The following is a 107764-nucleotide window of genomic DNA, read 5'->3' on the forward strand; positions in this document are numbered from 1 at the left end:
CCGCCGCCCGGCATCCGCGCCGGCCGGCACTGCGCGCCGACGTCCGTCGCGCGCACCCCAGCGAACGATCGCCGCGCCCTGCGGCGACCAAGGAGAGACCATGAACCGCGCTTCCGCGCACCCCGCCACCCCGTCCGTCGTCACCGCGGCGGCCGCCGCCCGCACGCGACGCCCCCTCGCCCTGACCGCCACGGCGGTCGGCGCCGGCGCCCTGCTCGCCCTCGCCGCACCGCTCGCCGCGAGCGCCCACGTGACGGTCGGACCGAACACCGCCGCGGCCGGCAGCTACGCCACCGTGAACGTGAAGGTGCCGACCGAATCGGACACCGCATCCACCACCAAGGTCGAGCTCGATCTGCCGACCGACACCCCGCTGTCGTACGTGGCCTACGAGCCGATCGCCGGATGGAGCGTCCAGGCCGTCAAGGAGAAGCTGCCGAAGCCTGTCAAGGTCGGCGACAGCACCCTCACCGAGGGCTACACCAAGGTGATCTGGACCGCGACGGGCGAGGGCATCAAGCCCGGCGAGTTCGTGCAGTTCCCGGTCACGCTCGGCCCCGTTCCCGACGTCGACAAGCTCGTGCTGCCGGCGCACCAGAGCTACAGCGACGGCAGCGTCGTCGACTGGGATGAGACGGGCGCCGACGCCGAGGACCCGGCGCCGACCGTCTACGTGAACGAGGCCCCGCCCGCGGACGAGCACGGCGGATCGCACGGCGCGTCCGGCGACGACCACGACGCGGATGCGACGGCGGCGACGGCGACGACCGCCGCGCAGCCGGACGTGCTCGCCCGTGTGCTCGGCATCGTCGGCCTCGTCATCGGCGTGATCGGCCTCGTCGTCGGCGCGCTCGGCGCGACCCGCGCGCGCCACGGAAACGGAGCGGCGTGATCGGCGTGAGCCGCGCATCCCGCACCACCGGCCGGGCGACCTCGCGTCGCCCGGCCGGGCCCCGCGCGCTCGCCGTCATCGCGGCGAGCGCCCTCGTCGCGGCGCTCGGACTCGCGGGCGCCGTGCTCGGCGTCGCCGCGCCCGCGTCGGCGCACAACCGCGTCACGGCGACCGTGCCGGCCGCCGACTCGACGGTGACGACCCTGCCCGAGACGTTCTCGATCACGACAGACCTGGCGCTGCTCGACCTGCAGGGCGGCGGCAAGGGCTTCGCCGTGCGCGTCGAGGGTCCCGACGGCTGGAGCTACTGCCCGGCCGAGCCGACGATCGTCGACAACGTCATGTCGGTTCCCGCGGTGCTGGGCGGCTCGGGCGCCTACACGCTCACCTGGCAGCTCGTGTCCGCCGACGGCCACACCGTGAGCGGCGACTTCGAGTTCAGCTGGCAGGCTCCGGCCGACTACGTCGTGCCGAAGCCGGGCGCCGACGGCAACCCGGCCTGCACGGCCGATGCGGCCGACCAGGCGGATGCGGACGGCTCGGCCTCGTCTGCTCCCTCGGGGCCGGCTGTCGGCCAGGACGGCGCCCAGGTGCCGCTCGGCGACGTGCTCTGGATCGGCGGCGCGATCCTCGCGGTGCTCGTGGCGGGCGGCGTCACGCTGCTCCTGCTGACCCGCAAGCCGCGCGGCGAGCGCACCGGCGATGACGGCACGACGCGCGACAGCGGCGGTGCCGGGTCGGACTCGGTCTCCGACGGCCGCGACGCTGACGACGGATCGAGCGGCAGCGGCGGCCCCGGCGGCTCCGACTCCGGCGGCGGCAGCTCCGACTGACCGCGGCGCCGACCGCGTCGGCGGCGCACGCCCGACCTAGCGGGTCGCGGGAACCAGCTTCACCAGCGGGATCTCGCGGCCCGCTTTCCGTTCGTGCTCCGCGAAGAACGGGAAGCCTTCGAGCAGCTCCGCCCACAGCCGCGCCCGTGCGTCGCCCGTGACCGTCTCGGCGCGCGCATCCCATTCGCTGTCGGGCAGCTCGACGTGCACCCGCGGGTCGGCGACGAGGTTGAGATACCAGGCCGGATGCCGCGGTGCGCCCGCCGCCGACGCGACGACGATCACGCCGCCGTCGACGCCCGCACCCTGCGGCACGAACATCATCGGCGAGGTGCGCTTCTCGCCCGTGCGGCGTCCCGTGGTGGTGAGCAGCGCGATCCGCTCGCGGTGCACCCCCGGAACCCCGAGGTCTCCCCCGGCTCGATACCCCGCGATGACCTGCTCGTCCAGCTCGTGCGCCGTCATGCCCGCACGGTACGCCCTGCCGGTGACAGGCAGAAGGGCCGCCGGGTATTCCCGACGGCCCTTCCCCCACGGCTCCGCGCGAGCAGAGCGGCGCGACGCAGCGGCAGCGCTTACTTGGCGGTCAGCGCCGGCACGTTCTTGCGGCTCGTGAGCACCTGGTCGATCAGGCCGTACTCGAGGGCCTCCGGCGCGGTGAGGATCGTGTCGCGCTCGATGGCGGCGTTGATCTCCTCCTGCGACTTCTTCGAGTGGTTCGCGAGGGTCTCCTCGAGCCAGGTGCGCAGGCGCAGGATCTCCTTGGCCTGGATCTCGATGTCGGAAGCCTGACCGCGACCGGCCTCGCCGACGGCGGGCTGGTGGATGAGCACACGCGCGTTCGGCAGGGCGAGGCGCTTGCCCGGCTCGCCGGCCGCCGCGATCACGGCCGCGGCCGAGGCCGCCTGGCCGAGCACCACGGTCATGACCTGCGGGCGGATGTACTGCATCGTGTCGTAGATCGCCGTCATGGCCGTGAACGAGCCGCCGGGGCTGTTGATGTACATGACGATGTCGCGGTCGGGGTCCTGGCTCTCGAGCACCAGCAGCTGGGCCATGATGTCGTCGGCCGAGGCGTCATCCACCTGCACACCCAGGAAGATGATGCGGTCTTCGAACAGCTTCGCGTAGGGGTCCTGACGCTTGAAGCCGTAGGCCGTGCGCTCCTCGAAGCTGGGGAGGATGTAGCGCGACGAGGGCATGCGCGACGCGAGGTCGCCGCCCGCCGAGAAGTTCGGGGTCTCCATGATTCGTTCCGTCTCTCTTGTTCTCTGCGCTCGCGGCTTAGTTGGTCTCGTCGGTTCCGCCGCCGCCGACGACGTCGGCCGCCGACTCGCGGATGTGGTCGACGAAGCCGTACTCGAGTGCCTCCTCGGCCGTGAACCAGCGGTCGCGGTCGCCGTCGGCGTTGACCTGCTCGGCGGTCTTGCCGGTCTGCGAGGCCGTGATCTCGGCGAGGCGCTTCTTCATGTCGTTGATCAGCGCGGCCTGGGTCTGGATGTCGGACGAGGTTCCGCCGAATCCGCCGTGAGGCTGGTGCAGCAGCACGCGCGCGTTGGGCGTGATGTAGCGCTTGCCCTTGGTGCCGGCCGTGAGCAGCAGCTGGCCCATCGAGGCCGCCATGCCGATGCCGACCGTGACGATGTCGTTAGGCACGAACTGCATCGTGTCGTAGATCGCCATGCCGGCCGTGATCGAGCCGCCGGGTGAGTTGATGTAGAGGAAGATGTCCTTCTTCGGGTCCTCGGCGGCGAGCAGCAGCAGCTTCGCCGCGATCTCGTTGGCGTTGTCGTCACGCACCTCGGAGCCGAGCCAGATGATCCGGTCCTTGAGAAGTCGGTCGAAAACGCTCGGCGCGAATGCCGGTTCTGCCATTGGAGCAACTCCCTGTTCTGTGGATTGCCTCGAATCTACCGGGGCGTTCGAAGCGGTCTGGGCGCTGTTCGCCGTGGGCAGATCGGGTGTCGCCGAGCGCGACCGCGCCCGCCCGGCGCACGCCGAGCCGCGCGCTGCCTGTCGAGTCGCCGAGCGCGGTTCCGCGCCGCTGCGGCCGCGCGTAGCCTGACCGCGTGAGCGACGGGGCGGAGCAGGGAGATGCGCGAGCCGGCGCGGCCGGCGGGTCCGGCGCGTCCGGCGGGTCCGGCGTCTCCGGCACGCGACTGCAGCGCTGGGCGACCTCGGCGCTCTGGCCGGTCGCGATCGCGGTGCCGATCGTCTCGCTCCTGACCGCGGTGATCGTGCGGCTCGGCGGGCACCGCGGCCCGGACGGCGCCGACAGCTCGTCGACGCAGGGGATGCTGGGCGGCATCGGCGACGGCTTCCTCGTGCAGCTGGCGGGGATCGACGCGGTGCTGCTGCTGGGCACGCTCGTCGCGGCAGCGCTGATGCGCGTGCGTCAGGTGCGCGGCGGCGCCGAGCTCAGTCGCCCGGAATCGTGGGCGGTTCTGGCGCAAGCGTGCGGCGGAGCTCTGTTCGCGCTGGGGATCGTGCTGATCGACCCCGCCCCGGGTCCGGCCGGCCAGTGCCTCATCATGGGACTGTGGGCCGTCGTCGTCGGCACCGGCGCGCTCGTGACGCTCGCGGTGCGCGAGCTGCGGCCCCGTTCGAGCCCGCCCGAGGAGAGACTTCCGTGACCGACCCGACCGCGCCCGCCGCGGCATCCGCCTCGCCCGACGCCGTCGCCCCCAGCGCCGATCGCGCCGCCGACCCCGCGTACGCCGACTGGCGCCGCCGCGTCGACGCGGTCTGGGATGACGACGGCCTCGACGAGCGCGAGGTCATGCGCCGCATCGACGCGCTGGCGGCGGAGCGCCCCGACGACCCGGAGGCCCTCGCCGAGGCCGGCGGCGCCCGCGACTCGGCGGGGCTCGAGTCGTGGGCCGAGCAGCTGTACGTGCGCGCACTGGATGCCGGGCTCGCCGAGCCGTACCGGTCGCAGGTGACGATCCAGCTCGCCTCCACGATCCGCAATCTCGGGCGGCCGGAGGAGTCGATCGCGCTGCTCGACGCGCACTTCGGCGACCAGCCCGAGCACGAGCTGGCGGCGGCGGCGAGCGCGTTCCGCGCCCTCGCGCTGACCTCGGCGGGGCGGCAGGTCGAGGCGGTGGCCGAGCTGCTCATCACGCTGGCGCCGACGCTCCCCCGCTACCGGCGCTCCGTGCGAGCCTACGGGCGCGACCTCGTGGGACTGCCCGAGGAGTGAGCGCGACGGCGCGCGGCATCGGCGCCGATGCGTGCGCGGTGATGCCGACGCCGGCGTCCTCGCCGAATCGCAGAGCTCGCTGAGAACCGGGCCGCGCATCCCGTCTCGTGGCCGGCCGTTAACCCACGGTCTTTACGGTCGCCGGGATGGATGCGATGAGCCGACGCCGCCCGCGGCCCGCCCCGAGCGCCGCGGGGCGCACCGGCTCGGCCTCCGCCGACGGCGCCGGCGCCGGCGCCGGCGACGGCGACGGCGCCGGATTCCGCGCCGACGTGCACGCGATCCGCGCCCTCGCCATCGTGCTCGTCGTCGCGTACCACCTCCATCTCGGCCTCCCGGCGGGCGGATTCGTCGGCGTCGACGCCTTCTTCGTCGTCTCGGGGTTCCTGATCACCGGACACCTCGTGCGCGAGCTGCGGCGCGACGGCCGGGTGGATCTGCTCGCGTTCTGGGCGCGTCGCGCCCGGCGTCTCGTGCCGTCGGCGCTCGTCGTGATCGTCGTCGCCGGCGCGGTGGGCGTCGCGGTCATCCACCGCGAGGACTGGCCGCGACTCGGCTCCGAGCTCGCCGCGAGCGTGCTCTACGTCGAGAACTGGTTCCTTGCGGGGGCGAGCGTCGACTACCTCGCCGCGGGCGCCTCCGCGACGCCGTTCCAGCACTTCTGGTCGCTCGGCGTCGAAGAGCAGTTCTACCTCGTCTGGCCCCTGCTCCTGCTGCTCGCCTGGCGCGTGGTCGCACGACGCCGCGGCCGCGCCGAGGCGAGTGAGCGCCTCCGAACGTCCGCCCGAATCGGATCGGCCGCATCCCTCCTCAACCGGGTGCGCGATCGCGATCCGCTCACCGTCGCGACGCTGCTGGTCGCCCTCGTCACGGCGGCGTCGTTCGCGGCATCCCTCGTGCTCACCGCGACGAACCCCGAGCCCGCCTACTTCTGGCCGCACACCCGCGCGTGGGAGTTCGGCGCGGGCGCGCTCCTCGCGCTGACCGGTGCTCGGCTGCGGGCCCGGCTCGCGGTTCCGGGAGCGGTGCTCGGCTGGATCGCGCTCGTGGTCACCGGCCTCCTGCTGCCCGCCTCGGTCGCCTACCCCGGCGTCGCCGCCGCGCTGCCGGTCGCCGCGACGGCGCTCGTGATCGCGGCCCGCGCCGAGTCCGGCGTCGTCGGCCGTGTCATCCGACTCCCGCCGGTTCGCGTGCTCGGCACGCTCTCCTACACGCTGTACCTCTGGCACTGGCCGGTCGGGGTGCTGCTGCCGAAGGCGGTCTCCCTGCTGCCCGGGTTCGAGGCCGTGGCGGTCGCCGGCGTCTCGCTCGGCCTCGCCGCTCTGACCCACGTGCTCGTCGAGAAGCCGGGTCTCTCGCCGCGGATGCGCCGCCTGCGCCCGCGTGTCGTACTCGGCGCGACCGCGGCGGCCATGGTGATGGTGCTCGCCGGTCCGGGTGCCGGCTGGGCCGCGATCACGAACCAGCGCGCCGACGACGCCCGCCTCGCCGCGCAGCTCGCCGAGCAGCATCCGGACTGCTTCGGCGCCGCCGCGATCGCCGACGCCACCGGGTGCGAGCTGAACGGCGAGCCCGCTCTCGCGTTCACCCCGTCGACGACGACCGCCGAATACGACATCTCCCCCACCTGGGACGAGTGCCAGGCCCGCGACGACGCGCCGGTCAGCTGCGTGGTCGGCCAGCGCGGCGGCATCCGCGTCGCCCTGATCGGCGACTCGCACGCCCACCACTGGGAGTCGGCGCTCAGCCGGCTGGCCGAGCAGCGCGGGTGGGAGCTGCACCTCTTCGTCAAGGGCGGCTGCGAGTTCTCCGACATCGCCTGGAGCGACGTCGACGTGTCGACGGCTGCGCGCTGCGCGCGGTGGAACGAGCGAGTGGATGCCGCACTCGCTGACGAGGACCCCTACGAGCTCGTGTTCACCTCCGCGCGCGCCGACCTGCGCGGGCAGCCGACGGGGCTGGCGGGCCGCGCCGCTTCCGCCGCCGAGGCGAGTTCCGACGCGACGCCGGATCCCTCGGCCGAGGCCGGCCGCGCCGCGATCGCGGCGGCCGGCTATCGCGCGGCCTGGCAGCCGCTGATCGACCGCGGCGCGACCGTGCTGGGCATCCGCGACACCCCCGCCGTCGGTACCGGCAACCGCGCCTGCCTCGACGCGAACCCCGACGAGATCGGCACCTGCGAGATCAGCGCCGAGCGCGCGCTCGCGTCGGCCGATCGGCTGGCCGCGACCGCCGCATCCACCCCCGGAGCCCGCGAACTCGACCTGACGTCGTCCTTCTGCCGCGACGACTCGTGCCCGGCCGTGATCGGCAACGTGCTCGTCTTCCGCGACTCGCAGCACCTCACCGCGACCTACTCGCGCACGCTCGCCCCCGCGCTGGGTCGGGCGGTGGATGCGGCGCTCGCGCCCCCGGCATCCTGACCGCCCCGCACCGCCTCGTCAGCGCCGCAGCTTGTCGAGAGTGTTGACGTTGCGGCTCGTGAGCCACGGCTTGTAGCGCGCCCTCGACTGCGCCTTGCCCATGACGCTGTCGAGCGTCGAGCCCTTCTGCACGGTCCAGTAGAGGACGCCGTGGGCGAGTTCGGCGCGCTCGAGCTCCGGGTCGAGCGACGGGATGACCGCCTCCAGCTCGGCGCGGGTGTCGTCGTGCGCGGCGACGACGACGTAGTCGTGCCAGCCGTCGCGACCGCGTTCGAAGGGGTAGCCGTCGATGATGCGGGCGAGCTCGCCGTCGTCGAGCACGTGCACCCAGGCGTCGTAGCCGAAGCGCTCCCGCAGCGCCGACTCGAGCCGCTCCTTGACGGTCGTCGCGGACTCCTCGCTCTCGAGCACGACGTTGCCGCTCGCGAGCACCGTGCGCACACCGTCGTAGCCGAGGCCGCGCACGCACGCCGCGAGGTCGGCCATCTTGATGTTCACGCCGCCCACGTTCACGCCGCGCAGCAGCACGACGTATCCCGTCATCGCGCACCTCCTCGTCGCGGTCAGGTTAGCGAGGGGCGCCGACACGAGCGCCCCAGGTCGCGGTGGTCGGCGTCGGCCGGCGCACCGATCCGCGACCGCGGGGCCGCCCGCCGGCGCCGGACACGACGGAGGGTCGGGCGGGATCTCTCCCGACCGACCCTCGAGCCGTTCGCCCCGGTCACGCCGGGGCGCCACGTCAGTGGTTGTGTCCGGCGTGCTCGTCGTGCTCGTCGGCCGTCTCGTCGCCGATGATCGGGCTGTCGTCGCCCTCACCCAGCGCGGTCGCGGTGAAGGCGCTGACGTCGACGGGCTTGCCGTCGGCATCCACGACCTTCGCCTTGCTCAGCACGACCGCGAGGGCCTTGCTGCGTGCGACGTCGGCGACCATGGCGGGGATCTGACCGCCCTGGTCGAGGGCCTTGATGAAGTCGCCGGGCTCCATGCCGTACTGCGCCGACGCCTGCACCAGGTAGGTGGTGAGCTCGTTCTGAGAGACCTGCACGTTCTCCTTCTCGACGATCGCGTCGAGGATGACCTGCTGGCGGAAGGTCTTCTGGGTCGACTCGGTCACCTCGGCGCGGTGCTCGTCGTCCTCGAGACGGTTCTCCTGCTCGAGGTGACGGTGCACCTCGTCTTCGACCATCTTCTCGGGAACGGGGATCTCGACCTGCTCGAGCAGCACGTCGACGATCTGGTCGCGCGCCTGGGCGCCCTGACCGAAGACCTTCGACTTGCCGAGCTGCTCGCGCAGGTCGGCCTTGAGCTCGTCGATCGTGTCGAACTGGCTGGCGATCTGGGCGAAGTCGTCGTCGGCCGGCGGCAGCTCGCGCTCCTTGACGGCGTTCAGCGTGACGGCGATCTGCGCGTTCTCGCCCTCATGGTCGCCGCCGAGCAGCGGGGCCTCGAAGGTGGTCGACTCACCGGCGGTGAGCGTGTCGAGGGCCTCGTCGATGCCCTCGATGAGCTCGCCCGAGCCGATCTCGTAGGAGATGTTCGACGCCGTGTCGACCTCTTCGCCGCCGATCGTGGCGGTCAGGTCGAGCTGCGCGAAGTCGCCGGTCTTGGCCGGGCGGTCGACGGTCACGAGCGTGCCGAAGCGGGTGCGCAGGTTCTCGAGCTCGGTGTCGACGTCCTCGTCGGCGATCTCGGCGTTGTCGACCTTGAGCTCGAGGCCCTCGTACGACGGCAGGTCGAACTCGGGGCGCACATCCACCTCGACGGCGATCTTCAGGTCGCCGGCGAAGGTCTTCGCATCGGGCCACTCGAGCACGTCGGCCTCGGGGCGGCCGATCGGCTTGATGTCCTCGTTCTGCGCGGCCTCGCGGTAGTAGCGGTCGAGGCCCTCGCTCACGGCGTGGTTGAGCACCTCTTCGCGGCCGACGCGCTGGTCGATGATGGGCGGCGGCACCTTGCCCTTGCGGAAGCCGGGGATGCTGACCTGCTCGGCGATGTGCTCGTAGGCGTGCGCGATGGCGGGCTTCAGCTCGTCCGGCGTCACCGAGATGGTGAGCTTGACGCGGGTGGGCGTGAGCTTCTCGACGGTCGTGGTGACCATAGGGGTGTATCTCCTGCTGTCGGTGGTCTGGTTGGTCGGGGCGACAGGATTCGAACCTGCGGCCTCCCGCTCCCAAAGCGGGTGCTCTAGCCAAGCTGAGCTACGCCCCGCGGATTCCAGTCCCGCGGGGGCTGGGCGGCGGAGCTGACGCTCCACCACGATTGCCTGGCATTGCCCGGAAAACGGCCGCGCGACAGTCTAGCGGAGGGCGCGGCCGGGTTCCTGCGCGCGAGGGCTCCGTCCGAGCGCGCTCGCGTTCCGCTGCGAGCGGTCAGCGGTTTCGGGGCGCCGCGGCTTCCGCCCGGATCCGTGCACGGATGCCGGTGGAGAGGACCGCCGAGCTCCATACCCGCTCCGTTCCAACGTCGAGCGGCTTCCGTGCACCGATCCGGGACCGAGCCCGGGCCTCACGGGCGGTCTTCTCGTCGTCGGGACTCGCCGCCCTCTAGTTTCAGAGACGTGTCGATCTTCGATCTCATCGCCGCCGCCCCCGACCCCGCTCGCGCCGACCTCTTCGTCACGCCCGAGCTCATCCTGCGCAGCCGCGGCTTCGAGCCCGGCGGCGGACTCCGCAAGCACGTGCACGCGAACCTCGACGAGGTCTTCATCGGACTCCTCGGAGAGACGACGGTGTACGCCGGGGATGCGGTGATCCGCCTCGGCGTCGGCGAGACCCACTTGGTGCCGCGCGGCATCCCGCACGAGATCCGCAACGAGAGCGACGCCCCGTCGCGGCTCGCAATCGTCAAGTCGCCGGGCGACGACGACGACACCGAGTGGCTCTGATGCGCTCAACCCGCGCGACCCGCTCGATCCGTCGACGCTGAGCGACCGCCTCGGGGCGCGTCCGAGCTTCGCCGTTCGCGCGCGTCGCTCCCCCGGATGTCGGTGGTGAGGCGCACCCTGTCCGCATGGCCGACATCGACATCCGCGAACTCCGTGCATATGAGCCGTACTGCGTGCGCTGCGGCGAGTCCGGTCCGATCGAGACGAGCGCGTTCCTCGCCTTCGCGTGGGAGCAGTCGCACCAGTGCGCCGAGGATGCCCTCGACGCCCGCGACGGCGACGACCTGTCGAGCGAGCTGCGCTCCGCCTGACCGGCCTTCTCGGCCTCGCACGGGCCCGCGGCGCAGAACCGCCTCATCCGTGCGTTAGGCTGTCTCCCGGTTCCAGCTCGACTGGAATCACGGGGATGTAGCTCAATGGTAGAGCCTCAGTCTTCCAAACTGATTACGCGGGTTCGATTCCCGTCATCCCCTCCACACCGGCGCCACAGCCGAACACGTCTCCGCGACCGAACCGCTAGTGCGGGGCGATCGCCAGCTTCGTGCCGAAGCCGATCAGCACGGTTCCCGTGATGCGGTCGATGATGCGGATCGCGCGGGCGTTGCGCAACCAGCGCGACGCGACCGACGAGGCGACGATGATGCCCGCGAACCAGACGACGCTGATCAGGTTGTGCACGATCGCGAGCACGAGGCCCATGACGATCGGCGACGAGCCGTGCGGGATGAACTGCGGGATCGTCGCGATGTAGAAGACGCCCACCTTCGGGTTGAGCAGGTTCGTCATCGCGCCGGTAGCCCAGGCGCGCACGTAGGGATGGCGTCCGCGGGTGTCGATCGTCGGCACCTCCACCGGCGCGTGGGCGCTGCGGCGGAACGACTTCCAGATCAGCGAGGCGCCGAGGTACACCATGTAGAGCGCGCCGGCGATGGTGAGGATGCGGTACGCCAGCTCCGAGGCCGCGAGCAGCGCCGACGCCCCGACGGCCGCGGCGACGCCCCAGACCAAGGCGCCCGATTCGATGCCGGCCGCCGTCGCGACGGCGACGCGCTTGCCCTTGGTGAGGCCGGAGCGCAGCACGAGCGTCGTGTCGAGCCCGGGGATGATCGTGAGCAGCGTCGCCACCACAGCGAAGCCGCCGATCGCCTGCCAGAAGGTCATGGCCGGATTCTAGGAGCGCGGCCGAATCTCGAGCGCGCACCCGCGACGCGACGCCCTCGGCTTTCTAGCTGTAGCGGCGCGTCAGCCGCACAGCGACCGTGTCGCCGATCTGCTTGCCGAGCTTTGCGCGCAGCTTCGCGCTGATCGACACCATGTGACCGCCACGGCCCGTGACCATGACGCCGACGTCCGGCAGCTCGACGTCGTCGATCAGCACATCGCAGCGCACGGCGCGCTTCGTGCCGAACAGCTCGGCCGAGTCGGGCACTTCGACGCAGCTCCACATCTCGCCTTTGACGTCGACGCCGATCGGCGCCTGGAATGCGACGTCGAGGTCGATCGGGTGCTCCAGCCTCGGCGTCATGGACGTTCCTCCTGGTCGGCAGCCCGGTCGGGATGCTTCTGCGTCTTCGTGACGGCGCCGTCACGGTCGTAGTGAATCCACTCGCCGGATCGCTTGCCGTGCACCCACTCGCCCTCGTCCATGAGCGCGCCGTTCGGATGCCAGCGCCGCCACCTCCCGTGCTGCTCGCCGTCGAGGAACGCACCCTGCTGCAGCAGCTCGCCGTTCTCTCGCCACCACGCCCACTCGCCCGTGAACCGCCCCGCGAGGGACTGCCCTTCGGCTTTCCTGCCGCCGTTGCGATAACAGTGCGCAGCGCGCCCCGACTTCTGCCCGTCGACGTAGTTCTCGAGGCCGCTCAGGCTGCCGTCGGAGAAGTGGATGCGGTGCTCGCCATCCCGCGGCGGCTCGCCGTCAGTCATGCTCGACTTCTCCCTCGTTGAGCTCGCCACGATCAGCTCGCCGGCAGCGGCGCCGCGACCTCCCAGACGTGGCCGGCCGGGTCGCGGAAGGCCGCGGTGCGGATGCCCCAGGGCCGGTCGAGCGGGCCGTTGAGCAGCTCGACGCCGCGCGAGCGCAGCAGCTCGGCCGTCGCATCCACGTCATCGACCTCGAGGGTGAACTGCACGCGCACGCCGGCAGCCGCGTCGCCGACGGTCGCGGGGCCCACGAGCCCCGCCGCCTCGGAGACCTGCAGCAGGTTGATCATCGTCGGACCGAACACGAAGACGCCCGACACCTCGTCTTCAAAGTGCACGGGCAGATCGAACACGCGCGCGTAGAACTCCTTCGCGGCGGCGATGTCTTCGACGAAGAGGGTGACAGCGGGGATGCGCGCGGTCCAGGTCGACATGTGAACACCGTACACATCGTGTCACGCAATCACCAGGCTCGACCATCAGGCGCATCGGCCCGCGGGTTCCGACGATCAGCCCGTCGGCGGATGCGCCGATCCGGCCCGACTGCGAGCATCGAGGGGATGACGACGCCCTCCCCCACCACCGCCTGCGAGCAGCTCGCCCGCGTCGCCGACCGGCTCGCCGAGCGCACCGACGACCCGAACCGCTTCCTGCGCGCGCTCGCCTGGAACTGCGCCGGCGTGCGCCTCGACCCCCGCGGGGTTCTCGATCTCGCACGCGGCGGCCGCAACCGCTTCCGCGGCGGCGGGTTCCGCGCCGAGTTCGACGACGGCACGACCGGCCAGGTGCGGCACTTCGCCGGGATCGCGGTCGCGCCGGTGCTGATCGGCGAGGGCGCCACCCGCTGGGCGATGCGCACGGTTCTGCGCGATCCCGAGACGAGCGCCGACCACCGGCTCAGCCTCGCGGCCCTCGAGTTCTCGCGAGAGCTGCGCCACGGCGCGCTGCCCCTCTCAGCTGCCGGCGACTGGGTGCGCGAGCGGCTGGCGGCATCCCCGTCGTGAGCTCGCGCCGCGGAAGCAGCATCGCGTCCGGCACGCGGACGATCCGCAAAACCCCCGACACGCTCGACTGGACGACCTATGACGACGTTTTTGGTCACGATCAGATAACGGCCGGGGTACAGGAAAGTCGAGCCGATCTCCGTCGAGAAACGAGACCTTGTCGGCCGCTCCGAGAAAGCCCAGTTCAGAGCGATGGTATGCATACGCCATGCCCCCTGATCGAGGGATCTTGCAGTGTCCGCACTAAGGAGGACAGACGCATCCGGCACGTCTACCCCCGAAAAGGTGACAATCCCCCCGAAACGGGGGGACGTATATTTCCTTCAGCCGCCGAGCACGTCCCCCCGAATCGGCGGCCACCCGAAAACCCGAATCACCTTATGTAACCCCGATACATAGGAGCCCTCCGATGACTCTCGTCACCCCCACGACGACCGCCGCACCCGCCGGCTGGTACCGCGACCCGCTCGGCCTCCCCCAGCTGCGGTGGTGGAACGGTATGACCTGGACCAACACGATCCAGGAGACCCGCCCCGAGGTGCACGTCGGCGAATCCGCATTCGCGAGCGCATCGGAACCGCTGGTCGGCACCTTCGTCGCCTAGGCGACACCGTCCAGCACGAGTCGCCTCGCGCGACACCTGCCCCACAGCTGCAGGGCCGCGTCATCGGAGGGATGACGCGGCCCTGTTGTGTTCCCCGGACCCGGCGGCGCTGCGGTCGACTCGACCGTCCCGACTGCACCGCCGGGTCGCTGCGCGCGGCTCTCAGCTCGCGCTGACCTGCAGCCAGGCGAGAACGGCCAGCACCCTCCGGTGATCCGAACCGGAGTCGTCGAGACCGAGCTTGCCGAAGATCGCCGAGACGTTCTTCTCGACCGCCCCGACGCCGATCACCAGCGTCTGAGCGATGCCGGCGTTCGTGCGCCCCTCGGCCATGAGCTGCAGCACCTCGCGCTCACGCCGGGTCAGCGACTGCACCGGATCACGACGGCGCCCGATGAGCTGGGTGACGACCTCGGGGTCGAGAACGGTGCCGCCCTCGGCGATCCGCGAGATCGCGGCATCCAGCTCGGCGAGCGACGCGACCCGGTCTTTCAGCAGATAGCCGACTCCCCCGGCGCCCGAGCCGAGCAGCTCCTGCGCGTAGGCGACTTCGACGTACTGCGAGAGCAGCAGGATGCCGACCTCGGGCCGGGCGCGCCGCAGCTCGATCGCCGCCCGCACGCCCTCGTCGCGGAAGCTCGGCGGCAGCCGCACATCGAGCACGACCAGCCGCGCATCCGTGCGCTCGACCGCCGCGACCAGGTCGATCGCGTCGCCGAGCGCGCCGACGACCTCGTGTCCCGCCTCCTCGACCACGCGCACGAGGCCTTCGCGCAGCAGCACCGAGTCGTCGACGACGAGGATGCGCAGCGCGGCCATGCCTCCCACCGTAGGGGGAAGCACGGCCGCGTCCGTCAGCTCGGCGACGGTCACCGCACCAGCGGGAGGTGCGCCACGAGCTCCGTGCCGCCGCCGGCCGGACTGGTCAGCGTGAGCAGTCCGCCGAGTCCGCGCAGCCGCTCGTCGATGCCGGCGAGACCGTGGTCGGCCACCGGGGCGGCGCCGCCGCGCCCGTCATCGAGGATGTGCAGGTCGAGCCAGATGTCGTCGGTGTCGGGGATGCGGCGCAGGCGCAGCGTCACCACGGCCGAGCTCGCACCGGCGTGCTTGGCGGCGTTCGTCAGCGCCTCCGCAGCGATGAAGTAGGCGTTGCGCTCGACCTCGGTGGGCAGCTCGATCTCGGCGGGCAGCTCGTCGACGAACCGTGTCGGCACCGCGCTGCGATCGCAGAGCCCGGCCAGCGCGGCGCGCAGTCCGCGATCGAGCAGCAGCGGCGGGGCGAAGCCGCGCGACAGCGCCCGCAGCTCCTCGAGCGCCTCCTTCGACTGCGCGAGCGCCTCGCCGATCAACGCCCGGCTGCGCTCGGGATCGGCGTCGAGCTGCCGCTCCGCCGAGGCGAGATCCATCTGCAGACGCACGAGTCGCTGCTGCGGGCCATCATGGATGTCGCGCTCGAGCCGGCGCAGCGACTGGCCCTCCGCTGAGGTCGCGGCGGCGCGCGACTCGGTCAAGGTCCGCACCTCGTCACGCAGACGATCGCTCGACCAGGCGCCGAGCATCCCCTTCGCCACACCCCAGTGGATGACCGTGAGACCGCGGGTCACGAACGGGAGAGTGACCGCGAAGATCACGCCGCTGATCAGGTAGAGCAGCGGCAGCAGGTCGAAGCTCTGCGGCACCCAGGGCAGCAGGTCGTGCGCGACGCGGCCGAGCACGTTGCCGTCACGCCCGGCGTCGGGCAGGAAGCGGCTCCAGAACCAGTACGTCAACCCGCCGAGCGAGCCGGCGACCCAGGTGATCGCGATCGACCAGCTGAACGGCCCCAGGATGATCGCGACGACCGTGCCGTGCAGCAGGTGCAGCCAGTAGTGGCCGTCGGCGACCGGCGCGAACACCCGCGCGAGGAAGCCGTCGCCGCGGGTGCGTCGCCGCCAGTCGGGGCTCGGGATGCGCGGGCGACCGCTCGCCGCGAGGCGCATGAGCTCGAACTCGCCGAAACCGCGGGCAGCCCACAGCGCGGCGAGCGCGATGAAGAAGCCGACGACGATCGGGATCATGCCGATGCCCATCCAGAACACCGTCTGCAGCACGGTGACGGTCACGATGGAGATCGGCAGCAGGGGCAGCAGGTACCCGAGCTCGCGCGGCACGGTGCGCCAGAGCCCGAGGTAGCCGCGGCCGGATGCGGAGGTCGCCGGAGTCGGCGGCGCGGGCGGGCGGGCGGTGTCGGCGGTGGGAGCGATGTCGGTCGGCAACGTCGTGGTCATGCTCCGAGTCTGCGAAGCGCACGGGCTTCTGAGAATGGCGTGCGCATCCGGTTCGAACGGGGGTTAACCCCCGAAAATACAGGGGTAAGTGGAGCCTCAGCTTGCTTGCGGAATACATGCAGGTGCGTAGCGTTGTCCCCGACAGCAGGCCGCGAGGCCGTTCTTCCGCCCCCGCGGGATCGAAGATCCAGCCTGGCGGAGCAGACATGCGAGGAGAAGAAATGACCGACGTCAAGGCCGTTCCGACCACCACCCTGAACCCGGACGCCGTCGCCGGCACCGCGCAGTTCCTCACCCCGATCGTCGTGGGCCTCACCGCGCTCAGCGTCGACGGCAAGCAGGCGCACTGGCACGTGCGCGGCGCCAACTTCCAGGCCGTGCACGAGCTGCTGGACGACGTCGTCGACCACGCTCGCGAGTGGGCCGACACCGCCGCCGAGCGCGTCGTGGCCCTGGGCCTCCCGCTCGACGGACGCATCCAGACCGTCGCCGCGGCGACCACGACCCCCGAGCTGGCGACCGGCTTCCAGCAGGCCGACCAGACCATCGCGCAGATCGTCGCGCAGATCGACGCCGTGCTGGTAGATGTGCGCACCGCGATCGACGAGCTCGGCGAGATCGACGCCTCGAGCCAGGACGTCGCGATCGAGATCGCCCGCGGCCTCGAGAAGGACCGCTGGTTCCTCTTCTCGCACATCGCGGCCTGAGTTCGACCGCTCCTCGTCAGAAGGCCCGTCCCGCAGTGCGGGGCGGGCCTTCGGCGTCTCCGGGCGCAGCTGCGGCTCGGGCTACAGGGCGTCGTGCGTGAACTCGCCGGCGAGCAGGGTCGCAGCGACCGGGAGGCCACGCAGAGCGTCACCCGACGGATCGGCGGATGCCGCGACCGGGTCGGCGTCGAGGATCGCGAGATCGGCCGGATTTCCCACGGCGAGGCTGCTGCGCACCGACGCCGCGAGAGCCGCCGCGAACGGCACGACCTGCTCGGGATGCCACGGCGCGAGCCCGTCGCGAGCGCGGGCCGTCGCCGCCGCGATCGTGACCCACGAGTCGAGCGGGGCCACCGGGGCGTCCGAGCCGAACCAGAGCCGAGCGCCGGAGTCGGCGAGGCTGCGCCAGGCGAAGCTGCGATCGGTGCGACCGGCCCAGAGAGCATCCGCCACGTCGCGGTCGTCCATCGCGTGCTCGGGCTGCACGCTCACCTGGATGCCGAGCCGCGCGAAGCGCGCGAGGTCGGACGGGTCGACGAGCTGGGCGTGCTCCATCCAGCCGGTCGTCGCCACGGCAGCGGTCGCGTCCGCGGCGGTCGCGCGGCCGCGCGTCGCGGCCTCCGCATCCGGCCCGAGCAGGCCCGCGGCGTTCAGCGCCTCGAAGACGTCGAGCGCGCGCGTCACCGCCTGGTCGCCGATCGCGTGGATCGTCGGCACGAGCCCTGCGGCGAGACCCTCGCGGGCGCGCTGCTCGAGCTCGGCGCCGGGGTTCACCTCGAGTCCGTGCGCGGTCGCACCGCTGAGCCCCTCGTAGGCGTGCACGCAGTGCGCGGTGCGGGTGTTGAGCGAGCCGTCGGCGAAGAGCTTGAACTCGCCGCCCTCGACCAGACGATCGGTTCCCTCGAGTGCGACGTAGCTGCGCTGCCCGCGCTCGCGGGCCGTCGCGAGGTCGTGGGGGTACACGGCCGCGCGCACACGGATTCGCGGGAAGCCGTCGATGGCGCGACGACGCAGCCAGGCGCCACCCGCATCCGCCATCTCCAGGTCGCGGATGCCGACCACGCCGCGCTGCGCCGCCGCCTCGACCGCGTCGGCGACCCAGCGGTCGGTCGTCGCGGTCGGCAGGGCGCTGAGCTGCGCCATGGCGTCGAAGGCGGGCTGCTCGCGCAGCACCGGCTCGTGCTCGTCACGGCCGAGGATGCGCAGTGCGAGCGGATTCGCCCAGACCGTATGCAGGTCGTGACTGATCGCGGCGATCGGATGCGCGCCACCGAGCAGCTGCGGATCGAGGGCGTCGGCCCACAGCGCGTCGCGGAAGCCGTGCCCGACGAGCACCGTGCCCGGCTCGGGCGGGGTTCTCTGCGCGTGCTCGACGAGGATGCGCGCGGCCTGAGCCGCCGAGGTCGCCGCGCTCACGTCGACGCGGCGGCGGGCGATGGCCCACTGCACGAGGTGCACGTGGTGATCCCACAACCCGGGCACGACCCCGCGGCCGGCGAGGTCGCGGCGCTCGGCGCGGGCCGCGTCGGGATGCGCGGCGACGGCCGCGGCGCCGACCGCGGCGATGCCGTCGCCGACGATCAGGAGCGAGTCGGGCTCGGCGGCGCCCGCCAGAGTCTCAGGGCGAGCCGGGTCGAGGAGGCGCGCGCCGGTGAGCAGGAGCGCGGGGGCGGTGGTCATTCGGCGGTCTCCGTCGAGGTCGTCGCGGTGGTTCCGGGCATGTGCGCGCCATCGGTCTCGGTCGGGTCCGTGGTCATGGGGGTCGCGGCGTCCGCGACCGCATCCAGCTCGACCCGACGCCGCATCTCCGCGGCGAGCGCCGGCTGCGCGTAGGGTCCGTCGCCCTCGAGCTCGGCGATCACCCGCTCGCGCACCTCGGCCGGCTTGTTCTGGCTGAGCTTGGCGCGCGCATCCACCCGATCGATGCGGATCCGGATGCCGACCGTGCCCTTCGACAGCCGGCGCGCGCCCTCCTCGTCGAGGTCGAGCGAGCGGCCGCCCTCGACCTGCTGCTCGAAGTGGTCGGTCAGATGCTCGAGCACGAGGTAGTTCTCGTCGAAGTCGAGGATCTCGGGCCGGCCCCACAGGTGCGCCGTGATGTGGTTCCACGTGGGCACGTTCTGCCCCTCGGGGTACCAGGCCGGCGAGACGTAGCCGTGCGGGCCCTGCACGATCAGCATGACCTCGTGCTCGCCGAGCTCGTGCAGCCGCTCGTCGGGGCGGCCGACGTGGCTGACGACGACGATCTCGTCGCCCGTCGACGCCTCCTCGTCGAGCAGGAACGGGTAGTGCGAGGCGACGAGCCCGCTCGCGGTCGACGAGACGATCGTCACCCAGGGGTTGTCGCGGATCAGCCGGCGGATCTCGTCGCGCTCGGTGAGCAGGAAGTGCGGCGTGTGGCGCATCCGCTCAGGATGCCAGAGGCGGCACCCGCGAACGGTTCAGCGCCGCGCCGTGCCGCGCCCTCGCGCGCCCTCGCGGTCAGCGCCTCACGCCTGGTCGAGCGGGCACCAGTAGAGCTTGCGCCCCGCCATCTCCTGCATCGCGATCTCGGTACCGCAGACGCGACACGGCAGACCCGTGCGGTGATAGACCCAGTGCCGGTCGTCGCGGCTCGCGAGCGCGCGCGCCTTGGCAGCGCCGCGCAGCCCGTCGATCGTCAGCATCTGGCCCGTCTTCACGCCGATGCGCAGCAGATGATCCCAGTCGGTCCAGAGCGCGCTGAGCACGTCGCGCGGCAGCTCGGCCGCCGTCGCGAACGGCGAGAGCCGCGCCCGGAACAGCATCTCGGCCCGATAGACGTTGCCGATCCCGCTGACGACTGACTGGTCCATCAGCACGAGCCCGATCGCCTGGCGCTTGCGCCCGGCCAGCTCGAGGAAGCGCTTCTCGCCGCGCACCCGGCCGTCGACGAGCGGGTCGGGGCCGAGGCGGGCGAGCACCGCATCCACGCCCTCGCCGTCGAGCACCTCGCAGGCCGTCGGCCCACGCAGATCGGCGACCGCGTGATCGGTCAAGAGGCGCACCCGCACCTGGCCGATCGGCTCGGGCGGGAAGCCTTCGAGCTCAGCGCCGAGCCGCTCCGACTCGGCCATGCGCAGGCGTCGCGGGGCGCCCATCGACGCGAGCGAGTCGGCGTTGTCGCGGGCCGTGCTCTCGGGATCGCGCGCGACCGCGGGCACGTCGATGTCGCCCGCGAAGTCCCACGCGCCGTACATGCCGAGGTGAACGCGCAGCCAGAGTCCGTTGTCGAACTCGAGGAACATCTGCTTGCCCACCGCCCGGCAGCGCACGATCGTGCGGCCGTCGATCAGGCGCGCATCCGCGGCGAAGCGACCCTGCGGGCTCGACACGGCGACCGGCGTGCCCTCGAAGTGCCGCGCGAACTGCGCGGTGATGCGGTGGACGGAATGGCCCTCGGGCATGTCAGCGGATCTCGTGCCCCGCGATCGCGCCCGTCGCCTCGAACTCCGCGAGCTGCGCGATGCGACGCGCGTGACGCTCCTCGGCGCTGAACGGCGTCGCGATGAACAGGTCGATGAACTCGATCGCCTCGTCGACCGTGTGCTGGCGCGCGCCGATCGAGATCACGTTCGCGTCGTTGTGCTGACGGGCGAGCTCGGCCGTGGAGCGGTTCCAGACGAGCGCGGCGCGCGCGCCCTCGACCTTGTTCGCGGCGATCTGCTCACCGTTGCCCGATCCGCCGAAGACGACGCCCAGCGCATCCACCCCCGCCTGCTGATCGGCGACGACGGCCTGCGCGGCTCCGATGCAGAAGCTCGGGTAGTCGTCGAGCGGGTCGTAGCTCGTCGGACCGTGGTCGATCACCTCGTGCCCCGCCTCGGCCAGATGCTGCTGCAGCGTCTGGCTGAACTCGAGACCGGCGTGGTCGGTGGCGATGTGGATGCGCATCAGCTCTCTCCTGCGTCGCCGACATCGGAGACGACCCAGGCGCCCGAGCCCGTCTTCGTCAGTCGGTAGATGTTCGTGTACTTCTCCGTGCTGCCGCCCGAGGAATCGACCTCGTCGACCGTCACGGTCGCGGTGCCGCCGTCGGACTTCGACGCCGTCACCGTGAACGTGTAGGCGTACTTCCCGTCGACCCGGTACTCCTTCGCGTCGCTCACGAAGGCCGAGCAGCTGAAGTCGCCGTTGTAGTAGTCCTTGCGGAACGCCGCCGTCGTCACCTTCGTGAAGGCCGTGCAGTCGGCCTTCTCGAAGGCGCGGTTGAAACCCTCGACGACGGCCTGCGGGCTGCCCGCGGCGGCCGCCTCGGTCGTGCCGACCGAGAGCGAGGGGATGATCACCGCGGCGCCCGCGATCGCGGTGCCGATCACGACGACCAGCACGACCGCGAGCACCCAGGGCCAGGCTCGGCGACTGCGCGACACCGGCTCGGTCGGCGGGAGCGGCGGAGCGGGCGGCGGGAACTGCGGCGCCGGCTGCCCCGGCTGGGGCGGCCCGTACGGCTCGACCATCACGCCTCCTCGGATCGCTCGCCAGTCTAGGGTTGACGACGGACACGATCCGCACAGATTCAAGGGAGCACTGCGTGCCTGGAGAGAACCTCACCCGCCTCGAAGCCCGCGACCGCAAGGCCGTCGTCGACGTCGAGAGCTACGACGTCACGCTCGACCTGACCACCGGCGCCGAGACCTTCCGCAGCACCACCGTGGTGCGCTTCACCGCCCACGGCGCGACCGAGACGTTCATCGACGCCATCACCCGCACCGTGCACTCCGTGACCCTCAACGGCGAGAAGCTCGACCCGGATGCGGTCAGCGACGGCGTGCGCATCCAGCTGTCGAACCTGCTCGAGCACAACGAGCTCGTCGTCGACGCCGACGCGATCTACACGAACACCGGCGAGGGCCTGCACCGCTTCGTCGACCCGGTCGACGGCGAGGTCTACCTCTACTCGCAGTTCGAGGTACCCGACAGCCGCCGCATGTTCGCGGTCTTCGAGCAGCCCGACCTCAAGGCGACCTTCACCTTCCACGTCACGGCGCCCGCCAACTGGGCCGTCGTCAGCAACTCCCCCACCCCCGAGCCGGTGTTCGCGGGCGACAGCCTCGCCACCTGGCACTTCGAGCCCACGCCGCGCATCTCGAGCTACATCACCGCGCTCATCGCCGGGCCGTACCAGGCCGTGCACAGCGAGCTGACCAGCGCGAACGGCAACGTCATCCCGCTCGGTGTCTTCGCCCGCAAGTCGCTGTTCCAGTTCCTCGACGCCGACTACATCTTCGAGAAGACCCGCCAGGGCTTCGCCTACTACGAGGAGAAGTTCGGCTACCCGTACCCCTTCGCGAAGTACGACCAGCTCTTCGTGCCGGAGTTCAACGCCGGCGCGATGGAGAACGCCGGCGCCGTCACCTTCACCGAGACCTACGTCTTCCGCTCGAAGGTGACCGACGCCATCAAGGAGCGTCGCGTCGTCACGATCCTGCACGAGCTGGCCCACATGTGGTTCGGCGACCTCGTGACCATGAAGTGGTGGAACGACCTCTGGCTCAACGAGTCGTTCGCCGAGTGGGCCTCCACCATCGCGACCGCCGAGGCCACCGAGTGGACCGAGGCGTGGACGACGTTCCAGGCCATGGAGAAGAGCTGGGCCTACAAGCAGGATCAGCTGCCCTCGACCCACCCGATCGTGGCCACGATCGACGACCTCGAAGCCGTGCAGGTCAACTTCGACGGCATCACCTACGCCAAGGGCGGATCGGTGCTGAAGCAGCTCGCCGCCTGGGTCGGCATCGACGCCTTCTTCACCGGCGTCGGCAACTACTTCCGCAAGCACGCCTTCGGCAACACCGAGCTTCGCGATCTGCTCGTGGAGCTGGAGGCCGCCAGCGGCCGCTCGCTCGACGGCTGGGGCGCGAAGTGGCTCGAGACCGCCGGCGTCAACACGCTGCGCCCGGCCCTGACGGTGGGCAGTGACGGCACGATCGAGCGCTTCGCGATCGAGCAGAGCGCGCACCCGGACTACCCCACCATCCGACCGCACCGTCTCGCGGTCGGCTTCTACTCGCTCGACGGCGGCAAGCTCGTGCGCACGCACCGCCACGAGCTCGACATCGACGGCGCGTCGACCGAGGTGCCCGAGCTGGCCGGACTCGCGCGTCCCGAGCTGATCCTGCTCAACGACGACGACCTCGCCTACGCGAAGATCCGCCTCGACGAGGTGTCGCTGCAGACCGCGATCGCGCACCTGCGCGACATCGAGGAGCCGCTCGCCCGCGCGATCGTCTGGGGCGCCGTGTGGGATGCGACCCGCGACGGCGAGGCCAAGGCGAGCGACTACATCCGCCTCGTGCTCGACAACATCGCGACCGAGACCGAGTCGACCACGATCCGCCTCAGCCTCACCCAGTTGACGCAGGTCGCCCGCAGCTACGTCGCCCCGGCGTCGCGCGCCGCGGCGATCGAGGAGGTCGGCGACACGCTCTGGACCCTCGCGCAGAATGCGGAGCCCGGATCGGACGCGCAGTTCCAGTTCGTGAAGTTCTTCGCGAACATCGCCTCGACCCCGGCCCACGCCGAGGTGCTGCGCGCGCTGCAGAGCGGCCAGACCCGCCTCGACGGACTCGACATCGACACCGACCTGGAGTGGGAGCTGCTCGAGGGACTCGTGCTCACCGGCGTCGCCGGCGACGACGAGATCGTCACCGCCGAGACCCGCGACAACACCTCGAACGGCCAGCAGGCCGCCGCTCGCGCGCGCGGCACCGTGCCGACCGAGGCCGGCAAGAAGGCCGCACTCGACCGCGCCCTCACCGACGAGCAGATCCCCAACGCGATCCTGCGCATGCTCGGCATGGGCTACCAGCACGTCAACGACCCGGCCGTGCTCGAGCCGCTCGTCGCGCCGTACTTCGACGCGCTCGAGTCCATCTGGAAGAGCCGCAGCTACAAGATCGCCGAGTACATCGTCGTGTGGTTCTACCCGAGCGCCCTCGCCTCGCAGGCCCTCGTCGACACCACGAACGCCTGGCTGGATGCGCACCCCGACATCCCGGCGCTTCGCCGCCTGGTGCAGGAGAACGTCGCCGGCGTCGAGCGCGCCCTCGCCGCGCAGGCGGTCGACGCGGCGTAGTCGCCAGTCCACCTCGCACTGCGGGCATCGCCCCGCGCACGCGTCCCGGAGGGGGCGTCGGCTCCGGTCGGCGTCCCCTCTGTCGTTGGGTCGAGGATGCGGACCGAGCCCGGCCTGCTGGGGGGGGGGGAGGGTAACGCCGATACTGTTCGTGCTTCACGCGGATACTGGCGAGACGCTGAGGCGGTGCCAGGGGCGCCGACGGGCCTTCGGCTCGCCAGTATCCGCATCGCCCACACGGCAGCGTCGGACCCGCGAGGACGCCGACCGGACACGTGTCGGATGCCGTTGATCCCGGTGCCACACCCGCGGCTACTGGTCTGGATGTCGCCGATACTGGCCGCCCCGCGTCCCGCTGCCGCCGGCAGCCGTTACCTCGAGCTCGGCCAGTATTCGCGCCGAAGGTCCGACTGCTCGCGGCGCCGACGAGCAGACCACCGATGCTCTCCGCGGCGCACGAGTGCGAGGATCTGGGCCTCGAGCGGGGCCCACTCATTAAAGATTCGGCGCGAGCCGGCATGCAGCATGAGGGCACCTCGCGCGACCAGCTCGGCGTCTCGTCGGCGGTCTCGCTCCCGAGCTTCTGGGGTCGAGTGCCAACGGTCGCCGTCCAGCTCGATCACGAGTCGGTCGCCGACCACCAGATCGACGCGTCCGACGCCCGGGACGACGACCTGCGGCCGAGCGATGATGCCGCGTGAACGCAGGCGGACCCGCGCGAGCGTCTCGAGCCCAGACTCGCTGCGTGCATCGCTCACGGCGAGCGCGCGGATGCCGTTGCGGGTGAGGAGAGTCCGGGCGAGGGCGGGTCGTGTGACGGCACGCAGATGACGAGCGGAGTCGACGCAGCAGACGAGATCCTCGAACGACATGCACTGCGCCGCGCAGGCGAGCGCCGTCAGCACGTCATCCACACCGTCGACCGCCCGACCCGCGATCCGGTGCCGGGTCGGCTCACCGACGCGGCTTCGGCGCACACGATCGCTCGGACTGACTCGCCAATGCGCCGTGGCGAGTCGTACCCAGATCCCGTGCCGCTCGAGCGCTGCCCCGCAACTCAGCGAACAGTATCCGGACACCGCGGCCTCGACGGGCGGGTCGAGTTCTCCGACGGCATAGTGACCGATCCGAAGCCGTCGGACACCACCGGCAGCCACCTGGTGTCGCAACTCCGCGGTCGAGACGCCCTCGGCCGCGAAGTCGCGCGTGCGGACGATGCGTGTCATGCCGTCATCGTCATGCTCGTGTGCGCCCTCGATCGGCGCGTGTCCTCGATCGGTGCAGTTCGCGTGCGGTGAGCCCGTGTGGAGGAGAGGCGGTGACCGCGCGCGGCTACTGGCGAAAAGAGGGAGCAGCCTCGCCGGTGGGTCTGCATGGACGACTGAGCAGTATCGCGCGAGACCGCCAGCAGTATCGGCGACGACAGTATCCGCAGTCGGGCAGGTAAGCGCGAGCGGGAGGGGGGCGACGAGGCGGGAACGCCGGTAGGCATCGGGCGCGGCCGCGGTCGGGCGACGTGGAGGGGGCGCTCGTTAGCCTGGGAGCGTGACGACAGACTGGGACTGGACCGCCTTCTGGGCCGACCCGTGGCCGCAGCTCGGGAACTTCCTCGTGCACAAGCCGCTGAGCGTGCTGATCATCGTGGTGGTGGCCGTGCTGCTGCGCATCGTGGCGACGTTCATCATCAAGCGCGTCGTGAACCAGATCGTCAACGGCGTCAAGAAGAAGCAGAACGTGACCGACACGGCCGCGCTCGGCATCGCCGTCTCGCCGCTCGCGGCCGTGCGAACCGTGCAGCGCACCCGCGCGATCGGGTCGGTGCTCACGAACGTGGTGACGGCCGGCATCGTGATCGTCGCGGCGATCCTCGTCGTCAACACCCTCAACGAGAACGCGACCGCCGCCTTCTCGCTCATCACCGCGGCGCTCGGCGCCGGTCTGGGCTTCGGCGCGCAGAACATCGTCAAAGACGTGCTCAACGGGCTGTTCATGGTCATCGAAGACCAGCTCGGCGTCGGGGATGTCGTGGACCTCGGCCCGGCGACCGGCGTGGTCGAGGCGGTCGGCATCCGCGTGACGCAGATCCGCGACGTCAACGGGATGCTCTGGTACGTGCGCAACGGCGAGATCCTGCGCGTCGGCAACGTCTCGCAGGGCTGGTCGCGCGTCATCCTCGACCTGGCGATCCCCTACGAGGCCGACGTGCCGCTCGTGCAGGAGGCGCTGCTCGACACGGCCGTGCGCATGCAGCAGGAACCGAAGTGGAAGCGCCTGTTCCTCGAGAAGCCCGAGATGTGGGGCATCGAGTCGATCTCGTCGGAGGCGGTCGTGGTGCGACTGGTCGCGAAGACCCGACCGGGGTCGAAGGAGGACGTGGCGCGTGAGCTGCGCCTGCGGCTGAAGACGACGCTCGACGAGATGGACGTGCGCACGCCCGCGCTGAGCGCGATCACGCTGACGGGGATGGAGGGCGCCGCGTCGATCCGCGGGGCGAACCCGCCGAAGACGGCTCCGCTGCCGACGCAGGCGACGCCCACGCCGAAGCCGGCGAAGTCGAAGAGCGCCGAGCGCGGCGAGCCGGCCGGCGCTGCCAGGCCCGCCGAGTCCGCCGAGCCGGCGGCATCCGACCCCGGCGCGACGCCGACGGAGCCCTCGCCGCGAGCACCCCGAGCCCCGCGCGCGCCGAAGAAGGACGACTGATGGCCGAGGACTCCCTCACTCTGCGCTCGAGCTCCGGCGGCGAGCCGGTCGGCGGCAGCTTCTGGCAGCAGATCGGCGGGCGCCCGACCTTCGAGCGGCTGGTGCGCCGCTTCTACGAGGGTGTGGCCGACGACGAGGTGCTGCGCCCGATGTACCCGGAGGACGACATGGAGGGCGCCATCCAGCGCCTGACCGGGTTCCTCGAGCAGTACTGGGGCGGCCCGACGACTTACAGCCAGGAGCGCGGCCACCCGCGCCTGCGCATGCGTCACATGCCGTTCAAGGTCAACCCCGACGCCCGCGATCGCTGGCTGAAGCACATGCGCGTCGCCGTCGACGACCTCGGGCTCTCTCCGATGGACGAGGGGATGCTGTGGGGCTACCTCGAGCGGGCTGCCCACGCGATGGTCAACACCTTCGAGGAGTAGGCGGCAGGCGGCCCCGGCAACGCCGAGCAGCGCCGGATCGCTCCGCGCGGCGCTGCGTCGACCCGCGCGGCGGCGCCGCACCGAGCACCAGACACGACGAAAAGGGGATGCACCCCGCCGACCGGCGGAGCGCATCCCCTTCGCTGTGCCGACCCGGTCAAGTCGAGCCGGCACAGATGGATATGACGGGGCCGATCAGGCCAGGTCGGCGCGGAGTCCGTCGACGAGCGGGGTCGTCGGGCGGCCGATGAGGCCCGAGAGCACGTTGCTCGCCTCGGCGAGGGTGCCCTCGGCGATGTTCGCGTCGAGCGCCGAGACGAAGCCCGCGGTGCCCTCGTCGAGCCCGAAGCCGGTGAGCGCGGCGACGTGCGCGGCGGTGTCGAGGTTCTGGTACCCGACGGGACGCCCGGTGATCTCCGAGATCGCGGCGGCGAGGCCGGCGTAGTCCCAGGCGGTGTCGCCGGCGAGCTCGTAGGTCTGGCCGATGTGACCCTCGGTGGTGAGCACGGCGGCGGCGGCCTCGGCGTAGTCGGCGCGGCTGGCGCTGGCGACGCGACCGGTGCCGGCGCTGCCGATCAGCACGCCCGACTCCGCGGCGCCTGGCACCTGACCGGTGTAGTTCTCGTGGTACCAGTTGTTGCGCAGCACTGTCGCGGGAACGCCCGAAGCGACGATGAGTTCTTCGGTGGCCTTGTGCTCGGGAGCGAGGATGAGCGAGCTCGAGTCGGCGTGCGGGGCGCTCGTGTAGACGAGCTGGCTGACGCCGGCGGCCTTCGCCGCGTCGATCACGGCCTGGTGCTGGGGCACGCGCTTGCCCGGCTCACTGGCCGAGATCAGCAGCACTTTCTCGGCGCCGGCGACGGCGGCCGTGACGGTCTCGGGGCGGTCGTAGTCGAGCTCGACGGCGTTCACGCCGAGGGCGACGAGGTCGTCGACCTTCGACAGGGTGCGCGCGCCGACGCGGATGTCGGTCGGCGCGACGCCGCGGGCGATGAGCGACTTCACGGCGAGACGGCCGAGGTGTCCGGCGGCGGTGACGAGGATGGTCATGGGGCGAGTCCTTTCGAGGAGCTTCCGCGGGTTCGCGTTTCCGTCGATGGCCAACGGGGTGGATGCTGACATGCTTCCCGAAAGAAGGTACCTACTTTCAGGTAAGATACCCGCATGGTGGTAAGTCTTGAGTCTTTGCGGGCGTCACAGTCCGATATCTTCACGGCCGGATGTCCCACGCGCGACGTTCTCGACCACGTGACCAGCAAGTGGGGCGTGCTCGTGCTGCTTGCGCTCGGCGGCGGCACCCTGCGCTGGGGCGAGCTGCGCCGCGCGGTCGACGGCATCAGCGAGAAGATGCTCGCCTCGACGCTGCGCACCCTCGAGCGCGACGGATTCGTCGAGCGCGACGCGCACCCCACGATCCCCCCGCGCGTCGACTACAGCCTCACTCCCCTGGGCTCGGAGCTGCTCGAGCACCTGGAGCCCTTCGTGCAGTGGGTCGCCACCCGCGCCGAGGGGATCATGGCGCCGCAGCGCGGCTGACGCCCGCGGCGTCCGCGGTGCGGCGGCGTCCGCGCCCGCGCCGGCTCCCGCACCCCCGGCATCCAGAACCGTCTCGCTAGGCTCGTCTGCGCCGCTCGCTCCCCCGAGAGCGGCACCCGACACCCTGCGGGAGGCGCACATGCCCCAGAACTCCGACGCGATCGTGATCGGCGCCGGCCTCGCCGGCCTGGTCGCCGCGAGCGAGCTGCTCGACGCCGGGCGCACGGTCGTGATCCTCGACCAGGAGCCCGAGCAGAGCCTCGGCGGGCAGGCCTGGTGGTCGTTCGGCGGGCTGTTCCTCGTCGACTCGCCCGAGCAGCGCCGCCTGGGCGTTCACGACAGCCTGGAGCTGGCCCGGCAGGACTGGTTCGGCAGCGCCGAGTTCGACCGCGATGAGGACGACTGGGCCGAGCAGTGGGCCGAGGCCTACCTGCGCTTCGCGGCCGGCGAGAAGCGCGACTGGCTTCACGAGAAGGGCGTGCGCTTCTTCCCGGTGGTCGGCTGGGCCGAGCGCGGCGGCTACACGGCGACGGGGCACGGCAACTCGGTCCCCCGCTTCCACATCACCTGGGGAACGGGCCCCGGCGTCGTCGAGCCGTTCCTCTCGCGCGTGCGCCGCGGCGTCGCCGAGGGCCGCGCCGAGCTGCGCTTCCGCCACCGCGTCGACGAGCTGATCGTGCGCGACGGGGCCGTCGTCGGCGCATCCGGAACCCTGCTCGCCCCCGACGCCGCCGAACGCGGCGCCCCGAGCAACCGGGATGCGGTGGGCGAGTTCGCGCTCGAGGCGAGCGCCGTGATCGTGGCCGCCGGCGGCATCGGCGGAGACCCGGAGCTCGTGCGCGCCGCCTGGCCCGACTGGCTCGGCGAGGCGCCCGCCGCCGAGAACCTGCTCGCCGGCGTACCCGCGCACGTCGACGGCCGCATGCTCGACATCAGCGCTGACGCCGGCGCCCGCCTCGTCAACACCGACCGGATGTGGCACTACGTCGAGGGCGTGGCGAACCACTCGCCGGTCTGGCAGGGGCACGGCATCCGCATCCTGCCCGGCCCGTCGAGCGTCTGGCTCGACGCGACCGGCGCCCGGCTGCCGGTGCCGCTCTTCCCGGGATTCGACACGCTCGGCACGCTCGAGTGGCTGCGCAAGACCGGCCACGATCACAGCTGGTTCGTGACCACGCGGCAGGTCGCCGAAAAGGAGTTCGCCCTCTCGGGCAGCGAGCAGAATCCCGACCTGACCGACAAGCACCTGGGCGAGCTGCTGCGCCAGCGCCTCGGCAGCGGGGCGACGGATCCCGTCGAGAGGTTCCTGCACGACGGCGAGGACTTCCTCGTGGCCGACACCCTCGACGAGCTGCTCGACCGCATCGAGCAGGCCTCGCCCGCGGGCGTCTTCGACCCCGAGGCCGCCCGCGCCGAGCTGGATGCGCGCGACCGCGAGCTCGACAATCGCTTCGGCAAAGACGCCCAGATCGCGGCCGTGCGCGACGCCCGCCGCTACCTCGGCGACAAGCTCATCCGCGTCGCGAAGCCGCACAAGGTCACCGATCCGGCGAACGGCCCGCTCGTCGCGGTGCGCCTGCGGGTTCTGACCCGCAAGACGCTCGGCGGCATCCAGACCGACCTGCAGGCGCGGGCGCTGGATGCCAGCGGCGCGCCGATCCCCGGCCTGTATGCGGCCGGCGAGGCGGCCGGCTTCGGCGGCGGCGGGATGCACGGCTACCGGTCGCTCGAGGGCACGTTCCTCGGCGGCTGCCTGTTCTCGGGGCGCGTCGCCGGTCGGGCGGTCGCGGCGTCGCTCTAGGGCTCGAGCGCTGGCGTCAGAGCTCGCGCGCCGACCTCAGCGCGCGAGCGTCCACGGCTTGCGCTTGACCAGCACGTGCCCGCGCTTGGTCGTCAGGCGCGTCCACGGGCCCGACTCGAACACGGCGACCTCGTCCTCCCCCAGGAATCCGAGGCTGAGGGCCGCGAAGCCGGCGCCGGCGGGGATGTGGTCGAGCTCGTCGACGGGACGGCTCCAGACCTGTCCGCGCACCTTGCGCACGATCGACTCGCCGACCGCCTCGGGCACGGCCTCGGCGACCTCGGCGATGCCCGCCTCCGCGGCCTGCTGCAGCAGCGCGGGATCGAGCGTTCCGCTGCGCACCCAGCCGCCGCGCGGCGGTGAGATCGCGGCCCAGGTGACGGTGTGCACCTCGATCGGCGTCGACACGTCGACGGGGGCGGCGAAGTGGTCGGGATCACGGCGCTCGAGCTCGCTCGCGGAGCGCTCGAGGCGCTGCAGCAGCGAGCGCACCGGCACGACGACGTCGAAGGGCTCGGTGTCGGTGAGCGCGTAGGTGCGCAGCCCCAGCACGGTCGGCGCCTCGTCGAGCAGGCCGATCGGGTAGAGCACCGCGGCATAGGCGGCGAGCACGCCGCCGCCGGCGATGAGGCGCACGGAGCCCTCCTCGACACGGGCGGCGCGGCCGGCGAAGCTGCGCAGGTCTTCGAGCGAGAGGGGGTCGGAGAGGGTGAATGGCTTGCTCATCTGCTCCTAAACTACAAGCCATGAGCGACCCTCTGTCGGGCTTCCTGCGGGCGATCGACCTGACCGACACCGGGGCGCGCACCTCGGAGGACATCTTCACCGGCCCGAGCCAGTGGATGCCGCAGGGCCGCGTCTTCGGCGGCCAGGTGCTCGCGCAGGCGATCACGGCGGCGATGCGCACGGTCGCCGACGACCGGCTCGCGCATTCGATGCACGGCTACTTCCTGCGCCCCGGCGACATCGAGCAGCCGATCACCTTCTCGGTCGACCGCATCCACGACGGACGCTCCTTCTCGACCCGGCGCACCCAGGCCTACCAGGACGGCCTGCCGATCCTGTCGATGATCGCGTCGTTCCAGGACGTGGATGATGGTCTCGACCATCAGCACCCGCTCGATCTGGCCGCGTTCCCCGAACCGGAGTCGCTGCCGACCACGGCCGAGGCGCTCGCCGGGCTCGACCATCCGATCGCGAAGTTCTGGGGCGAGCAGCGGCCCTTCGACATCCGCCACGTCGAGACGCCGGTCTACCTTCGCGCCGACGCGCCGCACCAGGCGACCCAGGCGGTGTGGATGCGGGCGATCGGCGCCCTGCCCGATGACCCGAAGCTGCACCAGGCCGCTCTCGCCTACGCGAGCGACTACACGATCCTCGAGCCGACGCTGCGCGCGCACGGCATCCCGTGGGTCACGCCGGGCCTGAAGATGGCGAGCCTCGACCACGCGATGTGGTGGCACCGACCGGCTCGCGCCGACGAGTGGCTGCTCTACACGCAGGAGTCGACGAACGCCGTCGGCGGGCGCGGGCTCTCGACCGGGCGCATCTACGATCTCGCCGGACAGCTCGTGGCGAGCGTCACCCAGGAGGGCATGATCCGGGTTCCGCGCGGCGATGCGCCGGACGGGGATCTCGGCCCGCTGTCGCGCGGGCAGGTCACCTAGCGGGGGCCCTGCGTCGAGGAGGCCGAGCCGGGGGCGTCGATCGCGCCGGCGACCGCGAGCGCGCTGCGGGAGAGGAAGCCGACGATCTCGTCGGCGGGCAGTTCGTGCTCGAGCACGCTCTCGACCAGCACCTCCTCGGCGAACGAGACCCAGGATCGCAGCGCGATGCGCAGCAGCGGGGTATCGACGGCCCCGAGTTCGAGGGCGACGGCGGTGACGCGGTCGGCCTGCTCGCGGCGGGCCTCTTCGACGACCCGACGCACCTCCGCGTCGGCCGAGGCGACGCCGCGCACAAGCGAGAAGAAGGTGCCGCGGTGCTGCTCGACGAACTCGACGATGCGCCGCAGGGTGTCGTCGAGGCGCTCCAGCGCCGCCAGCTCGGCGACCGGCTCGGTCGCGCGCAGCATGCTGTCGCGGGCGGTGCGCACGAGTTCGCGCCGCAGACCCGCCTGCGAGCCGAAGTAGTGGAAGACGAGCGCCCGCGAGACGCCGGCCGCGCGCGACAGGAACTCGATCGTGACCGTGTCGAGCGGATGGTCGGCGAGCGCCGCGACGCCCGTCACCACGAGCTGAGAACGGCGGTCCTCGGGCGAGAGGCGGGTCCTCCGCTCGGCCGACATGAGCACAGCTTAACCAGCCCGTCCGGACGCGCACCGAGCCACGCATCCCCTCGACGGCGGCCTCTCAGCACTACGGCTGTCTATTGACAGAGCGTCAATAAGGCGTATCGTGGCCGACCGACGACGCCGGGTCACCGGTGTCGATCGATCAGAATGTGTTCTCGGAACCGCGTCATAGCCGACGTGTTCTCCGGTCTCACGAGTGGATCGATCGGCGCCGACAAGGCACCGGCACCACCGTGGATCAAGGAGGATTCATGCCGTTCCGTCCCTCGTTGCGCAAGATCGTGCGCAGTCACGCCGGGCGCATCGCCCTCGTCTCGGTTCCCGTCGGGCTCGTGGCCGCCGTCACCCTCGGCGGCGTCGCCCAGGGTGCCGTGCCCGTCTCATTCGCGATCTCGGGCAGCCAGTTCAAGATCAGCTCCAGCCAGCTCGAGGGCACCGGCTTCTCGCAGTACGCCGGCACCACGAAGGACACCGAGGGCAAGGAGCACCCGGTCGCGATCGCCAACATCAAGAAGGCGACTCTCGCGAACCTGTGCCAGTCGGTCTCGACCGAGACGCCGCTCGGCAAGGTCGGCATGCGCATCACCGCCGGCGGCGGCGACACGCCCGCCAGCGCGACCGATCTGCAGATCGGCATGACCGACCTCAAGGGCGACACAAGCTTCGGCAACGTGCGCATCGGCGTCGACGCCTCGCAGGTCAACACCGACAAGAAGGGCAGCGCCGGCGACTTCGCGCAGGACAGCGACACGATCTCGATCACGAACCTGCAGCAGGTCTCGTGGACGACCCAGGCCAGCGTCTTCACCCTCACCGGGATGCACGTCGAGCTCAGTGACCAGGAGTGCTTCTGAGCGCAGCGGTGCGGCGGTGACCCCCGCCGACAGCCTCATCCTGCCCCCGACACCCCTGACGATCGGAAGAGACGATGACCATGATCCGCCCCTCACGACACGACGACGAGCTGGCCGACGACGGCCTGCCCGAGCCCGGTGACGACGGCGCGATCGAGACCACGGCGCTCGCGGGTGGGGTGCCCGACCGCGCCGGGGACGAGGACGCCGCATTCGGGTCGGCGCCCTCGAGCGCGGCGGCCGGACATGACTCCGCCGCGGGCGATGGCGTCGGGGGCGACGCCGAGCCCGCGGACGACGGCGTCGTCCAGAGCTCCGGCCGCCGCGCGGCTTTCCGCGCCTGGCGCGCGCGCCGCCCCTTCCTGGGCACGATCCTCACGATGCTCGGCGGGGTCGAGCTGTTCTTCTCGGGCCAGCTGGATCTGGGACGCATCCACGTCTCGCTCGGCATCGAAGGCCTTCAGGCGACCGTCATCCCGCTCGCGCTCGTGCTGCTCGGCGTGCTCACGATGCTCATGCCTGCCCACCGCATCTTCTACGGCGTGATCGCGCTCGCCCTCGCGCTCTACTCGATCGTCGGCGTCAACCTCGGCGGATTCCTGGTCGGGATGCTGCTGGCGGTGGTCGGCGGCATCATGACGGTCGCCTGGTCGCCGAAAGACGCGCAGCGCAAGGCCGCAGCGAAGCGAGCCCGCCGTGCGCGCTCGACGGAACTGGATGCCGCGAGCGGCGACGAGGCCTCGGCCTGATGCGCTCGTTCTCCTCTGACACCGCGCGCCGCGCCGACGGCGCCCGCGCTGGCGCGCGGCGGTCGGTCGCGCCGCGCTCCGGCGCCGTGCGCCGCGGCGGCCTGCTCGGTCTGGTCGCACTCGCCGCGACGGCACTGCTCGGCATCGGCGCGGCGCCCCTGCCCGCCTCGACGCCGAACGGCACCGCCCCCGCCGCGTTCTGCATCCCGCTGCTCATGGACTGCTCGGACGGCGGCTCCGGCTCGGGCGGCGGTTCCACGCCGTCGCCGACGCCCTCACCGAGCAGCCCCATCCCCGGTCTGCCGATCCCCGGGCTGCCGGGCTCGGGCAGCGGAGGATCCGGCGGCGCGACGCCGGGGAGCCCGACTCCCCCGCCCGCGCCGGCCGACGCGATCGCCGATCCCGACGCGCCCGTGATGACGCTCCCGGCCGCTCAGCTCGAGGGATCGTCGCTGTCATTCACCGGCCTCAAGGGCCTGAGCCTCGTGACCGTCCCGCTCGCCGACGGCTCGCGCACGCCCGTGATCAAGCTCGAGGTCGACTCGATCGCGATCGACGACTTCGTGCTGGATGTGCGCCACGAGGCCGGCGGCGACGCTCTGGTCACGAAGGCGGGCCGGATGGAGCTGCAGGGCCACGTGGTCGTGTACCTCGACTCGGTCAGCGCGACCGGACCGAACGGCGTCGGCCTGAGCCTGGGCGCGCAGACGCCGCTGCCCGGCGATGAGCTGCCGCCGAAGCTGCTGCAGGTGTCGCTCGGTCTCGTCGGGGTGACGGGTGATCGCATCAGCTTCACGCCGGTGCACCAGTACTTCGGCTGACACGGTCTTCGGCTGATTCGGCCGACGCGAGAAGGGCGTGACCCCGCGGATCTGCGGGGTCACGCCCTTCTGCTGTGCTGTGTGCTGATGAGCGGATGCGGGCTCAGCGCAGTCAGCGGGGTCAGCGCGGTCAGCGGCGGCGGAACTCGATCGGCGCTTCGAGGTAGGGCGTCCAGGCTTCGCGCTCGGCGTCGGTGATGCGCCGCGGGCGGCCGGAGGCGGCATCCACGAGCACGATCGTCGTCGCGGCCTTGGCGTAAAGCAGCGACTCGCCGCCCTCCGGCGAGCGCACCTCGTAGCAGACCTCGAGGCTGGCGCCGCCGAGGTGGCCGAGCCAGAGTTGCACGTCGAGCGGACGGCGCAGGTACGGGATCGGCGCGAGGTACTCGACCTCCTGCCGCCCGATGAGGGTCATGGTGGCGGCGCCGGGGCTGCCGTCGAGGATCGCGGTGGTGCCGCCGACGGCCGACTCGGCGCCCGCGGCGTCGGTGGCCCAGAAGGCCTGGATGCGCGCCTCCTCGAGCAGTACGAGCATCGCCGCGTTGTTGACGTGGCCGTAGGCGTCGAGGTCGTTCCAGCGCAGCCGAATCGGCACGTGCAGACGGGTCATGGCGGGCGTCCCTTCGTGGGCGGATGGCGCTGAGCGGATGGCGGGGCGTCGACGACGGCGAGCGCGCGCCGACGACGACGACGAAGCGGAGGCCCGTGCGGGCCTCCGCTTCGTTCGATCAGCTGCGCGTCAGCTTGCGGTGCACCGAGCGGTGCGGGGCTGCGGCGTCCGGGCCGAGGCGGTCGATCTTGTTCGACTCGTAGGCCTCGAAGTTGCCCTCGAACCAGTACCAGTTCGACGGGTTCTCGTCGGTGCCCTCGTAGGCGAGGATGTGCGTCGCGATCCGGTCGAGGAACCACCGGTCGTGCGTGATCACCACGGCGCAGCCGGGAAACTCGAGCAGCGCGTTCTCGAGCGACTGCAGGGTCTCGACGTCGAGGTCGTTGGTGGGCTCGTCGAGCAGCAGCAGGTTGCCGCCCTCCTTGAGCGTCAGCGCCAGGTTGAGGCGGTTGCGCTCACCACCTGAGAGCACGCCGGCCTTCTTCTGCTGGTCCGGTCCCTTGAACCCGAACTTCGACACGTAGGCGCGGCTGGGGATCTCGGTCTTGCCGACCGTGATGATGTCGAGGCCGTCGGAGACGACCTCCCACAGCGTCTTCTCGGGGTCGATGTTGGCGCGGCTCTGGTCGACGTAGCTGATCTTGACGGTCTCGCCGACCTTCAGGTCTCCGCCGTCGAGGGGCTCGAGGCCGACGATCGTCTTGAACAGCGTGGTCTTGCCGACGCCGTTCGGGCCGATGACGCCGACGATGCCGTTCGGCGGCAGCGAGAACGAGAGGCCGTCGATGAGCTGACCGCGCTCTTCGAAGCCCTTCTGCAGCTTCTTCGCCTCGATCACGACGCTGCCCAGGCGCGGGCCCGGCGGGATCGAGATCTCCTCGAAGTCGAGCTTGCGCGTGCGCTCCGCCTCGGCGGCCATCTCCTCGTACCGGGCGAGGCGCGCCTTCGACTTGGTCTGGCGTCCCTTGGCGCTCGAGCGCACCCAGTCGAGTTCGTCGGCGAGGCGCTTGGCGAGCTTCGCGTCCTTCTTGCCCTGCACTTCGAGGCGCTGGGCCTTCTTCTCGAGATAGGTCGAGTAGTTGCCCTCGTAGGGGTACAGGTGACCGCGGTCGACCTCGGCGATCCACTCCGCGACGTTGTCGAGGAAGTACCGGTCGTGGGTGATCGCGATGACGGCGCCCTTGTACGAGCTGAGGTGCTGCTCGAGCCAGAGCACGCTCTCGGCGTCGAGGTGGTTGGTGGGCTCGTCGAGCAGCAGCAGGTCGGGCTTCTGCAGCAGGAGCTTCGCGAGCGCGACGCGGCGCTTCTCACCACCGGAGAGCGGCGCGATCGCGGCGTCGCCCGGGGGCGTGCGGAGCGCATCCATCGCCTGCTCGAGCTGGGAGTCGAGGTCCCAGCCGTCGGCGGCGTCGATCTCCTCCTGCAGGGTGCCCATCTCGGCGAGCAGCGCGTCGAAGTCGGCGTCCGGCTCGGCCATGAGGGCGGAGATCTCGTTGAAGCGGTCGAGCTTGGCCTTGATGGCCACGCCGTCCTGGATGTTCTCCAGAACGGTCTTGGTCTCGTCGAGCACCGGCTCCTGCATGAGGATGCCGACGCTGTAGCCGGGGCTGAGGCGCGCCTCGCCGTTGGAGGGCTGGTCGAGCCCGGCCATGATCTTGAGGATGGTCGACTTGCCGGCGCCGTTGGGGCCGACCATGCCGATCTTCGCTCCGGGGTAGAACGACATGGTGACGTCGTCGAGGATCAGCTTCTCGCCGACCTTCTTGCGGGCACGCACCATGGAGTAGATGAATTCGGCCATGTTCCGATCCTAGTTTCGCGTGGGGTGGTGGGCTGACCGGATCGGACCGCGCTCGGGCTCAGCGGGGCGCGCCGCCGCGGTCAGCGGGGTCGACGCCGGCTACCAGTCGATCGCGCGGGTGTTGCCGATCAGGCACTTGCCCGTGTCCATCGCGGCGGCGGTGGTCGAGTGGTAGCCGATGTTGCCGTACTGGCCGATGAGGCAGGTCGTGCCGAGCTTGACCGAGAACTGGATGTTGTCGGCCTTGAGCCCGACCGCCGTGGTGTCGGAGGTGACCTCCATGGCGGCCTTGTCGAAGCCGGCCTTCACGAGGGTGTCGATGAAGGTGCGGCCGCCGAGGTCGCCGCCCGCGGCGACGAGCTTCGTGTTGACGGCGTCGAAGTAGGCCTTGTTGTCGTCGGCATCGCCTGTGGGGTCGAGCTTCGGCGCCGCCGAGGCGGACGACGAGGCGCTCGGCTTCGGCGAGCCGCTCGGCTCGGGTGAGCTGGGCGTGCAGCCCGTGAGCAGCAGCACGGCCAGGGCGGCCGCCGCTCCGCCGGATCCGATCGCGATGCCGACGCTGCGGCGCGCGGTGGCGGTGTGCGGCATGGTCCCCCGTCTCGTCGTGCTCCCGCTCGGGCGCGGGCCGCGACGAGTCTACGTCGCGCGAGCGGAGCGGATCTCAGAACGGCGTCGGGATGGCGTCGTCGAGCGCCGCGGGCCGGTCGGCGTCGGCTCCCGGCGCGGCCCAGCCGTCCGCATCCACCGGACCGGCTCCCGTCGGCGAGCCCGACGAGCTCGCCGCGCTCTCCTCCCGCGACGCCTCGGAGCCCTCCCCGCCGTCGCTCTTCGTGGTCGAGCTGCGGATCACCCGCGAGTAGACGCTCGTGCCCCAGCTGAGGTCGTGCCCGATCGCGTCGGCCTCGATGTCGACCGTCACGCCCGAGCGGTCGTCTTTCGTCCACTCCTTCAGCCGCACTCGGCCGGTCACGACGACCCGGTCGCCCTGCTTGACCGAGCCGTGCACGTTGCCGGCGAGGTGACGGAAGGAGCTGATCGTGTACCAGTTGGTGTCGCCGTCGATCCACTTGCGCTCGACGCGGTCGAAGCGGCGGTGCGTCGAGACGAGACGGAAGGTGGTGATCTCGAGCCCGTCGCCGGTGACGACGTGGCGCGGCTCGGTGCCGACGAGCCCGGTGAGCGTGATGGTGTCCGACATGGTGTGGCCTCCTGGCGTCCGGCGCGAGCTGCGATCCGCACGGGGCGGGATGCCATCGGTGCGGTCGGATGCCGGGCCCGCTCGTGCCGGGAAGGAGCCCGACATCCGATGCTCACCAGCGTGGCCGGGAACAGCACGACGCCGACCGGCGAGGACCCCATCCGTGGAGGGATCGCGCCGATCGGCGTCTGGGGAGGAGAGGCGCGCGGCCCCGCTCCCGACGAGCTCAGTGCTCGTGGAACTCCGGCCAGTCGGAGCCGGGCTTCATCGCCGCGTGCAGGGCTCCCTTGGCCACGTTCAGGCTGGGATAGACCCCGCGATACCGGCCGTCGCTCACCATCTTGACGACGAATCCGTCGTCGGTGCGGTGGATCGAGCCGACCGCTCCCGCGGGGCCGAACGCCACCCAGGTCTGCCGGGTCATGGTCGATGTGCTCATCTCGTGCTCCTTCGCCGTCGTGACGGTCTGCACGGTCGCCGGAACTCGGACTCCGGCGTCCTTGTGCCGGGCACACTACGCCTGCCCGCGCCCGGACGACAGAGGCGCGACGCACAGCGGAGGCGATGCCCAGCCGGTCCACGCGTCGCTCACGGGCGGTGGGCCGGATACCGCTGGACGCCATCGCACGCCGCCGACGGCGGGGCGGATGCGGATGCCGCCGGAATCCCGGCGCGGATGTCGGCACGGCGGGGCATCATGGTCGCGATGCTCCCCCGACGTCGCGCCCTCACCCGGCGCTCCGCCCTCCCTCGCCTGCTGGCGGCCGCGCTGGCTCTGGCAGCCGCGACCTCCCTCGCGGCGTGCGCCCCGGCCGCTCCGACGCCGAAGCCCTCCGCGGGCGGCGGCACCGCGCATCCCTCGCCCTCGGCGACGCCCGATCCGATCGCCGGGCTCAGCGTGCAGCAGAAGGTCGGTCTGCTCTTCATCGTCGGAACGCCGGCCACCAGCGCCGACCCGGCGACGATCGACGCGGTGACGAACCGCGGCGTGCGCGGCCTCTTCCTGGCCGGTCGCTCGCGCGCGGGAACGTCGGCGACCGCGCAGCTCGTCGCCCAGTTCACCGGCATCACGCCGACCCCGGGCACCGCGGCCGACGTGCCGCTGACCGTCGCCACCGATCAGGAGGGCGGCCAGGTGCAGGTGCTGCGCGGGCCCGGTTTCAGCGACATCCCCTCCGCGCTCGATCAGGGCGGCATCGACCCGGCGACGCTGAAGGCCTCGGCGGCGACCTGGGCCGCCGAGCTGCGCAGCGCGGGTGTGACGATGAACCTCGGCCCGGTCGCCGATCTCGTCGGCTCGCCCGCCGAGGCGCGCGGCAATCCGCCGATCGGCGGCTACGACCGCCAGTTCGGGTACGACCCCGACACGATCGTCGCTCACGCCGGGGCCGTGGCCGAGGGGATGCGCGGGGCGGGCGTCGCGCCCGTGCTCAAGCACTTCCCCGGGCTCGGCCACGTCACGGCGAACACCGACACCGCGAACGACGTGACCGACCGCGCGGTGACCGTCGACTCGGCCGACGTCGGCGCCTTCCGCCGGCTGCTGCCGTCGACCGGAGCGGTGATGATGTCGAACGCCGTCTACGCCGGCATCGACCCGAGCGCACCGGCCGTGTTCTCACCGGTCGTCGTGACACAGCTGCTGCGCCAGCAGCTCGGCTTCCGCGGGCTCATCGTGACCGACGACCTGTCCGCGACGGCGCAGCTGAAGGCCTGGGCGCCCGGCGATCGCGCCGTGCTGGCCCTGGCGGCGGGGTGCGACCAGCTGCTGGTCTCCGCCGACGCGAGCGTGGCCGCATCCATGATCGACGCCGTCGTCGCGCGGGCGCAGAGCGACCCGCGGTTCGCGGCGACGGTGGATGCGGCGGCCCGCCGGGTCATCGCGGACCGCCGCAGCTGAGTCGGCTCGGCGAAGCTCACCTCGCGCGACGACTCAGCCCGTGAGGCTCAGCTCGCCAGGACGTACTGCGCGTAGCTCTTGCGCACCTTGTTGACCTTGGGCAGCGCGACCGCGAGGCAGTAGCCCTGGCCCGGGTTCTTGGCGAAGAAGTCCTGGTGGTACTCCTCCGCGCGCCAGTAGACGCCGAGCGGCTCGATCGTGGTGACGATGTCGCCCTCCCAGATCTCAGCGGCGCGGTCGCGGGCGGCCTCGAACTCGGCCTTCTGCTCCTGGTCGGCGTAGAACATGGCCGAGCGGTACTGGGTGCCCACGTCGTTGCCCTGACGGTTCAGCTGACGCGGGTCGTGCAGCGTGAAGAACACGTCGAGGATGACGGAGGAGGGGATGACGGTCTCATCGAAGGTGACGGCGACGGCCTCGGCGTGGCCGGTCGCTCCGGTGCAGACGGCCTCGTAGCTGGGTTCGACGGTGGAGCCGCCCGTGTAGCCCGACACGACGTCCTTCACGCCCTGCAGCGTGCGGTAGACGGCGTCGAGACACCAGAAGCATCCGCCGGCGACGACGAAAGTGCGCATGTGATGAACCTGCTTTCCGTGGATCGGGGAGGTTTCGCTGTCTGCAACGCCCCGCCACCCCATCCTGTTCCGTCGGTGCCGCTAGCGTCGAACCCATGAGCTATCTCGCCGCTGAGAACCGCTACGACCACCTCGACTACGTGCGCTCGGGGCGCAGCGGGCTCAAGCTCCCGCGCGTCTCGCTGGGCCTCTGGAACAACTTCGGCGCCGACCGCGCCCGCGAGACGCAGCGCGCGATCGTGCGCCGCGCCTTCGATCTCGGCATCACCCACTTCGACCTCGCGAACAACTACGGGCCGCCTCCCGGATCGGCGGAGTCGAACTTCGGCCGCATCTTCGCCGACGACCTGCGCGCCTACCGCGACGAGATCCTCATCTCGTCGAAGGCCGGTTACCTCATGTGGGACGGCCCCTACGGCGAGTGGGGTTCGCGCAAGAACCTGCTCGCCTCGCTCGACCAGTCGCTCGGCCGACTGGGTGTCGACTACGTCGACGTCTTCTACTCGCACCGCCCCGACCCCGAGACGCCGATCGAGGAGACCATGGGCGCCCTCGCCCACGCCGTGCGCCAGGGCAAGGCGCTCTACGCGGGCATCTCGAACTACTCGCCCGAGCAGACGCGAGCGGCGGCCGCGGCGCTGGCGGCGGAGGGCGTACCGCTCACGATCCACCAGCCGCGCTACAACATGTTCGACCGCGCGCCGGAGAACGGACTCTGGGATGCGCTGGCCGAGCTCGGCGCGGGAGCGATCGTCTACTCGCCGCTCGCCCAGGGCCTGCTGACGGCCCGCTACCTCGACGGCATCCCCGCAGGATCGCGCGCGAGCGAGGGGCGCTGGATCAGCGAGAGCACCATCTCGGAGACCTACCTCGACCGGGCGCGCGGCCTGAACGTGATCGCCGAGCAGCGCGGGCAGTCGCTGGCGCAGCTCGCGATCGCGTGGGTGCTGCGCCAGCCGCAGGTGACGAGCGCGCTCGTCGGCGCCTCGAGCGTCGCGCAGCTCGAGGACACGCTGCGCGCGCTCGAGAACACCGCGCTGAGCGACGAGGAGCTCGCACGCATCGAGCCATTCGCGGTCGACGGCACCGGGCGCGGCTGAGCGGGATGCGCGGGGCGGACGGCGCCGCCTCGCGCTCGCCCCGTCCCGTCCCGCGGGATGTCGGTGGTCGAACATAGATTCGAACCATGACGAAGCTCGGACTGCGCCCCACCCCCGATTACCCCGTCCGGCGCGCCGGCGTGCAGGTCGTGCCGCTGGCCAACCTGCGCTGGCGCGTCACCCGCGGGCAGGGCCAGGTGCTCGGCTACGTCGACGAGGTCGAGGTGGCGGGCGCGCCGCGCTGGCAGAGCAAGCGGATGCGACACGGCACCGCGCAGATGGTCGTGCTGGGCGAGTTCGACTCCCCCGGCGACGCGCTCGACATGGTGCGGTGGGTGTGATCCGATCTGAGCGACGCGCGACCGTGCGCCCCGGCATCCCGTTCAGCCCGACGTAATCTGCGCGCATGCAGTGGTGGAACGACATCGTCGACTGGTTCGGCACGGCTCAGGGTCACGACCTCGTCTTCGGCGCGATCATCCCCTTCGTCGCGATCGTGATCGGCGCGATCATCGCCGCGCTGATCGGCCGCGGGGCCGTCAAGCGCCTCGTCGCCCAGCGCGATCGCGAGACCCGGGCCTCGGCCGTGGCCGCGCTCATCGCGGCGGGGCAGACCGCGGCCCGCTGGGACAGCCAGGCTCCGCAGACCCGCGAGCACTTCGCCATCCTCGCCGCCGCCGCCGACGTGCAGGTGCGCCTGCTGCCGCTGCCGGGCGCCGCCCTCGCCGCCGACTGGGCCGCGCACGAGCTCACCGACATGCGCACCAACTCGGTGAGCTACAGCTTCCAGGCCGACCAGACCCTCGCCGAGTACCGCGACCGCCTGGTCGAATGGCAGAACAAGCCGGGCCGCGCGCGCAAGCTCTTCGCCGCCGACCTCGACCGCTGGCGCTACGACGAGCCGCAGAAGGTCGACCCCGTCGTTCTGCAGCAGCAGGAGTGGGCCGAGAAGCAGTTCACCGCGGCGACGAGCGCCAAGCCCGAGAAGGCCGCCGAGCGCGAGATCGGCACGACGACCGCGGCGACCCCGACGGCCGCCGACACCGCGACCCGCGCCGTGGAGACGGATGTCGAGACCCGCGCGGTCGAGACGACGACCGCCGAGACCTCGACCGCGGAGCCCTCGACCGGAACGACCCCGACGAGCGCCGCGTCGGCCGACAGCTCCGCACCTCAGGCGCGGTAGCGGCTCGCGAGTTCGGGAGACTGGCCGCGGAACGCCGCCATGCTCGCGGCTGACGCCGCATCCAGGAGCCCGGCGTCCTCGACGCCCGGTGCCGTGACGACCTCGCCGAGCTCGAGTCCGCGCAGGCTCGCGGCGGCGACATCCTCGGGCGACATGCGCGGTACCGCGCTGAGGTCCATGCCCTGACGTTCGTGGAACTCCGTGGCGACCACGCCCGGACACAGCACCTGCACGCGGATGCCCGCGTCACGCAGCTCCGCATCCAGCGTCTGCGACAGCGCGACGAGATGCGCGTTCGCGCCGACGTAGACGGCACGCCGCAACGGCAGCTCGGCGAGCGGCGCGGGGCCGCTGTAGGCGAGCATCCCGGCGACGTTGATGATCGCGCCCGCGCCGCGCGCGAGCATCCCGGGAACGACCGCGCGCGCCAGCAGCGTCGGCGCGGTGATCTTGACCGCCATCAGCTCATCGGCTTTCTCGGCCGGCAGCTCGGCGAAGGCGCCGTAGTGCGCGACGCCGGCGTTGTTGACGAGCAGCGCGACCTCACGCTCGGCGAGCAGCGCCGCGAGGCGGCCGGTGTCGGCGGCGTCGGCCAGGTCGGCGACGACGACCTCGACGTCGACCTGCAGACGCTCGGCGAGCTCGTCGAGCCGCTCGCGATTGCGGCCCACCACGATCAGCGGGCGCCCGTCGGCGGCGAGCCGCTCGGCGAAGGCGCGGCCGATGCCCGACGACGCGCCCGTGACGACGGCGACGCCGTCCGACTCCCCGCCCGTGGCGGCCCCGGTGGTGGATGTGCTGCTCATGCCGTTCCCTTGTCGCGACGGCGCCCAGTTCGGCGTCGTGAGTCCAGCATCCGTCCGTCGATCGCGACGCGACAGTCCGCCTCGCCCCTGGGATCGCGAGGACCAGCCAGGCGAACTCTAGAATCGTGATCGGCCTTCCCCCCGTAGCTCAGTGGATAGAGCATCCGGTTTCTACCCGGCTGGTCGGGAGTTCGAATCTCTCCGGGGGGGCCATCCGTTCCGACGACAGCATCGAAGAAGATCTGTGACGAGAGACACCGTGACCGCAGCGCTGCGGATCCTGCTCGCCATCGCGATGTCGGTGGCCACCGTGAAGTCGTACATCGACGCGGCGGCCGACTGGGCGGCGAACGGCTACCCCGACCGCGTCACCCTCAACGTGAACTTCGCGGCGTACTTCACGATCCAGTCGAACGTGCTCGGCGCGGTCGTGCTCGTGATCGCGGCGGTGCTGCTGCTGCGACGCGGTCGCGACCGCAGCGGCCGTGCCGGCCGTGGCAGCTCTGCCGGAGCCGAGCCGTCGTGGCTGACGACACTGCGCCTCATCGTGCTCGTCGACATGACCATCACGGGCATCGTCTACAACGTGCTGCTGCGCGGCATCGCGGTGCACGGCGGCGGGTCGGGGCCGGATTGGCCGAGCGAGATCCATCACGTCGTCGCGCCGGCGCTCATCATCGTCGACTGGCTCGTCGGCCCGGGACGTGGGCGGGTGCCGTGGAAGCGGCTGTGGCTCACGCTCATCCACCCGCTCGCCTGGGCTGCCGTGGCCCTGCTGCGCGGGCCGCTCGTCTACGACCAGACGCAGTCGCGCCAGAGCTGGTACCCCTATCCGTTCCTCGACCCCGCCTTGTCGCCGACGGGCTACGCCTCGGTGTGGATCTACGTCGTCGGGATCGCTCTGCTGTTCGGGGTCGTCGCCGCGCTCGGCATCCTCGTGACCCGGATCAGACGGCGCGAGCCAGCGCGACCAGCAGCTGGTTGACCGAGGGAACGCCTTCGGCGCGGTAGACCTCGGCACCGTCGCCCGAGCGCACGATCATCGTCGGCGTCGAGCCGATGCGGTCGGCGTCGGCGGCGTCGGGATGCTGCGCCACGTTGCGCTCGACGATCTCGAGCTGGGGCAGCAGCTTCGCCGCGTCGTCGAGCACGCTGCGCGCCGCCGCGCACGGCGCGCAGAAGCTGGAGCTGTAGAAGTCGACGCGCATGGGGCGTGCAACCGCGGGAGGCGGCCCGGGATTCCTCGGATCCGGCGGCGCGGGTCTCAGCTCGCGAGCTGGACGATCAGCAGGATCGCCGCGACCACGCTGAGCACGGCGATGACGAGGGCGATCGCGATGAGGATGACGTGCACCTTGAGGAAGACGGTGGCGCGGCCGTTCTCGTCGCGGGCACGCGGGTCGTTCTTGATGCGCGGGTAGAAGCGCGGCCACGAGACCAGGTTGAACAGGGCGGTCAGCAGCAGCACGACGATGGCGAAGACGGTCACGCGTCCACCGTATCCGCGGGCCGGTCGCGAGATAGTTAGCAGAGTTATATAACTCGGGTATACACTTTGCCGAGTGAACAGAACCGACACCATCTCGTCGCTCGTTCAGTCGGCGCACCGCCTCGGTCGCATCGCCGCCCTCGCCACCGGCAACACCGCCCCCGTCGCGCACTGGCGCACGCTCGCGGTGCTGGAGTCGGAGGGCCCCCTGCGCGTCGGGGAGCTGGCCGCCGCCTGCCGAGTCACCCAGCCCGGAATGACCCGCCTGCTCGCCACCCTCGTCGAGGTCGAGCACGTCACCCGCGTCGCCGACACCGCCGACTCGCGCGCCTGGCTCATCCAGCTCAGCCCGAAGGGCCGCGCCGCTCTCGACGAGTGGCGCGGCGAGCTCGGCGAGGCGCTCACCCCCTGGTTCGACGGCCTCGACGACGCCGACTGGGCCGCCCTCGACCGGGCCGCCGACATCCTCGCGACCCGCACCACCGCATCCCCCGAGAAGGTCACCGCATGACGAACGACACCCACACGCAGCACGGCAGCACCCACCACGGTGGCGCGCACCACGGCGGCGCCGAGAAGCCGCACATCCTCAAGCAGCCCAAGCAGGTCTGGGCGGTCGCCTTCGCCTGCGTGATCGCCTTCATGGGCATCGGCCTCGTCGACCCGATCCTGCCGGCCATCGCGAAGGACCTGCAGGCGACCGAGACGCAGACCGAGCTGCTCTTCACGAGCTACCTGCTCATCACCGGCATCGCGATGCTCGTCACGAGCTTCATCTCGAGCCGCATCGGCGCGCGGGCGACCCTGTTGATCGGCCTTGGCCTGATCGTCGTCTTCGCCGCGCTGGCGGCGCTGAGCGGCAGCGTGGATGCGGTCATCGGCTTCCGGGCCGGCTGGGGGCTCGGCAACGCCCTCTTCATCTCCACGGCCCTCGCGACGATCGTCGGCGCGGCGAGCGGCGGCTCGAGCGCGGCGATCATCCTCTACGAGGCCGCGCTCGGGCTCGGCATCGCCGTCGGTCCGCTCGTCGGCGGTCTGCTCGGCTCGATCGCCTGGCAGGGCCCGTTCTTCGGTGTCGCCGTGCTCATGGCGATCGCCTTCATCGCGATCACGGTGCTGCTGGGCAAGGACGACAAGGCGAGCCGCCAGCCGACGAAGCTCTCCGCTCCGCTGCGCGCGCTGCGCGATCCGGGCCTGCTGACCCTCGCGATCGCCGCCCTGTTCTACAACATCGGCTTCTTCACGCTGCTGGCCTGGACTCCGTTCGCGCTGCCGAAGACCTTCACCCCGCTCGATCTCGGCGTGACCTTCTTCGGCTGGGGCCTCGCGGTCGCCGTGTCGAGCGTCTGGCTCGCCCCGCTGCTGACCGCCCGCGTGCGCCGCACCACGGCGCTCGCGATCGCGCTGCCGCTGCTCGCGCTCACGCTCATCGTCGCCGGCGTCTTCGCGGCGATCCCGACCGTGCTCGTGGTCTGCGTGATCGTCGGCGGCCTGTTCCTCGGCGTGCTCAACACGGTGCTGACCGAGTCGGTCATGGAGGCCACCGACCTGCCGCGCTCCGTCGCCTCGTCGTCGTATTCGGCCGTGCGCTTCGTCGGCGGCGCGATCGCCCCGCCGCTCGCCGCCCTGATCAAGGCCCTCACGGGCAGCGTCGGCATCCCCTTCTACGTCGGCGGCGTCTCGGTGCTGGTGGCGACAATCGTCATCCTCGCCCGCCGTTCGGCGCTCGCCCGGGTCGACGGCGAGGCGGAGCCGCCCGCGATCACCGAAGCCGACGCGATCGGACTCGGCGACGCGGCCTGAGGCGCGCAGACGGGCGGGTGGATGCGGGTCACGCGACGCCGCGCATCCACCCTTCTGCCGTCCCTCAACCGGGGCGCTGCCGCCGATCCGTCCCCAGTCCGGAGAGCATCCGGTCGCGCACATCCCCCGATCGATAAGGTGAACCCCGTGCCTCACGCGGATGTACTGGTCTGGATCGACTGCGAGATGACGGGACTCGACCTCGAGGTCGACGAGCTCGTCGAGGTCGCGGTCGTCGTCACCGACTACGACCTCAAGCCCCTCGACGACGGCTTCAGCGTCGTCATCAAGCCGGATCAGTCGGCGCTCGACAACATGGGCGACTTCGTGCGCGACATGCACACGACGAGCGGGCTCATCGACGAGATCCCGAACGGCGTCTCGCTCGCCGACGCCGAATACCAGGTGCTCGAGTACATCCTGAAGTTCGCGCCCGAGAACCGCACGGCCCCGCTGGCCGGCAACACGATCGGCACCGACCGCTCGTTCCTCGCGAAGTACATGCCGCGGGTCGACAACCACCTGCACTACCGCAGCGTCGACGTCTCCAGCATCAAGGAGCTCTCGCGCCGCTGGTTCCCGCGCGCGTACTTCCAGTCCCCCACCAAGAACGGCGGACACCGCGCGCTCGCCGACATCCTCGAGTCGATCCGCGAGCTCGAGTACTACCGTCGCGCGGTCTTCGTGGGCGACCCGGGGCCGACCAGCGACGAGGCGAAGGCGGCCTCGGAAGCGGTCGTGTCACTCTGGGCCCCGCGTTTGTCGTAGTATCGTCTGGTTGCGTCCAGACGGAAGCGTCGGAAGCGCACATGGTGGGTGTAGCTCAGTTGGTAGAGCACTGGCTTGTGGTGCCGGTGGCCGCGGGTTCAAGTCCCGTCATCCACCCCATGTCACGTCCAGTCCCCGCCCTCGCCGATCACGGTGAGGGGGGGACTGACGTCCTTTCCCGGCCGGATCTCGATCTCGAGCGGGACGAGCTCACCGTGGCCGACTTCTCGACGCCGTGGCTCACGATCGTCTGGAACGACCCGGTCAATCTCATGGCCTACGTCGAGCGGGTGTTCCGCCGCTACTTCGGCTACCCGCAGGGCGAGGCGCACCGGCTGATGATGCTCGTGCACACCGAGGGTCGCGCCGTCGTCGCCTCGGGTCCGCGCGAGGAGATGGAACGGCACGTCGAGGCGATGCACGAGTACGGCCTGCAGGCCACGGTCGCCAAGGACGACGCGTGACCCGGGTGCGCGCCGAGGGCACGGGCGTGCGCGTGGACTTCGCCGAGGGCGAGGCGGGCATCCTCGCGGGACTCGCCGAGCAGCTGGCCGAGATCGTCGACGACGAGCGCGATCCGGCGCGCGGGCGGATGCTGCCCTCCGCCTACCCGGACGACGCCGAGGCCGATGCGGAGTTCCGGCGCTGGACCACGAGCGACCTCGTCGACCGCAAGGCCGCGGCGGCGCGACGCCTGGCTGCGCGGCTGCACGCCGACGAGTCGAGCGCGCTGCTCGATCCGGACGAGGCGGACGGCTGGGCGCGGACGCTCACCGATCTGCGCACCGCCCTCGCTTCGCGACTCGGCATCGAGACCGACGACGACGCGGTGCCGAACACGACGCCGGGCGCCGTCTACGAGTGGCTCGGCCAGCTGCAGTGGACGCTGATCGAAGCGCTCGACGAGCTCGACGGCATCGCGCCGACCGAGATCGCGCTGCCCGACGGGATCGAGCACGCCGACACCGACGACGATGACGACGACGCCGATGCGCACGATGATCGACGTGACGACGACGAGGGCGGCGCCGCCCCGAGCGGAGGAGCGCGATGAGCCTGGAGCTGACACCCGAGGAGTTCGAGACGGTCGTCGTCGACGAGCTGGATGCGCTGCCCGACGAGATGGTCGACGGACTCGAGAACGTGGTCTTCGTCACGGAGGACCGCCCGGAGGACCGCTCACTCGACCTGCTCGGCCTCTACGAGGGCACGGCGCTGACCGAGCGCGACGTCTACGGCTTCGGCGAGCTGCCCGACCGGATCGTGCTCTACCGCGAGCCGCTCCTCGCGATCAGCGAGACCGAGGACGAGCTGCGCGACGAGATCCACGTCACCCTCGTGCACGAGATCGCGCACTACTACGGCATCGACGACGACGAGCTGCACCGGCTGGGCTGGGCCTGAGGTTCTCGCTCCATCCCAGCCGGTGACACGTCTCAGTCCGAGGTGCGGATCCAGGCGGTCGTCGCGGGCGGCAGCTCCGCGCTGGAGAGCGCCTCGCTCGAGAGCAGCAGCTCGCCCTCGGGCAGCGGGATGTTCGTCTCGCCCAGGTTCGTCACGACGAGCCAGCCACCGGGGCGCCGGAAGGCGAGCACCGCATCCGGGTCGCCGACCTCGACCCAGTCGAGGGTCTCGTCGCCCTGCAGCCGCCGGCGCAGCGCGAGGGCGCTGCGGTAGAGCTCGAGCGTCGAGCCGGGAACACCCGCCTCGGCCTCGACGGAGCTGGCTCCGAACCAGGCCGGCTGCGGCAGATGCGCGCCGGCCGAGCCGAAGCCGAACGACGGGCCGCTGACGGTCCACGGGATCGGCACCCGGCATCCGTCGCGTCCGATCTCGCCGCCGTTCGTGCGGAAGAAGGTCGGATCCTGACGCTGGTCGGCGGGGATGTCGGCGACCTCGTGCAGGCCGAGCTCCTCGCCCTCGTAGAGGTAGGCCGAGCCGGGCAGGCCGAGCAGCAGCAGCGTCGCGGCCCGAGCCTTGCGCAGGCCGCCGAGCGCATCGAGCGGCGGCTCCTCTCCGCCGGAGAGCAGCCAGGCGGTTCCGCTCTTCAGGGTGTCGGCGCCCTCGCCGGTGCCGCGCGGCGGCAGGCCGTAGCGGGTCGCGTGGCGCACGACGTCGTGGTTCGAGAGCACCCAGGTGCTGCTCGATCCGCTCGACGCCGACTGCGCGAGGTTGAAGGAGATGATCTGGCGGAACTGGTCCGCGTCGAAGTCGGCCTCGAGCAGATCGAAGTTGAAGGCCTGGCCGAGCGCCGTGGCGTAGCGGGCACGCCGGGATGCCGGCACCCAGGCCTCGGCGACGGCGATGCGCGGCGGCGTGTACTCGGCGAAGACGCGGCGCCAGTCGGCGTAGATCTCCTCGAGCTCGTCGCGATCCCAGAGGGCGTGGCTGCCGTCCTCGCGCTTCGCGATCTCGGCCAGCTGGGCGGCGCTCGGCAGCACCGGCGGGAGATCCTTCGCAAGGCCGTGCGCGACATCCACCCGGAAGCCATCGACGCCGCGGTCGCTCCAGAAGCGCAGCGTCGTGAGGAAGTCCTCGCGCACCTCGGGCAGCGCCCAGTTCAGGTCGGGCTGCTCGGTGGCGAAGATATGCAGGTACCACTGGCCGTCGCCGACCGGCTCCCAGGCGGAGCCGCCGAACACCGACTGCCAGTCGGAGGGCGGCAGCTCGCCGTTCTCGCCGAGCCCGTCGCGGAAGACGTAGCGCGAGCGGGCGTGCGAGCCCTTCGGCGACGCGAGCGCCTCCTGGAACCAGACGTGGCGGTTCGAGCTGTGGTTCGGCACGATGTCGACGATCACGCGGATGCCGGCGCCGTGCAGCGCGGCGACCATCGCGTCGAAATCGTCGAGCGTGCCCAGGCGCGGGTCGACGTTCCGGTAGTCGTCGACGTCGTAACCGCCGTCGGCGAGCGCCGAGGGATAGAACGGACTCAGCCAGACCGCATCCACGCCCAGGTCGCGCAGGTAGCTCACGCGACTCGTGACGCCGGGCAGGTCGCCGATCCCGTCGCCGTCGGCATCCGCGAAGCTGCGCGGATACACCTGGTAGACGACGGCCTGACGCCACCAGTCGGGGTCGAGGCCGAGCGGGACGGCGTCGGATCGGGTGTCGGGCTGGGCCATTCGGCATCCTCTCGTGCGGGGTCACGTCATCGTGTGGTCACGCGGTCCTTCCACCCTGCCGCATCGGGACGGGATCGCGCACGGCCGCGCCGAAATCGTTTCGGATGCGGCGCGACGTTCAGGCCTGCACCGCATCCGGGCCGGGCCCGCTGTCGTGGATGCGTCAGCGCGCGAGCGGCGGATAGCCGCCCGCGACGACGAGATCGGCGAGCTCGCGCGGCCGCTCCCGGGCGGCGAACGTCTCCTCCTGCCGCGCCCAGCGCTCCCAGTGCGGCGCGTAGGTCTCGCCGTCGCGCGCGATCGCCCGGCGCCGGCGCTCGACGTCGTCGAGGTCGATCCAGATGGCGAGGTCGGCGAGCGCGCGATTCGCGCGGCTGAGCGCCCCGCAGCCCTCGATCACGAGCGGTGGGCCGTCATCGTCGACGCCGGTCGGCAGTGGATGCCACTGGCCGGGTCGGTCGGCATCCCAGTTCCAGCCGGTGTAGCCGGGATCGACCGCGCGCAGCACGGTCTCGTGCACGGCGCGGCTGCCCGCCTCGAGGCCGCCCCAGCCGGGGTAGAGCGCGTCGAGGCTGAGCAGGTGCGCCCCGAGGCGCGGGGCGAGGTCGCGGCCGAAGCTCGTCTTGCCGGCGCCCGAGCGGCCGTCGACGAGCACGACAGGGCGACGCGGTGCGACGCCCGAGTCGCCGGCCGGCGCCCGCACCCGGTCGACGACGAGGTCGAGCAGCTCGGTCGCCGAGACCGGCTCGAGGCGACGCGGCTCAGCCACCGATGAACCGCCAGGATCCGGTCAGCACGGATGCCGTCACGGCGACCGCCGCGACAAGCGTGCCGACGCCGATGAGCGCCGCGTCGACGCGGCCGAAGCTCGACGGCCTCGCCCAGGTGCGCGGGGTGTCGCCGCCGAAGCCGCGCGCCTCCATCGCGGTCGCGAGCAGTCCCCCGCGACGCAGCGCCAGCACGAGCAGCCCGAAGCACTGCCGCAGCAGAGCACCCGGCCCTCGGCGGTCGCCGAGCCCCCGGGCGCGCCGGGCGAGCGTGATCGCGCGCCAGTCGTCGCCGAGCAGCGCGAGCATCCGGAGTCCCGCGAGCGCGCCGATCACGAAGCGCTGCGGCAGCCGCACGATCTGCCCGAGGCCGTCGGCGAGATCCGTCGGATCGACGCCGGCGAACAGCACGATCGCGGGCAGCGCGATCGCCAGCACGCGCAGCACCGAGGCGATCGCCAGAGCGGCCGAGCCCGCGGTCACGTGCACGAGCGCCCAGGAGAAGTAGACCTCGCCCGAGGCCTGGCCGTAGAGCAGGATCGTGACAGCTCCGAGCGGAGCGAGCACCCAGGCGATCGCGGTGACCTTCCAGAAGCGCCGCCAGCCGATGCCGATGAGGGGCATGAGCAGCAGTTCCAGGGCGAGCGCGACGCCCGCCGACACCGGATCGATCGTGAGCACGAAGCCGAGCACGATCGGGGCCGAGGCGATCAGCCGGGCGACCGGGTTCGCGGCGGCGACGCGCGCGGGCAGTGAGCGGGCGGGCGGCGCGGAACGCACGCCCGGGCGCGCCGGCGCGATCGGGGCGGTCACGAGCGCACCCCCGTGTCGGCGGCCTGCACCGCATCCGCTCCCCCGTCGAGGCGCAGCTCGCGCGCGCCGAGCGCCGCGATCAGCTCCCGGTCGTGCGTGACGGCGACCACCGCGCTGCCGGCCTCGCGCACCTCGTCGAGCAGCGCGACCAGCTCACGCCAGCCGGTCGCATCCTGTCCGAAGGTCGGCTCGTCGAGCACCAGGATGCGCGGCCGAGTCGCGAGCGCCGTCGCGACCGAGAGCCGACGCTTCTGGCCGCCCGAGAGGCTGAACGGGCTCGCTGCGGCGAGCGGCGCCAGATGCAGCCGCTCGAGCAGCTCGTCGACGCGCGCCTCGATCTCCGCGCGCGGTCGGCGCAGCTCGCTCGGGCCGATCGCGAGCTCGGCGCGCACGGTGGAGCCGAGGAACTGATGCTCGGGGTTCTGGAACACGGCGCCGATGCGGGTGAGCAGCTGCCGGGAGCGCCAACGCCACGGTGCGGGCGCGGCCCCGTCGGCGAGGTCGGGATGCGCGACCAGCTCGCCGCCCTCGGGCGGCAGCAGCCCCGCCAGGGTGAGCGCGAGCGTCGATTTGCCGACGCCGTTCGGTCCCGTGATCGCGAGCACCTCGCCGGCCGCGAGATCGAGGTCGATGCCCGCCTGCACGCTCGTGCCGCGCTGACGGGCGACGGCGAGGCCGCGGGCGCTGAGCAGCGGGGATCCGCCATCGCGCCGCGCACTCTCCGTCGAGGCCGCTGGCGCCGGTGCCGAGACCGACGGCGTCAGGGCCGAGGTCGCGCTCGGGGTCGGGATCGGCGCCGCAGCGAGCCGCCGGCCCGGCAGCCACACCCCGCGCGCCGACAGCTCGGCCGCGAGCTCCCCCACGGCCCGCTCGGGCGTCGTGTCGGCGAGGAGTCCGCCGGCCGGGTCGAGCACGACGACGCGCGTCGCCAGCTCCCACCACAGCTCGACCCGATGCTCGACGATCACCGCCGTCGCTCCGGTGTCGCGCAGCACGGCCGCCACCGCATCCCGCACCTCGATCGCCCCCTCGGGGTCGAGATTCGCGGTCGGCTCGTCGAGCAGCAGCAGCTCGGGGCGCATCGCGAGCACCCCGGCGAGCGCGAGCCGCTGCTTCTGCCCGCCCGAGAGCCGATGCGTCTCGCGGTCGAAGTCGAGGTGCAGCCCGACGGCGCGCTGAGCACGGGCGACGCGGTGCCAGATCTCCCCGCGCGGCAGCGCCAGGTTCTCGGGGCCGAAGGCGGTGTCGTCGCCGGCGCGCGCCATGATCATCTGCGCGTCGGGATCCTGCAGCACGAGCCCCGCGAGGCCGCGCGCCTCCAGCGGCCGACGCCCGGCGACGAGCAGCTCGCCCTCGGCCTGGCCGTCTTCGTCGCCGCCGAGCACGCCCGCGAGCGCCGCGAGCAGGGTCGATTTGCCGGCACCCGAGGGCCCGAGCAGCAGCACGCGCTCTCCCGCGTCGATGCGCAGGTCGAGCCCGCTCACCGCCGCGGCGCGGCGGCCGGCGTGCCGCCAGCCCCAGCCGGTCGCGGCGACGAGCGGATCGGCCACGGTCAGACCTCGGCGCGCAGCTCGCGGCCCGCGGCGAAGCGGTTCAGCACTCCGGTCGCGGCGAGCGCGCGGGTGATGATCCACCCGAGCAGCCCGGCGAGCACGGCGCCCGACACGATCGACGACACGACGTAGGTGATCGAGAACGGCGCACCCGACCCGGCGTAGTAGAAGGCGAGGTCGTTGATCGCTCCGGCGACGCCGGCGCCCGCTCCGGCGAGGATCGCGACGGGCAGCCGGCCCGAGTAGAGGAAGACGAGCAGCACGATCTCGGCGCCCAGCCCCTGCACGAGGCCGGCCTCGATCGTGGGCAGCCCGCCCCACTGGTTGCCGACGAGCGCCGACACGACGGCGGCGACGACCTCGGTGAAGATCGCGGCTCCGGGCTTGCGGATCACGAGGCCGCCGATCACGCCGGCGAGCAGCCACGGGCCGTTGAGCAGCCCCTGCAGGCCGGGCAGCAGCGGCTCGATCACGGTCTTCGGCACGGTGTAGCCGACGTTCCAGGCGAGGAACACGAAGCCGATCGCGACGCCGAGCACGGCGGCGACCACGATGTCGACGACGCGCCAGCGCCAGACGATGCGGCGCTTCGATCGCGTCGGGGCGCCGCCGGCGGCGGGCGGGGTGGAGGTGGATGATGCGGTCACTGACGTGCCCCTTCCAGGAATGGCGGGCACGGGATGGGGCGGCGGCGCCGGACCCGTGAGATGCCTCCCTGCGCCGGCATGATCCGGATCAGGTTCGACGGTCGAAGCTTGGAGAAGCTTCCTCTCAGCCCGGCTCACCGGACTCCCGTGTTCTAGACCGGCAGTCTAGCGCCGCTCAGTCCTCGCGGATGCGCCCGGCCCCGCCGGCCGCGGCCGCCTCGGTCAGCTGCGCCGTCATCCGCCGCAGCTTCTCGGTGCGCTGATGCACGTCGCGCAGCCCCTTGACGAGCGGGTAGATGGTCGCGAACACGACCATCGGCGCGCGCAGCGCGGGGTTGCGGATCGCGTGGGCCGCGTAGGTGCGCTCCCACCGTCCGACGTAGTGGTAGTACTGCCGCGGGTTGTCGTCGAGGCGGCGCGCGCTCATGCCGGCGACGAGGTCGGAGTCGTAGACGACGCGGTGCCCGCGCTCGAAGAGGTGGATCGAGAGGTCGATGTCCTCGTGGAACTCGTCGGCCTCGTCGCGGCAGACGACGCCGCGGATGTCGCGCCAGGCGCTCGCCCGCAGCGCCATGTTGCTGCCGAAGAGGAAGTGGTACTCCTTGGCGAGCTTGAGGATCGCGCGCCGCAGTCGATCGTCGGTGCGCTGACCGAAGCGGCGCAGCGGCATGTCGTAGTAGGCGACGGGTCCGGTGGCGGCGCCGACGGTCTCGTCGGTGAAGATGCGCTGCGCCTGCGCGATCCAGTCGGGTTCGAGCACCGAGTCGGCGTCGATGCGGGCGAGCACGTCGCCGGTGGCGGCGTCGAGGCCGAAGTCGCGGGTGGGGATGAGCCCCTGCGCCTGGTCCTGACGCAGCAGCCGGATGGGGGCGTCGGGATGCGAGCGCTGCAGGGCCTCGACGATGGCCGCGGTGCGGTCGGTGGAGAGGTTGTCGATCACGAGGATCTCGTGCGCGGGCGAGGTCTGCTCGAGCGCCGCCGCGACGCAGTCGGCGATCGTCGCCTCTTCGTTGTACGCCGGGATGACGATCGACACCGTCGGCAGAGCTGACGCCATGTCACGACCCTAACCCGCAGCCTTTCCTGGACGCGGGCGCACGAAGCGTGTCCATCGCGGCACGCGTTAATGAGCGAGCGCTCGAAATACTTGCCGGGGATCGCGTCACTGCCTAGCGTGCACGCATGACCGATGACGGCACCCGCATCTCGTTCCGCTACCTGTCGGAACCCGACATGATCGCCGCGGGCGTCACCGACATGGCCGCCTGCGTCGACGCGATGGAGGAGACGCTGCGCCTCGTCGACGCCGGCGATTACCGGATGGGCGGGCCGGAGGGCAACTCGCACGGGTCGATGGTGACCTTCCCCGCCGAGTCCGAGCACGCGGGGATGCCCCTCGACGGCCCGCACCGCCGCATGATGGCCATGCCCGCCTACCTCGGCGGCTCGTTCCAGACGGCCGGATGCAAGTGGTACGGCTCGAACCTCGCCAACCGCGAGCGCGGCCTGCCCCGCTCGATCCTCATGTTCACGCTCAGCGACAAGGACTCCGGCGCCCCGCTCGCCTTCATGTCGGCCAACCTGCTCAGCGCGTACCGCACCGGCGCGATCCCCGGCGTCGGCGCCCGGCATCTGGCTCGCGAGGATGCGCGCAGCGTCGGCATCGTCGCGCCGGGCGTCATGAACCGCACCTCGCTCGAGGCCTTCGCGGCCGTGCGTCCCGGTCTCGACACGCTGAAGATCGCCGGGCGGAGCCGCGCCGGAATCGACTCCTTCGTCGACTGGGTGCGGGAGGCCCTGCCGCAGTTCACCTCCGTCACGGTCGTCGACGGCGTCGAGGCCGCCGTGCGCGACGCCGACCTCGTCACGATCGCGCCGACGACGCCCTCCGGCTCGCACAACTACGTGCGCATCGAACGCGAGTGGATCAAGCCCGGCGCGCTCGTCAGTCTGCCGGCCGACATCATGATCGACGAGCGCCTGCTGCACGAGGCCCGCCACGTCGCCGACTTCCGCGGGCTCTACGCGGCCTGGAGCGAGGAGGTGCCGCATCCCGCCCACGAGCACATCGGCCTGCACGGCATGTACCTGCTCGACCGCATCCGCGAGGGCTCCGTCGGCTCGGAACGGCTCGAGAACCTGCCCTCGATCATGAGCGGCGACGCTCCCGGCCGCACGAGCGACGACGAGATCTTCCTGTACTCCGTCGGAGGCATGCCCGTCGAGGACGTCGCCTGGGGCACGGTCGTCTACCGCAACGCCGTCGAGCGCGGCATCGGGGTCGAGCTGCCGCTCTGGGATGCGCCGGCGCTGGTCTGAGCCGCCCGCCGCATCCTGCCCTCGCCCCCGACTCCCTTCCCCGATCAGACAAGGATCACCGCATGAGCACGACCGCGAAGAAGCGCATCGTCATCGTCGGTCTCGGCGCCGTCGGCGCCCTGACCGCCTGGCGCCTCAGCCGACGCCGCGACGTCGAGGTCATCGGCGTCGAGCAGTACGGCCGCGTGCACGAGCACGGCTCCTACGCCGGCGAATCGCGGGTGTTCCGCACCGCCTACCACGAGGGCGGACGCTACGTGCCGATGCTGCAGGAGTCGCGACGGCTCTGGCGCGAGCTCGAGAGCGCCTCGGGCCGTGAGCTCTACCTGGAGGTCGGGGCGCTGTCGATCGCGCAGGCCGACCGCATCGAGATGCGCACCACGCTCGACACCGTGCGCGACTACGCGCTGCCGCACACGCTCTACAGCGCCGAGGAGCTGCGGCGCGCCTACCCGCAGCACGCGGTGCACGACGGCGACGTCGGCGTGCTGGATCACCACGGCGGCGGCATCCGCTCGGAGGTCGCCCTGCTCTCGGCCCTCGAGCTCGCCGAGCGCGCCGGCGCCGAGCTGCGCTTCAACAGCCCCGTGCTCGCGATCGAGGAGGAGCCCGGCGGAGTCGTCGTGCGCACCCCGGCCGAGGCGATCCGAGCGGATGCGGTCGTCGTCGCCTCCGGGTCGTGGTCGACGCGCCTCGACACCCGGCTGCACGACCTGCTGCGCCTGCAGGTGCTCGGGCTGACCTGGTTCCTGCCGCAGTCGATCGACGCATTCCTGCCCGAGCGCTTCCCGGCGTTCCTGCGCGACGTCGGGCCGGTTCACTTCTTCGGCGTGCCGACGCTCGACGGCTACTCGGTCAAGGCCTGCAGCAACCCGACCTGGCCGGTCGCCCGCGACGTGGCCGAGGTGCCGACCGCCTACACGCGCGCCGAGCTGGTGAAGATCGGCCAGCAGGCACAGGAGTTCTTCCCGGCACTCAACCCCGAGCCGGTGCGCTCGAGCGTGCACCACTGCGCCTACACGCCCGACCGCACGCCCGTCGTCGACCTCAGCGACAGCGGACGCGTCGCGATCGTCACCGGGCTCTCGGGCCACGGCTTCAAGTTCGCACCCGTGCTGGGCGAGTGGGCGGCGCGGCTGGCGGCGACGGGCGAGCGCGGCGACGTCGACGAGCACTTCGCGCTCGACGCGCACCTCGAGCGGCTCCAGCAGCGCGGGGCCTACGGGGGCGGCGGGCACTGACCCGCCCGGCGCCCGAGTCGACGGCGTCGGCGTCGGCGTCGGGCTGATCGGCGCCGCCGCGCACCCGAGGCGAGGCGGCGCCGATCACGGCGAGCGGATGCGGGCTCAGCCCGCGGCCGGAACCGCCGCGGTCGAGACCCCGAGCCGCGGCCAGATCACGCGGCGCAGCACCGCCCGCTCCCCCAGCGTCCAGGCGGTCGACGCGGCGAGATAGAGCGCTGCGGCGAGCGGCACGAGGCATGCGAAGACCACCGTGATGAACGGCATCCAGCTCAGCACCCGCGCGAGCGTGCTGTTCGCGGCGGCCGGGTCGATCGCGAGCCGCTGCGCGCTGCGGCGATGGAACCACGCCACGACCGCGATGACCGCCAGCACGGCGACGCCGACCCACGCCGAGGGGTCGAGACGCAGCAGGGCGTCGAGCGGGTGTTCGCCGAGCGGCGCTCCGGCGAACGTGGCCGAGAACAGGGGGTTCGTCGTGCCGCCGATCTCGGGATGCGTGAAGACGCCGTAGACGAGCCCCAGCACCGGCGCCTGCGCGAGGGCGGGCAGCATGCCGGCGAAGGGCGAGACCTTCTCCTGCTGGTAGAGCTCGAGCGTCGCCGCCTGCAGCTTCTCGGGGTTCTTGGCGTGGCGCTTGCGCAGCGCGGCGAGCAGCGGCGCGATGCGGCGACGGTGCCCCTCAGCCCGCACGACCCGGGCGTTGACCGGCACGAGCGCGAGACGGATGAGCACGGTCACGATGACGATCGCGATCGCGGGGGTGACGACGCCGCCGAGGGCGTTCAGGGCGTTCGATGCCGCCGCGAGCAGCGCGGCGACGACGGGGATGTCGAAGGGGTTCAAAGACGGCTCCTGCAGGAAGAGGGATGGTGACGGCGTGTGGCCGTCAGCTCCCGGCGCCGCCGACGAGCGCGACGAAGCGCGCAGGGTGATCGCGCGCGCGGTGGCGCGGCGACCAGCAAGGTCGGCGGAGGGTGCGGGCTAGACGGCCGGCAGGAGCGCGCCCGGGGCCCGCGGACGTGCGTGGCCCCGCGCATCCGGATGCGAGGACGCGGGAGCGAGCAGCAGCTGCGGCCTCCGCGGTCGCGCAGCTCCCCGCGGCGGGGCGCGGTGTGTTCCGACGACGCGCAGCAGCACGAGCGCGGCCACGACGACCGCGCCGGCCAGCGAGAGAACCGCGAGCAGCGCGAGCGAGAGCCCGAGCAGATCGGCGGCGCCGTCGACGAGCAGGCCGAGGAACGCGGCGATACCGCGCACGAGACTCACCTGCTGCTGGAGCACGGCCCCAGGCTAACCCCGGCTTCCGGAGATGTCGGTGGGTGTCCGCTCAGGGCGCACGCCCGCCTCCCCGGCGAGCCGGGACGCGCATCCGCTCGAGCCGCCGGTCTGCGCGCCCGCGACGACCGGTCAGCTCTCGACGATCGCCCGGTCGACCCACTCGAGCAGCACGGCGCGCTCCCCGGCGGTCAGCCCGGGCAGCTCGGGTGCGACGGCGCGGAACGCGACGAGGGTCGCCGCGCGGTCGGCCTGCGCCGGGGCGTCGCCGATGATCCGCCCGAACAGCGCGTCGGCGAGCTCCTCCGCGAGCCCCTCATCGCGGTCGTCGGGGTCGCGCGACAGCATCGCCAGCACCGCGCCGACACCGGCGGCCTGGATCATGCCGACCGCGCGCTCCTCGGCGACGCGCAGCCGTCCGGCCAGGGCGACCCGATGGACGCGCGCGCGCAGCACGTGCACGCCCGAGCGGGCGGCCGGCGAGCGGCGTGCCCGCTCCGGGTCGGTGACGAGCCCGAACAGGCTCGGGTTGGCGAGTCCGAAGGCGATCTGCGCATCCCAGGCCTCGCGCAGCTCCTCGACCGGGTCGACCTCGGCTTCGGTCGCGGCGGCGACGATCTCGGTCTTCGCGGCGACGTAGGTGGCCATGACCTGCTCGACGACCGCATCCAGCAGCCCGTCCTTGTCGCCGAACTGGCGGTAGATCGTGGGCGCCTGCACCCCGGCGCGGTCGGCGACGGCGCGGGTCGTGACGGCGGCGGCCCCCTCGTCGCGCAGCAGTGTCAGGGCGACGTCGACGATGCGCGCGCGCACGTCGTCGCGGGCAGAGGGGCGATCGGACATGGATCAACGATAACGGAAAAGTGATAGCGCGTGTGTTACCTTCGCTAACGCATTCACGATCCATCGATAACGGAGATCCCATGATCGTCATCACCGGCGCCACCGGCGCCTTCGGCGGCGCGACCGTCGAGCACCTGCTCGCCGAGCTGCCCGCCAGCGAGATCGCGGTCGTCGCACGCGACGTCACGACCGCCCAGCGCTTCGCCGAGCGCGGCGTCGAGGTGCGCGAGGGCGACTACGCCCGGCCCGCCACGTTGCCCGCCGCCTTCGCCCACGCCGAGCAGCTGCTGCTCGTCTCCAGCAGCGACCCGCACGCCGACGCGGTCGCCCTGCACCGCACCGCGATCGACGCGGCGGTGGATGCGGGAGTCGGCCGGGTGCTCTACACGAGCCACCAGGGCGCCGCTCCGACCTCGCCGTTCTTCCCCGCCCAGCACCACCACGCCACCGAGCAGCTGCTCGCGCAGTCGGGACTCGCCTGGACGTCCTTGCGCAACGGCTTCTACCTGCACAGCCTCACCTGGCTGCTCGGGCCGTGGCAGCAGACGGGCGTGATCGCGGTGCCCGCCGACGGCCCCGTGTCGTGGACCTCGCGCGACGACGAGGCGGAGGCGGCCGCCCGCATCCTGCTCGCCGGTCGCGCCGGTGGCGCCGCGCGCTTCGACGGTCCCGTCACCCTCACGGCGAACGCCGCCCCGACCTTCGCCGAGATCGCCGCGATCGCGGGCGAGGTCACCGGCCGCGAGATCACGAGCACCGCGCTCCCCGAGGAGGAGTGGATCGCGCAGCGCGTCGCCGACGGTCAGCCCGAGCCGATGGTCCGCTTCCTGCTCGGCATGTACCAGGCGGCCGGCGCCGGGCTCTTCGCCGGCACCGACCCGCTGCTCGCCGAGCTGCTCGGCCGTGAGCCCGCGAGCGTGCGCGACTTCCTCACCGCGGAGGGATGACCGTCAGTCGACCGGGGCCGCGAGCAGGGAGACCACGAACTGCCCGCCCTTGGTCGACTGGCGCCCGACCTCCTCGAAGCCCATGCGGGCGTGGAAGGCGAGCGAGCCCGGGTTCGGCGGCTCGACGTTGACCTCGCAGTCCACCTCGCCGAAGCCGGCGAGCCGGGCGCGGTCGAAGACGGCCTCGTAGAGGCGGCGACCGACGCCCTGACCGCGCAGGCTCGGGTCGAGCACGATGCGGTCGACGTAGAGGAAGCTCTCGGAGCGCTCGGCGAACCAGCGGTAGTTCTCGCTGTCGTAGTCGCGGCCCGGCTCCATCGCCAGCAGGAAGCCGACGACGTCGCCCGCCGCATCCACCGCCACCGCGTAGGCGGCGTGGTCGATCAGCCGCTGCATCTCGTCGGCGCCGGTGATCGGCACGGCCGGGTAGGCGGCGTCGTTGATCCGCACGATCGCGGGCAGGTCGTCGGCGGTGATCGGTCGGATGACGGGGGCGCTCACCCGACCACGCTACCCGTCGCCGGCCGGCCGGACTCCGCCGCGCCGGTCAGCCTGTGGATGGCGCGCGGCATCGCGGTCACGCGTTGACGTGCGCGCGCATCCAGGCGAGCGGCTCGATGGCCTTGCCGCCGACCAGGATGCCGAAGTGCAGGTGCGCGCCCGTGCTCGCGCCCGTGCTGCCGACGGCTCCGAGGATCTGGCCGCGGGAGATCACGTCGCCCTTCTTCAGGTTCATCGAGCCGGCGAGCATGTGGCCGTAGACGCTCTCGACGACCTCGCCCGAACGGAAGGTGTGCTTGACGGTCACGTGCCAGCCGAGCTCGCCGCCCGTGCCCGACTCGCTCACGACTCCGTCGGCGATCGCCATGATCGGCGAGCCCATGCCGGGAACCCAGTCGATGCCGTGGTGGTTCGACGAGCAGATCGCGCAGGGGGCGGGGCGCGGGCCGAAATAGCTGGAGATCTTCGTCGCGGGATCGAGCGGCCAGGAGACCTGATCGAGCTGCTCGACGCCGTAGTCGTCGCGCTGCGTCGACTCGGTCGACACCGCTCCCGAGACCTGCAGGGCGGTCGGCAGGCTCGCCGCGATCGACGCGCGGGCTGCCGCCTGCCGTGCCGGGTCGGCGGCGACGACCGCGTCGGCGGCGGCCGGCGCCTCGTGCACCGCGATCAGCGAGAGCGAGAACAGCGCGGCGCTCAGAGCGACGATCGGGCGACGCAGCCGCAGGAATCCGCCGAGTCGCACATCCGGCACCGGCGTCGCCACGACCGCGCCGCGGCGACGGTAGGCGGGGGCGGCACGATGGGCGGAACGGCGGGGCTGACTCACGCGATGGCTCTCGTCTCAGGCTGGTCGGGTCGGGCGTCGGTCTTCGGCGGCACCGGAATCGGGCACGCCGATGCGTCCCCGTCGGGCGGGTGGACGCCGTCGCGGCGCCTCGGGTGGGTGCTCCCCGGCCCGCACGGTGCGGATACGTCACCGGAGCGAGGAGAACCGTCGTCAATCATGCGCCGACGCTCCTGGCAGAATCCTGACCGGCCATTCCGTGATCGGAATCGAACGCTCCCGGCCCGCCCCGATTCCGCGTCGGCGATCGCCGCCCTAGGGTGGCGGAGTGACCGACGCAGCCGCGAAATCCTCAGCGATCGATCTGTCGAAGCGCGACCTCACGCTCGACATCGCCCGGGTCTTCTGCGTGCTGCTCGTCGTCGTCATCCACCTGCTCATGGTCGGCGTCGGCCGGGATGACGCGGGCGCCCTCTCGATCTCTCGCCCGCTGGAGCAGCAGGCCTGGTTCGCCGGCGTCACCTGGGCCGGCCAGATCATGCCGCTGTTCTTCGTGGTCGGCGGCTTCGCCAGCCTGACCGCCTGGCGCAGCCTGCGTCGCCGCGGCGGAACCGCCGCCGAATACGTGCGCAGCCGTGTGCTGCGCCTCGCCCAGCCGGCGCTGCCGCTGTTCCTCTTCTATGTCGTGGTGCTGGGCGGCGCCCAGCTGCTCGCCCCGGTGATCGGCATCCCGCCGAAGCTGCTGAGCGTCGTGGCGGTCGGCGCCGGCGCGCCGCTGTGGTTCATCGCCGCCTACGCGCTCTGCCAGGCGATGGTGCCGGTCATGGTGCGGCTGCATGCGGCGGCGCCGAAGCGCACGGTGCTGGTCCTGCTGGCCGGCGCGGTCGTCGTGGATGCGGTGCGCTACTCGAGCGGCATCGACATCATCGGCACGCTCAACCTGTTCTTCGTCTGGCTGCTCGTGCAGCAGATCGGCTTCTTCTACGCCGACGGCTGGTTCGCCGCCCGTCGCTGGTGGCAGCTGGTGGCGATCGCCGCGGTCGCCTACGCGGCCCTGTGGCCGCTGACCGCGTGGGGTCCGTACGCCGACGACATGCTCACGAACCTCAACCCGCCGACCCTGCCGCTCATCGCGCTCGGCCTCGGCCAGGCCTGCGTGCTGCGCCTGCTGCGTCCCGCCCTGGCGGCGCTCATGCGCACGCGCGGTGCGAAGGCGGTCGTCTTCCTCGTCGGCACCCGGCTGATGACGATCTACCTCTGGCACCTGCCGATCATCATCATCCTGTCGGGCGCGCTGCTGCTGATCCCCGGCGCGAGCCCGCAGCCGGGCACCGGCGCCTGGTGGTGGAGCCGGCCGGTGATCTACCTGGTCGTGCTGGTCGCGCTGTTCGGGCTGTCGTTCCTCGTCGGACGCTGGGAGGCTCCGCGCGAGATCACCTCTACTCCCCCGCTCCCCATCGTGGTGATCGCCGCCATCGCGACGTTCATCCCCGCCTACGCGGTCATGGAGTGGTTCCTCGACTTCCCCTTCGCGGTCATGGGCTCGCTCATGCTCACGCTCGCGGTGGTGCTGCTCGGCCGCTGGCCGGGCGCGGCCGAGCGGGCTCAGTCGCGCGTGACGAAGTCGATCAGCTCCTCGACCCGGCCGAGCAGCGCCGGCTCGAGGTCCTGATAGCTGCGCACCCGCGAGAGGATGCGCTGCCAGGCGGCCGCGATGTCGGCCTGGTCGTCGTGCGGCCAGCCGAAGGCGGCGCAGATGCCGTGCTTCCACTCGACACTGCGCGGGATGGTCGGCCACGCGTCGATGCCGAGGCGGGCCGGCTTCACCGACTGCCAGACGTCGATGAAGGGGTGCCCGACGATGAGCACGTTCTCGCCCTGCAGTCCCTGGGTGATGCGGCTCTCCTTCGAGCCGGCGACGAGGTGGTCGACGAGCACGCCGACCCGGCGCCCGGCACCCGGGCGGAACTCGCGCAGCACCTCGGCGAGATGGTCGACGCCCTCGAGGTACTCGACCACGACGCCCTCGCCGCGCAGGTCGGCGCCCCACACCTTCTCGACCAGCTCGGCGTCGTGCCGGCCCTCGACGAAGATGCGGCTGGCGCGGGCGACCCGTGCGGGCTGGGGCGTGCTCGCCGCGACGGAGCCGGATGCGGTGCGCAGCGCGGTCGCGGACTGCGGCTGCTTCGCCGCGGGCACGAGCACGACCGGGGCGCCGTCGACGAGGAAGGCGCTGCCGACCGGGAAGACGCGCACCTTGCCGTGGCGATCCTCGAGCTCGACCGTGCGCCCCTGCATCCGGACGAGCGCGCCCACGAATCCCGAGTCGGCGAGCTCGAGCACGAGACCGCGCTCGGCGGGCACCTGCGCGGGCTTCACGCGCCCGGCGGAGCGCCAGTCGCCCGACAGCACATCGGATCCGTAGCGGTCATTCGGGTTGCCGGGCGCAGTCACCCCGGCAGGCTAGGGGCGACCGGCGGCCGGGACGGTGTCGGCGCGCGGCTCAGCGTCCGTTCCGTCCGCGGGTCTAGCGTGGATGCGCTGCGCCGCACGTCCCCACGCCTCGCGCGTCGTGCACCGCCGCTCCCACCACCCCTCCGGAAGGATCATGCATGCCCTCCACTCCTCCGTCATCCGCGTCTCCCTCCACCTCCCTGCCTCAGCTGACGACCCCCGGCGAGACCCGCTGATGCGCGCGACCGTCATCCACGGCGAGCGCGACGTCCGGCTCGAGGAGCGCCCCGAGCCGACGATCCAGGGCCCGCGCGACGCGGTCGTGCGCGTCGTCGCCGCCTGCGTCTGCGGCTCCGACCTGTGGGGCTACCGCGGCGTGCGCCCGGCCTCGGGCCCGATCGGCCACGAGCTGGTCGGCGTCGTCGAGCAGCTCGGCGACGCCGTGACGGACATCGCCGTCGGCGACTTCGTCATCGCGCCGTTCTCGCTCAGCGACGGCAGCTGCCAGGCGTGCCGCAACGGCATGAGCGCCGCCTGCGACCACAAGACCTTCTTCGGCAGCGACGACGTCGACGGCCACCCGATCGACGGCGCCCAGGGCGAGCGGGTGCGCGTGCCCTTCGCCGACAGCTCGCTCGTGGTCGTGCCCGGTCCGATCGACGAGGCGCTCATCCCGCACCTGCTCACGCTGAGCGACGTCATGTCGACCGGACACCACGCGGCCGTCTCGGCCGGCGTCGGCCCCGGCGACGTGGTCGCGGTCGTCGGCGACGGCGCGGTCGGCCTCTGCGGCGTGATCGCGGCGAAGCGCCTCGGCGCCGAGCGGATCATCGTGATGAGCCGCAATCCCGCCCGTCAGGAGCAGGCGCGTCGCTTCGGCGCGACCGACGTGATCGAGCAGCGCGGCGACGAGGCGGCCGACGCCGTGCGCGCCCTGCTCGACGGCGACCTCGCGGATGCGGTGCTCGAGTGCGTCGGAACCAAGGAGTCGATGCGCCAGGCGCTGTCGGTCGTGCGCGGCGGCGGCCGTGTCGGCTACGTCGGCGTGCCGGCCGAGGGCACCGAGCTGAAGGTGCAGTACCTCTTCGGCCGCAACGTCGCGATCGCCGGCGGCATGGCTCCGGCCCGCGACTACATCCCCGAGCTGCTGCCCGACGTGCTCGACGGCACGATCCGCCCCGGCGAGGTCTTCGACCTGACGCTGCCGCTCGATGAGGTCGCCGAGGCCTACGCCGCGATGGACGAGCGCCGTGCGATCAAGGTGCTGCTCACGACCTGAGCCGGTCGCCCGAGCGCGGACACTCGGCATACAGCACGACGGCGCGTGATCTGCTCTCGCAGGTCACGCGCCGTCGTCGTGGTGGATGCCGCGGTCTGGACTCCGCGCATCCGTCCGGGCCAGGTCAGGGGCCCGAAGCCGCGCGGGTCAGAACCCGAAGTCTCCGAAGTCGCCGCCGAAGTCCGCTCCGCCGAAGTCGCCCCCGCCGAAGTCGCCGCCCGTGTCCGCACCCGCCGCCTCGGTCGTCCCGGAGTCGGCGCCGGCATCCGCACCCGAGTCCGCGCCCGTGTCTCCGGAGTCCGTGCCGCCGTCGGCCGCCTGATCGGCACCGCCGTCCCAGGGCAGGAAGGCGCTGACGAGGGCCGAGCCGATGACGTAGCCGGCGACGGTTCCCAGCAGCGAGCTGCCGATCATCGCGCCGATGCCCGGGCCGCGCTGCTGGCCGTAGCCCTGCTGAGCGGCGGCGCCCGCCGTGCCGGGCGCGACGGCGCCGCTCTGCCCGGCGAAGGCGCTGCCCGACATGATGCGCTCCATGCTGCCGGGCTGGCGGAACTCGGCCCGGGTGGCCGACCGCGCGAGCGTCGCGGGCTCGCTCGACAGCGGGCGCTCGCCCGTGCCGGCTCCGCGGCTCAGCTCTTCGTAGATCATGGCGCGCTGCTCGTCGGTCAGCTGCGCGAAGGCCTCGCGGTGCACTTGCTCGATCGTCTCCGGCGGCGCCGTGCGCAGCAGGTAGCGGTAGCGCTCGATCGCGATCTCGTCGTCGGTGCGCTGCTCGGGCTGCCGCGGGCGGGTCGCGGTGTCGGTCCGTCGGGGTGCGCTGTCGGTCGCCGTGTCGTCGGCGCCGAACAGCCGGTCCAGGAATCCCATCGGTCGTCCTCCTCTAGATCTCCCAAGGTAGGCAGAGGGGCTGAGGGCGTTCTGTGCCGAGGCTGAGATCCGGCGGGGATGCGGTGGGAGTGACCTGGGCGGTCAGCTCCGCCGTTCCTCCTTCGCCTCCTCGTCGTGGATGAGCGTCAGCGGGTCGGTGACCGATTCGAGCTGCTTGCGCTCCGCATCCACGCCGAAGATGAACGTGACGATGCCGCCGATCAGCATGATCGCGGAGCCGAGGAAGTAGCCGACCGTGATCGGGCCGCGGTCGGACCCGTCGCCGATCATGGCGCCGTAGATGAGCGGCGCGAGCGATCCGAAGATCTGCGCGATCGAGAAGAAGTAGGAGATCGCCTGGCTGCGCACCTCGAGCGGGAAGATCTCGCTCACCGTGAGGTACGCCGCCGACGCGCCCGCCGAGGCGAGGAAGAAGGCCGCGCACCAGAAGATCGTCTGCGTGACCGCGTTGAGCACGTCGGCCTGGAACAGCGCCGCCGACGCCGCGAGGATCACCCCGGAGCCGCCGTAGGTGACGAGCACCATCTTGCGACGCCCGACGCTGTCGAACAGGCGGCCCAGCACGAGCGGGCCGACGAGGTTGCCGATCGCGAAGGGGAAGAAGTAGTACCCGGTCTGCGACTTGTCGACGTCGTAGAAGTTCTGCAGCGCGAGCGCGTAGCTGAAGAAGATCGCGTTGTAGAGGAACGACTGGGTGATCATCATCGTCGCGCCGACGAGCGTGCGCTTCGGGTACATCTTGAAGAAGACCTTGGCGAGGATGTGGAACGGCACCCGCTCCTGCGGGCTCAGCGTGATCGCGCGGTCGTCGCCCACCTTCTCGAGCGGGTGACCGGATGCCTCGACATCCTTCTCGATCTGGTCGACGGTCGCCTCGGCCTCCTTCTCGTAGCCGTGCGTGATCTGCCAGCGCGGGCTCTCGGGGATGTGCCGGCGCAGGTAGATGATGATCAGTCCGAGCACCGGGCCGATGAAGAACGAGAGCCGCCATCCCCAGTTGTCGACCCAGTCGGAGCCGAACAGCCCGCTGTTGAGGAACAGCAGGTTGGCCGCCGCGCCCAGCGCCGCGCCGCCCCAGTAGGTGCCGTTGATCGCGATGTCGACGTGGCCGCGGTAGTGCGAGGGGATGAGCTCGTCGATCGCCGAGTTGATCGCGGCGTACTCGCCTCCGATACCGGCTCCGGCCACGAAGCGGAACAGCCAGAGCACGATGATGCTCGCCCAGTGGTTGTCGAAGTTCGGGGTGAGACCGGCGAGCGCGCTGCCCGCGAGGTAGATCGCGAGCGTCAGGATGAACAGCTTCTTGCGGCCGAGGCGGTCGGAGAGCCGCCCGAAGAACAGCGCCCCGACGACCTGCCCCACGAGGTAGACGGTGCCGGTGGCGCCGATCTCGGCGGAGTTCATGTCGAACTCGGTAGCGTAGCCGTTCTGCGAGACGATCTGGATCTCGAGACCGTCGAGGATCCAGGAGACGCCGAGGCCGACGACGATCATCCAGTGGAATCTCGCCCAGGGAAGCCGGTCGAGGCGCGCCGGGACGAGACTTCGGATCGTCCCCGCCTTCTTCTCACGGAATGGCTGGGGATCGATCGCGTCGCTCATCGTCGCTGGTCCTTCCCGTCCGGGTGAAGGGCGCCCGGACGACGGCCGCGACGTTACTCCCGGCTCGGGAGCCGGTGTGAGCCTGCCTCAGGCTCTCAGGGAACGACCAGTCCGCCGCGCACGAGCTCGAGCGTCTCGGCCCGGATCTCGTCGAGGACGCTGCGCTCGTCGAGCTCGAGCAGCTGCGCGATCGCCGAGGCGATGACCCCGAGTGCGAGCTCGCCGTCGTAGGCGCCGACCGCCGCCGCGACCGCGGGTGAGACCCGCAGGGTGCGCGCGAAGCCGCCGCCCTGGCGCAGCACGAGCGCCGAGGGCGCCTCCTCGCCGGGCCAGTGGCTGCGCTCCTCGGTCACGTCGGGGGCGACGCGGAAGGCATGGGCGTCGACACCGTCGGGGCCGAGCGCCACGAGCGCATCGTGCGCGGCGAGCACGGCCGAGAGGTGCGGGCCGAGGCCGGCGGGGTTCTCGCCGAGGGCCTCGGGAATGCGCTCGACCCGGGCGAGTGCGGAGGGTGCCGCGGCGCCGCGGTCGAGCGCGCCGTCGGCCGGCCGGCGCAGCAGCACGTAGCCGAAGCCCACCGCATCCACGCCGCGGTCGGCGAAATCGTCGAGCCAGGCGCCGAGCAGCGGCTCCCACTCGGTGCTGCGGGGCTTCGTGCCGCCGTCGCGGATCCAGGTCTCGGCGTAGCGCGCCGGGTCGGCCTGCTCGCGCTCGATGATCCAGTGCTCGAGGCCGGCGTCGCGCGCCCAGGCGGCCGCGCGGTCGAGGCCGTCGGCGTCGCCGCCGTCGCTGTCGCCGCTCCCGCTGTCGTCGCCGCGGTACTCCCAGTTGCCGAGCAGCTGGGCGATGCCGCCGGGCTCGAGGTGCTCGGCGGCGCCGCTCACGACGGCGGCGACGAGCGCATCCCCCACCATGCCGCCGTCGCGGTACTCGTACTCGGGTACGCCCTCGCGGCGCGGCGTGATGACGAAGGGCGGGTTCGAGACGATGCGGTCGAAGCGCTCCCCGGCCACCGGCTCGTAGAGACTGCCGAGCCGGAACTCGATCGTGTCGACGCCGTTCAGCGCGGCGTTGAGGCGGCCGAAGTCGAGGGCGCGGGCGCTGATGTCGGTCGCGACCACGCGGTCGGCGAAGCGGCTGGCGTGCAGGGCCTGGATGCCGCAGCCGGTTCCGAGATCGAGCACGCTCCGCGCGCGGTCGGGCAGCATGAGCCCGCTCAGGGTGGCCGAGGCGCCGCCGATGCCGAGCACGTGATCGGTGCGCAGGGCCCGGCCGGTGGCGAGCTCGCCGAGGTCGCTCGCGATCCACCAGGCGGCGACGCCGATCGCGTCGACCACCGAGTAGGGGCGCAGGTCGATCGTGCCGCGCACGGCATCGGCCGGCTGACCCTCGGTCCCGGACGGCGCGGGCTCGAGCAGCCCCTGCGCGAGCGCCGCGGCGACGCCGGTGGCCGGCAGCGCACGCTCCGCCTCGTCACGCGGCACCGTGTCGCCGAGCACGAACAGCCGCGCCAGGATCGCCGACGCCTCGGTGCGGCCGGCGAGCGCGCGCAGCGCCGGCACGCGGTCGGCGCGCTGCAGGGCGTCGTCGGCGACGTCGCCCCAGAGTCCGCGCAGCCGATCGACGGTGTAGACCGCCTGGTCGAGGTCGCGGCGCAGGTCATCGGCGAGGTCGAGGAGCACGCCTCCATTCTCCCGCGCCGCGGACGACGCGAGGGTCAGTCGGCGATGACCGAGAAGACGTTGCCGAAGGGGTCCTCGAACCAGGCGATGTCGGGTCCGTGGCCGCGCATGGCGCCGTCGGCATCCTGCGGCATCCCGTCGTAGCGCAGCGGCTCGAGGCCCTCGGCCGCGAGCTCCTGGATCGCGGCCGCGACGTCGGCGACCTCGAGGTTCAGCACCGTGTAGGTCGCCGGCTCGTGGTTCTGTTTGGGGTAGAGGATGACGTTCGCGCCGCCCGGCAGCGTGAGCCGCGAGATGCCGCCCATCCCGCCGTCGACGATGTCGAGCCCGAGCACACGGCCGTAGAAGTCGCGGGCGCGCTCGGGGTCGGTGACCGAGAACCCGCTGAAGGCGCCGGTGGTGGTCAGCATGGGCCGTTCCTCTCCGTCAGAATCACGCCGAGGGATCCGCTCGTGGATGCCTTCCATGCATCCGCATGAGACACGGCGTCATGTGTACGCTGTCAACAATGACACCTGGGCCAGCATCTGTCGAGAGCACCGGCTCGGCAGAGCACCCGGCGCGCTGAGCGCGGCACGAGGAGGACCATGGCCAGCACCGCACCCCGGGCCACCTATCGTCACGGCGACCTGCGTCAGGCTCTGGTGGATGCCGGCTTCGCCATGGCGCGCGAGTCGGGGCCGGACGCGGTCGTGCTGCGCGAGGCCACCCGCCGCGCCGGCGTCTCCCCCAACGCCGCCTACCGGCACTTCGCCGACCGCACCGCGCTGGTGCAGGCCGTCAGCGATGCGGCGCTCGGCGCCGTCGCCGAGGCGATCGAAGAGGAGTGGGAGCGCATCGAGCGGGCCGGCGACGCCGCCGCCGACGCGCACGCCGAGCTCGAGGCGGTCGGCGTCGGCTACCTGCGTTTCGCGCGCGACGAGCCGGGACTGTTCCGGGCCGCGTTCACGGTGCCGCGCGATCTGCGCTCGGCACTGAGCCCCGACAAGGCCGGCCCGCGCGGACGCACGCCCTTCGAGCTGCTGGGCATCGCCCTCGACGACCTCGTCGCCGCGGGCGAGCTGCCCGCTGAGCGCCGCCCCGGCGCGGAGCTGCTCGCCTGGTCGGCCGTGCACGGCCTGGCCATGCTCGCTCTCGAGGGGCCGCTGCACGACCTCGATCCCGAGCTCGCCCGCCAGACCGGCCGCCGGGTGATCGCGATGGTCGACCGCGGGCTCTGACCGGCGCATCCGCTCGCCCGGCGGCGACCCGCCCGCGGGCGTAGGCTCGTCGGCACCATGCAACCGCTGACCGAGACCGAGATCCGCGAATCGATGGTGAACGCCCCCGCGGGCGAGGCCGACCGCATGCCCCTGCCCGGGCTGCACGAGGTCATCTGGGATGAGCGCGAGTACCTCGGCTGGCGCGACCCGCAGGCGCCGCAGCGCGGCTATGTCGTGTTCTGGCGCGACGGTGCGCCCGTCGGGCTCACCCTGCGCGCCTCGGAGTCGCAGCTCGCGCACGGCTCGGCCATGTGCTCGCTGTGTCAGACGCTGCAGCCGGCCGGGCAGGTGCGGATGTTCTCCGCCCGTCGCGCCGGCGACGCGGGCGATCGCGGCAACTCGGTCGGCACCTACATCTGCTCCGACCTGGCCTGCTCGACGCTGATCCGACTGCGCGCCCCGGGCACCGAGCTCGACCACTCGCCGGCCGAGATCATCCAGCACCGCGCCGACGGCCTCACCCAGCGACTGGCCCGGTTCACCGAGAAGGTCGTCGCGGCCTGACCCTGCGGGGCGCGACGCCGAGCGCCCCCGCCGACGGCGCGGACCGCGCCTCCTGGATGCACGACCCGCGTCACCTGGATGCCCGCAGTCAGTGACCGCGCCCGCCGCGCCGCCGGTGCGAGCGTGGCGGCATGAGCGACCAGACCAGCACCCCCGACCCGTCCGACGACCTCGAGACCGTGCGCCGCATCCTCACCTCCGCCCGCACCGCGACCGTCACCTCGCGGGCCGCATCGGGCGCGCTGCACAGCCGCCCGCTCGCGCTGCTCGAGCACGGCGTCGACGGCACCGAGAACTTCGCCGGCACGCTCTGGTTCTTCACCGCCGACCCGAGCGAGAAGACCGACGAGATCCGTCGGCACCCCGAGGTGAACGTCGCGGTCGGCGACGGCAAGGGCTATCTCTCGCTCAGCGGCAGCGCGAGCATCGACCGCAGCCAGCCCCGCATCGACCTGCTCTGGAATCCCTGGGCCGAGGCCTACTTCGAGGGCGGGCGCGAGGATCCGGCCGTCGCCCTGCTGCGGGTCGACGTCGAATCGATCGAGTTCTGGGATCTCGACCGACCCGCGCTCAAGCGCGTGATCGAGGTCGCCGCGGCGCTCATCGCGAAGCGTCCGCCCGAGGTCGGCGAGAGCCGCACGGTCGAGCTGTAGGCCGGCGCCCGAGCCGCGGTCCGCCGGCTCAGTCGGTCGCGCGGGTCGCGGGCTTCGCGACGACGACGCCCGCCTGCCGGGCGATCGGCGGCATCACGCTGCGCATGTAGGGCGCCCAGAACAGGCGCACGATGAGGTGCACGATCGCACCCCGCCAGGGCAGCGGTGCGAAGGAGTAGGTCCAGCGGATGCGGGTGCCCTCGCCGTCGTGGGCGAAGATCCACTCCGCGCGTCCGCCGGAGACGAGGGAGCCGAACAGCTTCTGGAAGCGGCTGAGCTCGTAGACGTGCCGGCGCGGCGCATCCACTTCGGCGACGGTCTCGATGACCGAGCCGCCGTCGGAGAGATGCAATCGTCGGGAGGCGCCGACGACGTCGAAGGAGTCGGTCTGGTCCGAGACCGACACGACGGCGGGCAGCGGGCCGAACCGCGGATAGAAGGCGGGCGGGTCGGTTGCGACCGTCGTGGCGAAGGCCTCGGCGAGCGGCGCGGCGACGACGATGTCGACCGTCGCGCTCGCCGCCTTCACCGTCGGATTCCGCCGTTCGCGCTCAGTCGAGCTTCTCGAGCAGGTGGAACGGGATGATCAGCGAGAGCGCGATCGCGACCAGGCCCGAGGCGAAGATCACGAGGTGGAACGGCTCCGGCGCGTCGAAGGCGTAGCCGAAGAGGAAGAACGCGCCGACGAAGAGCACGAGACAGATCAGGAACGCGAACACCTTCATGCCGGTCAGCCTACCGGCGAGACGGCGCGGCCCGGCGCATTCCCTCGACGAGGCGGATGCGCGAAGATCGGCACGTTCGCTTCCCGAGCCAGGAGTCGCCATGACCACCTTCCGCACCACCCTGCTGCAGATCGGCAACAACGTCGGCATCGAGGTTCCCGAGGAGGTCGTGCTCGGCTTCGCCGCCGGCAAGCGCGTGCCGGTGAAGGTCACGCTGAACGGCTTCGACTACGACTCGACGATCGCCGTCATGGGCGGCAAGTACCTGATCCCGGTGTCGGCGGCGATCCGCAAGTCGGCCGGCGTCGCGGGCGGAGAAGAGCACGACGTCACCCTCGAGCACGTCGCCGGCGAGCGCACGGTCGAGGTGCCCGCCGAGCTGGCCGCGGCTCTCGAGACCGCCGGGGCGCGCGCCGCCTTCGACGCGCTGTCGTACTCGGCGCGCAAGGAGCACGCCCGCTCGGTCGGCGAGGCGAAGGCCGAGGCGACGCGCGAGCGCCGCATCCAGAAGGTGCTCGACAGCCTGAGCTGACGGGCCGGCCGGATGGGTCGGACGGGTCAGCCGCGCCGCCGCACCCATTCGACGGCCGGGCGGCCGACCTCGGGATCGAGCGGCTCGATCACCCCGACGCGCTCGAAGCCGGCGCGCAGCAGGGTCGACGGCGAAGCCTCGTCGTCCACGCGCGTGTGAGCCTCGATGCGGGTGATCGCCGGGTCCTCGAAGCCGATGCGGCAGAGCGCGTCGACGAGCGGCGCGCCGAGACCGCGGCCGCGGAACTCCTCGGCGAGCTCGTAGCTCACGTCGAGGACGCCGGGCTTCTCGCTGCGCAGGCCGCCGTCGCCGATGAGACGACCGGTCTCGGCCTCGATCGCCCAGTACATCCATCGCGCCGCGGCCTCGGGCGCGCGCTGCAGGGCGTTCGCGACCCAGAGGAACGCGTTCACGTCGGAGGGCCACCCCTCGGGCAGGGGCGATCGCAGCGCCTCCGCGAGCTGGTCAGGATCCCGGAAGTACGCATCGAGCTGATCCAGGGTCGCGGGTTCGAGACGAACCCGGCCCTCCACGATGTCGGCCATCGCCGCCATGTTCCCCTGCGGCCGCGAGCGCGGTCAAGCACCCCGAGCGGGGTTCAGGGGCGGAGCGGAGGTGCCGCCGGCAGGGCGCGCGGCGCGGATGCGGTCGGATGCCGCCGGCCGCGGATCAGACGATCGGCTTGTCCCAGCCGCGCGGCCCCGCCGACCCGGCCTCGTAGCTCTGCAGCGGAACTTCGTTGCGCCCCCACGCGGCGAGCACCGGACCGACGATGCGCCAGCACTGCTCGGCGACGTCGCCGCGCACCGACAGCGTCGGGTCGCCCTCGATGAGCTCGGCCAGCACCTCGCCGTAGGCGCTGAGCTCGTTGGCCGGGAACTCGGTGCGCAGCGTCTCCCACTCGAGGTCGAAGGGGTCGTCGTGCCCGTTCGTCGCGAGGTCGAGCTCGAGCACCGCCGGCTTGATGCCGACGCGGATGCGCGCCGTGCGCTTCGGACCCGACAGCCCGTTCGGCAGGTGCGGCACCTCGCGCAGCGTGAAGACGACCTCCTGGCGCCCGGTGCCGAGGGCCTTGCCCGAGCGGAGCGTGAACGGCACGCCGGCCCAGCGCCAGGTGTCGATCGCGACCGTCAGCTCGGCCAGCGTCTCGGTGCGACGGGCCGCGACGACGCCGGCCTCGTCGCTGTAGTCGGGCAGGTCGCGGCCGTCGATCCGGCCGGCGGTGTATCGCCCGCGCCGGCTCGCGGTGCCGTCGGCCTTCCACGGTCGCGTCGCCCGCAGCACCTGCGCCATCGCGCCGCGCAGATCCTCGGACTCGACCGACGACGGCGGCTCCATCGCGGCGAGCGCGAGCACGAGCAGCAGATGGCTTTGGATCATGTCGCGCGCGGCGCCGGCGTGGTCGTAGTAGCCGGCGCGGCCCTCGAGGCCGAGCGCCTCATCCGCGACGATGTCGACGCGCTCGATGTTCTGCGACGACAGCAGCGGCTCGAGCAGGCGGTTCGCGAAACGCAGCCCGATCAGGTTCAGCACGGTCGACTTGCCGAGGAAGTGGTCGACGCGGAAGACCTGCTCCTCGGGCACGAGGGTCTCGAGCAGCCGGTTGAGCCGGCGCGCGCTCGCGTAGTCGGAGGCGAAGGGCTTCTCGAGCGCGAGCACGAGCCCGGCGGGTCGTTCGACGTCGCGCAGCGCCGCGCACGCCTTCTCGGCGACGGCGGGCGGCAGCGCGAAGTAGAGGGCGGTGCGCCCCGTCGCGGCCGCGAGCGCCCGGCTCAGATCGTCGGCGCTCGTCGCATCGCCGACGAGATAGCGCGAGGCCTTCGCGATGCGCGCCGCGCGCGGCCCGGCATCCGATCCGAACGCGGTCGACACCCGCTTCTGCCAGGCGGCGTCGTCGAGCTCGGCACGGTCGACGCCGATCAGCGTGAGGTCCCGGCCTCGCGAGGAGTCGAGCAGCGAGGCGAGTCCGGGCAGCAGCAGACGGGAGGCGAGATCACCGCCCGCTCCGAGCACGATCAGGGTGTCGATGGGCGGGGTCGAGGCCATGGTCGCGACGCTACTCCGCGAGGCCGATCGGATGCGGGGCTCGCGGCGCGCATCCATCTGAGAGCTCGCTCACACCGCCGTCGCCGACGCCGCGCGGTCGGCGGCACGTCACAGGAGATGGATACGGTGGTCGGCGGTGCGCGCCCCGGCGCGCCCTCCCCCGCACCACCCCGGAAGGACCTCCGCATGGAACCCATCTACACCGCCGTCGCCACGAGCCTCGGCGACGGACGCAACGGCAGCGCCGCCACGAGCGACGGCAGCCTGCAGGTCGAGCTCACCGTCCCGGTCGAGATGGGCGGCCCCGGCGGCGCGACCAACCCCGAGCAGCTCTTCGCGCTCGGCTACGCGGCCTGCTTCCATTCGGCTCTGAAGGGCCAGGGCAAGGCGCTCCGCATCCCCGTTGAAGACTCGGCCGTCACCGCCGAGGTCGGCATCGGCAAGCTCGAGAACGGCGGGTTCGGCCTGGCCGTGACGCTGCGCATCGAGCTCGGCGGCGTGTCGATCGAGGATGCGCGCAAGGTCGCCGAGGCCGCACACCAGGTCTGCCCCTACTCGAACGCGACCCGCGGCAACGTCGAGGTCAAGCTCGATGTCGAGGTCGGCTGACCCGAGCCGATCGACGGATCTCAGGAGGTCGCGGACGAGGAGTCCGCGGCCTCCTTCGTCGTCTCGGAGGGCTCCGGATCGGGCTGCGGCTGACTCGACGCCGGCTGCGGCCGGCTGCGGACGGGCTCCGGCTGGCCCGGCGCGGGCTCCGGCTGGCTCAGCGGCAGGCGCACCTCGAAGACCGTCGCGCCGGGTTCGCTCTCGACCGTGACGGAGCCGCCGTGCGCATCCACGATCGCCTGCACGATCGACAGCCCGAGACCGGTGCTGCCCGCGACCCGCGAGCGGGAGTCGTCGCCGCGCACGAAGCGCCCGAACAGCTTCGGCTGGAAGTCGGCGGGGATGCCCGGGCCGTCGTCGCCCACGCGCAGCACGGCCTCGTCGCCCTCGCTCAGCACCTCGACCGTGACGGTCGTGCCGGCGGGCGTGTGGGTGCGGGCATTCGCGAGCAGGTTCACCACGACCTGGTGCAGACGCCCCGGATCGCCGATCAACTCGACCTCGCCCGCCTCGGGCAGCTCGAGCAGCCAGCGGTGCTCGGGAGCCGTCACGTGGGCGTCGGCGAGCGCGTCGGCGACGATCATGCCGAGGCCGACCTCTTCGCGGCGCAGCTCGCCGCCGGAGTCGAGTCGCGCCAGCAGCAGCAGATCCTCGACGAGGCTCGTCATGCGCACCGATTCCGACTCGATGCGGTCGAGCGAGCGGCTCACGTCGGGCGGCAGATCGCCGGGGACCCGCTGCGACAGTTCGGCGTAGCCGCGGATCGAGGCGAGCGGCGTGCGCAGCTCGTGGCTGGCGTCGGCGACGAAGCGCGTCAGCCGGTCCTCGCTCGCCTGGCGGGCGCCCAGCGCATCCTCGACGTGGCTCAGCATCGTGTTGAAGGCGCTGCCGACCTGGCCGACCTCGGTGCGCGCATCGGTGTCGCCCTCGGGCACGCGCTCGCGGATCTCGGCCTCGCCCGCGAGCGGCAGCTCGGCCACCCGTTTCGCCGTCGCCGCGACCCGGCCCAGCGGGCGCAGCGCCAGGCGCACGATGATCGTGCCGGCGACCGCCGCGAGCAGCAGCGCGGCGAGGGTGACGAGCGCGAAGATCCGCATCAGCTCGAAGGTGGTGTTCGTCACGTCGGCCTGCGACTGCGCCACGATGAGGCGCACGCCGTCACGCGATCGCTCGGCCGCACGGAACTCGCCGAGACCGTCGAGCTGAACGCTGGCGGGATGCGTCGCCGTCAGCCCGGCGTCGGCGAGCGACTGCACCTGGGCGACCGTGAGGGTCTTCTGCACCCCGTCGTCGCCGACGTACTCGGCGCGCACGATCACGTTGTCGATGATGAGCACCGTCAGGCTGCCGACACGGCGCTGCGGGCCGGTGTCGCTCTCGGAGCCGGAGTCGCCGGAGTCGGAGCCCGAACCGGAGCCGGATCCGCTCGATCCCGACCCTGACCCGCTGAACCCCGATCCCGTCGAACCGGATCCGCTCGACCCCGAGCCCGGGTTCGACGGCACCACGACGGGCCCGCCGCCGAAGTTCAGCGACTGCTTCACCTGCTCGTCGAGTCGCGTCAGCAGGCTCTGCTGCAGCACCGCCACGCTGATCGCCCCGACGACGATCGCCAGCACCGCCAGCAGGGCGACGATGCCGACGACCAGACGCCGCCGCAGCGACCAGGGCGCGCGCGTCATCCGGCGGCGGGCTTGATCGTGTAGCCGACGCCGCGCACCGTGTGGATCATGGGCTCGCCGAGCGTGTCGATCTTCTTGCGCAGGTAGGAGATGTAGAGCTCGACGATGCTCGAGCGGCCGCCGTAGTCGTAGCTCCACACCCGGTCGATGATCTGGGCCTTGCTGAGCACCCGGCGCGGGTTGCGCATGAGGAAGCGCAGCAGCTCGAACTCCGTCGCGGTGAGCTGGATCGCGGCGCCGCCGCGGCTCACGTCGTAGGTCTCCTCGTTGAGCACGAGGTCGCCGACGCGCAGCTCCACCTCGTCGTCGCCGCCGACCTTGACGCTGCGGCGGATGAGGCCGCGCAGGCGGGCCACGACCTCCTCGAGACTGAACGGCTTCGTGACGTAGTCGTCGCCGCCGGCGGTGAGACCGGCGATGCGGTCATCCACGCCATCCTTCGCGGTGAGGAACAGCACCGGGCAGTCGTTGCCGTCGTCGCGCAGGCGGCGCAGCACCTCGAGGCCGTCGATGCCCGGCATCATCACGTCGAGCACGATCACGTCGGGGCCGAACTCGCGGGCCACGCGCAGGGCGTCGTGGCCGTTGTCGGCCACCTTGGTCTCCCAGCCCTCGGTGCGCAGGGCCATGCGCAGCAGGTCGGAGAGCGAGGCCTCGTCGTCGACGACGAGGGCGCGGACGGGGCTCCCGTCGAGACGGACGAAGGGAGCGGGGCGGGATGCGACGGCGGGCATGGGCATAGGCAACCCCCGAAGCCTATGCGCCGACTGTGAAGCGGACCGGGACTCGCCCAGCGCCGAATCGGCGCGCTCTTGTGGCGGGCCGGACGCGGAGGGAGCATATGGTCACCAATCCCCGACGGAAGGTCGAGTCATGAGCGGTCTGGACGACATCACCAAGAAGGCCCAGGAGTTCCTCGGCAGCGACGATGTGAAGAACGTGCTGAAGAGCGAGCAGGCCGAGGACATCAGCGACAAGGTGCTCGACGGCGTCGCCGACGCGGTCAACAAGGTCACCGGCGGCAAGTTCGAAGAGCAGGTGGACGGCGCCCGCGACGCGGCCGACAAGGCCATCGGCACCGAGTGAGCTGAACCCGCGGAGCGAAGAAGGGGCTCGACGCCTGGTCGAGCCCCTTCTTCGTCACGTCACTCGACCGCGCTCAGCGCGACAGCGGGAGCCAGTCCAGCACGCGCTGGATCTCGGCATCCCAGAAGCCCCACTCGTGGTCGCCGGGGCGCAGGCTCTGCTCGATCGGCACGCCGAGCAGCTCGGCCTGAGCGAGGAACGCCAGGTTCTCCTCGACGAGGTAGTCCTGCTCGCCGCAGGCGAGGTAGAGGGCCGGCAGGTCGGCGACGGGCGTGCGGCCCAGCAGGTGGAACACGTCCTCGTCGCTGTCGGTCGCATCCGCCTCGCCGAGCACCGTGTGCCGCAGCTCGCGCAGCTCGTCCGGCCACTCGGGCGTCGGCATCCGCCGAGCCCAGCCGAGCGCGCCCGACAGGCTGGCCGCGGCCGCGAATCGCTCGGGGTGGCGCAGCGCGAGCTTGAACGCGCCGTAGCCGCCCATCGAGAGCCCGGCGACGAAGGTCGCCTCGCGCGCGGTGCTGAGGTTCAGCATGCCGCCGAGCCGCTCGGGCAGCTGCTCGGCGATCCAGGTCCACCAGCGCAGGCCGTGCGCCTCGTCGGTGTAGAAGCTGCGCGCGCCCGAGGGCATCACGACGGCGATGCCGTGCTGCTCGGCGTAGCGCTCGATGCCGGTCCAGCGCGTCCACGCGGTGCCGTCGTCGCCGAGGCCGTGCAGCAGGTAGAGCGTCGGGTATCCGCCGGCCGGCGGCGGGGTCTCGGGCAGGGTCACCACGACCTCGGTCTGCATCTCCAGCGCCGGGGCGCCGAGGTGGATGTCGAGAACGGCCACGCTGTCGTCTCCTTCTTCTCGCGCGGTCAGTAGCCGACCGCGAACCGGGCGCGGTGGTGTGCCGGCCTCTCGAGCTCGTCGACGAAGGCGATCGCGTAGTCCTCGCCGCCGATCGTCGACGTGCCCGTCGCATCCACGACCAGGTCGTCGTCGGCCGTGCGGTAGGCGCCGGTGCGCTCGCCGCGCGCCCACGCGCCGTACTCGGCGGCGGGGCTGAGGAAGAACCAGTCGACGCCCGTGTCGGAGGCGCGGAGGGTCTCCAGCACGGTGATGAGCGCGGTGGCCTCGGGCTTCCACTCCTCGGGGAAGCCGTCGTCGATCACGAGCGGCCCGCCGGGGCGGGTGCGCAGCGAGGCGGCGCCGCCGACGATGCCCAGTCGCGCGTCGGCGGCCTCGGCCGCCGCGACGAGGATGGGCAGAACCTCGGGCAGATCGCCGCCCTCCATGTGGCCGCGGGTGGCGCTGACGATCGCATCCACCCCCTGCGTGACGGTGGCTATCGTGGTGGCGTCGTGCACGTCGCCCGCGACGACGCTGACGCCCTCGGGCGTCTCGGCGTCGAGCGTGCGACGCGCGAGCCCGATGACCTCGTGCCCGCGGGCGACGAGCTCGCGGGCGATGTTCGATCCGGAGTACCCGGTGATTCCCAGAACGGCGACCTTCATGCTCTTGACGCTACGGCGCGGGAGGCGAAGGCCGCCGGGTTCGGATCACTCGGCCAGGATCAGGTAGAGAGCGCGGCGGGCCTCGTCGAGCTTCTCGACGGCGGCCTTGCGCTGCGCCTCGCTGGCGCCGTGGTGGAACTGGCCGATCACGCCCATGAGCTTGCCGATGCTCTCGCCGAGCTCCTGCATCGACTCGGTCGGGCGCGGGGTGCGCTCCCAGGCCGCGTCGACCTGCTCCTGGTTCTCGGCCAGGTAGCCGCGACCGGCGTCGCTGAGCTCGTACTCGGTGCCGCGACCCTCGCCGCGCGCCACGATGAGCTCCTCGTCGACGAGCTGCTGCAGGGTCGGGTACACCGATCCCGGGCTCGCGCGCCAGGCGCCGTCGGTCTTCTCGGCGATGGCCTTCATGAGGCCGTAGCCGTTGCTCGGGCCGTCGGCGAGCAGCGAGAGGATCGCCGAGCGCACGTCGCCCTTGCCGCGGCGACCGCGGCGTCCGCCGAATCCGGGGCCGCCGGGGAATCCGGGGCCGAAACCGGCGCCCGGACCGAATCCGCCGGGGCCGAAGCCGCCGCCGAAGGGGCCGCCGGCCGGGAAGCCCGTGCCGATGCCGCGGTTGTAGTCGCGCGGGCCGCGACCGCGACCGTCGCGACCACGACCGCCGTGACCGTGGGCCTCGTGCTCGTGCGGCTCGTTGTCACGGCCGTGATGCGCGCGAGCGTCGTGCGGGAGGTAGCCGAACCGGGCGCGGTGCGCCTCCAGTCCGAAGCGTCGGTCGCCGCGGCGGCGGAAGGGGATGCCCTCTGCGGGGCTGAAGTGTTCGCGAGTCATGCGTCCACATCCTTTCGTTGGTGTCTTTCGACGTTGGGACCTACGAGCCATCTCGTAAGTTCTACGATGCGTCAACGATATATCGCTAGGAACATTCCCGCAAGAGTCGATCTCGATGGGGATCCCATCCGCTCGGCGTCGCCGGGTGCCCCGTCACCGGCCGTCACTAGGCTCGACGCATGGCCGAATCGCCCACGCCCCGCGTCGCCGTCTACATCGACTTCGACAACATCGTCATGTCGAACTACGACCGCACCTTCCGCCCCGAGGGCCGTGAGGCCTGGCGCCGCGACAACGCCCGCGCCCACGTCATGGGATCGGCGAGCGTCGTCGGCGGCAAGCTCAAGCAGGCCGAGGTCGACCTGGGCGCGATCCTCGACTACGGCTCCTCCTTCGGCCCCGTCGTCGTCTCGCGCGCCTACGCCGACTGGTCGGTTCCGGCGAACGCGAGCTACTACGCACAGCTCACCGACCGCGCGATCGACCTGACACAGCTGTTCCAGTCGGCGAGCGGCAAGAACGGCGCCGACATCCGACTCTCGGTGGATGTCGTCGAAGACCTCTTCCGCCTGCCCGACGTCACGCACGTGGTGATCGTCGCCGGCGACTCCGACTACGTCGCCCTCGCCCAGCGCGCCCGACGTCTCGGCCGCGTCGTCGTCGGCGTGGGCGTCGGCGGCTCGACCGGCGCCGCGCTCATCAAGGCCTGCGACGTCTTCACCCTCTACGAAGACCTGCCCGGCCTGCTCGACGACGAGATCGACGACGAGGACGACGACGAGGACGCGGAGGACTCCACCACCCGCCCCGCACCGGCGACGTCGAGCAGCGTGCCGACTTCGGCGCCGACCGGCGACGGAGCGGATGCCGCGGCATCCGCCGCCACCGGAACCGCCGACGGCGTCGTCGCGACCTCCGGCGGGCGAGTCGCCGCCGACGCGACGCCGCGCATGTCGAAGGCCGCCGCATCCAAGCTGCTCGTGCGGGCCATGCAGCTCGTCACCGAGAAGGACGACGAGGAGTGGCTGCACCCCAGCGAGGTGAAGGCGCAGATGCTGCGCCTCAACTCCGCGTTCCGCGAGCGCTCGCTCGGCTACGAGACCTTCACCGACTTCCTCACCTCGCGCCAGGGCCTCGTCGAGATCAAGCCGAAGACCCAGCCCAACGAGCGCCGCCTGAAGCTCCGCCCGCACACGCGCGGGGAATGACACCCGAACGCGCGTCTTCAGAACCGATGCAGCGAGCACGTAAAGTGAGCACGACCCAGAACTACTGACCCCGCTCGCACTTTCGCGCCGGCTTCTGCCCGGCTCGGGCCCGACTCGAATAACAAGCGTCCATGTACCGTTCAACCATGATTGGCCAGCGACCAACAGACACCCCGCGATCAATCGATCAGGTGCGCCATCTAGCGCGGGTTCTCGTCATAGACGACCACGCGTTCACCTATCAGAGGCTATTCACGCGTGACGGCTACAAGATCGAACGTTGGGCCGAGATCAAGAACCTGCATCAGCTTACCGACGGTGACTTTCACCTCATCCTGCTTGATATTCAGGGAGTCGGCCTGGCGGAAAGCCGCGCAAAACAGGGGTTTGGCATCCTCGAGCACATTAAGCAAACTAATCCCGCACAGCCCGTCGTAGTTTATTCCTCAAAGCCGTATTCAATCCGCGACACCCGCTATATTCGACTGGCAGATGGATTCCTCGACAAAGAGTCTGATTATGTCGAATTCAAATCGATTGTCGATAAATTGATCGTCGCCCAGACCTCTCCCGGCTACTTCATCGCAAGGATGAACGAGCAGCTCGGAGAGACAGCTGCCAGCGTGCCTAAGGCAGTACCTCTCGCCTTGAGGGCGGTGCAGTCAGGAAATCCGCAGCGCCTAAAGCGATATCTCGACAAATATGTCCCCGATACACAAAAGGTCGACATCGCACTAAAAGTTGTCTCGGTCGGCATCTCGGTATTGGGCGCGCTGTCCTCATGACAGGCGATGTCTGGAGACTGTTTCCATTTCCCACTACCACTGGATCAGTTGATTCCGACGGGAGTCTCATCGGAGTTCATCCCGATTGCATAGTGTGCCCGCGGCGAGAGTGCAGCAAGGACGACCGCGCGCCAATCGGCGAACCCCGCACTTGCCGATACGGAATCACGTACGCTCGCGTAGATTCCGAAAGAGTGGTGTTCGGTGTTCTAGCCACCGGCACCACGTCTCAGTCGTCCCGGCTAAGAAATCGTCTGCGTCAAGAACCTTCGCGCCGCGTCCAGGCAAAACAGGTGACAACAGCGATCGATTCCGCTCGAGAGCTGGGCGTCGGAATCAACGCGGATTTCGACTACCTTCGAGAGCAGATGCTCAACGAGCTAATCGAGGACCCACGAATCCATTCCGCTTTGGCGGCGCAACTGCGACAGAGCTTCGACAAAAACATTCAGCAGAGTCACGATTTTCTGCAGCTTGCAAAACTAGTTCGCGGACATGCGGAGGGCCTGCTTAGAGAGAAGAGCCCAGACAGACCGCTCTCCGAAGCGGCACAGTTCGCGCCCACTGAGGGATCGATCTTCTACGCCGCCCAGCTGATGATTCGAAAGCTAGACTCTCTGGCTTTTCTTGAGGACCCGATGCGCTCCCGCGATGATGTTGACACCTTTACTTTTCATTCGGTCTTTCGCACCTACACTCTGATCTACCAGTGGCAGGCTCGCGAGCGCGAGATTACGTTGAAACTCGACGGCGGGTCATGGGGCACCTGCACTTATAACAAGAACGCGATCGGAGCAGTCCTGCAGGGCATTCTCGACAATCTCGTCAAGTACGCCCCGCCAGGTTCGACTGCCGCAATGCGGCTCGACGAACGACGAGATCGCGTCATCGCCAGCTTCACTTCACTGGGCCCGATCATTCTCGAATCCGAGCGAAGTGCGATTTTTCTTCCTGGAGTTCGAGGCTCGGCGCCAATCGCCGCGTCCGTTGACGGGCAAGGTATCGGGCTAGCCACTGCTCACCAGATCTCCGAAACGCTCGGATTGAAGTTGTCGGTCACCCAATCCGAGACAGCAGATGGCAAGTATCGCGATTACTACAGCACAACCTTCTCATTCGAGGTCGAGCTCGACGCCCCTCCGCCAACTCCGCGCGAATGAACCGGGAACGAGTGAGGGGCTGGATGCGCGCATCCAGCCCCTCACTCGTGTCGCCTACGCCTGGGCGCGCTCCAGTACGAGCTCGCGCACGCGGGCCGCGTCGGCCTGGCCCTTCATCGCCTTCATGACCGCGCCGATGACGGCGCCGGCGGCCTGCACCTTGCCGTCGCGGATCTTCTCGAGCACGTCGGGCTGGGCGGCGAGAGCCTCGTCGATCGCGGCGATCAAGGGGCCGTCGTCGGAGACGAGCTTGAGGCCGCGCTTCTCGACGACCTCGGCCGCGGAGCCCTCGCCCTCGATGACGCCCTCGATGACCTGGCGGGCGAGCTTGTCGTTGAGGATGCCGTCGTCGACGAGCGACTGCACCTCGGCGACCGCGGTCGCGGTGATCAGCTCGGCCGGCTCGGCGCCCTTCGTGTTGGCGATGCGGGCGATCTCGCCCGTCCACCACTTGCGTGCCTGGGCGGGGGCGACGCCGGCGGCGACCGTGTCCTCGATCTCGGCGAGGAGGCCGCTGTTCTTCACGTCGCGGAACTCCAGCTCGGTGAAGCCCCACTCCTCGAGCAGGCGACGGCGGCGCACGGCGGGCGCCTCGGGCAGGGCCGCGCGCAGCTGCGCGATCAGCTCGGCCGAGGGCTGCACGGGCAGCAGATCGGGCTCGGGGAAGTAGCGGTAGTCGTCGGCATCCGACTTGGGACGACCGGGCGAGGTGGTGCCGGTGTCCTCGTGCCAGTGACGGGTCTCCTGCGTGATCGTGCCGCCCTTGGCGAGGATCGCCGCCTGGCGCTGGATCTCGTAGCGCACCGCGCGCTCGACGCTGCGCATCGAGTTGACGTTCTTCGTCTCGGTGCGGGTGCCGAGCTTCTCCTGGCCGCGCGGACGCAGCGACACGTTCGCGTCGCAGCGCAGGTTGCCGAGCTCCATGCGCGCCTCGCTGATGCCGAGGGAGCGGACGATGTCGCGGATCGTCGACACGTAGGCCTTGCCCACCTCGGGCGCACGGCCCTCGGCGCCGAAGATCGGCTTCGTCACGATCTCGACGAGCGGGACGCCCGCGCGGTTGTAGTCGACGAGCGAGTACTCGGCGCCCTGGATGCGGCCGGTCGCGCCGCCGACGTGGGTCAGCTTGCCCGCATCCTCTTCCATGTGCGCCCGCTCGATCGGCACGGTGAACACGGTGCCGTCCTCGAGCTCGATGTCGACCGAGCCCTCGAAGGCGATCGGCTCGTCGAACTGGCTGATCTGGTAGTTCTTCGCGAGGTCGGGGTAGAAGTAGTTCTTCCGCGCGAAGCGCGAGCTCTCAGCGATCGAGCAGCCCAGCGCGAGGCCCAGCGAGATCGAGTAGTGCACGGCGGTCTCGTTGACGACCGGGAGGGATCCCGGGAGTCCGAGATCGACCGGGGTGATCTGCGTGTTGGGCGACGCGCCGTGGTTGTCGGCGAACGCGGGGTTCGGGGCGTCGGAGAACATCTTCGTGCGGGTCGACAGCTCGACGTGCACCTCGAAACCGAGCACCGGCTCGTAGAGTTCGAGGGCCTTGTCGTAGTCCATGAGTTCGGCGCGGGCCATGCGGACGAGTCTACCGACGACGAGTCCCCCCAAATGCTGACTAGCCGTCGCATTCCCCGCCGTGGGACGGTCAGGGCATGACCTTGCCGGAGGCGTTCCTCACCGTGGTGATCGCCTTCGTCGTCATCGGCGGCGGCATCCTCGCCGTGCAGCGCTGGCTGTCGTGGATCGCCCTGCGCATCGAGCCCTTCGACGGGCAGAAGCTCGAGCCGATCATCTGGCCGGCGCGCGCCGATCCGCCCCAAGTGCCGACACCGGAGTCGCTCGCCGCCCGCGCGGCGTCCCTCGCCGAGAGCGGCGTCGAGCTCACGACCCTGAGCGCCGCCCTCGCCGCCCGCACGGCCTCGCTCGCCGCCGGCAACGCGCGTCTGCGCGACCTGCGCGAGACGCACACCGACGCCGCGCGCCGCGTCGCCTCCTGACGACGCAGCGCGCCGCATCCATCCCGCGCGGCATCCGGTGTCCGTATTCGGCACGATCCCGGGAGACGACGTCGGCCCCGCGCGGATGCACGGGGCCGAGGAGTCAGAGGCTGGTCGCCTCGCTGGAGCTGACGCGGAAGATCAGAGCTGAGGAGCCCGATGCAGCAGCGGCCCGCCCCAGCGGTCGACGAGCAGCGCCTCGAGAGCGGCGCCCACGTGGTACAGCCGTTCGTCAGCGCGGGCCGGGGCCATGAACTGGATGCCGACCGGCAGCCCGTCCTCGTCGGCCAGACCCGCCGGCAGCGAGATTCCGGGAACGCCCGCGAGGTTCGCGGGGATCGTGGTGAGGTCGTTGAGGTACATCGACAGCGGGTCGGCGGTCTTCTCGCCGAACTTGAACGCCGTGGTCGGCGCCGAGGGCGAGACCAGCACATCCACCTTCTCGAACGCGGCCGAGAAGTCCTGCTGGATGAGCGTGCGCACCTTCTGCGCGCTGCCGTAGTAGGCGTCGTAGTAGCCGGCCGAGAGCGCGTAGGTGCCGAGGATGATGCGGCGCTTCACCTCGGGGCCAAAGCCCTGCTCGCGGGTCGCGGCCATGACCTGCTCGACCGTGCCGCCGCCCTGCGGGGTGACGCGCAGACCGAATCGCACGGAGTCGAACTTGGCCAGGTTGCTCGACGCCTCGGCGGGGAGGATCAGGTAGTAGGCCGAGATCGCGTACTCGAAGTTCGGGGCGGCGACCTCGACGATCTCGGCGCCGTTCTGCTCGAGCAGCTCGAGCGACTCGCGGAAGCGGGCGAGAACGCCGGGCTGGAAGCCCTCGCCGCCGGCGAGCTCCTTCACGACGCCGACCTTGAGTCCCTTGAGCGAGCCCTCCTGGGCGCCGCGGCGGGCGGCCTGCTCGAAGCTGGGCCAGACGTCGGTGAGCGAGGTGGAGTCGCGCGGGTCGTGGCCGCCGATCACGTCGTGCAGCAGCGCCGCATCCAGCACCGTGCGCGTGACCGGGCCGACCTGGTCGAGCGACGAGGCGAGCGCGATCGCGCCGTAGCGCGAGACGCCGCCGTAGGTGGGCTTGACGCCGACCGAGCCGGTGACGGCGGCGGGCTGACGGATCGAGCCGCCCGTGTCGGAGCCGAGGGCGAGAGGCGCCTCGAAGGCAGCGACGGCCGCGGCCGAGCCGCCGCCGGAGCCGCCGGGGATGCGCTCGAGATCCCACGGGTTGCGGGTCGGGCCATAGGCCGAGTACTCGGTGGAGGAGCCCATCGCGAACTCGTCCATGTTCGTCTTGCCGAGCGGCACGAGGCCGTTCTCGCGCAGCTTGCGCACCGGCGTCGCGTCGTAGGGCGGGACCCAGCCCTCGAGGATGCGGCTGCCGGCGGTCGACGGCATGTCGACCGTGCACAGCACGTCCTTGATCGCGACGGGCACGCCGGCGAGGGTCGGCAGCTGCTCGCCGGCGGCGCGGCGCGCGTCGATCGCCTCGGCGGTCGCGATCGCCTGCTCGCTGACGTGCAGGTAGGAGTTGACGCTCGGCTCGACGGCCGCGATGCGGTCGAGGTGCGCGCGGGTGACCTCGGCGCTCGAGACCTCGCCGGCGGCGAGCTTCGCGGCCAGGTCGGCGGCGGTGGCGGTGATCAGCTCGCTCACTGCTCCTCCCCCAGGATCGCGCTGACCTTGAATCGGTCGGAGGCGTGCTCGGGGGCGCCGGCCAGGGCCTCGGCGGGCGTGAGGGTCTCACCGGGAACGTCGGGGCGGAACACGTTGCTCAGCGGGATCGGGTGGCTGGTCGCCTCGACGTCGGGCGTGGCCACCTCGCTCACCTTGGCGACGTTGTCGACGATGGAACCCAGTTCGCCCGTGAGCTTCTGGATCTCGTCGTCGGTGAGGGCGATGCGGGCGAGGTCGGCCAGGTGGGCCACGACCTCGGGCGTGATTTCAGACATGCGTCTCCGTCGCGCGTGGGCTTCAGGGGGAACCGCACCAGTCTAGGCGGGCGGGGCGGGGTCGCTCGGCGGGTGCTCGCGCCGCGCTCGGCGACACTCGCGGTCGGCCGGGTCGCGCATCCACCCCAACGTTTCCTTTCGGGCGCGCGTCGAACAGGATGAGAGGAACGACGAGGAGGGGGACCATGCTCCGGATCACCACAGGGATCACCGCAGGAGATCGACTCAGCGCCGTGCGCGCGGCCGTCGCGGGCGCGGGAGCGGCGCTGCTGGCGCTCGGCCTGCTGAGCGGCTGCGCGAGCGGGAGCTCGGACGGGGCCGCGCCCGGCGCCGGCGGGTCGGGATCGGCGAGCGCGACCCCGGGCGGCGACGAGTCGGCCGGGTCGCAGGGTTCAGGCGGATCGTCGGGCGGGTCGCTCGAGGCCGACGTCGCCCAGCTCTGGCTGCTCACCTCGATCACCGACGACCAGGGCACGCTCGCCCCGCCCACGGTCTCGGCGACGCTCGATCTGCGCGAGGACGGCAGGTTCTCGGGCAACGGCGGCTGCAACGGCTTCGGCGCGGACGTGAAGGTCGGCGACTCGGGTCACGTGACGGTCGGGCCGATCGTCTCGACGAAGCGCGCCTGCGCCGAGCGGTCCGCGAACGAGCAGGAGACGCGCTACCTCGCGGCGCTGCAGAAGGCGGATGCCGTGAAGCGCAGCGGTGACGGGCTCATCGTGTCGGGCGACGGCATTCAGCTCGTCTACGCGCCCGACGCGACCAAGTCGGCCGGGCCGAAGACGGACGGCGACCAGCCGAGCTGAGCGCCGCACGATCTCGGTCTCGCCGCGGGATATCGTGCGGCGAAACCAGGATCGCCGCGCGATCCTGAGGTGCTGGGACGTCAGAGGCGCACGACGCGGACGAAACGGACCGTGAGGTCGTCGGCGTCCGCGGCGACGCCGAGGCGGAGGCGGTGATCGCCGCCGAGGGCGCCCGGCGGCAGCGCGACGGTCGCCGTCATCCACTTTCCCGAGTCGGTGCGCGGAATGCGCGCCGCCGCGGCGCCGACCGGCGTCGTGACGGTCACGTCACCCGAGCCCTCGTCGAGATAGGTGACCTTGAGCACCGCGCCGCCAGCAGAGGAGTCGGCGGCGGAGTCGGCCGCGGCCGCCGCCGCGAAGCGCGCATCCACGTCGAAGACGAACCCGGTGTCGCCGCCCGCGACGTCGGTCGTGAGCCCTTCCCAGGCCGTGCCGTTGTCCTTCTCGAGCACGTTCCGGTGCACGTCGGCGTCGCTGCGATGCGCGACCGAGCCGGGCTCGTCGACCTGCACGAGCCAGCGCTCGAGGTTGCGGATGCGCCGGTCGATCGCAGTGTCGTCGGCCGTGCGCAGCTCGGCCCACGCATCCGAGCTGGTCGAGGCGGTCTGGCCCATCGAGAGCCGCACCCAGTCCCAGTGCTTCGCGAACCGCGACAGGTACGAGTCGCTCGGCACGACGTAGATCCAGTTCATGCGCAGCTGCAGCGCCTTGAGGTTCGATTGCCGCACGGCGTAGTAGGGATCATCGGTCTCGTAGCCGCAGGCGGTGTAGCACTCGTTCTCGGTCGCGACGATGCGGGTGCCGTCGTGGATGGGCAGGCTCTCGTCGACCACGAGGTGGCCGTCCTTCTGCACGCTCGAGCCGTAGGCGGGGGCGTCGCTGAGGTGGAAGTTCGACAGCTCGGTGATGCCGGTGCGGATGCCGAGGCCGTCATCCACCGCCTCCTTCGCGAGCAGGTCGTCTTTCGCGCCGAACGGCCCCCAGGGGTGGTCTTCGCCCGTGAAGACGAGCTTGTCCGCGTCCGGTCCGAAGACCTCGACGAGGTCGCTCCAGGCGTGCGAGTACCAGGTGCTGTACTGCTTCCAGGTCAGATCGCCCTTCTTCGCGGCGTCGCTGATGATGTCGTAGTCGAACTCGGCCCAGGTGAAGGCGCCGGGCACGTAGACGAAGCGCAGCTTCGGGTCGGCGGCGAGACCCTGATCGCGGAACAGCGCGCGGTAGGTCGCGAGCAGGTGCGACCAGACGCACTCGTCCCAGATCGGGAGGTGGCGCTCGCCGTCGTAGTCGGGTCCGTAGGTCGTGACCCCGCAGTCGGCGGCCACGCGCTTCGGCGCCCAGTCCTTCCCGCTCGCGAAGAGGCGCATCCAGTAGCCGCCTCCGCTCGCCCGGGCGGCCTCCAGCTGCGCGTCGAGCGAGGCGAAGTCCATGCCCTGGGCCGCGCCTTTCGCGGCGCCGTCGATCGCGTCGTCGGCCTTCGGCGCGATCTGCCGCCAGCTCACGTCGACGCTGCGCACGCCGACGCCCCACCGCTCATCCGCCTGTTCGCTGAAGAAGCCCGAGTTGGCGGCCGGACGCGCGCTCGCGGGCAGGCTCCAGTCGTCGCCGGCGCGCACGGTCACCCCCCTGTCGCCGGCGCCGAGGAAGTCGTAGGCCGGGCCGCCGTGCACGGTCAGCCCGTTGCCCTGGTCATCGACGCCGCTCGTGTCGTCGGTGCGGGTCGAGGTGGATGCGGCGGACGGCGACGGCGACGGTGACGGGCCGCCGGTGCACGCGGCGAGCACGAGGAGAGTCGCGCCGGCCAGCAGGGCGACGGCGAGGCGAGTGCGCGCGGGAATCATGCGCTCAGTGTGCGATCCGGTCGATGACGCCAGGATGACGAGGCCGCGCACGACCCGCGCCCGACATCAGCCGAGCGCCTCGACGCGGATGCGCGACGCCGCCGCGTCGACATCGTCCGTCGCGAAGCGCCCCGCGCCGAGCGCGCGGGTGTTCGCGCTGCCGGCGGCGCTCGCGCGCGCCAGGGCGCTCGCGGTCGGCTCGCCCGCGACGAGGCCGGCGACGATGCCGGCGAGGAAGCTGTCGCCGCTGCCGACGGCGAAGCGTCCGGGCTCCGGGTCGGGATGCGCGAGCCAGGCCCCGTCGGCGCCGAGCGCGAGCGCGCCGTGGGCGCCATCCGTCACGACGACGAGTCCGTCGTCGCCATCGGGGCGCGTCGTGAGGGCGCGCAGCGCGGCCGCGAGCTCCCGCAGCGGGGTCTGCTCGGGCAGTCCGAGCGCGCCCGCGGCCTCCGAGCGGTTCACCTTCACGAGGTGCGGGCGCGCCGCGAGCAGGGCGCGCAGCCCCTCGCCCGAGCTGTCGACCGCGAGCCGGACGCCCGCGGCGAGCGCCGCCTCGACGACGGGGGCGAGTCCGGCGATGAGCGCGGGCGGAAGGCTGCCGGAGATCGCGAGCCAGACCGGGCCGGCCGGCGCGTCGTCGTCGCCCGCGCCCGCATCGACCTCCGCGTCCCCGATGGTCTCCCCGGCGAGCGCGCCGGCGAGCTCCTCCCCCACGGCGGAGGCGAGCGACCGCGCCTCGCGGTCGCTCAGCTCGGGCGCCGGCTCGTACGACTCGGTCGGCGAGCCGGCGTCGGGCACGAGCGAGAGGCACTGACGCGCCTCGGCCGCGATCGGCACGGCGCGCACATCCAGCCCCTCGTCGACGGCGAGACCCGCGACGACCACGCCCATCCGCCCGCCGAGCGGCACGACCGCGCGCGCGGGCAGGCCGAGCGTCCGCGCCGCCCGCACCACGTTGAGCGCCTTGCCGCCCGCGAGGCGCACGACCTCGGTGGGGCGGTGGATGCCCCCGTCGTCGAGCACGCCGATGCGGTGCGTCACGTCGAGGGCGGGGCTCGGCGCGAGCGCGATGAGTGTCATGCACTCAGCCTTTCAGGCCCGAGAGGGTCATCGTCTGCACGAACTGCTTCTGCGCGAACAGGAAGAACACGATCAGCGGCAGCGTCGCCACCACATTGCCCGCCATGAGCAGCGACCACTGGGTGCGCCGCGTGCCCTGGAAGTTCTGCAGACCGAGCTGCAGCGTGAAGGCGTGAGGGTCGTTGATCGCGATGAGCGGCCAGATCAGGTCGTTCCACGATCCGAGGAGCGTGAAGATCGCGAGCGTCGCGAGGGCCGGCTTCGCCAGCGGCAGGATGATGCGGGTGAACACCTGCCAGCGGTTCGCGCCGTCGAGCATCCCCGACTCCTCGAGCTCGGCCGGCAGAGACAGGAAGAACTGCCGCATGAGGAAGATGCCGAAGGCGCTCGAGAGCCACGGCACGATCGCCGCGCCGAGCGTGTTCACCAGCCCGAGCTGCGAGAACAGGATGTAGGTCGGGATCATGAGCAGCTGCGTCGGGATCATGATCGTGCCGAGGATCATGAAGATGCCCAGCTGCCGCCCGCGGAATTTGAGCCGCGCGAAGCCGTACCCGGCCAGCGAGCACAGCACCAGGTGCGAGGCGATGCCCACGGTCGAGACGATGACCGTGTTGAGCAGCCACGTCAGCACGTTCGACTCGGCGAAGAGCCCGGCGTAGCCGCCGAAGTCGAGGTGCGAGGGGATGAACGGCGGCGGGAAGCTGACCAGCTCCTTCTCGGGCGAGACCGAGGCGAGGAACATCTGCAGGAACGGGATCAGGAACAGCAGCGACACCGGGATGAGGAACAGGTGCCAGGCGCTGGGCCGGCGGCGCTTGCGGCGGCCGGCGCCCGACGCGACGCGCCCGCCCGCCGCGGCCGCGTCGGCATCCAAGGTGCGTGCGGAGTCGATGCGCGGCGACGCCCCGGCGACGTCGAGAACGGAGCGGGTGGATGTCGTGATGGCCATCAGAAGGCCTCCTGTCCGCTGCGGCGTCCGTAGAGCACGACGCCGACGGTGATGATCAGGGTGATGCCGAACAGCACCCAGGCGACGGCCGAGCCGTAGCCGAAGTTCAGCTCGACGAAGGCCTCGTGCCAGAGGTAGTAGACGATCGTCTGGGTCGAGTCGAGCGGCCCGCCCTTGGTCGTCGTGAGCACCAGATCGAAGAGCTGGATCGCCTGGATCGTCTGCCAGATCGTCGTGAACACGGTGACAGGCGCGAGCTGCGGCCAGACGACCCGCCAGAACGCCTGCCAGCGGTTCGCGCCGTCGAGGCGTGCCGCCTCGAGCAGCTCCATCGGCACGTCCTGCAGCGCGGCGAGGTAGATGACCGTGGTGAAGGCCGCCGAGCCCCAGAGCGCCATGATCGCGATCACGACCATCGCCTGGTTGCGATCCTCGAGCCAGCCCTGGGCGGGCAGGCCGATCGTGCGCAGCACGTTGTTGACCAGGCCGAACTCGGGGTTGAAGAGGTAGGTCGAGAGGATGCCGGTCGCGGCCGCGGAGGCGACGAAGGGCACGAAGATCGCCGTGCGGTAGACCCCGATGAACCGGATGCGGCGGTTCAGCGCGACGGCGAGGAACAGTCCGGCGAGCACCGACGCCGGCACGAACAGCGCCGTGTAGATGCCGGTGTGCACCACCGCGTCCCAGAACTTGTCGTCGGTCGCGAGCTTGGCGAAGTTCTTGCCGCCGACCGCCACCGGCTCGCTGAAGCCGTCCCACTTCTGCGTGCTGAGCAGCAGCGCCCAGCCGGCGGGGAAGATCGACAGGCCCAGCACGAGCAGCGACGCCGGGGCGACGAACGCCCAGCCGCCGAGGTCGTTCTTCCAGCGCCGCAGCCGGGCGCCGGGGCGCTGCGCTGGACGGGACGGCGGGATGCGTCGCGGCGGGGTGCGACCCCCGGAGGTGGATGCGCGGCGCGCGCCGGCGGTGACGGCCGACACGCTCACTCCCCCGCGAGCGCTTCGTCGGCCTGCTTCGCGGCCTTCGCGAGCTCGGTCTTCGCATCCCCGTCGCCCTGCAGCACGTGCGAGATCGCGTCGCCGACCGCCTCCGAGAGCCCGACGTATCCCGAGACCGTCGGCCGTGCCTTCGTGGCGTTCTCGGCGTTCGCGGCCATGACGTCGAGGCCCGGGTACTCCTTCACCTTCGCGGCGAAGGCGGCGGAGTCGACCTCGGAGCTGCGCAGCGGCAGGTTGCCGATCTCGACGTTCCAGCGCTCATCCTGCTCGGCGCTCGTCAGCCACTTCGTGAACTCGTAGGCCCAGTGCGCGCGGTTGACGTCCTTGTGGTCGAACAGCGCCCAGATGTCGGGGCCCGAGACGGTCGTGTGGTCGCCGTCGGTGCCCGGCAGCTGCACGACGGCGTAGGGGGTCTTCGCCTTATTCAGGTCGAACAGCTGCCACGGGCCGGAGGTCATCATGCCGATGCGTCCGGCGGCGAAGAGCTGCCCGAACTTGGTGTCGGTCTGGTCGAGGTAGACGCTCTCGTCGTCGACGGCCATGCTCTTCAGGAACTCGAGCGACTCCACGCCCGCCGCAGAATCGAAGGCGGCCTTGTCGCCCTTCAGGATCTCGCCGCCGTTCTGCCACAGGTGCGGCCAGAACTGCCAGGTCGTCTCCTCCGAGCCCGACACCGAGTAGGCGTAGCCGTAGGTCTCGGTCGACGGGTCGCTGATCTTCTTCGCGGCGGCGCGGAAGTCGTCCCAGGTCCAGTCGTCCGTCGGCACGGCGACACCGGCATCCTCGAACAGCTTCGTGTTGTAGATGAGGGAGATGTTGTCGACGATCGCCGGGAAGCCGATCGTCTTCTTCCCGCTCGGCTGCACGGTCGCGCGCGCCGCCTCGGAGAACTCGTCCCACTTCACATCCGGATCGGCGACCTGCTTCGTGATGTCGAGCGTGCGGCCCGAGCTCTCGAGCTGGCTCGCCCACGAGCCGAAGCTGTAGGAGATGTCGGGGTAGCTGTTGCCGGCGAATCCGGCGCTGAGCTTCTGCAGCAGGTCCTCGGTCGACGAGGCACCCGGCGAGACGTCGATCGTGACGTTCGGGTGCTCCGTCTCGAACTCGTCGGCGAGCTTCTGCAGAAGCTTGCTCGCGTCCGAGTCCTGTCCGGTCCACCAGGTGAGCTTGACATCGGCCTTCGTGTCGAGCTTCGTCGCGCCGGTCGGGCCCGCGCAGCCGGCGAGGCCCGCCAGGCCGAGCGCGCCGATCGCGAGAGCGGCGGCGGTGCGGATGAGTCGGTTTCGGGGGGTCACGGGGTTCTCCTCGGTGCCGGTGGTGCAGGGGCGGTGCGGTGCAGGGGCGGTGCGCGTGCGGTGCAGTGGTGGTGCTTCTGCGGGCGGCGACGTCGTTGTCGGATGAGGTGCGGGCGGTGCTGATGGTGCGGGCGGTGCTGGTGGTGCTGTCGTGCGGATGATGCTGTCGTGCGGGGTGCGCTACGAGGGCGGCGGCGCGGCGGGCTCGAGCTCGGACGCGCCGCCGCCACGCGGTCAGCTGAGGATGATCGACCGCGTCAGGTGACGCGGCTGGTCGGGGTCGAGCCCGCGCTGGGCGGCGATCGCGACGGCGAGGCGCTGCGCCTGCACGAGGTCGACGAGCGGCTCGGTCGATCCCAGCAGCACGGTCGCTCCGGTGCGGCGGATGTCGTCGGCGAGCGCCGCATCCGCGCTGCCGAACAGCCAGACGAGCGAGCCCGGGTGCGCGACCGCAAGCGGGCCGTGACGGTAGTCGAGCACGGGGTACGACTCCGACCAGGCCTGGGCTGCCTCGCGGATCTTGAGCGCCGCCTCCTGGGCGAGGCCGTGCGTCCAGCCGGTGCCGAGGTACACGAAGTGGTCGAGCCCGCCGAGGTCGATCGGCAGCGGCAGCGCGAGCGCCTCCTCGACCGCCGTGATGGCCGGCTCGACGTCGTAGCCGAGAGCGGCGCGGGCGAGCGTGAGGAACGTGGTCGGGAAGCGCGTCTGCACTACCGACTTCTCGTCGGCGGCGGCGAGGTCGAGGATGTCGTCGGCGAACTCCGCGACGGGCGAGTCGGCGACGCCGGTCACGACGACGCGGCGCACGCCGGCGGGCACGTCGCGCAGCGCCGCGATGACCTCCGTGGTGGTGCCCGAGCGGGTGATCGCCACGACGCGATCCCAGTCGCGCCAGACGCGCGGCTCGCTGGCGTAGCCCGCGTCGGTGACGCCGAGCCCGGCTTCCTCGCGCAGGAAGGCGAGCGACTCGGCGACGAAGGCGGAGGTGCCGCAGCCGATCACGAGCACCTTCTCCCCCGGTGCGGCGAGCAGGTCGCGGGCCTGGTCGAGACCCGCGAGGGCCTCACGCCAGAGGCGGGGCTGCGTGGCGATCTCGTCGTCGGTGATGCTCATGGTGACTCCGGTCTGGTCGTGCGGGTCGGCGCCTCGCGCCGTCAGGGACAGTGTGGGATGGATTGCGCGTTCAGTCACGAGATTGCGCGAAACGCGCATTCTGGTTGCGCGGGACCTGCGCGTCGCTGCGGCGACGCCGACGGAATGCGATCAGCAGGGCTCCCGCGACGACGGCGATGAGCGCCGACAGGGCACCCGGCGACGCGAGCTCGGACCCCGTCGCGGCGAGCTGCGCCGCAGCGCCGCCCGGGGAGGCCACGGCGGCCGGGTCGCTCGGCACCGCGACGATCCCGGCCGCCGTCGCGACGACCGTCTGGCCCAGCGCGTTGACACCGGTCGCCGTATCCCAGGTTCCGACGTTCGCCGTGCGGATCGCGAAGCGCGGGTCGGAGGCCGGGGCCGCGGAGGGCGCCGCCGCAGTCACCGCCGCAGCGACGGCGGACGCGCGAGCCGCGGTCGTCGGCGGAACCGCATCCTCGTCGCGCACCGGGGCGCGCAGCGCCAGCGCCGCCGCGTAGTCGCCCGGCGCGAGATCGCTCAGCGTCGCCGTCAGGGTCGTCGTCGTGCCCGGCAGCCACCGGCGGATGTCGGGGCCGTCGAGCGCGATCTCGGTCTCGGCGCCGTCGGCTGCGGTCAGCACGAGGGTCGCCGGGCGGGGCGTATAGGGCGCCGCCCAGCCGTCGTTGCGCACGTGCACCGTGACCGCGGCGCTGCCGTCGGCGGCCGGGGCGATCGTCGAGTCGGTCAGCACGAGCCGGTACCCGAGCAGCTTCGACGCCGTCTGGATTCCCGCGTCGCCCCACGAGGCGAGCACCTCGGGCTGGTAGTCGCGGTTGAGATAGCTGTAGTGATAGCGCGCCAGCTCGGCCGAAGCGCTCGGCCACTCCGAGCGCGGCGGGTTCACGTTGCAGGTCTCGCCGCCGACCGGCACCCAGGCGCTGTCGGCCTCGAGGTACTGCTGGTCGAGCTCGATCGGGTCGGAGAGGAAGGTTCCCCAGTCGTCGGGCGCCGCCAGCAGGCAGTCGTTGTGGTGACCGACGCGCGACAGCGCCGTGCCGGTCGTCGCCTCGGCACTCGAGACCGCGCCGGCCGCGCCGGTCGTCACGCCGAGCTGCTTCTGCTTCATCTGCATCGTGCGCAGCTGCACCGAGCGGTCGGCCGGCAGCTCGGCGAGCAGCGCCTGGGTGACCTGGGCCCGCTTCGCCCAGTCGGCATCCGTCACCGTGCCCGGATCGGCGGGATCGGCGACGAAGTGGTCGGTGTAGTAGCCCTCGCCCCAGAGCCCGATCAGGCCCTCCTGCACGACCGGGATGACATCCGCGTTCGCCCGCAGGATCGGACCGAGCTGGTGGATGTGCGCCAGCACGACGTCGAGCGGCGCATCCCCGTAAGGCGGCTCGTAGGGCCAGTCGCCGCCCTGCACGTAGGCGAAGCGCGTGATGACCGAGACACCCGCGGCCCGCGCGGTCGCGTAGTCGGCGCTGATCTTCTCGAGCAGGTCGGGCGCGAGCGTCGGCGTCGCCGTGAAGGCATCGAGGTAGAAAACCCGCAGTATCTGCGTGATCCCCTCGGCGCGGTAGCCGGCGAGCTCGGCCCCCTCCAGCGGCTCCCAGCCCTCGCCACCGGCGCGGTAGTGGGTCTCGGTGTGGTGATAGAACCCGCGCTGCGGGTTCGCGATGACATCGTCGCTCGCAGCGAGCTTCACGGTCGAGGGTGCGGCCGGGGCCGGGACGCCGCTCGCGTCATCGGCGGCGAAGGCCGCGCTGGGCGCGAGCAGACCGCCCGCGACGAGAGCCGCGACGGCGACGACCGCGGGGGCGGCCGGGATCCTGCGAGAGCGCATGTTCGTCTCCTTCAGAGGGGGTGGGCAGGGTGAGTGGGCAGGGTGGATCGCGCCGCAACCAGTCGGACGCGACGAGCAGGGCGGAGGGCGAGAGACGAGCCGGCTACTTCAACCCGGAGTGCGCCAGCCCGTCGATCACCCGGCGCTGCAGCACGATGAACAGCAGCAGGATGGGCGCCATCGCGAGCATGCTCGCCGCCATGATCACCGGGTAGTCGGTGTTGTTCTTGTCGCTCACGAGCGTCGCGAGCCCCGCCGAGAGCGGCATCTGGTCCTGGTAGGTCGAGACCAGCAGCGGCCAGAGCAGCTCGTTCCACGACCACAGCGCCGCGGTGATCGCGAGCACGTTGATGCTCGGCCGGGCCAGCGGCAGCATGACCGTCCAGAAGATGCGGATGGGCGACGCCCCATCCAGCCGCGCCGCCTCCTCCAGCTCGTTCGGCATGTTGAGGAACGCCGTGCGCATGAGGAAGGTGCCGAAGGCGCTGAAGAGCCCGGGCGCGACGATGCCGGCGACGGTGTTGAGCCATCCCAGCCCCTGCACGATCTGGTACTGCGAGATCAGGTAGGCCTGCGACGGCACCATGAGGATCGACAGGGCCAGACCCATCAGCAGGAAGCGTCCGCGGAACCGCATGCGCGCGAAGGCGTAGCCGGCGGCCGTGCAGAGGATGATCTGGGCGAGCGTGCGGATGACGGTGATCCACACCGAGGTGCCGAGCTGCGAGAAGAACGGCAGCCGCTCGAACACGGTCGCGTAGTTCTGCCAGCGCAGCTCCGACGGCCAGAACGTCGGCACGACGCTCTGCACCTCGGCGTTCGTCGACAGCGACATGATGAGCTGCCAGACGAAGGGGAACGCCATGAGCACTGCGCCGGTCGCGAGGATGACGTGCGCGACGACGTGCGAACCCTGACGTCCGCCGCGTCGCCGGCGCAGAGCGAGGCGAGCGACACGCGGCCCGGTCAGAACCTCAGTCATTCGAGACCCACTTCCGCTGCAGTCGCACCTGGATGAGCGTGACCACGCCAATCAGCACGAAGATGAGCATCGCGATCGCCGCCGCGTAGCCCTTCTCGTTGTCGACGAAGCCCGCCTGATAGAACCAGTAGACGAGCGACATGCTCTTCGGCAGCGCCGGGTTCGAGGCGCCCATGATCGCGTAGAGCAGGTCGAAGAGCTGGAAGCTGCCGATGACCGTCACGATCGAGACGAACACGATGCTCGGCGCGAGCAGCGGCACCGTGATCGAACGGAACTGCCGCCAGCGCGAGGCGCCGTCGAGCTGCGCCGCCTCGTAGAGCTCGTCGGGGATCGCCTTGAGCCCCGCGGCGAGCACGATCATCGAGAAGCCGAGCGACGACCAGAGGCCGACGATCGCGACGGCGGTGATCGCCCATCCCGGCGTGCTGATCCAGTAGGGGCCATCGATGCCGACGAGCCCGAGAACCCAGTTGAGGATGCCGTGATCGCCGTTGAAGATCATGCGCCAGACCATCGCGACCGCGGTCGGCATCGCCACATAGGGCAGGAAGTAGAGCACGCGGTAGACGGCCGCGAATCTGAGGCCCGGCAGGTTCAGCAGGCTCGCCAGCCCGACCGCGATCGGCACGCCCAGCAGCACGATCGCGGTGTAGAGCACCGTGTTGCCGAGCGAGGAGAGCAGGTCGGGGTCGGTGATCATGCGCGTGTAGTTCGCGCCGCCGATCCAGGTCGTTCCGCCGAAGACTCCCCACTCGGTGAACGAGTAGTAGAGCGTCTGGATGATCGGCCACAGGTAGAAGACCGCGATGCCGAGCATGAGCGGCCCGACGAACAGCCACGGCCAGGCGCCGTCGCGTCGTCGGGCCGCCGCCTCGCCTCCGGCGCGGACGCCGCGGCCGGAGCCCGGGGCGACGCGGCCGGAGCCGCGGTCGGCGCGCCTCGGGCGAGCGCCGACCACGGTGGTCATCCGGAGTGAACTCACTTTTCCTTCGCCAGGTCGGCGTCCATCTGCTTCGCCAGGTCGTCGCCGACGCTCTTCACCGACTTGTCGCCGCTGAAGGCATCCGGCAGCAGCTTCGTCTCGAGGGCGTTCCAGGCGGCGCTGTTCTTCGACACCGGCAGAGGCACCGAGTAGTCGACCGCGTCGAGGAAGACCTTGAGGTCGACGCCCGGCAGCGAGTCGGCGAAGGCCTGCTGGGTTCCGGTGAAGGCGGGGATGATCGAGCCGGCGTCGCCCTGCTGCTTCTGCGCCTTCTCACTCGCGAGGTAGTTCTGCAGAGCGCGGGCGGCCTGCGCATTCTTGCTGTTCGCGGCGACGACGTTGGCGACGCCGTGGATGACGGTCGCCTGCTTCTCGCCCTTCGGCAGCGGCGCGACCTGCACCGCGTCCTTCACCGGGGCGTCCGACAGGGCCGCCCGGAACCAGCTGCCGCCGTAGTACATGGCGACCTTGCCGCTCGTGAACCACTGGTCGCCGGGGGTGTCGGTGAGCTGCTGCATGGTCGGCGAGGCGCCGCTCTTGATGAGGTCGGTCCAGAACTCGAGGCCCTTCTGCGTGGCCGCGTCGCCGTAGCCCGACTTCGTGCCGTCGACGACCGATCCGCCGGCCTGGAAGATCGTGTTGTAGTACGTCGTCTGGCCGTCCATGCCGCCGGCGACGCCGTAGACGCCGTCGCCCTTGAGCTTCGACGAGATCGTGTTCGCGGCGGTCGAGAGGTCGGCCCAGGTCCAGTCGGCGGTCGGCTCGGCGACGCCGGCCTTCGCGAAGAGGTCCTTGTTGTACCAGAGGCCGATCGTGTCGAAGTCCTTCGGAACCCCGTACTGCATGCCATCGAGGTTGTAGAGCTTCACGAGCGACTCGGGGTAGTTCTTCGGGTCGATGTAGCCGCCCTTCACCTGCGAGGTGATCGGCGCGACCTTGCCGTTCGAGGCGTAGAGCTGGAAGTTCGGGCCGTTGAGCCAGAACAGGTCGGGCAGCGTGTTCGACGAGGCCTGCGTCTGGATCTTCGTCCAGTAGGTCTCCCAGGGCGTCACGTCGAGGTTGACCTTGATGTTCGGGTACTCCTCGTTGAAGCCCGCGATGTTCTCCTTGATCGCCTTCGTCTGCGTGGCATCCCAGTAGGCGTAGGTGATCTTCGCGCTGAGGTCCTTGGCCGGCGGGGTGTAGTCGGCGTCGGCGCCGCCGCCCGATCCGCCGCCGGAGGAGCAGGCGGCGACGAGCGCGAGCACGCTCGCCGAGACGGCGGCGGTGATCGCGAGGCGGAGGGCGGATCTCGTGGAGCGGGAGTTGCTGGGGCTGCGGCTCATGACGACCTCTCGGCGGTGAAGGGGGAAGTGGGTCGATGCTCACCCGGAGTCACCATTCGGGCAAGGAAGTGATCTGAACGCGCACTCTTTCTGCGCGTTTCGCGCTGAGTGTCGCCGGTCTGCGCGGTCGGTGCTGGGATGACGGCATGTCACGCAGCTGGGAAGAACTCCGCGAACTGCCCGTCGTCGAGTGGACCCCGCAGCAGCAGCTGCGGCCCGCAGAGTCGGTCGTCGAGCGCGCCGCCGTGCCGGCCATCGACATCCACAATCACCTCGGCCGCTGGCTGACTGACGACCACGACTGGATGATCGACGACCCCGCCGCCCTGATCGAGGTCATGGATGCGGCGAACGTCGCCACCGTCGTCAACCTCGACGGGCTCTGGGGCGACGAGGTCACGGCCAACGTCGAGCGCTACGACCGCGCCTACCCCGGGCGCTTCCTGACCTTCTGCCAGCTCGAGTGGGCGCGGCTCGAGGAGTCGGCGGGGCTGGGGACGCACGGGGGCGGCGATTCGCCGCTCACCGCGGACTCGCCGTCGGTGCTCGCCGACCCGATCGTGCGCGAGCTGATCGCCTCGCTCGACGACAGCGCCGCGCGCGGCGCCCGCGGAGTGAAGGTGTGGAAGAACCTCGGCCTCACCTTCCGCGACGCGAGCGGAGCCCTCGTGCTGCCCGACGACCCCCGCGTGATCGCCGTGCTGCGCCACGCCGGCGAGCTCGGGCTGCCCGTGCTCATCCACACCGCCGATCCGAAGGCGTTCTTCGCGCCCCTCGACGAGAAGAACGAGCGCCTCGACGAGCTGCTCGTGATGAAGGAGTGGTGGTTCGGCGACACCGAGGTCTACCCGAGCTTCGACCGGCTGCTGGCCGCGCACGCCGCACTCGTCGCCGGCGCGCCCGGAACCCGCTTCATCGGCGCGCACTTCGGCTGCGCCGCCGAAGACCTCGACCTGGTCGAGCGGATGCTCGCCGCCTCGCCCAACTACACGGTCGACATCGCCGGACGCATGGCCGAGCTCGGCCGCCAGCCGCGCCGCCTGCGCGCGCTGCTCGAGCGCTTCCCCGACCGGGTGCACTTCGGCACCGACATCTACCCGGCGACGCTCGAGCAGTACCGCCTGCACTTCCGCTTCCTCGAGACGCTGGATGAGGCCTTCAGCTACGCGCCCGAGTCCGACGTCCCGCCGCAGGGCCGCTGGACCGTCTCGGCGCTCGGCCTGCCGCCCGAGCTGCTCGCCCGCGTCTACCGCGACAACGCGGCCCGCGTGCTCGGCCTCGCCTAGCCCGGCTCCCCCTTCACCGGCATCCCGCGACGCCCCACTCTCCCGCCGGACCATCGATCGGTCGCCAACTGTCGCCATCCGCGAGATATGGCGACAGTTTGCGACCGATCGGCGGAGTTCAGTGGGGATGCGCGGCGATCGCACGGGCGATCCGGGCGAGCAGCTCGACCGGGTCGTCGAGATCACGGGCGTTGATCTCCATCACGAGCCACCCGTGCGCGCGCAGACGGCTCAGTCGTGTCTGGTCCGCTCGATACTGCTCGAGGTCGGCGTGGTGCTCGCCCTGGTATTCGAACGCGATCTTGCGCCCGCGAAGCGCGAGGTCGACGCGATAGAGCGGGCACCGCGGAAGCTGGACCTCGACATCGCTCTCCAGGTCGTATCCGGCGCGCGTCAGCAGCAGTCGAAGGCGGGTCTCCCGCGGCGACTGCGCGCGCTCGACGATCTCGGGGGTCGCCGCGGCCATGGACCGGCGTCCGCGCCGGCCGAGCGACTCGTCGATCTCACGCAGCAGGTCTGAGCGGGAGGCGAACCCGAGGTCCCATCTGACGAGGTGATCGCCGGCGGCGATGAGCTCGTCGACCTGGAGAAGTGGCGCGAGATCGGCCCAGGTGCGGGCCGGGTCGGTGATCCGCAGTCTGTCGACCGACCAAAGTGCCGACCGTCCGATCCCGAGGCTGTGCCCGGCGGTGCCGGTGCCACGCGGCGCCCGCCCGGGGCGCGGCACGGCGAGGTGGATGCGCGCATCCCGCTCGAGACGTCGCGGCACTGGCACCCGGTAGAGCAGAGCGGCTGTCGGGCCGCAGACGAACGCATGCTCGCCCACCGAGAGGACGGCCGCGACGGAGCGGCGCAGGAGACTGGCCGGTTCGGTCTGAGCGCGGACTCCACGGAACGGCGCGACCAGATCGGATCGTCGCAGACGCTGGTCGCTCAGTCCGTGCCGGATCGCGTCCCTGATGTGGAACGCGCCGTCGCCGAGCGGAGCGGGCAGAGGCGCTGCGGGATGCATGCGGGCACCCTGCCAGAGGTCGCGTCTCGCGCGGCGACATTGTCCACATTCGGTCCCGTCACTTCGGTGATCGGTCGCCAACTGTCGCCAACCGTGAGCGATAGCGACAGTTGGCGACCGATCACCTCTGAGCCATGGCGCAGGTCAGTCGGGGGCCCGGGGCGCCGGGTGCGGTTACGGGAGGAGCGTGAGGATGCGCGTGACCTCGGCGGACATCGCGGCGCGCGAGGCGGCGAGGGGCTTGCGGGGATCGACCGCATCGGGGCGCTCGGCGAGGGCGGCGCGCAGCGCGGCCGTTCCGACGACGTTGAGCGCCGTGCCGACGTTGATCTTGCGGATGCCGGCCCGCGCGGCCGCCACGAGCAGCTCGTCCGGCACGCCCGAGGAGCCGTGCAGCACGAGCGGCACCGGAACCGCGGCCGCGAGCCGCTCGATCAGGTCGAGGTCGAGGGCGGCGGTTCGCGAGGTCATGGCATGCGAGCTGCCGACCGCGACCGCGAGCGCATCCACGTCCGTGGCGGCGACGAAGGTCGCCGCCTCGTCCGGGTCGGTGCGCACGCCCGGCGCGTGGGCGCCGTCCTTGCCGCCGACCTCGCCCAGCTCCGCCTCCACGAAGAGACCCGTGGATGCGGCGGTCGCGCCCGACACCGACGGCCCGCCCGCGGCCGGCCCGCCCGCGGACGATCCAGCGCCGACGTCGGCGCCCATGACGGCCTCGCGCTCGGGGCTCGCGCCCGGTTCGGACGGCGCGCCCGCGAACGACACCGCACTCAGATCGAGCGCGTGCCCGCGGGCCGCGAAGGCGGCCGTCTCGGCCACGTTGTCGGCGTAGTCGAGGCGGGCGGCATCCACCATCACCGACGACAGGCCGACCGACGCGGCGACGTCGAGCGAGAGCGCGAGCAGCCCCGAGTCCTGCACGTGGTCGAGGTGCAGCGACACCGGCACGGGTGCCGCGACCGCGAGGGCCCGTGCGGCACTGAGCAGCGGCACCGGATCCGAACCGTGGAACAGCGTCGCGTTCTCGCTCAGCTGCACGATCACCGCGCGATCCGCGTCGACCGCCCCCGTGACGATCGCCTCGACGTGCTCGAGCGTGATCGCGTTGATCGCGGCGACCGCTCCCCCACGTCGCGCCGCAGCGGCGACGAGATCGCCGCTGCGGGCGAGCGTCACGGGAGGACCAGCTCGACGTCGCCGCCGAGCGAGCGCGGCAGCAGGGGCTGGTGCGCCTCGAGCATCTCGTCGACGAGCGCGGCGAGCGCGGCCGGCGTGAGCGACGATGAGGCGTTGCCGTCGACGAGCACGGCCTGGTGCACGAGCTCGCGCGAGCCGGTGCGCGCGGCCTCGATCGTCAGCTCGGCGACGGAGAGGTAGGTGCGGTTCAGCGCGGCGCCCGCGAGCGGGATCGCGCCGACCGCGAGCGGGGTGACGCCGGCCGCATCCACCCGCGCCGGCACCTCCACGACCGCGCCCTCGGGCAGGTTGTCGATGAGGCCGCGGTTGACCACGTTGGCGTGGATCTCGCGCTCGGTTCCGGTGAGCACCGAGTGGATGATCTGGGGCGCGTACTCGGCGGCGCCCTCCTCGAGCTCGAGGGGCGCGCCCGAGGCGAGCGCCTCCTGCGCGTGGTGGAACTCGGCGACGTTCTGCTCGGAGATGCCGATGTACTCGAGCGGCTGCAGGCGGAAGCGCTCGATCTGCGCGTCGTCGCGCAGGAACCACGACAGGTACTCGCTGGAGTGCTCGCTCGTCTCGGTCGGGTAGAAGCCGATGCGGCGGAAGATCTCGACGCGCACGCGGCGCTCGAGCTCAGGATCGGCCGCGATCTTCTCGCGCAGGGCCGGGTAGAGCGACTCGCCGTCGCGCGACCACTCGTAGAGCCAGGCCTGGTGGTTGACGCCGGCGGCGCGGAAGGACGTGCCCTCGAGCGGCACGCCGACGAGCTCGCAGAGGTCGTTGACGGTCCAGTAGACGCTGTGGCAGAGGCCGGCTGCCTTGATGGAGGGGGCGACCGTCGCCATCCACCAGATGTTCATCGCCATCGGGTTCGTGTAGTTGAGGAACCAGGCGTCGGGGCAGAGCTCGAGCATGTCGCGGGCGATGCCGGAGAGCACCGGGAAGGTGCGCAGGGCCCGGAAGACGCCGCCGATGCCGGTGGTGTCGCCGATCGTCTGGCGCAGGCCCCGGGAGGCGGGCAGCTCGAGATCCACGCGGGTGGCGTCGATGCCGCCGACCTGGATCATGTTGACGACGAAGTCGGCGCCGGCGAGGGCGTCGCGACGGTCGAGCGCCGGGACAATCTCGAGCGTGCGGCCGCGGCGCTCGGCGACCTGGCGGGCGGTTCCGACGGCGACGTCGAGGCGCGCGGCGTCGATGTCGTGCAGAACGAGGGTGAGCGGCGGCAGATCGTCGTAGGACATCAGGTCGGCGACGAGCTGACGGGTGAAGACGACGCTTCCCGCGCCGAGGAAGACAACACGAGTCATGGCTCGATGATCGACATGACTGATCATTTCGCGCAACATTCTGCGCGAATCCACCTAATATGAGCACCATGACTGCTCGCTTCTCGCGCCGCACCGTCGCGGCTCGCGCCGCGCATCCCTTCGACGCCGCGCCCGCAGCACTCGCCGCGCCTTTCGCCGTCGGCGGCGCGCGATGACCCTCAGCCCGCCCGAGCGCCCCGCCGCCTCGGGCAAGCGCTCGCGGCGCATGCTCGCGATCCTCGAACTGCTCGCCGAGCGCGAGAGCATCGAGCTCGAGGC

Annotated in this window: 118 protein-coding genes, 4 tRNA genes and 1 riboswitch (1 of these 123 only partly in view); of the genes, 51 read left to right on the top strand and 71 right to left on the bottom strand. The window is 71.5% G+C overall.

Going from position 1 to position 107764, the window contains the following annotated elements:
• The first annotated feature begins 100 nt into the window (after positions 1-100).
• Together FJ657_RS13200 and FJ657_RS13205 are read left to right on the top strand one after the other, a co-directional pair.
• Positions 101-892: a YcnI family copper-binding membrane protein gene (locus FJ657_RS13200; RefSeq protein WP_141164190.1), complete on the top strand. Its 792-nt coding sequence runs from the start codon at positions 101-103 to the stop codon at positions 890-892.
• 5 nt (positions 893-897) lie between these two features.
• Complete coding sequence (locus FJ657_RS13205) at positions 898-1725, top strand: copper resistance CopC family protein (RefSeq protein ID WP_181408976.1); 828 nt, start codon at positions 898-900, stop codon at positions 1723-1725.
• A 36-nt stretch (positions 1726-1761) separates the two neighbouring features.
• On the opposite strand, the gene FJ657_RS13210 is transcribed toward FJ657_RS13205, so the two are convergent.
• The 3 genes from FJ657_RS13210 to FJ657_RS13220 all read right to left on the bottom strand — a co-directional run bounded on the left by FJ657_RS13210 (position 1762) and on the right by FJ657_RS13220 (position 3681).
• Positions 1762-2190, bottom strand: coding sequence for a nitroreductase/quinone reductase family protein (locus FJ657_RS13210; RefSeq protein WP_141164192.1), 429 nt, complete (start codon positions 2188-2190; stop codon positions 1762-1764).
• A gap of 110 nt (positions 2191-2300) precedes the next feature.
• Positions 2301-2972, bottom strand: a complete 672-nt coding sequence (locus FJ657_RS13215) for an ATP-dependent Clp protease proteolytic subunit (RefSeq protein ID WP_141164193.1) — start codon at positions 2970-2972, stop codon at positions 2301-2303.
• A gap of 37 nt (positions 2973-3009) precedes the next feature.
• A complete protein-coding gene (locus FJ657_RS13220) occupies positions 3010-3681 on the bottom strand; it encodes an ATP-dependent Clp protease proteolytic subunit (protein WP_255447369.1) in 672 nt (223 codons plus the stop codon).
• Between the two features lie 113 nt (positions 3682-3794).
• Between FJ657_RS13220 and FJ657_RS13225 the strand changes: the two genes are divergently transcribed.
• From FJ657_RS13225 to FJ657_RS13235, 3 genes are all read left to right on the top strand, one after another.
• On the top strand, positions 3795-4358 hold the full coding sequence (locus FJ657_RS13225; RefSeq protein ID WP_141164195.1) for a hypothetical protein: 564 nt from the start codon (positions 3795-3797) through the stop codon (positions 4356-4358).
• Positions 4355-4927 carry a tetratricopeptide repeat protein gene (locus tag FJ657_RS13230; RefSeq protein ID WP_255447336.1) on the top strand — a complete coding sequence of 191 codons (573 nt, stop codon included), beginning with the start codon at positions 4355-4357 and terminating at the stop codon, positions 4925-4927. Before FJ657_RS13225 ends, FJ657_RS13230 begins: the two co-directional genes overlap by 4 nt.
• 155 nt (positions 4928-5082) lie before the next feature.
• Positions 5083-7350, top strand: a complete 2268-nt coding sequence (locus tag FJ657_RS13235; RefSeq protein ID WP_219995930.1) for an acyltransferase family protein — start codon at positions 5083-5085, stop codon at positions 7348-7350.
• A gap of 18 nt (positions 7351-7368) precedes the next feature.
• On the opposite strand, the gene FJ657_RS13240 is transcribed toward FJ657_RS13235, so the two are convergent.
• The 3 genes from FJ657_RS13240 to FJ657_RS13250 all read right to left on the bottom strand — a co-directional run bounded on the left by FJ657_RS13240 (position 7369) and on the right by FJ657_RS13250 (position 9558).
• Complete coding sequence (locus tag FJ657_RS13240) at positions 7369-7893, bottom strand: DUF1697 domain-containing protein (RefSeq protein ID WP_141164197.1); 525 nt, start codon at positions 7891-7893, stop codon at positions 7369-7371.
• A 196-nt stretch (positions 7894-8089) separates the two neighbouring features.
• Positions 8090-9448, bottom strand: a complete 1359-nt coding sequence (gene tig, locus FJ657_RS13245) for a trigger factor (protein ID WP_141164198.1) — start codon at positions 9446-9448, stop codon at positions 8090-8092.
• 32 nt (positions 9449-9480) lie between these two features.
• Positions 9481-9558, bottom strand: a tRNA-Pro gene (locus tag FJ657_RS13250).
• Between the two features lie 349 nt (positions 9559-9907).
• Between FJ657_RS13250 and FJ657_RS17110 the strand changes: the two genes are divergently transcribed.
• The 3 genes from FJ657_RS17110 (at position 9908) to FJ657_RS13265 (ending at position 10710) form a co-directional block, all read left to right on the top strand.
• Positions 9908-10234, top strand: a complete 327-nt coding sequence (locus FJ657_RS17110) for a cupin domain-containing protein (protein WP_181408977.1) — start codon at positions 9908-9910, stop codon at positions 10232-10234.
• Between the two features lie 125 nt (positions 10235-10359).
• Positions 10360-10545: a hypothetical protein gene (locus tag FJ657_RS13260; RefSeq protein WP_141164200.1), complete on the top strand. Its 186-nt coding sequence runs from the start codon at positions 10360-10362 to the stop codon at positions 10543-10545.
• Between the two features lie 91 nt (positions 10546-10636).
• Positions 10637-10710 (top strand) — tRNA-Gly (locus FJ657_RS13265).
• A 40-nt stretch (positions 10711-10750) separates the two neighbouring features.
• On the opposite strand, the gene FJ657_RS13270 is transcribed toward FJ657_RS13265, so the two are convergent.
• From FJ657_RS13270 to FJ657_RS13285, 4 genes are all read right to left on the bottom strand, one after another.
• Positions 10751-11395, bottom strand: a complete 645-nt coding sequence (locus tag FJ657_RS13270) for a LysE family translocator (protein ID WP_141164201.1) — start codon at positions 11393-11395, stop codon at positions 10751-10753.
• Positions 11396-11459: 64 nt separating this feature from the next.
• Complete coding sequence (locus FJ657_RS13275; RefSeq protein ID WP_141164202.1) at positions 11460-11759, bottom strand: DUF1905 domain-containing protein; 300 nt, start codon at positions 11757-11759, stop codon at positions 11460-11462.
• Positions 11756-12160, bottom strand: coding sequence for a toxin-antitoxin system YwqK family antitoxin (locus FJ657_RS13280; RefSeq protein WP_141164203.1), 405 nt, complete (start codon positions 12158-12160; stop codon positions 11756-11758). Before FJ657_RS13280 ends, FJ657_RS13275 begins: the two co-directional genes overlap by 4 nt.
• A 32-nt stretch (positions 12161-12192) precedes the next feature.
• The gene (locus FJ657_RS13285; protein WP_141164204.1) at positions 12193-12591 is read right to left on the bottom strand and encodes a VOC family protein; all 399 of its coding nucleotides are present in this window, start codon (positions 12589-12591) and stop codon (positions 12193-12195) included.
• Between the two features lie 126 nt (positions 12592-12717).
• Between FJ657_RS13285 and FJ657_RS13290 the strand changes: the two genes are divergently transcribed.
• Together FJ657_RS13290 and FJ657_RS13295 are read left to right on the top strand one after the other, a co-directional pair.
• Positions 12718-13161: a hypothetical protein gene (locus FJ657_RS13290; protein ID WP_141164205.1), complete on the top strand. Its 444-nt coding sequence runs from the start codon at positions 12718-12720 to the stop codon at positions 13159-13161.
• Between the two features lie 409 nt (positions 13162-13570).
• Positions 13571-13765 (top strand): DUF2510 domain-containing protein, encoded by a 195-nt coding sequence (locus FJ657_RS13295; RefSeq protein ID WP_141164206.1) that lies wholly within the window; start codon positions 13571-13573, stop codon positions 13763-13765.
• Between the two features lie 162 nt (positions 13766-13927).
• Here FJ657_RS13295 and FJ657_RS13300 read toward each other — a convergent pair whose 3' ends face one another.
• Positions 13928-14584: a response regulator gene (locus FJ657_RS13300; RefSeq protein WP_141164207.1), complete on the bottom strand. Its 657-nt coding sequence runs from the start codon at positions 14582-14584 to the stop codon at positions 13928-13930.
• Between the two features lie 50 nt (positions 14585-14634).
• A complete protein-coding gene (locus FJ657_RS13305) occupies positions 14635-16032 on the bottom strand; it encodes a sensor histidine kinase (RefSeq protein ID WP_141164208.1) in 1398 nt (465 codons plus the stop codon).
• A gap of 221 nt (positions 16033-16253) precedes the next feature.
• On the opposite strand from FJ657_RS13305, the gene FJ657_RS13310 reads away from it, so the two are divergent.
• Positions 16254-16739 (top strand): Dps family protein, encoded by a 486-nt coding sequence (locus tag FJ657_RS13310; RefSeq protein ID WP_141164209.1) that lies wholly within the window; start codon positions 16254-16256, stop codon positions 16737-16739.
• Between the two features lie 81 nt (positions 16740-16820).
• Here the strand turns inward: FJ657_RS13310 and FJ657_RS13315 are convergent, their stop codons facing one another.
• The 5 genes from FJ657_RS13315 to FJ657_RS13335 all read right to left on the bottom strand — a co-directional run bounded on the left by FJ657_RS13315 (position 16821) and on the right by FJ657_RS13335 (position 21217).
• On the bottom strand, positions 16821-18419 hold the full coding sequence (locus FJ657_RS13315; RefSeq protein WP_141164210.1) for an amidohydrolase: 1599 nt from the start codon (positions 18417-18419) through the stop codon (positions 16821-16823).
• On the bottom strand, positions 18416-19144 hold the full coding sequence (locus tag FJ657_RS13320) for an FMN-binding negative transcriptional regulator (protein WP_141164211.1): 729 nt from the start codon (positions 19142-19144) through the stop codon (positions 18416-18418). Before FJ657_RS13320 ends, FJ657_RS13315 begins: the two co-directional genes overlap by 4 nt.
• Positions 19145-19228: 84 nt before the next feature.
• Entirely contained in the window at positions 19229-20164 is a 936-nt protein-coding gene (locus tag FJ657_RS13325) for an Fpg/Nei family DNA glycosylase (protein ID WP_141164212.1), read from the bottom strand.
• A 1-nt stretch (position 20165) separates the two neighbouring features.
• Entirely contained in the window at positions 20166-20651 is a 486-nt protein-coding gene (locus tag FJ657_RS13330; protein WP_141164213.1) for a ribose-5-phosphate isomerase, read from the bottom strand.
• Complete coding sequence (locus FJ657_RS13335) at positions 20651-21217, bottom strand: Rv0361 family membrane protein (protein WP_141164214.1); 567 nt, start codon at positions 21215-21217, stop codon at positions 20651-20653. The genes FJ657_RS13330 and FJ657_RS13335 overlap by 1 nt, the downstream gene beginning before the upstream one ends.
• Positions 21218-21291: 74 nt before the next feature.
• Between FJ657_RS13335 and pepN the strand changes: the two genes are divergently transcribed.
• The gene (gene pepN / locus FJ657_RS13340) at positions 21292-23835 is read left to right on the top strand and encodes an aminopeptidase N (protein WP_141164215.1); all 2544 of its coding nucleotides are present in this window, start codon (positions 21292-21294) and stop codon (positions 23833-23835) included.
• Positions 23836-24206: 371 nt separating this feature from the next.
• On the opposite strand, the gene FJ657_RS13345 is transcribed toward pepN, so the two are convergent.
• Positions 24207-25061: a putative endonuclease domain-containing protein gene (locus FJ657_RS13345; protein WP_141164216.1), complete on the bottom strand. Its 855-nt coding sequence runs from the start codon at positions 25059-25061 to the stop codon at positions 24207-24209.
• Between the two features lie 319 nt (positions 25062-25380).
• On the opposite strand from FJ657_RS13345, the gene FJ657_RS13350 reads away from it, so the two are divergent.
• Together FJ657_RS13350 and FJ657_RS13355 are read left to right on the top strand one after the other, a co-directional pair.
• Positions 25381-26535, top strand: coding sequence for a mechanosensitive ion channel family protein (locus FJ657_RS13350; protein ID WP_255447341.1), 1155 nt, complete (start codon positions 25381-25383; stop codon positions 26533-26535).
• Complete coding sequence (locus tag FJ657_RS13355) at positions 26535-26963, top strand: globin (protein ID WP_141164217.1); 429 nt, start codon at positions 26535-26537, stop codon at positions 26961-26963. Before FJ657_RS13350 ends, FJ657_RS13355 begins: the two co-directional genes overlap by 1 nt.
• Positions 26964-27158: 195 nt before the next feature.
• On the opposite strand, the gene FJ657_RS13360 is transcribed toward FJ657_RS13355, so the two are convergent.
• Positions 27159-28013 (bottom strand): SDR family oxidoreductase, encoded by an 855-nt coding sequence (locus tag FJ657_RS13360; protein WP_141164218.1) that lies wholly within the window; start codon positions 28011-28013, stop codon positions 27159-27161.
• Positions 28014-28127: 114 nt separating this feature from the next.
• On the opposite strand from FJ657_RS13360, the gene FJ657_RS13365 reads away from it, so the two are divergent.
• Together FJ657_RS13365 and FJ657_RS13370 are read left to right on the top strand one after the other, a co-directional pair.
• Positions 28128-28499 carry a winged helix-turn-helix transcriptional regulator gene (locus tag FJ657_RS13365; protein ID WP_141164219.1) on the top strand — a complete coding sequence of 124 codons (372 nt, stop codon included), beginning with the start codon at positions 28128-28130 and terminating at the stop codon, positions 28497-28499.
• 139 nt (positions 28500-28638) lie between these two features.
• Complete coding sequence (locus tag FJ657_RS13370; RefSeq protein WP_141164220.1) at positions 28639-30300, top strand: FAD-binding dehydrogenase; 1662 nt, start codon at positions 28639-28641, stop codon at positions 30298-30300.
• A 36-nt stretch (positions 30301-30336) separates the two neighbouring features.
• Here the strand turns inward: FJ657_RS13370 and FJ657_RS13375 are convergent, their stop codons facing one another.
• Positions 30337-31026 carry a DUF8185 domain-containing protein gene (locus tag FJ657_RS13375; RefSeq protein ID WP_141164221.1) on the bottom strand — a complete coding sequence of 230 codons (690 nt, stop codon included), beginning with the start codon at positions 31024-31026 and terminating at the stop codon, positions 30337-30339.
• A gap of 20 nt (positions 31027-31046) precedes the next feature.
• Here FJ657_RS13375 and FJ657_RS13380 point away from each other — a divergent pair, with 20 nt between their 5' ends.
• A complete protein-coding gene (locus FJ657_RS13380; RefSeq protein ID WP_141164222.1) occupies positions 31047-31967 on the top strand; it encodes an acyl-CoA thioesterase in 921 nt (306 codons plus the stop codon).
• On the opposite strand, the gene FJ657_RS13385 is transcribed toward FJ657_RS13380, so the two are convergent.
• Positions 31964-32587, bottom strand: a complete 624-nt coding sequence (locus tag FJ657_RS13385; protein WP_141164223.1) for a TetR/AcrR family transcriptional regulator — start codon at positions 32585-32587, stop codon at positions 31964-31966. The two genes, FJ657_RS13380 and FJ657_RS13385, sit on opposite strands and share 4 nt — an antisense overlap.
• Positions 32588-32844: 257 nt before the next feature.
• Between FJ657_RS13385 and FJ657_RS13390 the strand changes: the two genes are divergently transcribed.
• From FJ657_RS13390 to FJ657_RS13400, 3 genes are all read left to right on the top strand, one after another.
• Positions 32845-33447 (top strand): DUF6230 family protein, encoded by a 603-nt coding sequence (locus FJ657_RS13390; RefSeq protein WP_141164224.1) that lies wholly within the window; start codon positions 32845-32847, stop codon positions 33445-33447.
• A 74-nt stretch (positions 33448-33521) separates the two neighbouring features.
• Positions 33522-34196: a DUF6114 domain-containing protein gene (locus tag FJ657_RS17240; RefSeq protein ID WP_255447342.1), complete on the top strand. Its 675-nt coding sequence runs from the start codon at positions 33522-33524 to the stop codon at positions 34194-34196.
• Positions 34196-35017, top strand: a complete 822-nt coding sequence (locus FJ657_RS13400; protein WP_255447343.1) for a hypothetical protein — start codon at positions 34196-34198, stop codon at positions 35015-35017. The genes FJ657_RS17240 and FJ657_RS13400 overlap by 1 nt, the downstream gene beginning before the upstream one ends.
• A gap of 130 nt (positions 35018-35147) precedes the next feature.
• Here the strand turns inward: FJ657_RS13400 and FJ657_RS13405 are convergent, their stop codons facing one another.
• The 5 genes from FJ657_RS13405 to FJ657_RS13425 all read right to left on the bottom strand — a co-directional run bounded on the left by FJ657_RS13405 (position 35148) and on the right by FJ657_RS13425 (position 39065).
• Positions 35148-35627: an acyl-CoA thioesterase gene (locus FJ657_RS13405; protein ID WP_141164225.1), complete on the bottom strand. Its 480-nt coding sequence runs from the start codon at positions 35625-35627 to the stop codon at positions 35148-35150.
• A 118-nt stretch (positions 35628-35745) separates the two neighbouring features.
• Complete coding sequence (ettA, locus tag FJ657_RS13410; protein WP_141164226.1) at positions 35746-37428, bottom strand: energy-dependent translational throttle protein EttA; 1683 nt, start codon at positions 37426-37428, stop codon at positions 35746-35748.
• A 99-nt stretch (positions 37429-37527) separates the two neighbouring features.
• The gene (locus FJ657_RS13415; RefSeq protein WP_255447344.1) at positions 37528-38016 is read right to left on the bottom strand and encodes a DUF6993 domain-containing protein; all 489 of its coding nucleotides are present in this window, start codon (positions 38014-38016) and stop codon (positions 37528-37530) included.
• Between the two features lie 73 nt (positions 38017-38089).
• Entirely contained in the window at positions 38090-38626 is a 537-nt protein-coding gene (locus tag FJ657_RS13420; RefSeq protein WP_141164227.1) for a single-stranded DNA-binding protein, read from the bottom strand.
• A 226-nt stretch (positions 38627-38852) separates the two neighbouring features.
• Complete coding sequence (locus tag FJ657_RS13425) at positions 38853-39065, bottom strand: methyltransferase (RefSeq protein WP_141164228.1); 213 nt, start codon at positions 39063-39065, stop codon at positions 38853-38855.
• A gap of 267 nt (positions 39066-39332) precedes the next feature.
• On the opposite strand from FJ657_RS13425, the gene FJ657_RS13430 reads away from it, so the two are divergent.
• Positions 39333-40526, top strand: a complete 1194-nt coding sequence (locus FJ657_RS13430) for a glycoside hydrolase family 3 N-terminal domain-containing protein (RefSeq protein WP_255447345.1) — start codon at positions 39333-39335, stop codon at positions 40524-40526.
• Positions 40527-40573: 47 nt separating this feature from the next.
• Here the strand turns inward: FJ657_RS13430 and msrA are convergent, their stop codons facing one another.
• Positions 40574-41101, bottom strand: coding sequence for a peptide-methionine (S)-S-oxide reductase MsrA (gene msrA, locus FJ657_RS13435; RefSeq protein WP_141164229.1), 528 nt, complete (start codon positions 41099-41101; stop codon positions 40574-40576).
• 95 nt (positions 41102-41196) lie between these two features.
• Here msrA and FJ657_RS13440 point away from each other — a divergent pair, with 95 nt between their 5' ends.
• From FJ657_RS13440 to FJ657_RS13450, 3 genes are all read left to right on the top strand, one after another.
• Positions 41197-42201: an aldo/keto reductase gene (locus tag FJ657_RS13440; RefSeq protein WP_141164230.1), complete on the top strand. Its 1005-nt coding sequence runs from the start codon at positions 41197-41199 to the stop codon at positions 42199-42201.
• An 86-nt stretch (positions 42202-42287) separates the two neighbouring features.
• On the top strand, positions 42288-42542 hold the full coding sequence (locus FJ657_RS13445; RefSeq protein WP_141164231.1) for a hypothetical protein: 255 nt from the start codon (positions 42288-42290) through the stop codon (positions 42540-42542).
• 65 nt (positions 42543-42607) lie between these two features.
• Positions 42608-43387 (top strand): hypothetical protein, encoded by a 780-nt coding sequence (locus FJ657_RS13450; protein ID WP_181408979.1) that lies wholly within the window; start codon positions 42608-42610, stop codon positions 43385-43387.
• On the opposite strand, the gene FJ657_RS13455 is transcribed toward FJ657_RS13450, so the two are convergent.
• Positions 43375-44193 carry an SDR family NAD(P)-dependent oxidoreductase gene (locus tag FJ657_RS13455; RefSeq protein WP_141164232.1) on the bottom strand — a complete coding sequence of 273 codons (819 nt, stop codon included), beginning with the start codon at positions 44191-44193 and terminating at the stop codon, positions 43375-43377. The genes FJ657_RS13450 and FJ657_RS13455 overlap by 13 nt on opposite strands.
• Positions 44194-44330: 137 nt before the next feature.
• On the opposite strand from FJ657_RS13455, the gene FJ657_RS13460 reads away from it, so the two are divergent.
• Both FJ657_RS13460 and FJ657_RS13465 read left to right on the top strand, forming a co-directional pair.
• A tRNA-Arg gene (locus FJ657_RS13460) sits at positions 44331-44406 on the top strand.
• A 31-nt stretch (positions 44407-44437) separates the two neighbouring features.
• The gene (locus FJ657_RS13465) at positions 44438-45178 is read left to right on the top strand and encodes a Pr6Pr family membrane protein (RefSeq protein ID WP_219995931.1); all 741 of its coding nucleotides are present in this window, start codon (positions 44438-44440) and stop codon (positions 45176-45178) included.
• On the opposite strand, the gene FJ657_RS13470 is transcribed toward FJ657_RS13465, so the two are convergent.
• A complete protein-coding gene (locus FJ657_RS13470; protein WP_141164234.1) occupies positions 45141-45401 on the bottom strand; it encodes a thioredoxin family protein in 261 nt (86 codons plus the stop codon). The two genes, FJ657_RS13465 and FJ657_RS13470, sit on opposite strands and share 38 nt — an antisense overlap.
• Before the next feature lie 56 nt (positions 45402-45457).
• Positions 45458-45682 (bottom strand): SCO4848 family membrane protein, encoded by a 225-nt coding sequence (locus FJ657_RS13475; RefSeq protein WP_141164235.1) that lies wholly within the window; start codon positions 45680-45682, stop codon positions 45458-45460.
• A 73-nt stretch (positions 45683-45755) separates the two neighbouring features.
• Between FJ657_RS13475 and FJ657_RS13480 the strand changes: the two genes are divergently transcribed.
• The 7 genes from FJ657_RS13480 (at position 45756) to FJ657_RS13510 (ending at position 49657) form a co-directional block, all read left to right on the top strand.
• Positions 45756-46193 (top strand): MarR family winged helix-turn-helix transcriptional regulator, encoded by a 438-nt coding sequence (locus tag FJ657_RS13480; protein WP_141164236.1) that lies wholly within the window; start codon positions 45756-45758, stop codon positions 46191-46193.
• Entirely contained in the window at positions 46190-47485 is a 1296-nt protein-coding gene (locus FJ657_RS13485) for an MFS transporter (RefSeq protein WP_141164237.1), read from the top strand. The genes FJ657_RS13480 and FJ657_RS13485 overlap by 4 nt, the downstream gene beginning before the upstream one ends.
• A 147-nt stretch (positions 47486-47632) precedes the next feature.
• Positions 47633-48253 (top strand): oligoribonuclease, encoded by a 621-nt coding sequence (orn, locus tag FJ657_RS13490; RefSeq protein WP_255447346.1) that lies wholly within the window; start codon positions 47633-47635, stop codon positions 48251-48253.
• Positions 48254-48297: 44 nt separating this feature from the next.
• Positions 48298-48373, top strand: a tRNA-His gene (locus FJ657_RS13495).
• Between the two features lie 95 nt (positions 48374-48468).
• On the top strand, positions 48469-48717 hold the full coding sequence (gene clpS / locus FJ657_RS13500) for an ATP-dependent Clp protease adapter ClpS (protein ID WP_181408980.1): 249 nt from the start codon (positions 48469-48471) through the stop codon (positions 48715-48717).
• On the top strand, positions 48714-49307 hold the full coding sequence (locus FJ657_RS13505; protein WP_141164240.1) for a DUF2017 family protein: 594 nt from the start codon (positions 48714-48716) through the stop codon (positions 49305-49307). Before clpS ends, FJ657_RS13505 begins: the two co-directional genes overlap by 4 nt.
• Positions 49304-49657: a metallopeptidase family protein gene (locus tag FJ657_RS13510; protein WP_141164241.1), complete on the top strand. Its 354-nt coding sequence runs from the start codon at positions 49304-49306 to the stop codon at positions 49655-49657. The genes FJ657_RS13505 and FJ657_RS13510 overlap by 4 nt, the downstream gene beginning before the upstream one ends.
• Positions 49658-49689: 32 nt before the next feature.
• Here FJ657_RS13510 and FJ657_RS13515 read toward each other — a convergent pair whose 3' ends face one another.
• From FJ657_RS13515 to FJ657_RS13540, 6 genes are all read right to left on the bottom strand, one after another.
• The gene (locus FJ657_RS13515) at positions 49690-51375 is read right to left on the bottom strand and encodes a glycoside hydrolase family 13 protein (protein ID WP_141164242.1); all 1686 of its coding nucleotides are present in this window, start codon (positions 51373-51375) and stop codon (positions 49690-49692) included.
• Positions 51376-51538: 163 nt separating this feature from the next.
• Positions 51539-52144 carry a nucleoside/nucleotide kinase family protein gene (locus FJ657_RS13520; protein WP_255447347.1) on the bottom strand — a complete coding sequence of 202 codons (606 nt, stop codon included), beginning with the start codon at positions 52142-52144 and terminating at the stop codon, positions 51539-51541.
• Positions 52137-52955 carry an energy-coupling factor transporter transmembrane component T family protein gene (locus FJ657_RS13525; RefSeq protein ID WP_255447348.1) on the bottom strand — a complete coding sequence of 273 codons (819 nt, stop codon included), beginning with the start codon at positions 52953-52955 and terminating at the stop codon, positions 52137-52139. Before FJ657_RS13525 ends, FJ657_RS13520 begins: the two co-directional genes overlap by 8 nt.
• Positions 52952-54505, bottom strand: coding sequence for an ABC transporter ATP-binding protein (locus tag FJ657_RS13530; RefSeq protein WP_255447349.1), 1554 nt, complete (start codon positions 54503-54505; stop codon positions 52952-52954). Before FJ657_RS13530 ends, FJ657_RS13525 begins: the two co-directional genes overlap by 4 nt.
• A gap of 2 nt (positions 54506-54507) precedes the next feature.
• Positions 54508-55155 (bottom strand): ECF transporter S component, encoded by a 648-nt coding sequence (locus FJ657_RS13535; RefSeq protein ID WP_141164243.1) that lies wholly within the window; start codon positions 55153-55155, stop codon positions 54508-54510.
• 48 nt (positions 55156-55203) lie between these two features.
• Positions 55204-55314, bottom strand: a riboswitch (TPP riboswitch).
• Positions 55315-55330: 16 nt separating this feature from the next.
• The gene (locus FJ657_RS13540) at positions 55331-56212 is read right to left on the bottom strand and encodes a glycosyltransferase family 2 protein (protein ID WP_141164244.1); all 882 of its coding nucleotides are present in this window, start codon (positions 56210-56212) and stop codon (positions 55331-55333) included.
• A 125-nt stretch (positions 56213-56337) separates the two neighbouring features.
• Here FJ657_RS13540 and FJ657_RS13545 point away from each other — a divergent pair, with 125 nt between their 5' ends.
• Both FJ657_RS13545 and solA read left to right on the top strand, forming a co-directional pair.
• Entirely contained in the window at positions 56338-57474 is a 1137-nt protein-coding gene (locus tag FJ657_RS13545) for a tyramine oxidase subunit B (protein WP_141164245.1), read from the top strand.
• A gap of 62 nt (positions 57475-57536) precedes the next feature.
• On the top strand, positions 57537-58715 hold the full coding sequence (solA, locus tag FJ657_RS13550) for an N-methyl-L-tryptophan oxidase (RefSeq protein ID WP_141164246.1): 1179 nt from the start codon (positions 57537-57539) through the stop codon (positions 58713-58715).
• 105 nt (positions 58716-58820) lie between these two features.
• Here the strand turns inward: solA and FJ657_RS13555 are convergent, their stop codons facing one another.
• From FJ657_RS13555 to FJ657_RS13565, 3 genes are all read right to left on the bottom strand, one after another.
• Positions 58821-59561 carry a YidC/Oxa1 family membrane protein insertase gene (locus FJ657_RS13555; protein ID WP_181408981.1) on the bottom strand — a complete coding sequence of 247 codons (741 nt, stop codon included), beginning with the start codon at positions 59559-59561 and terminating at the stop codon, positions 58821-58823.
• A gap of 138 nt (positions 59562-59699) precedes the next feature.
• On the bottom strand, positions 59700-59999 hold the full coding sequence (locus tag FJ657_RS13560; RefSeq protein ID WP_141164248.1) for a hypothetical protein: 300 nt from the start codon (positions 59997-59999) through the stop codon (positions 59700-59702).
• Between the two features lie 126 nt (positions 60000-60125).
• A complete protein-coding gene (locus FJ657_RS13565) occupies positions 60126-60836 on the bottom strand; it encodes a TetR/AcrR family transcriptional regulator (RefSeq protein WP_141164249.1) in 711 nt (236 codons plus the stop codon).
• Positions 60837-60916: 80 nt separating this feature from the next.
• Between FJ657_RS13565 and FJ657_RS13570 the strand changes: the two genes are divergently transcribed.
• Complete coding sequence (locus FJ657_RS13570) at positions 60917-61783, top strand: SDR family oxidoreductase (protein ID WP_141164250.1); 867 nt, start codon at positions 60917-60919, stop codon at positions 61781-61783.
• Positions 61784-61786: 3 nt separating this feature from the next.
• Here the strand turns inward: FJ657_RS13570 and FJ657_RS13575 are convergent, their stop codons facing one another.
• Positions 61787-62284, bottom strand: a complete 498-nt coding sequence (locus tag FJ657_RS13575; protein WP_255447350.1) for a GNAT family N-acetyltransferase — start codon at positions 62282-62284, stop codon at positions 61787-61789.
• Between the two features lie 76 nt (positions 62285-62360).
• The gene (locus FJ657_RS13580; RefSeq protein WP_141164251.1) at positions 62361-63113 is read right to left on the bottom strand and encodes a M23 family metallopeptidase; all 753 of its coding nucleotides are present in this window, start codon (positions 63111-63113) and stop codon (positions 62361-62363) included.
• A 286-nt stretch (positions 63114-63399) separates the two neighbouring features.
• Between FJ657_RS13580 and FJ657_RS13585 the strand changes: the two genes are divergently transcribed.
• Positions 63400-64743: an acyltransferase family protein gene (locus tag FJ657_RS13585; protein ID WP_141164252.1), complete on the top strand. Its 1344-nt coding sequence runs from the start codon at positions 63400-63402 to the stop codon at positions 64741-64743.
• Here the strand turns inward: FJ657_RS13585 and FJ657_RS13590 are convergent.
• Complete coding sequence (locus FJ657_RS13590) at positions 64677-65525, bottom strand: DUF3097 domain-containing protein (RefSeq protein ID WP_141164253.1); 849 nt, start codon at positions 65523-65525, stop codon at positions 64677-64679. The two genes, FJ657_RS13585 and FJ657_RS13590, sit on opposite strands and share 67 nt — an antisense overlap.
• A gap of 235 nt (positions 65526-65760) precedes the next feature.
• Here FJ657_RS13590 and FJ657_RS13595 point away from each other — a divergent pair, with 235 nt between their 5' ends.
• Entirely contained in the window at positions 65761-66804 is a 1044-nt protein-coding gene (locus tag FJ657_RS13595; protein WP_141164254.1) for a zinc-binding dehydrogenase, read from the top strand.
• 147 nt (positions 66805-66951) lie between these two features.
• Here FJ657_RS13595 and FJ657_RS13600 read toward each other — a convergent pair whose 3' ends face one another.
• The 4 genes from FJ657_RS13600 to FJ657_RS13615 form a co-directional block, all read right to left on the bottom strand.
• Complete coding sequence (locus FJ657_RS13600; RefSeq protein ID WP_141164255.1) at positions 66952-67671, bottom strand: hypothetical protein; 720 nt, start codon at positions 67669-67671, stop codon at positions 66952-66954.
• A 102-nt stretch (positions 67672-67773) separates the two neighbouring features.
• Positions 67774-69294, bottom strand: a complete 1521-nt coding sequence (locus tag FJ657_RS13605) for an MFS transporter (RefSeq protein ID WP_141164256.1) — start codon at positions 69292-69294, stop codon at positions 67774-67776.
• A 95-nt stretch (positions 69295-69389) separates the two neighbouring features.
• Complete coding sequence (locus tag FJ657_RS13610; RefSeq protein ID WP_141164257.1) at positions 69390-70976, bottom strand: DUF7059 domain-containing protein; 1587 nt, start codon at positions 70974-70976, stop codon at positions 69390-69392.
• Between the two features lie 35 nt (positions 70977-71011).
• Positions 71012-71386 carry a VOC family protein gene (locus tag FJ657_RS13615; protein ID WP_141164258.1) on the bottom strand — a complete coding sequence of 125 codons (375 nt, stop codon included), beginning with the start codon at positions 71384-71386 and terminating at the stop codon, positions 71012-71014.
• A 177-nt stretch (positions 71387-71563) separates the two neighbouring features.
• On the opposite strand from FJ657_RS13615, the gene FJ657_RS13620 reads away from it, so the two are divergent.
• From FJ657_RS13620 to FJ657_RS13630, 3 genes are all read left to right on the top strand, one after another.
• The gene (locus FJ657_RS13620) at positions 71564-72196 is read left to right on the top strand and encodes a TetR/AcrR family transcriptional regulator (RefSeq protein ID WP_141164259.1); all 633 of its coding nucleotides are present in this window, start codon (positions 71564-71566) and stop codon (positions 72194-72196) included.
• A gap of 57 nt (positions 72197-72253) precedes the next feature.
• Entirely contained in the window at positions 72254-72742 is a 489-nt protein-coding gene (locus FJ657_RS13625; protein ID WP_141164260.1) for an FBP domain-containing protein, read from the top strand.
• Positions 72743-72873: 131 nt separating this feature from the next.
• Positions 72874-73395, top strand: coding sequence for a pyridoxamine 5'-phosphate oxidase family protein (locus tag FJ657_RS13630; RefSeq protein WP_141164261.1), 522 nt, complete (start codon positions 72874-72876; stop codon positions 73393-73395).
• Between the two features lie 28 nt (positions 73396-73423).
• Here the strand turns inward: FJ657_RS13630 and FJ657_RS13635 are convergent, their stop codons facing one another.
• Together FJ657_RS13635 and FJ657_RS17115 are read right to left on the bottom strand one after the other, a co-directional pair.
• A complete protein-coding gene (locus FJ657_RS13635; protein ID WP_141164262.1) occupies positions 73424-73924 on the bottom strand; it encodes an SRPBCC family protein in 501 nt (166 codons plus the stop codon).
• A 22-nt stretch (positions 73925-73946) separates the two neighbouring features.
• Complete coding sequence (locus tag FJ657_RS17115; RefSeq protein WP_181408982.1) at positions 73947-74120, bottom strand: hypothetical protein; 174 nt, start codon at positions 74118-74120, stop codon at positions 73947-73949.
• Positions 74121-74220: 100 nt separating this feature from the next.
• Between FJ657_RS17115 and FJ657_RS13640 the strand changes: the two genes are divergently transcribed.
• Positions 74221-74652: a YdeI/OmpD-associated family protein gene (locus tag FJ657_RS13640; RefSeq protein ID WP_141164263.1), complete on the top strand. Its 432-nt coding sequence runs from the start codon at positions 74221-74223 to the stop codon at positions 74650-74652.
• 26 nt (positions 74653-74678) lie between these two features.
• Here the strand turns inward: FJ657_RS13640 and FJ657_RS13645 are convergent, their stop codons facing one another.
• Entirely contained in the window at positions 74679-75197 is a 519-nt protein-coding gene (locus tag FJ657_RS13645; RefSeq protein WP_181408983.1) for a GNAT family N-acetyltransferase, read from the bottom strand.
• Between the two features lie 124 nt (positions 75198-75321).
• Positions 75322-76698 (bottom strand): glucose-6-phosphate dehydrogenase, encoded by a 1377-nt coding sequence (locus tag FJ657_RS13650; RefSeq protein WP_141164265.1) that lies wholly within the window; start codon positions 76696-76698, stop codon positions 75322-75324.
• A 186-nt stretch (positions 76699-76884) separates the two neighbouring features.
• On the opposite strand from FJ657_RS13650, the gene FJ657_RS13655 reads away from it, so the two are divergent.
• Positions 76885-77307 carry an organic hydroperoxide resistance protein gene (locus tag FJ657_RS13655; protein WP_141164266.1) on the top strand — a complete coding sequence of 141 codons (423 nt, stop codon included), beginning with the start codon at positions 76885-76887 and terminating at the stop codon, positions 77305-77307.
• Positions 77308-77327: 20 nt separating this feature from the next.
• Here FJ657_RS13655 and FJ657_RS13660 read toward each other — a convergent pair whose 3' ends face one another.
• Positions 77328-78989, bottom strand: coding sequence for a sensor histidine kinase (locus FJ657_RS13660; RefSeq protein WP_141164267.1), 1662 nt, complete (start codon positions 78987-78989; stop codon positions 77328-77330).
• On the bottom strand, positions 78986-79723 hold the full coding sequence (locus tag FJ657_RS13665; protein WP_181408984.1) for a response regulator transcription factor: 738 nt from the start codon (positions 79721-79723) through the stop codon (positions 78986-78988). The genes FJ657_RS13660 and FJ657_RS13665 overlap by 4 nt, the downstream gene beginning before the upstream one ends.
• 139 nt (positions 79724-79862) lie before the next feature.
• Between FJ657_RS13665 and FJ657_RS13670 the strand changes: the two genes are divergently transcribed.
• A complete protein-coding gene (locus FJ657_RS13670) occupies positions 79863-80075 on the top strand; it encodes an antitoxin (protein WP_141164269.1) in 213 nt (70 codons plus the stop codon).
• A 73-nt stretch (positions 80076-80148) separates the two neighbouring features.
• Here the strand turns inward: FJ657_RS13670 and FJ657_RS13675 are convergent, their stop codons facing one another.
• From FJ657_RS13675 to FJ657_RS13685, 3 genes are read right to left on the bottom strand one after another with little or no spacing between them, the layout of a single operon-like run.
• Complete coding sequence (locus FJ657_RS13675; RefSeq protein ID WP_255447351.1) at positions 80149-80901, bottom strand: alpha/beta hydrolase; 753 nt, start codon at positions 80899-80901, stop codon at positions 80149-80151.
• A gap of 26 nt (positions 80902-80927) precedes the next feature.
• Positions 80928-81566, bottom strand: coding sequence for an NAD(P)-dependent oxidoreductase (locus tag FJ657_RS13680; protein ID WP_141164270.1), 639 nt, complete (start codon positions 81564-81566; stop codon positions 80928-80930).
• Between the two features lie 45 nt (positions 81567-81611).
• Positions 81612-82394, bottom strand: coding sequence for a PadR family transcriptional regulator (locus FJ657_RS13685; RefSeq protein WP_141164271.1), 783 nt, complete (start codon positions 82392-82394; stop codon positions 81612-81614).
• A 179-nt stretch (positions 82395-82573) separates the two neighbouring features.
• On the opposite strand from FJ657_RS13685, the gene FJ657_RS13690 reads away from it, so the two are divergent.
• The 3 genes from FJ657_RS13690 (at position 82574) to FJ657_RS13700 (ending at position 85547) form a co-directional block, all read left to right on the top strand.
• Positions 82574-83602 (top strand): NYN domain-containing protein, encoded by a 1029-nt coding sequence (locus tag FJ657_RS13690; RefSeq protein ID WP_141164272.1) that lies wholly within the window; start codon positions 82574-82576, stop codon positions 83600-83602.
• Positions 83603-83733: 131 nt separating this feature from the next.
• Positions 83734-84387 (top strand): DNA-binding transcriptional response regulator, encoded by a 654-nt coding sequence (locus tag FJ657_RS13695; protein ID WP_141164273.1) that lies wholly within the window; start codon positions 83734-83736, stop codon positions 84385-84387.
• 194 nt (positions 84388-84581) lie between these two features.
• Complete coding sequence (locus tag FJ657_RS13700) at positions 84582-85547, top strand: sensor histidine kinase (protein ID WP_141164274.1); 966 nt, start codon at positions 84582-84584, stop codon at positions 85545-85547.
• A 54-nt stretch (positions 85548-85601) separates the two neighbouring features.
• Here FJ657_RS13700 and gatB read toward each other — a convergent pair whose 3' ends face one another.
• Positions 85602-87116: an Asp-tRNA(Asn)/Glu-tRNA(Gln) amidotransferase subunit GatB gene (gene gatB / locus FJ657_RS13705; RefSeq protein ID WP_141164275.1), complete on the bottom strand. Its 1515-nt coding sequence runs from the start codon at positions 87114-87116 to the stop codon at positions 85602-85604.
• Between the two features lie 77 nt (positions 87117-87193).
• On the opposite strand from gatB, the gene FJ657_RS13710 reads away from it, so the two are divergent.
• Positions 87194-87538, top strand: coding sequence for a hypothetical protein (locus FJ657_RS13710; RefSeq protein WP_141164276.1), 345 nt, complete (start codon positions 87194-87196; stop codon positions 87536-87538).
• Between the two features lie 141 nt (positions 87539-87679).
• On the opposite strand, the gene gatA is transcribed toward FJ657_RS13710, so the two are convergent.
• The gene (gatA, locus tag FJ657_RS13715; RefSeq protein ID WP_141164277.1) at positions 87680-89185 is read right to left on the bottom strand and encodes an Asp-tRNA(Asn)/Glu-tRNA(Gln) amidotransferase subunit GatA; all 1506 of its coding nucleotides are present in this window, start codon (positions 89183-89185) and stop codon (positions 87680-87682) included.
• A complete protein-coding gene (gatC, locus tag FJ657_RS13720; RefSeq protein ID WP_141164278.1) occupies positions 89182-89481 on the bottom strand; it encodes an Asp-tRNA(Asn)/Glu-tRNA(Gln) amidotransferase subunit GatC in 300 nt (99 codons plus the stop codon). Before gatC ends, gatA begins: the two co-directional genes overlap by 4 nt.
• 185 nt (positions 89482-89666) lie before the next feature.
• On the opposite strand from gatC, the gene FJ657_RS13725 reads away from it, so the two are divergent.
• Positions 89667-90287, top strand: a complete 621-nt coding sequence (locus FJ657_RS13725; protein ID WP_141164279.1) for an META domain-containing protein — start codon at positions 89667-89669, stop codon at positions 90285-90287.
• 80 nt (positions 90288-90367) lie between these two features.
• Here the strand turns inward: FJ657_RS13725 and FJ657_RS13730 are convergent, their stop codons facing one another.
• The 10 genes from FJ657_RS13730 to FJ657_RS13775 form a co-directional block, all read right to left on the bottom strand.
• Positions 90368-92125: a hypothetical protein gene (locus FJ657_RS13730; protein WP_141164280.1), complete on the bottom strand. Its 1758-nt coding sequence runs from the start codon at positions 92123-92125 to the stop codon at positions 90368-90370.
• A 66-nt stretch (positions 92126-92191) separates the two neighbouring features.
• On the bottom strand, positions 92192-93205 hold the full coding sequence (locus tag FJ657_RS13735) for a 1-phosphofructokinase family hexose kinase (protein WP_141164281.1): 1014 nt from the start codon (positions 93203-93205) through the stop codon (positions 92192-92194).
• A 4-nt stretch (positions 93206-93209) separates the two neighbouring features.
• Positions 93210-94157, bottom strand: coding sequence for a carbohydrate ABC transporter permease (locus tag FJ657_RS13740; protein WP_141164282.1), 948 nt, complete (start codon positions 94155-94157; stop codon positions 93210-93212).
• Complete coding sequence (locus FJ657_RS13745) at positions 94157-95137, bottom strand: carbohydrate ABC transporter permease (protein WP_255447352.1); 981 nt, start codon at positions 95135-95137, stop codon at positions 94157-94159. Before FJ657_RS13745 ends, FJ657_RS13740 begins: the two co-directional genes overlap by 1 nt.
• Positions 95138-95139: 2 nt before the next feature.
• On the bottom strand, positions 95140-96450 hold the full coding sequence (locus tag FJ657_RS13750) for an ABC transporter substrate-binding protein (RefSeq protein ID WP_141164283.1): 1311 nt from the start codon (positions 96448-96450) through the stop codon (positions 95140-95142).
• A 234-nt stretch (positions 96451-96684) separates the two neighbouring features.
• Positions 96685-97563: an SIS domain-containing protein gene (locus tag FJ657_RS13755; RefSeq protein ID WP_141164284.1), complete on the bottom strand. Its 879-nt coding sequence runs from the start codon at positions 97561-97563 to the stop codon at positions 96685-96687.
• Positions 97564-97633: 70 nt separating this feature from the next.
• Complete coding sequence (locus FJ657_RS13760) at positions 97634-99406, bottom strand: DUF4832 domain-containing protein (RefSeq protein WP_141164285.1); 1773 nt, start codon at positions 99404-99406, stop codon at positions 97634-97636.
• 103 nt (positions 99407-99509) lie between these two features.
• On the bottom strand, positions 99510-100388 hold the full coding sequence (locus FJ657_RS13765; protein WP_141164286.1) for a carbohydrate ABC transporter permease: 879 nt from the start codon (positions 100386-100388) through the stop codon (positions 99510-99512).
• Positions 100381-101358 (bottom strand): carbohydrate ABC transporter permease, encoded by a 978-nt coding sequence (locus FJ657_RS13770; protein ID WP_141164287.1) that lies wholly within the window; start codon positions 101356-101358, stop codon positions 100381-100383. Before FJ657_RS13770 ends, FJ657_RS13765 begins: the two co-directional genes overlap by 8 nt.
• An 11-nt stretch (positions 101359-101369) precedes the next feature.
• Positions 101370-102698, bottom strand: coding sequence for an ABC transporter substrate-binding protein (locus FJ657_RS13775; RefSeq protein ID WP_141164288.1), 1329 nt, complete (start codon positions 102696-102698; stop codon positions 101370-101372).
• 146 nt (positions 102699-102844) lie between these two features.
• Here FJ657_RS13775 and FJ657_RS13780 point away from each other — a divergent pair, with 146 nt between their 5' ends.
• Positions 102845-103984, top strand: a complete 1140-nt coding sequence (locus FJ657_RS13780; RefSeq protein ID WP_141164289.1) for an amidohydrolase family protein — start codon at positions 102845-102847, stop codon at positions 103982-103984.
• A 118-nt stretch (positions 103985-104102) separates the two neighbouring features.
• On the opposite strand, the gene FJ657_RS13785 is transcribed toward FJ657_RS13780, so the two are convergent.
• The 3 genes from FJ657_RS13785 to melA form a co-directional block, all read right to left on the bottom strand.
• Positions 104103-104450 (bottom strand): putative endonuclease domain-containing protein, encoded by a 348-nt coding sequence (locus FJ657_RS13785; RefSeq protein ID WP_141164290.1) that lies wholly within the window; start codon positions 104448-104450, stop codon positions 104103-104105.
• A 720-nt stretch (positions 104451-105170) separates the two neighbouring features.
• Positions 105171-106172 (bottom strand): class II fructose-bisphosphate aldolase, encoded by a 1002-nt coding sequence (locus tag FJ657_RS13790; protein ID WP_141164291.1) that lies wholly within the window; start codon positions 106170-106172, stop codon positions 105171-105173.
• Positions 106169-107485 carry an alpha-galactosidase gene (melA, locus tag FJ657_RS13795; RefSeq protein ID WP_141164292.1) on the bottom strand — a complete coding sequence of 439 codons (1317 nt, stop codon included), beginning with the start codon at positions 107483-107485 and terminating at the stop codon, positions 106169-106171. Before melA ends, FJ657_RS13790 begins: the two co-directional genes overlap by 4 nt.
• Before the next feature lie 172 nt (positions 107486-107657).
• Between melA and FJ657_RS13800 the strand changes: the two genes are divergently transcribed.
• On the top strand, positions 107658-107764 hold the beginning of the coding sequence (locus tag FJ657_RS13800) for a DeoR/GlpR family DNA-binding transcription regulator (protein ID WP_141164293.1). Its footprint extends 706 nt past the window's final position; 107 of the gene's 813 nt are visible here — the first part of the coding sequence; the start codon lies at positions 107658-107660; its stop codon lies beyond the right edge, outside the window.

Origin of the sequence: Schumannella soli (assembly GCF_006517435.1) — a bacterium.
Classification (GTDB): domain Bacteria; phylum Actinomycetota; class Actinomycetes; order Actinomycetales; family Microbacteriaceae; genus Schumannella; species Schumannella soli.

What these genes read in the sequence shown, in the direction of transcription:
- FJ657_RS13280 (WP_141164203.1), bottom strand. Translation starts at nt 12,160, where the DNA reads ATGACTGACGGCGAGCCGCCGCGGGATGGCGAGCACCGCATCCACTTC.
- FJ657_RS13300 (WP_141164207.1), bottom strand. Translation starts at nt 14,584, where the DNA reads ATGGCCGCGCTGCGCATCCTCGTCGTCGACGACTCGGTGCTGCTGCGC.
- FJ657_RS13355 (WP_141164217.1), top strand. Translation starts at nt 26,535, where the DNA reads ATGGCCGAGGACTCCCTCACTCTGCGCTCGAGCTCCGGCGGCGAGCCG.
- FJ657_RS13320 (WP_141164211.1), bottom strand. Translation starts at nt 19,144, where the DNA reads ATGCGCCACACGCCGCACTTCCTGCTCACCGAGCGCGACGAGATCCGC.
- FJ657_RS13630 (WP_141164261.1), top strand. Translation starts at nt 72,874, where the DNA reads ATGAGCGACCAGACCAGCACCCCCGACCCGTCCGACGACCTCGAGACC.
- FJ657_RS13235 (WP_219995930.1), top strand. Translation starts at nt 5,083, where the DNA reads ATGAGCCGACGCCGCCCGCGGCCCGCCCCGAGCGCCGCGGGGCGCACC.
- FJ657_RS13645 (WP_181408983.1), bottom strand. Translation starts at nt 75,197, where the DNA reads ATGGCCGACATCGTGGAGGGCCGGGTTCGTCTCGAACCCGCGACCCTG.
- FJ657_RS13785 (WP_141164290.1), bottom strand. Translation starts at nt 104,450, where the DNA reads ATGGCCGCGGCGACCCCCGAGATCGTCGAGCGCGCGCAGTCGCCGCGG.
- FJ657_RS13215 (WP_141164193.1), bottom strand. Translation starts at nt 2,972, where the DNA reads ATGGAGACCCCGAACTTCTCGGCGGGCGGCGACCTCGCGTCGCGCATG.
- FJ657_RS13710 (WP_141164276.1), top strand. Translation starts at nt 87,194, where the DNA reads ATGACCTTGCCGGAGGCGTTCCTCACCGTGGTGATCGCCTTCGTCGTC.
- FJ657_RS13315 (WP_141164210.1), bottom strand. Translation starts at nt 18,419, where the DNA reads ATGACCACCGCCCCCGCGCTCCTGCTCACCGGCGCGCGCCTCCTCGAC.
- FJ657_RS13540 (WP_141164244.1), bottom strand. Translation starts at nt 56,212, where the DNA reads ATGGCGTCAGCTCTGCCGACGGTGTCGATCGTCATCCCGGCGTACAAC.
- FJ657_RS13655 (WP_141164266.1), top strand. Translation starts at nt 76,885, where the DNA reads ATGGAACCCATCTACACCGCCGTCGCCACGAGCCTCGGCGACGGACGC.
- FJ657_RS13365 (WP_141164219.1), top strand. Translation starts at nt 28,128, where the DNA reads ATGGTGGTAAGTCTTGAGTCTTTGCGGGCGTCACAGTCCGATATCTTC.
- melA (WP_141164292.1), bottom strand. Translation starts at nt 107,485, where the DNA reads ATGACTCGTGTTGTCTTCCTCGGCGCGGGAAGCGTCGTCTTCACCCGT.
- FJ657_RS13565 (WP_141164249.1), bottom strand. Translation starts at nt 60,836, where the DNA reads ATGTCCGATCGCCCCTCTGCCCGCGACGACGTGCGCGCGCGCATCGTC.
- FJ657_RS13450 (WP_181408979.1), top strand. Translation starts at nt 42,608, where the DNA reads ATGCAGTGGTGGAACGACATCGTCGACTGGTTCGGCACGGCTCAGGGT.
- FJ657_RS13765 (WP_141164286.1), bottom strand. Translation starts at nt 100,388, where the DNA reads ATGACTGAGGTTCTGACCGGGCCGCGTGTCGCTCGCCTCGCTCTGCGC.
- FJ657_RS13600 (WP_141164255.1), bottom strand. Translation starts at nt 67,671, where the DNA reads ATGGGATTCCTGGACCGGCTGTTCGGCGCCGACGACACGGCGACCGAC.
- solA (WP_141164246.1), top strand. Translation starts at nt 57,537, where the DNA reads ATGAGCACGACCGCGAAGAAGCGCATCGTCATCGTCGGTCTCGGCGCC.
- FJ657_RS13270 (WP_141164201.1), bottom strand. Translation starts at nt 11,395, where the DNA reads ATGACCTTCTGGCAGGCGATCGGCGGCTTCGCTGTGGTGGCGACGCTG.
- FJ657_RS13680 (WP_141164270.1), bottom strand. Translation starts at nt 81,566, where the DNA reads ATGAAGGTCGCCGTTCTGGGAATCACCGGGTACTCCGGATCGAACATC.
- FJ657_RS13740 (WP_141164282.1), bottom strand. Translation starts at nt 94,157, where the DNA reads ATGGCCATCACGACATCCACCCGCTCCGTTCTCGACGTCGCCGGGGCG.
- FJ657_RS13615 (WP_141164258.1), bottom strand. Translation starts at nt 71,386, where the DNA reads ATGCTGACCACCACCGGCGCCTTCAGCGGGTTCTCGGTCACCGACCCC.
- FJ657_RS13755 (WP_141164284.1), bottom strand. Translation starts at nt 97,563, where the DNA reads ATGAGCATCACCGACGACGAGATCGCCACGCAGCCCCGCCTCTGGCGT.
- FJ657_RS13400 (WP_255447343.1), top strand. Translation starts at nt 34,196, where the DNA reads ATGCGCTCGTTCTCCTCTGACACCGCGCGCCGCGCCGACGGCGCCCGC.
- FJ657_RS13310 (WP_141164209.1), top strand. Translation starts at nt 16,254, where the DNA reads ATGACCGACGTCAAGGCCGTTCCGACCACCACCCTGAACCCGGACGCC.
- FJ657_RS13200 (WP_141164190.1), top strand. Translation starts at nt 101, where the DNA reads ATGAACCGCGCTTCCGCGCACCCCGCCACCCCGTCCGTCGTCACCGCG.
- FJ657_RS13285 (WP_141164204.1), bottom strand. Translation starts at nt 12,591, where the DNA reads ATGTCGACCTGGACCGCGCGCATCCCCGCTGTCACCCTCTTCGTCGAA.
- FJ657_RS13545 (WP_141164245.1), top strand. Translation starts at nt 56,338, where the DNA reads ATGACCGATGACGGCACCCGCATCTCGTTCCGCTACCTGTCGGAACCC.
- FJ657_RS13770 (WP_141164287.1), bottom strand. Translation starts at nt 101,358, where the DNA reads ATGACCACCGTGGTCGGCGCTCGCCCGAGGCGCGCCGACCGCGGCTCC.
- FJ657_RS13305 (WP_141164208.1), bottom strand. Translation starts at nt 16,032, where the DNA reads ATGACCACGACGTTGCCGACCGACATCGCTCCCACCGCCGACACCGCC.
- FJ657_RS13690 (WP_141164272.1), top strand. Translation starts at nt 82,574, where the DNA reads ATGGCCGAATCGCCCACGCCCCGCGTCGCCGTCTACATCGACTTCGAC.
- FJ657_RS13605 (WP_141164256.1), bottom strand. Translation starts at nt 69,294, where the DNA reads ATGAGCGACGCGATCGATCCCCAGCCATTCCGTGAGAAGAAGGCGGGG.
- FJ657_RS13515 (WP_141164242.1), bottom strand. Translation starts at nt 51,375, where the DNA reads ATGGCCCAGCCCGACACCCGATCCGACGCCGTCCCGCTCGGCCTCGAC.
- FJ657_RS17240 (WP_255447342.1), top strand. Translation starts at nt 33,522, where the DNA reads ATGACCATGATCCGCCCCTCACGACACGACGACGAGCTGGCCGACGAC.
- ettA (WP_141164226.1), bottom strand. Translation starts at nt 37,428, where the DNA reads ATGGCCGAATTCATCTACTCCATGGTGCGTGCCCGCAAGAAGGTCGGC.
- FJ657_RS13660 (WP_141164267.1), bottom strand. Translation starts at nt 78,989, where the DNA reads ATGACGCGCGCGCCCTGGTCGCTGCGGCGGCGTCTGGTCGTCGGCATC.
- gatB (WP_141164275.1), bottom strand. Translation starts at nt 87,116, where the DNA reads ATGGCCCGCGCCGAACTCATGGACTACGACAAGGCCCTCGAACTCTAC.
- FJ657_RS13385 (WP_141164223.1), bottom strand. Translation starts at nt 32,587, where the DNA reads ATGTCGGCCGAGCGGAGGACCCGCCTCTCGCCCGAGGACCGCCGTTCT.
- FJ657_RS13695 (WP_141164273.1), top strand. Translation starts at nt 83,734, where the DNA reads ATGTACCGTTCAACCATGATTGGCCAGCGACCAACAGACACCCCGCGA.
- FJ657_RS13775 (WP_141164288.1), bottom strand. Translation starts at nt 102,698, where the DNA reads ATGAGCCGCAGCCCCAGCAACTCCCGCTCCACGAGATCCGCCCTCCGC.
- FJ657_RS13275 (WP_141164202.1), bottom strand. Translation starts at nt 11,759, where the DNA reads ATGACGCCGAGGCTGGAGCACCCGATCGACCTCGACGTCGCATTCCAG.
- FJ657_RS13595 (WP_141164254.1), top strand. Translation starts at nt 65,761, where the DNA reads ATGCGCGCGACCGTCATCCACGGCGAGCGCGACGTCCGGCTCGAGGAG.
- FJ657_RS13650 (WP_141164265.1), bottom strand. Translation starts at nt 76,698, where the DNA reads ATGGCCTCGACCCCGCCCATCGACACCCTGATCGTGCTCGGAGCGGGC.
- FJ657_RS13640 (WP_141164263.1), top strand. Translation starts at nt 74,221, where the DNA reads ATGACCACCTTCCGCACCACCCTGCTGCAGATCGGCAACAACGTCGGC.
- FJ657_RS13760 (WP_141164285.1), bottom strand. Translation starts at nt 99,406, where the DNA reads ATGCGCTCTCGCAGGATCCCGGCCGCCCCCGCGGTCGTCGCCGTCGCG.
- FJ657_RS13415 (WP_255447344.1), bottom strand. Translation starts at nt 38,016, where the DNA reads ATGCCGCACACCGCCACCGCGCGCCGCAGCGTCGGCATCGCGATCGGA.
- FJ657_RS13420 (WP_141164227.1), bottom strand. Translation starts at nt 38,626, where the DNA reads ATGTCGGACACCATCACGCTCACCGGGCTCGTCGGCACCGAGCCGCGC.
- FJ657_RS13425 (WP_141164228.1), bottom strand. Translation starts at nt 39,065, where the DNA reads ATGAGCACATCGACCATGACCCGGCAGACCTGGGTGGCGTTCGGCCCC.
- FJ657_RS13325 (WP_141164212.1), bottom strand. Translation starts at nt 20,164, where the DNA reads ATGCCCGAGGGCCATTCCGTCCACCGCATCACCGCGCAGTTCGCGCGG.
- FJ657_RS13290 (WP_141164205.1), top strand. Translation starts at nt 12,718, where the DNA reads ATGACGACGCCCTCCCCCACCACCGCCTGCGAGCAGCTCGCCCGCGTC.
- FJ657_RS13405 (WP_141164225.1), bottom strand. Translation starts at nt 35,627, where the DNA reads ATGACCCGTCTGCACGTGCCGATTCGGCTGCGCTGGAACGACCTCGAC.
- FJ657_RS13685 (WP_141164271.1), bottom strand. Translation starts at nt 82,394, where the DNA reads ATGACTCGCGAACACTTCAGCCCCGCAGAGGGCATCCCCTTCCGCCGC.
- FJ657_RS17115 (WP_181408982.1), bottom strand. Translation starts at nt 74,120, where the DNA reads ATGAAGGTGTTCGCGTTCCTGATCTGTCTCGTGCTCTTCGTCGGCGCG.
- FJ657_RS13440 (WP_141164230.1), top strand. Translation starts at nt 41,197, where the DNA reads ATGAGCTATCTCGCCGCTGAGAACCGCTACGACCACCTCGACTACGTG.
- FJ657_RS13240 (WP_141164197.1), bottom strand. Translation starts at nt 7,893, where the DNA reads ATGACGGGATACGTCGTGCTGCTGCGCGGCGTGAACGTGGGCGGCGTG.
- tig (WP_141164198.1), bottom strand. Translation starts at nt 9,448, where the DNA reads ATGGTCACCACGACCGTCGAGAAGCTCACGCCCACCCGCGTCAAGCTC.
- FJ657_RS13735 (WP_141164281.1), bottom strand. Translation starts at nt 93,205, where the DNA reads ATGACACTCATCGCGCTCGCGCCGAGCCCCGCCCTCGACGTGACGCAC.
- FJ657_RS13335 (WP_141164214.1), bottom strand. Translation starts at nt 21,217, where the DNA reads ATGGTCGAGCCGTACGGGCCGCCCCAGCCGGGGCAGCCGGCGCCGCAG.
- FJ657_RS13510 (WP_141164241.1), top strand. Translation starts at nt 49,304, where the DNA reads ATGAGCCTGGAGCTGACACCCGAGGAGTTCGAGACGGTCGTCGTCGAC.
- gatC (WP_141164278.1), bottom strand. Translation starts at nt 89,481, where the DNA reads ATGTCTGAAATCACGCCCGAGGTCGTGGCCCACCTGGCCGACCTCGCC.
- FJ657_RS13375 (WP_141164221.1), bottom strand. Translation starts at nt 31,026, where the DNA reads ATGAGCAAGCCATTCACCCTCTCCGACCCCCTCTCGCTCGAAGACCTG.
- FJ657_RS13780 (WP_141164289.1), top strand. Translation starts at nt 102,845, where the DNA reads ATGTCACGCAGCTGGGAAGAACTCCGCGAACTGCCCGTCGTCGAGTGG.
- FJ657_RS13345 (WP_141164216.1), bottom strand. Translation starts at nt 25,061, where the DNA reads ATGACACGCATCGTCCGCACGCGCGACTTCGCGGCCGAGGGCGTCTCG.
- FJ657_RS13470 (WP_141164234.1), bottom strand. Translation starts at nt 45,401, where the DNA reads ATGCGCGTCGACTTCTACAGCTCCAGCTTCTGCGCGCCGTGCGCGGCG.
- FJ657_RS13625 (WP_141164260.1), top strand. Translation starts at nt 72,254, where the DNA reads ATGCAACCGCTGACCGAGACCGAGATCCGCGAATCGATGGTGAACGCC.
- FJ657_RS13485 (WP_141164237.1), top strand. Translation starts at nt 46,190, where the DNA reads ATGACGAACGACACCCACACGCAGCACGGCAGCACCCACCACGGTGGC.
- msrA (WP_141164229.1), bottom strand. Translation starts at nt 41,101, where the DNA reads ATGCGCACTTTCGTCGTCGCCGGCGGATGCTTCTGGTGTCTCGACGCC.
- FJ657_RS13330 (WP_141164213.1), bottom strand. Translation starts at nt 20,651, where the DNA reads ATGCGCATCCACATCGCCACCGACCACGCCGGTCTCGAGTTCAGCCAG.
- FJ657_RS13570 (WP_141164250.1), top strand. Translation starts at nt 60,917, where the DNA reads ATGATCGTCATCACCGGCGCCACCGGCGCCTTCGGCGGCGCGACCGTC.
- FJ657_RS13730 (WP_141164280.1), bottom strand. Translation starts at nt 92,125, where the DNA reads ATGATTCCCGCGCGCACTCGCCTCGCCGTCGCCCTGCTGGCCGGCGCG.
- FJ657_RS13295 (WP_141164206.1), top strand. Translation starts at nt 13,571, where the DNA reads ATGACTCTCGTCACCCCCACGACGACCGCCGCACCCGCCGGCTGGTAC.
- FJ657_RS13430 (WP_255447345.1), top strand. Translation starts at nt 39,333, where the DNA reads ATGCTCCCCCGACGTCGCGCCCTCACCCGGCGCTCCGCCCTCCCTCGC.
- FJ657_RS13380 (WP_141164222.1), top strand. Translation starts at nt 31,047, where the DNA reads ATGAGCGACCCTCTGTCGGGCTTCCTGCGGGCGATCGACCTGACCGAC.
- FJ657_RS13260 (WP_141164200.1), top strand. Translation starts at nt 10,360, where the DNA reads ATGGCCGACATCGACATCCGCGAACTCCGTGCATATGAGCCGTACTGC.
- FJ657_RS13370 (WP_141164220.1), top strand. Translation starts at nt 28,639, where the DNA reads ATGCCCCAGAACTCCGACGCGATCGTGATCGGCGCCGGCCTCGCCGGC.
- FJ657_RS13360 (WP_141164218.1), bottom strand. Translation starts at nt 28,013, where the DNA reads ATGACCATCCTCGTCACCGCCGCCGGACACCTCGGCCGTCTCGCCGTG.
- FJ657_RS13665 (WP_181408984.1), bottom strand. Translation starts at nt 79,723, where the DNA reads ATGCCCGCCGTCGCATCCCGCCCCGCTCCCTTCGTCCGTCTCGACGGG.
- FJ657_RS13725 (WP_141164279.1), top strand. Translation starts at nt 89,667, where the DNA reads ATGCTCCGGATCACCACAGGGATCACCGCAGGAGATCGACTCAGCGCC.
- FJ657_RS13620 (WP_141164259.1), top strand. Translation starts at nt 71,564, where the DNA reads ATGGCCAGCACCGCACCCCGGGCCACCTATCGTCACGGCGACCTGCGT.
- FJ657_RS13390 (WP_141164224.1), top strand. Translation starts at nt 32,845, where the DNA reads ATGCCGTTCCGTCCCTCGTTGCGCAAGATCGTGCGCAGTCACGCCGGG.
- FJ657_RS13670 (WP_141164269.1), top strand. Translation starts at nt 79,863, where the DNA reads ATGAGCGGTCTGGACGACATCACCAAGAAGGCCCAGGAGTTCCTCGGC.
- FJ657_RS13445 (WP_141164231.1), top strand. Translation starts at nt 42,288, where the DNA reads ATGACGAAGCTCGGACTGCGCCCCACCCCCGATTACCCCGTCCGGCGC.
- FJ657_RS13455 (WP_141164232.1), bottom strand. Translation starts at nt 44,193, where the DNA reads ATGAGCAGCACATCCACCACCGGGGCCGCCACGGGCGGGGAGTCGGAC.
- FJ657_RS13210 (WP_141164192.1), bottom strand. Translation starts at nt 2,190, where the DNA reads ATGACGGCGCACGAGCTGGACGAGCAGGTCATCGCGGGGTATCGAGCC.